The organism is Polaromonas sp. (assembly GCF_036676035.1).
In the GTDB taxonomy this organism is placed as follows: Bacteria; Pseudomonadota; Gammaproteobacteria; order Burkholderiales; family Burkholderiaceae_C; genus Polaromonas.
This window is the reverse complement of the sequence record NZ_JAKFDR010000003.1, coordinates 1-97,814: the sequence shown is the minus strand read 5'-3', so window position 1 is coordinate 97,814 and position 97,814 is coordinate 1. Positions and strand designations below refer to the sequence as shown.

Here is a 97,814-nt window from a genome sequence, read left to right as displayed (position 1 = left end):
AAAAAGGCCATGCGCGGCGTTGCAAAGCCTTGTCGGGGGCCTACCCCGACGGCGTTTTGCGCCTTGCTCATGGCCTTTTTGGCTCGCAACGCATCCTTCAATATTAGTGTGAACAGGCCCTAGGCCGACCCGCTGCCGGAACCCCGGCTGTTGCAGGGCGAACTGCCAGCGGGCGAGGCTGAAGCGGCCTTCATCGCCGCCTCGCGCGCCGCCAGGCTCCTGTATACTGCCCCTCCATGTCGTGCCATCCACTTCCCACCGCATTCAGCGCCGCCCCCATGGGCCGCATGATGCCGCCTGCCTTCGCGTGGGCGAATCGGGCAATGGGTGCACGAATGATTACCACCATTACCACCGCGGCCACCTGAGCACGCGCAGGTGGCCGTTCCGGCAGCCACCTGGTGTATCTCTCTTCTCCCCCGAATGAATGAAACCCAGCTCTGGCAGCTGGTTTTTTTTGTTTTTTCGTTCGGAGATGTCCATGTACCGCGATCCAGTCCAGTCACTTCAGCCCCTGTACAGCCGCCCTGCGCCCACCCGCCCGCTGCGCGTGGGCATGATTGGCATTGGCACCGTAGGCGCAGGCACATTCCGCGTGCTGGCCCGCAACCGGGCCGACATCGCAGGCCGCGCAGGCCGGGAGATCGAGATGGTGATCGTGTCGGCCCGCAACCTGTCGCGGGCCGCCGGCATTGTGGGCAAGGGCGTCGAACTGACCGATGACCCGCTGCGCGTGGCCACGCACCCCGACGTGGACGTGGTGGTGGAGGTGGCAGGCGGCACCGGCCCCGCGCGCGACTGGGTGCTGGCCGCGATCGCGCACGGCAAGCATGTGGTCACGGCTAACAAGGCGCTGCTGGCGCTGCATGGCGCCGAGATCTTTGCCTCCGCCCGACAGCACGGCGTGGCTGTGGCGTATGAAGGTGCGGTGGCGGTGAGCATTCCCATCATCAAGGCCTTGCGTGAGGGCCTCACGGCCAACCGCATCGAGTGGGTGGCGGGCATCATCAACGGCACCACCAACTTCATCCTGAGCAAGATGCGCGACGAGGGCCTGGACTTCGCCGCCGCACTCGCGCAAGCCCAGGCGCTGGGCTATGCCGAGGCCGACCCGAGCTTCGACATCGAAGGCATCGACGCCGCGCACAAGCTGACGCTGCTGGCGGCCAATGCCTTCGGCATGCCGGTGCGGTTCGCCGATGTGCAGGTGGAAGGCATCACCAGCCTGCAGGGGCTGGACGTGGCCTGTGCCGAGCAGTTGGGCTTTCGCATCAAGCTGCTGGGCGTGGCCCGCCGGCAGGCGGACGGCGTGGAGTTGCGCGTGCAGCCCGCGTTGGTACCCGCCACGCACCTGATGGCGCATGTGAACGGTTCGATGAACGGCATCATGGTCAAGGCCGATGCGGCGGGCGTGACGATGTACTACGGCGCGGGGGCGGGGTCCGAGCCAACCGCATCGGCCGTGATTGCCGACTTGGTTGACGTGGCGCGGCTCGATGGCACCCACGCTGCGCAGCGCGTGCCGCACCTGGGGTTTCACGTGCATGCGATGAGCGCCTTGCCGGTGCTGCCACGCGCCGCCGTATGCACCCCGCACTACCTGCGGGTCCCCGTGCATGCCGCCAAGCAGATCAAAGCGGTGGCGGCCTGGCTGGCGGGGCAGCACGTGCCCGTGCGCCAAGTGCGGCCGGCGGCCGAGCGGCCCGGCATGAGTCCGCAGGTGCTGGTGCTGACCGACGCCGTAGTGCAGGCCACGGTGGACTTGGCCGTGCGCACGCTGCAGGCGCACCCGGCGGTGGCGGGGGCAGTGACGACGCTGCGAGTGGAAGAACTGGCGGACTGAGGTCTCTTTCACGCGATCGGGATGACTTCCCCCGCGTGCTTGCTCCCAACATTCGCCGTAGCAAAGCCAAGCCGCAGCGTAGCAACATCCAGATTGCTCGCTTCAATCGCGCGCTTGGCAAACTCATTTACGAGAACGCGCTGACCGGCAGTGGCAACCTGCCGCCGAGAGAGGTTTGGACTCAGAGATGGGTGGAGCCTGGTTTTTTGACTTTTTTATGAGAAAAATCAGGCCCTAGCCCTTGCAAAATGGTCGCAAGTAGCTATTATTTTTATAGCTAACAGAGCACAATGATCAGCGTCGCCGGGTCATCGATACCGTGCAAAATGGTTGCACCTCACGGAGACGCCATGTCCACCCAAATCTCGGATATCCACATCGCCCAGGCCGACCCGCTGCCGGAACCCCGGTTGTTACGTGACGAACTGCCCGCGGGCGACGCTGAAGCCGCATTCATCACCGCCTCGCGCGCCGCCACCCGCAATATCCTGCGCGGCCTGGATGACCGGCTGCTGGTCATCGTGGGCCCCTGCTCTATCCACGAGCCCGAGTCGGCACTCGAGTACGCCGCACGGCTGCGTCAGGTGGCCCAGCGCCTGAGCGAATCGCTGCTGCTGGTGATGCGCGTCTACTTCGAAAAGCCGCGCACCCGCATGGGCTGGAAGGGCCTGATCTATGACCCGGGGCTCGACGGCCAGGGCGACATCGGCGAAGGCCTGCGCCATGCGCGGCGCATATTGCTGGAGTGCGCGCGCCTGGGCGTGCCGGCGGCCTCTGAAATCCTGGACCTGGTGACGCCGCAGTACTACGCCGAGCTGCTGACCTGGGGCGCCATCGGCGCCCGCACGGTGGAAAGCCCACTGCACCGGCAGATGGCGTCTGCCCTCTCCGCGCCTGTGGGCTTCAAAAACGCCACCAACGGCAGCGTGGGCGCGGCCATCGACGCCATTCATGTCGCCGCCCAGCCGCACCGCTTTCCCACCATCTCGCTCGAAGGCAAGGCCATCGTCATCACGACCACCGGCAACCCCGATGGCCACCTGGTGCTGCGCGGCGCCAGCGACGGGCCGAACTATGACGCCGCCAGCGTCAAGCGCGCCACCGGGTCCCTGGAGACATCCGGCTTGCCGCCCCGCCTGGTGATCGACTGCAGCCATGGCAACAGCAACAAGGACTATTCCAGGCAACCCGCCGTGGCGGCCGACATCGCGCAACAGATCGCCAGCGGCTCCACCAGCATCTGCGGCCTGATGCTTGAAAGCCACCTGATCGAGGGCCGGCAAGACATTGTCGATGGCCGCAAGGGCCTTCGCTATGGGCAGAGCGTGACGGACGCCTGCATCGGCTGGGAAACGACCGTCGAAGTGCTGGAGAATCTGGCGGCGGCCGTGAAGCAGCGCCGCGGAACCGTCTGACACACAAACCCCTTGGAGAGCGCGATGATCGTCGAACGTATCTGGACCGGTAACGCCTACCGCAACTTCAACTACCTTGTAGCCTGCCCCGAAACCGGCGAAGCGCTCGCGATCGACCCGCTGGACCATGAAAAAACGCTGGCCACCGCCAAGGTCAAGGGCTGGCAGATCACCCAGGTCCTCAACACCCACGAGCACCGCGACCACACCGGCGGCAACGAGGCGGTGATTGCGGCCACCGGCGCCAAGCTGATCGCCCATTACCGCGCCGGCGGACGCATCGCCGGGGTGGATAGGGGCGTGAAGGCCGGCGACGTGATCAAGGTCGGCAAGACCGTCGAGCTTGAATGCATGGACACGCCCGGCCACACCCTGTGCCACATCTGCCTGCGCTCGCACACCGACCAGCCGGCGCTGTTTTCGGGCGACACCCTCTTCAATGCCGGCGCCGGCAATGTGTACAACGGCGGCGACGTCAACGAGCTGTATACGACCTTTGTGGAGCAGCTCGCCAGGCTGCCCGACAACACCCAGGTCTATCCCGGCCACGACTACATCGAGAACAACCTCAGGTTTACGCTGGCGCGCGAGCCTGACAACGCCGCCGCGAAAGCTCTGCTGCCCAGCGTGACCGACCATGACCCCAAGACATCGGCCGTCACCACGCTCGCGCAAGAAAAGCAGTTCAACACCTTCTTCCGCCTGGCCAACCCCAGCGTGATCGCCAGGCTGCGCGAAAGCTTCCCCGACCTGCCGGACGAGCCCGATGCCAGGACGGTGTTCACCAAGCTGCGGGAACTGCGCGACAAGTGGTGACCGCGTGATAGCAGGAATGGCGACAGGCACGGCCCTCAGCATGCAGCGAGACCCGCAGCTCAGAACACTGATCCAGGACAAGCTGCGCGCTTTCACCGTGCAGGCCACCTCGCGTGATCAACACCACGATCAACAACATGCGGCGGCGGTGGCCGTGGCCATTACCGACGAAGGCCACGGCGCCGAGCTGCCGGGTTTCCCGCAGCATGCGGCGTGGAGCTCGCAAGCGGCCCTGATCGTGACGCGGCGCTCCGGCCAGCTGCGCAAGCATGCGGGGCAGTGGGCGCTGCCGGGCGGGCGCATCGACGCCGGCGAAACGGCGGAACAAGCCGCCCTGCGCGAGCTGGCCGAGGAGGTGCACCTGGAACTCGATGCCAGCGCCGTCCTGGGCCAACTCGATGATTTCGTCACCCGCTCGGGTTTTGTCATCACCCCGGTCGTCGTCTGGGCCGGCGCGGCGCAGCACATCAGGCCCAATCCGGGCGAGGTGCAAAGCATTCACCGCATCCCCATCGCCGAGTTCCTGCGAAGAGACGCGCCCATGCTGGCGCGCGAAGGGCATGGCCCGCATCCCGTGCTGCGCATGCCCGTTGGCGAGCACTGGATTGCGGCGCCGACGGCGGCGATCCTCTACCAGTTTCGTGAAGTCTGCATCGAGGGCCGCCACACCCGCGTGGCGCATTTCGAGCAGCCGGCGTTTGCATGGAAATGAGCGTTCGATAAAGCCTGACCGCGGATGCCCTTGCATGCCGCCACGCATTGCCGCCAAAATGACCCCGCCCGAAGTCGTTCCACGAATTCAAGCGCGCAGGAGGTATTGCCATGACCTTGCCGATCAACGCTCACCCGTTCCACCTCACCCAACCCACCCGCCGCTCCACTCTGGGCGTGCTGTCCGCCGCCCTGCTCTGGCCCAGCGCCGGGCGCGCGCAGGCGCTCAACCCTTCTCGCCTGCAATCGTGGCCGCTCAACACGCCGCGCAGCACCGGCATTCACGACGTGGCGCCCGCGCCTGATGGCGGGGTCTGGTTCTCCGCGCAGCGCAGCGGGCACCTGGGCTGGTTTGACCCGCGCACGGGAAAATCTGAACTGATTGCCTTGGGAAGCAATAGCAGCGGCTCGTCGCCGCACGGCGTCATTGCCGGGCCCGACGGCGCGGCCTGGCTGACCGACGGCGGGCAAAACGCCATGGCACGCGTGAGCTGGCCGGCGCGCGAGGTCAAGCTCTTCCCCCTGCCCGTCGGCACGCCCTACGCCAACCTCAACACCTGCGCCTTTGATGGCGACGGCGACTTGTGGTTTACCGGGCAAGGCGGCTACGTCGGCAAAGTGGCCGTGCGCAGCGGCGTGGTCAGCGTGAAAGCGTCGCCGCGCGGGCGCGGACCCTACGGCATTTGCGCCACCCCCAAGGGCGACGTGTGGTGGTGCTCGCTGGCCGGCTCGTTCATTGCGCAAATCGACCGCAAAACCGGCGAGTCCCGCATCGTGGAGCCGCCCACGCCGCGCCAGGGCGCGCGTCGCGTCTGGTCCGACAGCCGCGGCCGCATCTGGGTGGCCGAATGGAACAGCGGCCACCTCTCCATGCACGACCCGGCGCTGGGCACGGGCGCCAACAGCTGGCGCACCTGGAAAGCGCCAGGAGCCGACCCGCGCGTCTACGCCGTGTACGTGGACAACAAAGACATCGTCTGGGCCTCGGAGTGGAGCAACAACGCCATGCTGCGCTTCGACCCGGGCAGCGAGAAGTTCGACGTGCTCACCATGCCCCGCCCCGCCGCCAACATCCGCCAGATACTGGGCCGGCCGGGGGAGGTCTGGCTGCCGGAGAGCGGGACAGAGTTTATTTCGGTGATCAGGACGGGGTGAGTGCCGCAAAGATTGCTTCCTGCATTTCACAGGAGGATCATGCCCAGCGGCCTTAAACCCGTCCTGAGCACGAGCTGCCGCACACATCGCTAGAGCAAAAAGGGTAATTTTCTTCAATACGCGTGGTGCCATCGCGATATATCTTCGGGCGATGAAAACTCCGAACGAATGTATCGAGGCGAGATGAGCACATTTCTTTCCATGGCAGCTTTTGCGTTTGCAGCGTCGATCTCACCCGGACCCGTCAATATCGTTGCGCTGACCGCCGGCGCGCAGTACGGGTTTGGCGCAAGCATGCGGCACGTTACCGGGGCGACCTTTGGCTTCGCGTTGTTGCTACTGCTGACTGGTTTGGGATTGCACGAGTTTTTGGCTCACTGGCCACACCTGGCAAGGGCAATCCACTGGAGCGGCGTCGCATTTCTGTTTTTCATGGCCTACAAACTCGCCGTCGACAACGGCCGGCTTGGAGTGGACAAGGCAATAAAAGGCCCGTCAGTGGTCTACGGCGCAGCGATGCAATGGCTCAATCCGAAAGCATGGCTGGCATCCTTGGCGGGTATGGGCGCCTATGCAGCCAATGGCGAAAGTATGCTGGTCTGGCAGTTCACGGTGCTCTACGCCGTGATCTGCTACGGATCGATAGCTTGCTGGGCTTATGCAGGAACGTTTCTTCGCCAATACTTGCGTGACCCCAAGCGAGTGCAGCTGTTCAATCGCCTGATGGCGCTATTGCTTGCAGGCAGTGCCATCTACCTGCTGGTGGCATAGGCGCCTACCCTGGCCGCTCCCTGGGTTCGACCACGATATTGGCCAGGAGTAGCCGCCACGAGTTGCTTGAATGCCCGTTGCAAATGTGCCTGATCAGAAAATCCGGCTTCAATGGCAACTTCGGCAATCTCCCGTCCCCGCCTGAGTTGTGATCGACTGTATTGGATGCGGCGATTAACCAAGTACTCGTGAGGCGTCATGCCGTAGTGTTCCTTGAACGAGCGGATCATGTACGACGCAGAGAGATCCGCTGCTGCGCATATTTCATCCAACTTAAGTGAGCGCGTGAAGTTATCGCTTATGTATTCCGCCGCGCGTACAAGCTTGTGATTTGCGTCTCTTGTCGACCCAGGCGCGTGATTGAGCATTCCATGCATATCCGAAAAAAAGGTGATTGCCGCGCTGTGCTTTTGCAGATGCTCCGCCTGCTGGTCGGCGAGCAAGATGAAGAGACGATTCAACCCGGCGTACAGATCGGGGTTCGTGGTCACAGTCGTCGAAAACGCCTGGAAATCCGGGTTACGGCTGAAGCCTAGTTCATGCTGAAGCTTGTTTAGCCAGCGCGCGCCGACATAAAGCATGCGGTATGACCATGGCTGATCGCCAATCGGATTGCAGGCGTGGACATCACCCGGGTTCATGACGACCACCGCGCCGACACCAACGCGTTCCTGCACCTTCCCATTTACATAGATACTGCGGCCGCCCGTGATTGCGCCGATTGAGAACGTTTCGTGCGAGTGCTTGGCATAGCAGACTTGACGGCCGTCCTGGATTGAACGGGCTTCGACAAAAGGCAGCGCTTCATCGCGCCAGAACCTTGGGGTCGTTGTTTCTTTTACGGAAGAAGTCACGTCTTTTGCCTCGATCAGCATTTATGCCAAGTTTATACCGCCCCCCGTGGTGATCGCCAAGGCAAGGCGAAGCCCGCGGGCAAACAAGAAGCAAAGAAGCACACCGCCAACATCCGCCAGCTACTGGGCCGGCCGGGGGAGGTCTGGCTGCCGGAGAGCGGGACAGAGTTTATTTCGGTGATCAGGACGGGGTGAGTGCCGTGGAAACAACAACGTTGATTTGTCATTGCGGGCTTGCTCCGCAACCCATGGATCCCGGATCAAGTCCGGGATGACAAGTCAGGGGAGCAAGGAATTACTCAGCAGTCCGTAACGAAGGCGACGCCAGCCATGCTGTCATTCTGAGCAACGCGAAGAATCTTGCCCGCATACCGAGATCCTTCGCTGCGCTCAGGATGACAAAGTATGTCGCACTACTTTCGGACTGCTGAGCAACTGAACAGTATTGCCTCTAGCCCAACAAAGACGGGGGCAAGCAGCTACGTTTTTTATAGCACTCTCAGTCAGTTCACCTGCCACTGCCGGAAAATCCTGCCAAACAAGCCATCCATGATCTCCATGATCGGCGCCGGCGGAGCGGGCCGCGGGCGGGGAATGTCGAATTCAGCGTTCTGGTCAAGCCAGCGGTTGCGAAATGCTTGCTGAAAAACGTCTCCTACCATGGGCAGCGCGCTGCGGGCCCCTTGCCCCCAGGCCCCCATCGTCACGCTGTTGTCGTTAAAGCCGACCCTGGCCCCCGCCACCAACTGCGGGTTCATCATGATGAACCAGCCGTCGGTGTTGTCTTGCGTGGTGCCGGTCTTGCCGGCCACGTCGGCCTGGATGCCGTAGCGCTGGCGAATCGCCGTTCCCGTGCCCTCGTCAATCACACCGCGCATGGCGTTCACCAAGGTCAGCGCATGCGCACGCGGCATCGCCGGCTCGCGCTCCCTGACGGGCTCGAACTGTTCCAGCAGCCGGCCGTTGCGGTCTTCCACACTCAGCACCAGCACCGGCTGCATGTAGTTGCCGCCATTGGCAATGGTGCCGTAGGCTGTGACCATCTCCATCAGCGTGACAGGGCTGGTGCCCAGGGCGAGCGAGGGCACCAGGTCCAGCTTGCTCTGCCGCACCCCCAGGGCCTGCGCCAGCTGCCCGACGCGGGCCGGCCCCACTTGCTGCATCAACTGGGCCGTGATGATGTTTTTGGAATACACCAGCCCGTCGCGCAGGCTGGTGGGCAAGTAAGTTGGAGGCGCCGCATCGCTGGGCGTCCACACCGCGCCGCCTTGCGACGAGATGGCTACGGGCTGGTCGATAAAGGCGTACGACGGGTCGAGCCCCTGCATGAACGCCGCGCCATAAACAAAGGGCTTGAAGGTCGAGCCCGGCTGGCGCCGCGCCTGGCTCACATGGTCAAACTGCTCCTGCGCGAAGTCACGGCTGCCCACCCACGCCCGCACGCCGCCGCTGCGCGGGTCGAGCGCCAAAAAGCCGGCCTGCAACACGGCACGCGCCTGCCCGGCCGCAGGGCGCTGCCGATCTGCCAGCGTCTGCAGTTGCGTCATCTGCCGTGCCACCGCCTGGTTGGCCGCCTTCTGGAGTTTGGCGTCGAGGGTGGTACGCACCCTCAGGCCGTCGGTATGAATGTCGTAGCCTTTGTGGTCGGCCCAGGCAATCAGCCATTTGCGCAAGTGCTGGGCCACGTGCGGCGCCGGGCCCAGCGGCTCGGTCTGCCGCTCAAAGTCCAGCCGCAGCGGCCGCTTGGCCAGCGTCTCGACCCGGGCCGGGTCGAGCTTGCCGTGCTTGGCCATCTGCGCCAGCACGAGGTTGCGGCGCTGCACCGCGCGCTCAGGGTTTAGCACCGGGTTGTAGTAGCTCGTGCCCTTGAGCATGCCGATCAGCGTGGCGCTCTCCAGCACGTCCAGCTTGTCGGCAGACTTGTCGAAATAAGTGCGCGCGGCCATTTCGATGCCGAAGGCGTTGTACAAAAAGGGCACGGTGTTGAGGTAGGTCTCAAGGATCTCGCGCTTGGAATACACCGCCTCGATCTTCAGCGCGGTGATCGCCTCCTTGACCTTGCGCGTGATGCTGGCGGCGCGGCCAATTTCTTCAGGGTAGAGGTTGCGCGCCAGCTGCTGCGTGATGGTCGAGCCGCCCTGCAAGTCACCCGACAAGGTAGCGAGCACCGCCCCCGCGATGCGCCGCAAGTCAATGCCGTGGTGCTCGTAAAACCGGTGGTCCTCGGTCGCGATCAACGCGTTCACCACATGGGGCGAAATCTTGTCCAGAGTCACCCACTGGCGGTTGATGCGCCTGTACTCGGCCAGCACCGTGCCGTCAGAAGCCAGCAGCACCGAGGGCGATTCAGACTTGGCCTTGCGCAAGTCGCCAATGCCGGGCGTGAACGGAATCAGCACCAGCACGTAAAGCAGCACCAGCGCAGGCAGCACCAAAGCCGCCCGCACCGGGTGCCGCCTGACGGCGCCCGTGAAGCGATGAAACTGCTCAGCGGCGAAAGTGGCAGCGCGTTGGAGGGTCGGGGTCATGGGCGGAGTTTAAGGGGGCGGTCAACTCGGGTTGTAACATTTCATATTTCCCCTACTTTTTCAGGTTAAATATGGCTGCATACCACGTGGTACGGGCGCAAGGCGCTACTTTTTTTATAGCACGAAGAACTCACCCATGACTTACTCTGCAGTCCGAAAGTAGTGCGACATACTTTGTCATCCTGAGCGCAGCGAAGGATCTCGGTAGGCTGGCAAGATTCTTCGCGTTGCTCAGAATGACAGCATGGGTGACCACCGGCACCTGAACAATGCAGAGCAACCTTACCGTTTTGTATCAGTAACGCAGCTGCTGGACGACTTTCAGCGCGACGTAGAAACCTGGAGTTAAGCCATGAAAGCAGTCATTGAAATCGCCCCACGCGGCTCGGTGTTCGACGTCGCGCGCAAGCAGCTCAAAGCCGCTCAGGCCAGCCCAAAGTACGGGGCCGATTACCACCTGAGCTTTGAATCAGCTCGCACCTTGTTCTCAGAGCTGACGCCTGCACGTATCGACCTGCTGGAAGCGCTGCGGCAGTGCGGCCCCTGCTCGGTCTATGCCCTGGCCAAAACCGTGGAACGCAATTACTCGAACGTACACACAGACATCGGAAAACTGGAGGAGCATGGGCTGGTCAAGCGCACGCCGGAAGACACGGTGTTTGTGCCTTTTGAATCGGTGGAGATCCACTTGGCTTTGTTCAAGAAGGCAGCGTGAGGGCTTTGGCTCATCAGCGCTTTTGATGGACACAACCGATTGGCAGACACCATGAAGAAAAAACGTGACATTTTTTCGGAACTGACCAAAGGCTTTGGCGCATTGAAATCTCAGCGCGAGAGCAAACTCACTTTGCGCACCTTCAAAGTAGAAAGCAAGCCCCGGCCAACGCTGTCCCGCAAGACGTCGTGAGCCAGGAAAAAGCGCCACGCTTAAGGCAAAACGCGGCAATTGGCTCTAATTGACCAGTGCTTGATGCGGTCGGTATAATTTGGGCTTCGAGAGACAAAAATCGGCTTCATGCCGTGAGGTGATTCGGTTCATCCTATATCTCTCGATCCCTATTCCCCACACCCGCTCGACTCTCCAAGGTCAGCGGGTGTTCTTTATTGAAAACCACGAATTCACCCCTGGCGCGGCCCCGTTTCTTTTGTGGCGGTGCATCCAGATCGATGATCTCCAGCGTCTGCGGCCAGATGTACTCCAGGTAGCGCGTTTCGCCCCGCTCATAAAAGCGCTGCAGCGCCCACAGGTAATAGTCCACCGCCTGCAGGCCGGCATGGTCTTTGGGAAAGCCGCAGACCACCTCTGTCGGCTTTGGCCGCTTGAGTCCCATCGCAGCCTCCAGCGCCAGGTCTTCATGCTCAATCGCCTCCATGAATGCCCTGGTGCGCGGCTTGTGGCCCCGCTGCGCAAACACCACGCGGTGCTCGCCATAACCGTGCAGGCGTGAAAACAGCCGACGCGTCAGCTCGTCATACAGCTCGTGGCCATTGGGGTTGTAGCGGTAGGTCGGGTCGATACGCCGGCGCTGCGTGGCGTAGTCCAGCATCTTGAGCTTGTCGCGCACCACCGCCACAAAGCGCAGCTCGTGCCGAGCCAGCAGCTTGAACACCAGAAATCGGACCTCGGCCGGGTCGTCCTTGGCATGAAAGTTCACCGCCGTCCGCTGCCGCGCCGGGTCCAGCGACGGCACGCCTTTGAAATAGGGGTCTGCCAGCACCTCGGCGCGCAAGCGGCTCAAGTCAGCCGCCAGCGCACCCACATCGCGGCACTCCAGCTTGCCCTCGATGAAGAAACGCGAGCAGCCTTCAGTGGCTACGACCATCTTGCCACCTTTGGCAAACAGTGCGGGGTCGCCTGCCTCGTCCACAAACCAGGTTGTGATGGCATCGGCCTCGTTGGCCACGTAAGGACTGGTTTGGTTCATCGGCATGACCTTTGTTTTGACTTACGGTAACACGCCGCAGAGCCACGTTTTCGCCATTGACGTTTCCATCGGGTTGAGATTTAGGCCAGCGTAGCGGCTGAAACAGGCACGGTCAGTGACAATTACAACGCACGTCCCAACCTCCCCACCCCCTCCTCAATCTTCCCCACATCCGCCGTAGCAAAGCTAAGCCGCAGGGTCGATAGATCAGGATTGCTCGCATAAAACGGCGCCCCAGGCACAAAGGCCACGCCCTTCTCAATCGCGCGCTTGGCCAGTTCGTTGCCGTCTTTCACCTTGCCGCCCGCGCCAGTAAGGCGGGCCCAGACAAACAGGCCGCCCTGCGGCTGCACAAACTCAATCGCATCGCCGAGTTCGCGGCGCAGGGCGTCGCCCATCGCCTTCGCACGCTCGGCGTACACCTTGCGCACATGGGCCAGCGTATCAGGCATGCGGCCAGCCTTGAGGTACTGGGCAGCGGTGGCCTGGGCGAAGGTGCTGGTGTGGGCGTCGCTGAACTGTTTGCACATCGTCGCCTTGGCCAGCAGTTCGGGCGGGGCCACCATCCAGCCCACGCGCAGGCCGGGGCTCAGTATCTTGCTTAAGGACCCGCAGTGCGCCAGCCAGTCGCGGCTGCCGGGCACGTCTTTGCTCAGGGCCAAAATGCTGGGCGGCGGCGCTTCGTTGAAGTACAGGTCGCCGTAGGGGTCGTCTTCCACGATCAGGGTCTGGTACTTCACGGCGAGCTCCAGCACCTTTTTGCGGCGCTCCAGGCTCAGCATGACGCCGCTGGGGTTGCCGAAGGTGGGGATCAGGTAGACGAACTTGGGCTTGTGCTCGGCGATCAGTTTTTCCAGCTCGTCGGTCTTCACGCCGTTGGCGTCTATGGGCGCGGTGATGAGCTCGGCGCCGTAGAGGCGAAAGCACTGGATGGTGGCCAGGAAGGTGGGCGCTTCCACGATCACCTTGTCGCCGGGGCTGATCATGGTTTTGCCCAGCAGGTCCAGCGCCTGCTGGCTGCCGGTGGTGACGATCAAGCCTTCGGGCGTCAGGTCTTTCACGCCCTTGCCGGCCATGAAGGCGGCCAGCTGTTCGCGCAGCGGGTTGTAGCCTTCGGTAGCGCCGTATTGCAGCGCGGCGCCGGGCTCCTCCAGCAGGGCCTTGTTGACGGCTTCTTTCAGGCCCTCCACGTCGAACATGGCACTGTCCGGAAAACCGCCGGCAAAACTGATGATGCCGGGCTTGCCCAGCAGCTTGAACAGCTCGCGGATGGCTGAGGTTTCTACATTGTTGAGGCGGTCGGCAAATTGGAGGGGCATGGCAGGTGTCTCGCTTTCTACCCAGCATTGTCGCTAATCTGTGCGCAGGTTTCCTGCGCCGACCCGATAATCTTTGCCCATGCCCCCAAGCCCGCTTTTACCGACACCTCGCAACACCTACATTGCCCGCATCAACCGCGTGGTGGACTACATCAGCGCGCATCTCGTGGATACGCTGGATTTGGCCACGCTCGCGGACGTGGCGCATTTCTCACCCTGGCACTTTCACCGCGTGTTCCAGGCCCTGACGGATGAGACGCTGGCAGACTGCGTGCGCCGCTTGCGGCTGGAGGCAGCGGCCCAGCGATTGCTGGCAACGCCTGCGCAGCCCGCGCTGCATGTGGCGATGGAGGTGGGCTTTGCCTCGGCCGAGGTGTTCAGCCGGGCCTTTCGCGCGTACTTTGGCGTCACGCCCACGGCCTGGCGGCGCGGCGCCTGGCGCGACTGGACCGCGCACCACCAGCATGAATTGCGCAAGATTCATCAAGCCCAGCGCAAGGCGAATCAAGACGCGACGCACACGCTGTTCAAAGATAAAGCCATCTGGCCCGCCGGGCTGGTAACCCCTGAAAGAACCATCGCCATGCAAGTTGAACTCAAAACCCTGCCCGCCCTGCGCCTGGCCTATATGCGCAACACCGGCCCCTACGGCCCCGGCATCGGGCAGCTGTGGCAGCGTTTTGGCGCCTGGTGCGGACAACACGGGATGATGAACCCGCGCCGCAAGATGTACGGCATCAGCCAGGACAATCCCGAAATCACGCCGGCCGACAAATGCCGCTACGACGCCTGCATCGAAGTGGACGACGCCTTCAAACCGCAAGGCGAAGTGGGTGTGCAAAGTTTTGGCGGCGGGCGCTATGCCTGCGGGCGCTTTACCGGCAAACCAGGCAGCGACGTTCATGATGCGTGGACGTACATGTTTGCGCAGTGGCTGCCGCAAAGCGGCTACCAGGCCGACGACAAGCCCGCACTGGAGCTGTATGAAGAAAACTTTGTGATGGACCCGGACACCGGCGCTTTCAGCTGCCTGCTATGCGTGCCGGTGCGGGCCTTGTAGACCAATCGCGCGGCAGCGGCAGGCGTCTGCAGAATACACTGCAAGGCATGAAATCTGCCGACATTGCCCCGTTTTTTGCCACACTGAAAGCCGCCAACCCGATGCCGGTGACCGAGCTGGAATACACCAGCGTGTTTGAATTGCTGACTGCGGTGCTGCTGAGCGCGCAGGCCACGGACGTGGGCGTGAACAAGGCCACGCGCAAGCTCTTTCCGGTGGCCAATACGCCGCAGGCGATGCTGGACCTGGGGCTGGAAGGTCTGGAGGCTTACATCAAGACCATTGGCCTGTACCGCACCAAAGCCAAAAACCTGCTGGCCACCTGCCAGATACTGGTCGAGCAGCACGGCGGCCAGGTGCCGCGCACGCGCGAGGCGCTGGAGGCCCTGCCCGGCGTGGGCCGCAAAACGGCCAATGTGGTGCTCAACTCAGCGTTTGGCGAGGCCACCATGGCAGTGGACACGCACATCTTTCGCCTGGGCAACCGCACCGGGCTTGCGCCGGGCAAGACGCCGCTGGAGGTGGAGCACAAGCTGCTCAAGCGCATTCCACCCGAATACCTGGTGGATGCGCACCATTGGCTGATCTTGCATGGGCGTTATGTCTGCATCGCGCGCAAGCCGCTGTGCTGGCAGTGCGCGGTGGCGCCTTACTGCGACTACACGCCCAAGACCCCGGCGCCCTGAGCTCCCTGTCACGGCAGGAAAAGCCTGCCTACATGCGGGGAAAAGGAGACATGGATGCCGGATCAAGTCCGGCATGACACCAGCGGTCCGGGATGACAAGACCGGCGGCCCGACGTGACAGAGCTCATTCAAGGCACGGCCAGCGGCAGCAGCTTGCCTTCTGCGGCCGACGGGGCCGGCACACCCAGCAGGCGCGCCAGGGTGGGCGCGATGTCCACCACCTCCACCCGGCTGTCGATGCGGCCCGGCTTCACCCACTTGGGCCCGTACACGAGGATAGGCACGTTGGTGTCGTAGGGGTGTGGTGAACCATGCGTGGTGATGGACGAGCTGGAGCTCATCATCCACAGCGGCTTGAGCACGTACTGCACATCGCCCGACACATTCTTGTGCCAGCTCTTGCGCATCTGCTCGAAAAACGGCTCGCCGGCGCGGCTGCCGGTTTCCAGTTCGCGCCGGGTGTAGGCGGCGGCGATGGCGGGGTCGGCCACCAGCATGGTGCGCGCGAAGTCCGCCACGGTGTCGAAGTTCAGGCCGCGCCGCGCGATGAGCTGACGGTCCAGCACCAGGGCCGAGGCGGAGATGAAGGGGACGAGCTTGTCCACGCCGAAGCTGCGTTCGAGTTGCGCGTTCATGCGGCCCAGGGCCTGAGTGCCCGAGAGGCGCCCCGCCACCTGGCCCTGGACCTGGCTATGTTCGGGCGCGGGCATGAAGCCGTGATCGGCCGTGAGCACGACGAGGTAGTTGTCCTTGCCTACCGCGCTATCCAGGTCGCGGAAGAAGGCCTGGAACAGACGGTCCAGCTGCAGCAGGTGGTCGTGCGAGATGCGCGACTCGGCGCTGTAGGCGTGGTTCACGTAGTCGTGGCCCGACAGGCTGACGGACAAGACGTCGGGCGCGTCATCCTGGCCCAGCTGCTCGCCGGCGATGGCGGCGCGCGCGAAGTCGAGCGACAGCGCATCGCCGAACGGGCTGCGCAGCAGTGCGGTGTAGAAGGCAGGCCCCGGCGCGTCGTCGTCCGCCACGCCCATCATCATCGGCAGCTTGCCGCCGCGCGGGCCGAACCAGGGCTGGCCATCGGGGATGGAGCGTGCATAGGCGGCCTCGGGCAGCAGCGGCTTCCACTCCGTCTTGAAGTAGCGGTCGGCCGGTTTGCGGGCATTGAATGCGTTGACCCAGGCCGGGTGTTCTTTCATGTAGTAGGTGCTGGAAGCGAACTGCCCGCTCGCGCCCATGTACATGTAGGCCGTGCCGCTCTTGCCGGCGGGCAGGATAGCGCCGCGGTCTTTGCCCGAGATGGCTATCACCTTGCTGCGTGCATCGACACGGCGCAGCACGTCGCCCACCGTTTCCGCCTTCAGGTTTCTCGGGCTGGTGCCGTCCAGCGCGTTGGTCTTGTGGCCGATGTAGGTGGCCGAGGTGTCGCCGCTGTTGTAGACCGCGGCCCCGGTGTTCACGTCGCGCCAGTCGTTGCCAATGATGCCGGTGCGGTGCGGGTAGGCACCGGTGAGCATGGTGGCGTGGCCGGCCGCCGTGACGGTGAAGGCGTGGCCGTAATGCGCGTCGGCGAACCAGGCGCCACGGTCCAGGAAGCGCGCCAGCCCATCGGGCGCCAGTTGGTCGCGGTAGCTGGTGATCTGGCGCTGCGGCAGGCCGTCGACCACCAGGAACACGACGAGCTTGGGCTTGGGCGCCGACTCGGGCACGGCGGCACAGGCCGCGAGCACAGTGGCAATCACGAGGACAAGGCAAAGGCGGAGGGTGCGGGCGATTTTCATCTCGCGAGCCTACCGAGTTTCACCGCTTGCGGCAACCGGGTTCACCCCTTGTGTGAGACCTTCACCTTCGGCCTTGGGGGTGGGCGCGCTCCCGCGCCCCGGCCCGGCGGGAACGCTTGCCGCATGCCCCGCTGGCGATGTAGACCGCCCCCATGAGCCGGGTTTGCACATCCAGGCTACCGACCAGCCCTGCCAGCTTGTCCCAAGGCCTGTCCAATCCTTCGAGCGACGTGGTGGAGTGCAGCGCAGCCGGCAGCACAAAGAAGTTGACCGGCCAGGTCCACGGGCCGGCCCATTGCAGGCCTGCCGCAACCACGTGCGCGGCAGGCTTGAGATGCCCGACCACATTGGCGATGGCTTCGGAACTGCGCAGGATGTCATGGGTGAAGTGGAACAGCGCCGCATCGGCCATCACCGGTATCTGGGCCTCCTCGACCGGTGCGCACAACAGGGTCACGTTGCGCCACGCCTGCTGCTCGACCCGCCGCTGCGCCCGCTGCAGCATTTCGGGACTCTGTTCGATGCAGATGATCTGGCCCGTGGGGCCGATGTCCTGCTGCAGCTGGGCAAAGCTCAGGCCCGTGCCGCAACCCACGTCCAGCACCGTGTCGCCGCGCCGCAGCGCGAGCCGCGAGATGGCTTCGCGCCGGATGGGCTCGAACAGGGCCAGCTCAAAGTCGTAGATGCTGGCGCGGGCCCGGTACTGCGCCAGTGCGGCCGCATGGTCGGGTTTTGCACCGGGCCGCATCGCCGCCGGCTCTGTCAGTGGGTGATGACGACGAGCACGCTGCAAGGCGCATGCTCGATCAGGGCGCCCGAGATGGAGCCGCGCCACCAGCGCGCCGCCCAGCTGTCCAGGTGCTTGTGGCCGACCACGATCAGGTCGGCATCGACCCTCTGTGCGTACTTGGTGATTTCATCGACCGATTCGCCCACCAGCATTTCGCCGCTGGCTTTGTGCCCGGACTGATGGAGGCGGCGCAGGCCCTCGTCCAGCACGGCTTGGTACTTTTTCTTCTCGCTTTCTTCGAAGTCCCGGTCATAGAACCCGCCTTCCAGGCCGACGAAGCCCATCGTCAAAGGCATGACGGCAATCAGGAACAGCTCGGATTGGCTCCACTGCGCGAGGTCCTTGCAGTCAAGCAAGGCCTTTTGCCCGGAATCGGAACCGTCGTAAGCCAACAAAATGCGCTTGTACATAAGTCACCTCCTGGCTAGAAAGTCATGCGGTTCGGGCCGCACCTCAAGCATAGCCCTAATGAGGCCCCATGGGAAACCCCGCTTATCGGGCGTCAGGCGTCGACCCTCACCTGGGCTTGGCTGGCGACCTGCGCCCATTTCTTCTGCTCGGCCCGGATGAAAGACGCGAACTTTTCGGTGCTGCCGCCGCCGTCTTCGGCGCCGTACTGGTCCATTTTTTCCTGCACATCGGACATGGCCAGCACCTTGTTGACGTCTTCATTCATGCGCTGCGCCATGGCGGGCGGCATTTTGGCCGGGCCCATCAGGCCGTACCACACCGTGGCTTCAAACCCGGGAAAACCAGACTCGGCCATGGTGGGCACGTTGGGGTGGCCCTTGGCGCGCTTGAGCCGGGTTTGCGCCAGTGCGATGGCCTTGCCGCTCTTGATGTGCGGCGTGGCCGAGGTCATGGTTTCAAAGCAGTAGTTGACCTGGCCACCGATCAAATCGGTCAGGGCCGGGCCGGAACCGCGGTAAGGAATGTGCAACGCAAAAATCTTGGCCTGCAGCTTGAACATCTCCAGCGCGAAGTGCTGCGCCGAGCCGCCGCCTGCCGACGCAAAGCTGATTTGACCCGGTTTGCTTTTACACAACGCCACCACGTCTTTCACGGTCTTGGCCGGCTGATCAGCATTGCAGACCAGGATGTTGGGTGTGACGCCAACCATGCCGATGGGTACGAAATCGCGCTCGGCGTTGTAGCCGAGCTTGATGCCCAGCGCCGGTGCCAGCGCGTGGCTGTTGATGTGGGCCATGAGCAGGGTGTTGCCGTCCCCCGCCTGTTTGGACACATAGTCAGCCGCAATCACGCCTGCGGCGCCACTCTTGTTTTCAATCACGACCGAGGTGTTCCACATCGCCGTCAGCTTTTGCCCGACCACCCGCGCCAGCGCGTCCGTGCCACCGCCGGGCGGGAAGCCCACCACAATACGGACCGGCCCGTTGGGCAGGGTCTGCGCCTTGAGCAAAGGGGCCGCTACCGTTGCCGCCGTGGCTGCCGTGGCGCTGATAAAGGTTCTGCGTTGCATGGTTTGTCTCCTTAAATCTCAGGTCTTTTTTGCTTGTCATCCCGGACCCCGGATCAAGTCCAGGGCAGGCCCGATCCGGGATCCATCGCGGTGCACCAACATGGCTTGCGAGCCCAGCCCGCAATGACGCACGCGTTCCTCAAGCCGCCTTGCGCAGCGGCACCACAGCCGCATGGCTTGAAAAATGGTCCATGGCGGCCTGCACGCCCGAGCCCGCCAGCTTGACGCCGGCGAGCTTGAGGCCCATCTCGCAACCCGACAGGGCGGCCAGCAGCGTCAGGTCGTTGCAGTCGCCCAGGTGGCCGATGCGGAACATGCGGCCCTTGAGCTTGCCCAGACCGGTGCCGAGCGAGCAGTCGAAGCGGTCGTAGATGATCTTGCGCACCGCGTCGGCATCGACGCCCTCGGGCATCATCACGCCGGTCAGCACCGGCGAGTACAGCGCCGGGTCGGCGCACTGGATCTCCAGCCCCCAGGCCCTCACCGCGGCACGCACGCCCTCGCCCCAGCGCTGGTGGCGGGCGAACACCACGTCCAGCCCCTGCCCCAGCAGCATGTCGCAGGCCTCGTTCAGGCCATAGAGCAGATTGGTGTTGGGCGTGTAGGGCCAGTAGCCGGTCTTGTTCATCTCGATGATGTCGTCCCAGGCCCAGAAGGCCTTCGGGCACTGCGCGGTCTTGCTGGCTGCGAGGGCCTTGGGCGACACGGCGTTGAAGCTGATGCCCGGCGGCAGCATCAGGCCCTTTTGCGAACCGCTCACCGTCACGTCCACGCCCCACTCGTCATGCCGGTAGTCGGCCGAGGCCAGGCCGGAGATCGTGTCCACCAGCAACAGGGCCGGATGCCTGGAGGCGTCGATGGCGCGGCGCACGGCGGCGATGTTGCTGGTCACGCCGGTCGAGGTTTCGTTGTGGACCACGCACACGGCCTTGATGCTGTGCTGGGTGTCGGCCCTCAGGCGCTCCTCGATCTGGGGCGCCTGCACGCCATGCCGCCAGCCCGCTGCCGCCGGCAAGTGCTCATCCTTGCCCGGGTAGCCCAGAAACTCGGTCTTGAGCCCGAGCCGCGTGGCCATCTTCTGCCACAGCGAGGCAAAGTGGCCGGTCTCATACATCAGCACATGGTCGCCCGGGCTCAGCACATTGGTCAGCGCGGCTTCCCAGGCGCCGGTGCCCGAAGCCGGGTAAATGACGACGGGGTGTTGGGTCTGGAAGATTTGCTTGATGTCGGCCAGCACCTTGAGCCCCAGGGCGCCGAATTCCGGACCGCGGTGGTCGATGGTGGGCAGGCTCATGGCCCGCAGGATGCGGTCGGGCACGGGCGACGGGCCAGGAATCTGCAAAAAGTGGCGGCCAGTGGGATGAAAGTCAAGCGTCAACATCAATCAGGGTCTCCTTGAACAGGATTCATTTTTTGCATACAAAATTCATTTGTCAAGAAATTAATGAATAAAATTGATTAACAAGTCAGATTTTTTGCATACAATATTTGAATATGAGCGCTGAAATCATTTCCATCCCGCGCGCCGCCCTGCATGAGCAGGTAGCGCACCGCTTGCGCCAGATGCTGGTCGAAAACCGCATCCCACCGGGCGCCAAACTCAACGAACGCGAGCTGAGCGAGGTGCTCAATGTGTCGCGCACGCCGCTGCGCGAGGCCATCAAGATGCTGGCCGCCGAGGGCCTGGTGGAACTGCTGCCCAACCGCGGTGCGATTGCGGTGGAGTTGACCGAGGCCGATGTGCTCAACACCTTTGAAGTGATGGCCGGGCTGGAAGCGCAATCGGGCGAGCTGGCCGCGCAGCGCATCACCGATGCCGAGCTCGCCGAGATCAAGGCCATGCATTACGAGATGCTGGCGGCCTATACGCGGCGCGACCTGCCCGCCTACTATCGGCTCAACGCGTCCATTCACGGCGCCATCAACGCCGCGGCCAAAAACCCGGTACTCACGGCGACCTACAACCAGATCAACGCCCGCTTGCAGGCGCTGCGTTTTCGCTCCAACCAGGACGGAGAAAAATGGAAAGATGCAGTGAAGGAACATGAGCAGATGATTGAAGCGTTGGGCACGCGTAATGCGAGCGCGATGCGGGCCGTGTTGCTGATCCACCTGAACAACAAGCGTGATGTCGTGGTGGAGCAACTCCGCGCGGCCAGGCTGGCGGATAACGCAGCAGCCAAGGCATGAATGCACCCCGGCCTCTGAAAGTGGCGCAAGACACCGCGGCACACGCCTACGAAACCGTGGCGCGCGTCAGCAACGAAGTGGCAGGCCGGCTGGCGGCCAGGCTGGCCAGCGAAACCCGCGGCGAAGTGCTGTTTTCTCCCACCGACCGCGGCCGCTACGCCACCGACGCCTCGATTTACCAGGTGATGCCGGCTGGCGTGTTTGTGCCGCGCAGCGCGCCCGATGTGCGGACCGCGCTCGATATCTGCCGCGACATGGGTGTGCCCATCGTCCCGCGCGGCGGCGGCACCAGCCAGTGCGGCCAGACGGTAGGCGCCGGGCTGGTGATCGACTTTGCCAAACACATTCGCAACATCATCGATATCGATGTTGAAAAGCGCACCGCCGAGGTCGAGCCCGGCATCGTGCTCGACCACCTGAACGCCACTTTGAGAAAACACGGCCTCTGGTACCCGGTGGACGTGTCCACCAGTGCGCAGGCCACCCTGGGCGGCATGGCCGGCAACAACTCCTGCGGCAGCCGCAGCATTGCCTACGGCAACATGGTGCACAACGTGCTGGGCGCGCAGGCCTGGACCTCCGACAGCCAACTGCTGCAGTTGGGCCCCTACGCCGGCAGCAGCGGCAAGGCCCGCGAACTGGGCGACTACGTTCGTACGCTGGCCAAGGAGCTGCAACCGGCGATCAACCGGATGTGGCCCAAGGTCATGCGGCGTGTGGGCGGCTACAACCTGGACATTTTCGACAACCAGAGCGAGCGGCCCTACACCGCCGACGGCTCCGTCAACCTGGCACATCTGCTGATAGGCAGCGAAGGCACACTGGCGTTGACCAAGTCCCTGACCCTGCAACTGAGTGAGCTGCCCAAGGCCAAGGTGCTGGGCGTGGTGAACTTTCCCACCTTTTACCGGGCCATGGATGCGGCGCAGCACATCGTCAAGATCGGCAAAGGCAGCCTTACGGCGGTCGAGCTGGTTGATCGAACGATGATCGACTTGTCGCTGCAGAACCCGGCCTTTGCGACGACCATTCGCAGCGCGCTGATAGGCCGGCCCGAAGCCATTTTGCTGGTCGAGTTCTCGGGCGCCAGCAAGGCCGAGTTGCTGCCCCGGCTCAAGCGCCTGGGCGAGCTGATGGGCGACCTGCTGCTGCCCGACTCTGTGGTCGAAATAACCGAGGACGCCCCGCAGAAAAACCTGTGGGAAGTGCGCAAGGCCGGGCTCAACATCATGATGAGCCTCAAGGGCGACGGCAAGCCGGTGAGTTTTATTGAAGACTGCGCGGTGCCGCTGGAGCACCTGGCCGAGTACACCGACGCACTGACCGAGGTGTTCAAAAAATACGGCAGCAAGGGCACCTGGTACGCACACGCCTCGGTCGGCACGCTGCATGTGCGGCCAATTCTGGACATGCGGCGCGAAGGCGCGCCCAAGATGCGCGCGATTGCCGAGGAAGCGTCCGAACTGGTGCGCAAGTTCAAGGGCGCCTACAGCGGCGAACACGGCGACGGCTTGTGCCGCGGCGAGTGGATCGCATGGCAGTTCGGCCCGCAGATCAACGAGGCCTTCGCGAAAATCAAGCAGGCCATGGACCCGTTGAGTCTGCTGAGTCCCGGCCGCATCATCAACCCGCCCAAGATGGACGACACACGGTTGATGCGTTTTCCGCCTGGCTACAAAGTCATCCCAATCCAGACCGCCCTCGATTGGCGCGCATGGGACGTGCAGAACGATCCGGCCACCGAACAAACCAGCGCACCGGGCACGGGTGGCGATGCCGCCCAGGGCTTTGCCAAAGCCGTGGAAATGTGCAACAACAACGGCCACTGCCGCAAGTTTGACGCCGGCACCATGTGCCCGAGCTACCGCGTGACGCGCGACGAAAAGCATTTGACGCGCGGGCGCGCCAACACCTTGCGCCTGGCGCTCAGTGGCCAGCTGAACCAATCCAATTCGCTCCCTCTCCCCCTGGGAGAAGGTTGGGGTGAGGGCGCGCTGGAAGCCGTGAAAGACGCGCTGGACCTGTGCGTAGGCTGCAAGGGCTGCAAGCGCGACTGCCCTACCGGCGTGGACATGGCCAAGATGAAGGTCGAGTTTTTGCACCACTACAAGGCCAAGCACGGCTACACGCTGAAAGACAGGCTGGTCGCCCACCTGCCCGACTACGCGCCCTGGGCCAGCCGCCTGGCGCCGCTGCTGAATTTGCGCGACAGGATTCCGGGCCTCGCCACCTGGAGCGAGAAGCTGCTGGGCTTGTCGGCCAGGCGCACGCTGCCGCAGTGGAAGACGAAAACCTTTTTCAACTCGGGCCCCAATAACAAGGCGTATGGTGCCACCCGAGAAGAAGTGCTGGCCGCCAGCAAGCCGGTGGTGCTGTTTGTTGACACCTTCAACGGCTATTTCGAGTCAGACAATGCCGTTTCAGCATTAAAAGTGCTTCAAGCCGCCGGATACACGGCGCATGTAGCTACCAAAACAATAGCAGATGGCAAGAGCCTGTGCTGCGGCCGCACCTACCTGGCCAGCGGCATGGTGGATGAAGCCAAGGCCAAGGCGCGTGAACTGGTTGCCGCCCTGCTGCCCTTTGCCGAAAAAGGCATTGCCATCGTCGGGCTGGAGCCGTCTTGCCTGTTGACCCTGCGCGACGAGATGCTGGTCATGGGTCTGGGCGAAGCGGCCCAAACCATCAGCGACCAGTCCTTGCTGCTGGAAGAGTTTCTGGCACGCGAAGCCGTGGCCGGCAAGCTTGATGAACTGAAGGCCAAACTCCAACCGGCGGACAAACCCATCCTGCTGCACGGCCATTGCCACCAGAAGGCCTTTGGCGCCGTCAGTCCCATCATCGACGTGCTCAAACTGATCCCGCGCGCGCAGCCCGAGTTGATTGAATCCAGCTGCTGCGGCATGGCCGGCAGCTTTGGCTACGAAGCCAGCCACTACGAGGTGTCCATGCAAATGGCCGAACTCAGCCTGCTGCCCGCCGTGCGCAAGCAGCCCAACGCCATCGTGGTCGCCGACGGCACCAGTTGCCGCCACCAGATCAAGGACGGCGCGCAGCGCGAGGCGGTTCATGTGGCGGTGCTGCTGGCGCGGCAGCTTCGGGCGCCGTAATCTGCTGCCGACTTGTCATTGCGGGCATGACCCGCAATCCATGGATCCCGGATCGGGCCTGCCCCGGACTTGATCCGAGGTCCGGGATGACAACTCCTCATTGAGGCCAATGAGACCGGCCAAGTCGACTTGGTTGTTTAGCTATCGGCAATATGTAGTTATCGGTAGTTAGCGAGCGGCGGCATAGGGCCCCAACCGGTCTATCGATGCCCTCATGCGGATGGCCGTAACGCAGCGGTAGCGGTCGGTCACTTGGAACTCAGGAGTACCGGGTTTGGGCCATCTGCTGACATTCGCCAATGCAGCTCCATACCGGACATTCAAATCCCCTCGTTCTGCATAGCGATCGCTAGCACCCACGCATGCTTGGATGGCTCTTATGCAGCGACAGCGATCAACAGCTGTTCTCCGCTGAAGAGCAGATGTACGACCAACGCTGACCCTTGGCGCGGTAATGCGCCACCAAAGTCCGCGCTTGTTGTGATTGGTCTGAATTGTTTGGATCATCGGCGTTGCGTGCGAATGATCCGAGTTCTCTCCCTGGCGTAGAACTCCCGAAAGTAGTCGAGCGCATTCGGGCCTGACCGCATCAGCCAACGCACAAACTTCCCTTGGGGGTCGCCAGCCGCGAGCCATTGAACGAAGCTGATATCACCTACGCTCACTTGTTTAATCCATTGGATGGCTTCGCCAGCTTCTGCATCCCAGTGATGCGGGTCAATCGGCAGATTCATAAGGCGCCGGAACTCTTCGTGGCGACCCAATTTCGCACCTTTGTCCACGCGCCGTCGTTCACGTAACCATGACCAGGACAGCAAATCCGCCGCCTGTAGCTGTGTCGCGTCCGCCTTGCCCGCGGGTTCGAAAGTCCCTAGCCGCAGCCATTGCTCTAGTTCTCGATCAGCTTTTGCCTCATTGAATACCTTAAGTGCTTCGTCCCAGCCCTCTGCTCCCGCCTCGTAGATGAAGTTCACCAACCCCTGCTCACGTCCTCGGAGCAATTGCTCGACACCATAGAAGGCTTGATTCGCAAGAAACGCGTACCCGTTCGTCCAAAGGCTGTCTTTGACGATCTCTGTAAGGCTTGCCTTCTCGATCGAGAACGCAAACCCGCATGAGGCGTACCGCCGGATGATGGCAATAGCTTCCTGCCGAGAACTTTCGCGGTCCTCCCATGACAGGTGCTGATAGACGCCCTTACCCTGAGATCCGAACTCTCTCATATGGTGGTAGGTCAAGCCGTACTTCGCCAGCATCTTCCGCCACTCAGAATCGAATTGCTCATCGACCCCGCCCTCGAACACGTAGCCGGCAACGCAAAGGTTCTTCTCGTCGTCGTGCGTGCCACTCTCATCAAAGAACGCCCGAGCAATGGCCATGTGTGTTCCTCCCTTACCTCACTCGCCCGGCACAGTGCTGAAACGCGTGAAAGCATGATCCCAAATCTTGCGATTATGGTCCTGCCGCTCCGTTGGCGTATACAAGCGCGAGCCAGTTCGCAGACAGCGGCATCGAGTGTTCAGACAGCATCGCGAAAGTCAGCTTTCCACTTCGAAATGTTTTGACGCAACGTCTACTTTCTACAACTCCATAGGACCGCTTTGGGTCGATACCTGCCCGCCAAGCCAAAAACCTGAACGACTCCAGTCAGTCTTGACCTGCCCCCTGATGCACACGCTCGGATGACCGGAGTTGGCCGTATAGCCGCCGTTGGCTGAGTATCGATAAGTACATATTTTCGATAGCCATCCGCTTTCGTTCGGAGGTCCGCTTTCGCGGGCCAAGGACTGTTGGATCAACTGCCGCTTCACACTGTCACGCTCTACTTTTAATAGCTATCCGCGCCCATACTCATTGGGCCAGAGCCCGATTTGGCTTATAAATTGAGGCCTGCAGCAGACCTGAAGCACCTCGGATGGCCTGAACCGCCTGCCGCCGGCTGTGCACACAGCTGGCACCGTTATTGCAGCAAAATACCAATCTTGTTTTCTACCCACGAAATGGAGTTCCCCATGGTTAGCCCACAAAGCAGGCGTGTCTTGAGCGCCCTGCGCAACGCCCTCGCCGTCAGCGCACTTCTACTGGCGGGCATGGCGCAGGCCCAGACCGGCCCCATCCGGCTGCTGGTCGGCTTTCCGCCCGGCGGCGGCACCGATGTGATTGCCCGCACGCTGGCCGAGAAACTGAAGGATCAGCTGGGCAGCACCGTGATTGTTGAAAACCGCGCCGGCGCGGGTGGGCAGATTGCCGCGCAGGCCCTCAAGGCGGCGCCGGCAGACGGGACCACCTTTTTCCTCTCGCATGACCACACGGTGTCCATCCTGCCGCTGGTGACAAAAAACCCGGGCTTTGACCCGGCGAAAGATTTTGTCGCGGTGGCCGGCTTTGCGACCTTTGTGAACGCGCTGGCCGTCTCTGGCGGCACGCCGGCCAGGTCCGTGAATGACTATGTGGCCTGGGTACGCGGCCAGGGCGCAGGCAAAGGCACCGTGGGCGTGCCCGCGCCCGCCTCGGTGCCGGAGTTCCTGGTCAAGCTGATCGGCGAGAAGTACAAGCTTGACCTGCAAGCCGCGCCTTACCGCGGCAGCGCGCCCATGATGGCGGACATGCTGGGCAACCAGATTGGCGCAGGTGTCGGCTCGGTTCCCGATTTCATCGAGAACCACAAGGCCGGCAAGATTCGCGTGGTGGCGGTACTCGGTGGTGCGCGGCAGGCGGCGTTGCCCGATGTGCCGACTTTTGCAGAACTGGGACTGGCCGGGTTTGAAGACGTGCCTTATTACGGCGTTTTTGCCCCCAGTGGCACACCCAAGGCTGCCATTGAGCGGTTTTCCGAAGCGGTGGCCAAGGTGATTGCCATGCCGGACGTGCGTGACCGGCTGACGGCCATGGGGCTCACCGTAGGCTACATGCCGCCGCAGCAGCTGGCCAGCCGCGAACACGCCTACGCGCAGACCTGGGCGCGCATCATCAAGGCCAGCGGCTTTCAGGCCCAGTAAGCCGCGCCTGAATGAAAAGACCGCGTGGGTTTTTGAGTTACTCAGCAGTCCGTAACGAAGGCGACGCCACCCATGCTGTCATTCTGAGCAACGCGAAGAATCTTGCCAGCACACCGAGATCCTTCGCGGAGCCTGTCCTGAGCGCGGGCTAAGGGCTCAGGATGACAGCGTATGTCGTACTACTTTCGAACTGCTGAGCAATGGCCGCGCCTCCGCGCTCATCACGCAATGCCCCCTGGGGCCCTCAACTCATGCAATGAGGGATTGCAAAAGGCCCGGCTCAAAGTGCTGCTCGATGTAGTCGGCCAGCCCGTCAAACACCGAATCAAGCGTCGGCACCGTGGCGCCGAAGAGCGCCTGCAGCACAGCCGGGTCTTCAAACATGCCGTGCAGGTACAGGCCCAGCACATTGCCTGCGGCGTTTTGCCAGGCCAGTCCTTCAGCCATCACCGCACGGGCCTTGTCACCCGCTGCGGCCAGCGCCGGGTGCTCTGCCGTCTGGCCATGGTGAATTTCATAGCCCTGCATGGCCACGCCTGACAGTGCGGTCCAAGCCCCGCCCAGCTCGCCAAAGCAGGCTTGCCTGCGCTGCACCGTTTTGTCTTCTTCAAACACGGTGACCACGGGCAACAGGCCCAGCCCCGGCGCATTGCCGTCAATGCCGTGCGGATCAATCAGCGCCTCGCCCAGCATTTGCAGGCCGCCGCAAACACCGAGTACCGCGCCGCCCTGCTCCGCATGGGCAGCAATCGCGCGGTCAAGCCCCTGCGCGCGCAGCCAGGCCAGATCGCCGCTGGTGTGCTTGGAGCCGGGCAGCACAATCCAGTCAGCCCCCGCCAGCTCGCCGGGGCTGCGCACCCACTTCAGGCGCACGCCGGGCACGTTTTTCAACGGCTGGAATTCGTCGAGGTTGCTGATGCGCGGGTAGACCACGACGGCCACGGTAGTGGTGATAGCGCCTGCACCAGTGCTGCGAGCATCGAACACACCATCTTCTTCCGGCAGGCCGTGCTGCCACCACATCGGCAGCGTGGCAACCATTGGAACACCCGTCAGGTCTTGCAGCATCTGCGGGCCGGGCGCCAGCAGGCTGGCGTCGCCGCGGAACTTGTTGAGCACAAAGCCCTTGATCTGCTGCCGCTCGGCAGTATCGAGCATCGCCCAGGTGCCGTAAAGATGCGCAAACGCACCGCCGCGGTCGATGTCGGTGACCAGCAGACAGGCCGCGTTCGCATGCTGCGCCACGCGCATGTTGACGATGTCACCGGCCTTGAGGTTGATCTCGGCCGGTGAGCCCGCACCTTCCATCACCACCACATCGTTCTCGGCCCGCAACTCGTCCAGCGCCCGGGCGATCACGGGCCAGACCGAAGCACTGCGGCCGCGCCAGGCCATGCGCGAGAGCTCGGCGTTGACCTGCCCCATCAGCACCACCTGGCTGTGCGTGTCTTTCTCGGGCTTGAGCAGCAGCGGGTTCATGCGCACCTCGGGCTCGGCACGGGCCGCCAGCGCCTGAAAGTACTGGGCGCTGCCGATCTCGCCGCCTGATGTGGCCCCCACGCTTGTCACTCCGTGTACTACGCTGCCCCCCGAGGGGGCTAATTTTCCTAGGGGCGGCCCGTCGGGAAATTGCCTTCCGGCAACCACCCTGGCGTTATTGCTCATGTTTTGCGCCTTGAACGGCGCCACCTTCAGGCCTTGGCGCGCGTAGTAGCGGCACAGGGCCGTGGTCAGCCAGCTCTTGCCGGCCCCACTGGTGGTGCCCAGCACCATGACGCTTTTTGCGCTCATATCGTTTGTCTGTTCTTTCTGATGATTTGCTGCCACGCATGGTGCAGCGCGTCCTGCGCCTGGGGCGGCTGCACGCTCACGCGCACATGGCCGGGCAAGCCGAAGGACGCCGTATCGCGCAGCTTGATGCCTTGCCGGCGCAGCGCATCCAGGGCATAGTCCAGCACCATGTCGGCCGGCATCTGTGGGCGGGCGCAGAAAAAATTGGCATCACTGGGCAGGCCAAGCCAGCCCATGGCTTCGCACACGGCCATTTGCCGCGCCTTCCAGTCGCGCAAGGTGTGCAGGCTGTCCGCCAGCCAGGCTTGCACGGCAGGAAGCGTCCAGGCCCGCAGCATGGCCACGCCGTGGGCGCCCACGGGCCACGAGGGACACAAACGCTCCAGCCCGGCTACGGCCTCTTGCGCACCCAGCGGTGCAATCGCGTAGGCGGCACGCACACCCGTCAGCCCCAGCGCCTTGTTGGGCGTCCAGAGCTGCCAGATGTTTTGCAGTTGCGCATCAGTCAGCGCCAGCGCGCCATCGAGCCGCAAGGGCTCGTACGCCCGGTCCAGCACGCTCATTGATCCAGCGTCATCGATCAGATCACCCAGCCCGGCATGCGCCGCGCCCAGCGGACTGGAGGGCTCGCAACTCCAGCGCAGTGGTGCTTCGCCGGCCCGGGCAAGCACCGCCAGCCCGTGCGCTTGGGCCGCCTGCGCATAGTCGCCATAGCTGTGCGATGGCAGCCAAACAGAACGCCCGCCCTGCTGCGCCACCAACGCCGTGATGCGAAAAATGAACTCGCTGGCACTGGCAGCCAGCACCACGCGCTGCACGGCCACACCATGAAACGCAGCCAACTGCCCGCGCAGGGCGCTGTAGCTGGCGTCGGGGTATTGCGTGGCGTCGGCCTGCCGCACGGCGGCCACGGCGTCGGGGCACGGCCCGCAGGCGTTGCTGTTGGTTGAAAAGTCGTGCAGCGGCACACCGTGGCGATCCGGGCCGCCATGAATGCGTTGGTTTGCAGCGCCGGACAAGGTCATCGGGCCACCAAAGTTGCTATCAATAAAATAGCTGTAGGCGCAATAACAACAAGGGACAGGACCGATTTTGATGCATACTCCCGGGCTCTCAAGGTGTCCAGCGCCTGCGGCGGCCGGCCTGGGGCGTTGAGCGTGTACACGCCGGGCTTGCGCAGGCTGACACCCAGCGCCAGCGCCATGGTCGCCATGGGCCAGCCGCTGTTGGGGGAAGGTGTTTTTTTAGCTTCGCCCCTCAGGGTTTTAAAAGACAGCCCGCCCGCCGCCAGACTCAACAGCAGGGCTGTCAGCCGCGCCGGCAGCCACGACAGCACATCATCGGCCCGGGCCGCCCACTTGCCGGCCCACTCCCAGTTTTCTCCCTTGTAAACGCCGCGGTAGCCCCACATGGCATCGGCCGTGTTGGCAAAACGGTAGATGGCAGCGCCGGGCAGGCCCAGCAGCACAAACCAGAAGATGGGCGCCACCACGGAGTCATTGAGGTTCTCGGCCAGCGATTCGATCGCGCTCTCGCGCACTTCGCTTTCAGTGAGCAGCGCCGTGTTGCGGCTCACCAGCCATGACAGGCGCTCGCGCCCGGCCTCCAGCGACTGCTGCAACGCCGTTTCAACCGCATCGACTTCGGTGCGCAGCATGCGCCAGGCCAGCATGGGTTTGAGCAGCACGGCCATCAGGGCCGCAGCCATGACCGGGTGCAGGCTGGCAAGCACCTGCTGCTGGGCAAACCAGGCCAGGCCACCGATCAAAGCCGCACCAGCCAGCCACGCCAGAGCCCCCGCGCCGAACGCCAGCGAGGGCCGCAAGCCGGGCAAAAGCTTGCCGCACCACGACAGGTACTTGCCCATGCCCACCACCGGGTGCAGCCGGGAAGGCGGCTCGCCCAACGTGGCATCCATGAGCAGCGCCAGCAGCAAGGCGGCCGCCATGAGCAGCGCACCGTCACTCACGAGCGCAGGCATGCGGTGAGGCCGGCTTGGCCCAGTAGTCCTCGAACACCATGTCGGCCAGCGGCGCACGGTGTGCCCAATGTTCGGCCTGCAGCATGGGCTGGTCGTAAAACGCCTGGACCGGGCCCAGGCACAGCACCGCCACCGGCTTGCTGCCCTCGGGCATCAACAACAGTTGCGCCAGTTGCTGCGGGGAAAAAATCGACACCCAGCCCATGCCCAGGCCCTCGGCCCGCGCGGCCAGCCAGAGGTTCTGAATGGCGCAGGCGGCAGAGGCCAAATCCATTTCAGGCAGAGTGCGGCGGCCAAAGACATGCTGCTCGCGCCCCGGCGGCAGCGCCACCACCAGCACTTCGGCGGCATCGAGCACGCCCTGCACCTTGAGCTTCATGAACTCATCTTCCCGCTCGCCCAGGGCTCGGGCCGTCAACACGCGTTCCTGCTCGATCAGTGTATGCAGTCCCTCACGCAGCGACCGGTTACGAACGCGGATAAAACGCCAGGGCTGCATGAAGCCAACGCTGGGCGCATGATGCGCAGCAGACAGCAGGCGCTGCAGCAAATCGTCGGAAACCACCCCGCCGCTGAAATGGCGCATGTCGCGCCGCTCGTAAATGGCGCGGTACACCGCCTGCTGCTCGGGCAGGCTGAAGGCATGGGGTTCTGCGGGTTGCTCAGACATGGTTTTCGCCCGTCAGTCTTCAATGCCGCGCTGGGCCGGTATGCCGGCGTTGAACGCGTGCTTGATCTTGGTCATCTCGGTCACGGTATCGGCCAGCGCGATGATCTCGGGCGGGCAGCGGCGGCCGGTGATGACCACATGCACCTCCTTCGGACGGCTGCGCAGCGTTTGCAGCACATCATCCAGCGGCATCCAGCCGTAAATCAGCGGATAGGTGATCTCGTCCAGCACCACCATGAAGTACTCCCCGCCCAGGATGGCGGCCTTGGCTTTCTCCCAGCCATCGCGTGCCAACTGCGCGGAATGTTCCAGGTCCTGGCTTTTCCAGCTGAAGCCGTCGCCCAGGCCTTCGATCGGGATGCCCAGTTGCTCGAACATGCGGTGCTCGCCAAAGCGCGCGCTGGGCACTTTCATGAACTGGTAAATCTTGACGGCCTTGCTGCGCCCGTGGGCACGCAAAGCCAGGCCAAACGCGGCGGTGCTTTTGCCTTTGCCGTCGCCGGTGTTGACGATCACAATGCCGCGGCGCTCACCCTCGGGTTTCTCGTAAGGCTTTTCGGAGGGAGGGGTTTCGATCTGCATGGGATTTATTCCGGTGAGGAGGCGGCAACGGGACGGAATTCCGGGCAGAGCCGCACCGTTTCACCAATGATCAGCAAGCCGGGCTGGGGACCATAAGCTGGGGCCTGGGCCACCAGCGCACTCAGTCCGGTGGCGAACACCGTCTGGGAGGCGCGGGTCCCATCGCGCACAATCGCCGCCGGCGTGTCGGGCGGCAGGCCATGCGCAATGAGCTGATGGGCGATCTGCGCCAGCCGCTGCACGCCCATGTAGAACACGCGCGTCTGCCCCGGCCGGGCCAGCGCGGCCCAGTCCAGCGGCGAATTGCCCTCGGCCATGTGGCCGGGAAGAAAAACGCAGCTGTTCGCCAAATCGCGGTGGGTCAGCGGAATGCCCGCGGCCGCCGCGCAACCACCCGCCGCCGTGACCCCCGGCACCACCTCGAAGGCGATGCCGGCGGCCTGCAGGGCCTGCACTTCCTCGCCACCACGGCCGAAGACGTAGGGGTCACCGCCTTTGAGCCGCACCACGCGGCGCCCGGCCCGCGCGTGTTCGACCAGCAAGTCATGAATGCCTTCTTGCGGCACCGCATGGTCGCCCGAGGCCTTGCCGACATAGACCCGCACGGCCGCCCGCGGAATAAGGGCCAGCACTTCAGGTGCGATCAGGCGGTCGTGGACCACCACCTCGGCGCGCTGGATTCGGTCATATGCCCGCAAAGTCAGCAAATCAACCGCTCCGGGGCCAGCCCCAACGATGTAGACCATGCCGGCAGCAGAAGGTGTCGTGGAGTGACTGTCAGACAGCATCATGCCCGCCTGGTCCCTGGTGGAAAACAAGCTCAGCCACCGGTTGGCCGCCGACCAGGTGCTGGTCGATGATGCGGTCCATGTTCTGTGGCGTCACGTTGTAGTACCACACGCCGTCGGGCTGCACGCACATCACCGGCCCGCCCTTGCAGGCGGCAAAACAGCTCACCCGGCTGCGCTTGACGCGCATCTCGCCGTCGTGCAGCCCGGCGGCCTTGAACTTGTCGCCCAGGCTGTCGAACAGTTCCTGCGCCGCACCGTCCTGCGTGCAACGCGGACCGGTACAGACCAGCAGGTGGCGCTTGTAGTCGGCAATCTTGGGCTTTTCAACGGCGATGGTCATGGTATTTAAGAGTGAAGGTCGGCCTACCGTGGCGACCCAGCGAGCATACAGCCCTCGCCTTTCAGCAGCCGGGAAGGATCGGATGTCCACGATCGGATTTTTACAACCCATGGCGCACCGCACATGGTGAATTCTCCCAAATTTCACTGGGGCAAGTTGCAACACTTCCGTGGGACACACCATCGAGCATTAACCATGCGGTCAAATCCCGCAGTTGGGCGATCGCCGGAACCGGGCCATCCAAGTTGCAAAGGGGTTTATGGTGCGATACTTGGCCTCCGTCAATTGAACGTTCTGTCGGGTCATCTTTGGCGTGTGTTTGACGTGTTCAAGCGGCGCCAGCGCATCGCAGCCACAGGATTTCTTCTGCCAGCAGGGCTGGCAGGAACGACAAGAAATAGTTAAGAAACAGTTTGGGAATGCGAACCGTCCTGAATCAAGCTCCATCCACGACATACCCCATGAGCACGCCGCAGATCAAAGGCTGGTGCCCCGGCGCACTGCGCCCGATGCTGTCGGGCGACGGGCTGGTGGTACGCGTACGCCCGCATGCCGGGCGGCTGACGTCAGGCCAGGCGGCGGGCATCGCGGCGCTGGCCGACCGGTATGGCAACGGAATGCTGGACCTGACCACCCGCGCCAATCTGCAGCTGCGCGGCGTGAGCCAGGCATCGCACCCTGCCCTGGTGAACGGGCTGCGGGATCTCGGCCTGGTGGACACGAGCCCCGAGATCGAGTCACGGCGCAACATCGTTGTCACCCCCTTCTGGAACGCGGATGACGGCACGCTCCAGCTGGCCACGGCCCTCGGTGACGCCTTGGCCGCGCCCGATGCGCCCGCGGTGCCGGGAAAATTTGGCTTCGCGGTGGATGCCGGCCAGCAGGCTTTCCTGCGCATGGCCTCGGCCGACATCCGTATCGAGCACGGGCCCTGCGGATACACCGTGCGGGCCGAAGGCTTTGAGTCCGGCGCCGCGGTTGCACCCCATGAGGCCGTGCCCGCCGCGATGGAGTTGGCCCGCTGGTTCCTGGCAAACGGTGGAGGCACGGCGGGGCATGGCCGGATGGCCACCCTCGCGCCGCACCACGGGCTGCCTGCGCGCTTTCAATCCACCACAGTGTTCCCCGACGCTGCGGCTGCGCCACAACTGGGCCCAGCCGCACAGGGTTGGCTGGTGGGCGCCGAATTCGGCCTGCTCCAGGCAGCCACCCTGGCCGCCCTGTCCACGCTGGGCGCACTGCGAATGACGCCCTGGCATATGCTGCTGGTCGAGGGCGCTACCCACGCACCCGACCTGGCCGGACTGATCACCCAGGCCGACGATCCGCGCCTGCGCGTCGTCGCCTGCACCGGCGCACCGGGCTGCCTGCAGGCGGCAGCAGCCACGCGCCCGCTGGCCCGCACACTGGCCCCGCATGTGCCCATCGGCCGCCTGCTGCATGTCTCAGGTTGCGCCAAGGGTTGTGCCCATCCGGGGGCAGCTCTCACACTGGTCGCAACACCTGCAGGGTTCGACCTTGTCCGCAACGGCACGGCATCGTCCCTGCCCGATCTGTTTGCCTTGCCACCCGAAACAATGCCCTCCCATTTGACCCAGACATTCCATGCACCACCCATTTGAAACCGATGGCGCCGCTATCTACCGCCAGTCCTTTGCCATCATCCGGGCCGAGGCCGACCTTGCCCGCTTTACCCCTGTGGAAGAAATAGCCGTGGTTCGCATGGTCCATGCCGCCGGCATGGTGGGGCTGGAAGCCCATATCCAGTTCACCCCCGGCATGGCCGAAGCGGCGCGCGCCGCGCTGGAGACCGGCGCACCCATCCTCTGCGATGCGCGCATGGTCAGCGAGGGCATCACCCGCACCCGCCTGCCCGCCGCCAACGAAGTCATTTGCACCTTGAACGATCCGACGGTGCGCGATCTGGCCCAGGCCATGTCCACCACCCGCAGCGCGGCCGCGCTGGAGCTATGGCGGCCCTACCTGGCCGGGGCCGTCGTCGCCATCGGCAATGCGCCTACTGCCCTGTTCCACCTGTTGAACATGCTGCAAGACCCTGCCTGCCCGCGCCCCGCAGCCATCATCGGCTGCCCGGTCGGTTTTGTCGGCGCGGCCGAATCCAAGGCCGCCCTGATGGCCGACCCGCCCGCGCCTTCCGTCGCGGTGCTGGGGCGTCTGGGCGGCTCGGCCATCACGGTCGCGGCAGTCAACGCCCTGGCCAGCCGGAGCGAGATCTGATGGGCCGCATCCTGTGCGCCGGGCTGGGCCCCGGAGACCCGGACCTGATGAGCGTGCGCGCAGACCGCGCGATCCGCACCGCCGGCCATGTGGCCTATTTCCGCAAGCGGGGACGCCCCGGACAGGCACGGCGCATCGTCGACGGCATGCTGGCGCCGGGTGTGACCGAATATGCAATGGAATACCCGGTGACCACCGAGCTGCCGTTCGACAGCCCGGAGTACATCGCCTGCCTGGCCGCGTTTTACGACGGCTGGGCCGACCGCCTGGCGGCGCTGGCCCAGAACGAGGATGTGCTGGTGCTTTGCGAGGGCGATCCGTTCTTTTATGGCTCGTTCATGCACCTCTACACCCGCCTGCAGGGGCGTGCCGAGGTGCAGGTGATTCCTGGCATTCCGGGCATGGTGGGCTGCTGGTCCGCCACCGGCACGCCGATCACCTGGGGCGACGATGTGCTGGTGGTGCTGATGGGCACGCTGCCCGAGGCGGAACTGCTGCGCCACATGCAATCTGCCGATGCACTGGTCATCATGAAAACCGGGCGCAACCTGCCCCGCGTGCGTCGCGCGCTGGCCGCCGCCGGGCGGTTGGATGCCGCCTGGCTGGTCGAACGCGGCACCATGCCGGGGCAACGGGTGATGCCGCTGTCAGAAGTGGATGGCACGGACTGCCCCTACTTCGCCATCGTGCTGGTGCACGGGCACGGCCGCCGCCCCGAGGTGCTGGAATGAGCGGCTGGCTGTGCATCGCAGGACTGGGACCGGGCGATACCGATTTGGTGACCCCCGAGGTGACACGCGCACTGGGGTCGGCAACCGATGTGGTGGGCTACATCCCCTACGTGGCCCGCATCACGCCGCGCCAGGATTTGACGCTGCACCCATCCGACAACCGGGTGGAGATGGACCGCGCCCGTGCGGCCCTGGCCATGGCGGCAGACGGGTGCCGGGTCGTCGTGGTCTCGTCGGGTGACCCGGGGGTATTTGCCATGGCCTCCGCGGTGTTCGAGGCCCTGGAGGCCATGCCCGCATGGCAAGGTCTGGATATCCGCGTCCTTCCCGGCATCACCGCGATGCTGGCTGCAGCAGCCAGGGCCGGGGCGCCGCTAGGCCATGATTTTTGCGCCATCAACCTGAGCGACAACCTCAAACCCGCCAGCCTGATCGAGGCCCGGGTGCGTGCCGCCGCTGAGGCGGATTTCGCCATGGCTTTCTACAACCCGCGCTCAAACAGCCGCCCCGACACCTTCGGCCGCATCCTGGCCTTGCTGCTGCAGATCTGCGGCCCCAGGCGGTTGATCACCTTTGCCCGGGCCGTGTCCACGCCCGCGGAACAGATCCGTACCGTGGCACTGGCCGAGGCCACGCCCGAGATGGCCGATATGCGCACCGTGGTGCTGGTCGGCAATGCCGCCACGCGCCGCGTGGGCCGATTTGTCTACACCCCGAGGTCGGCCGGGTGAGCGGCAATCCAATCCATCACCTCGGCCACCGACGCAACGGTGGTGCGCGCAGCCATGGCGGGCCGGTCGATCAGGACCACCGGCAGACCCAGCGCGCGGGCGGCGACCAGCTTGGCCGCAGCGCCGCTGCCCCCGGCGTTTTTGGCCACCACATGGGTGATGCCATGTTCCTCCATCAAGGCGCGGTCGCCCTCCGCCGTGAACGGGCCACGCGCGACCATCACCGTGGCCTGCGGCAAGGGCAGGTCCGGTGCGGCATCCACCAGGCGCAGCAGGTAGCGGTGCTGCGGGCGGGCCGCAAAAGGTGCAAGGTTCTGTCGCCCGATCGCCAGAAACACCCGTGCCGGCGTCTCGGGCAAAGCCGCAACAGCCGCATCAATGTCCGGCACGCTTTGCCACCGGTCGCCCGCCTGCGGCACCCAGGGCGGGCGTTCCAGGGCAACCAGAGGAAGGCCGATACCGGCACAGGCAGCAATGGCGTTCTGGCTCATCCGTGCGGCAAAAGGATGGGTGGCATCGACCAGATGCGTTATCCGTTGATCGCGCAGCCAAGCCTGCAAACCCGCCACACCGCCAAAGCCGCCTACCCGGGTCGGCAGCGGCTGGGCCACGGGCGCCTCTGTGCGGCCGGCATACGAAAACACCGCGTCCATCCCGGCCGCGGCCAATGCGTGGGCCAGCTGGCTGGCCTCCGTGGTTCCACCCAGCAGAAGGATGCGTGGCATGGCTGATCCCTGGCTTACCATCATCGGTCTAGGCGAAGACGGACTGGCCGGCCTGTCCAGTGCAAGCCGCTCGGCCCTGGACGCCGCCGAAGTGATCCTCGGCGGGCCGCGCCATCTGGCGCTGGCCCAGGTGGATGCACGCGGCCAGGCATGGCCGGTGCCCTTCGACGTGGCACCGGTTCTGGCGCTGCGCGGACGGCGTGTGGCCGTACTGGCCTCGGGTGACCCGTTCTGGTTCGGCGCGGGGGGCAGCCTTGCCGCCCATCTGGCCAGCGCGGAGTGGATCGCCTACCCGGCGCCCTCCACCTTCGCGCTTGCCGCCGCGCGGCTGGGCTGGCGGCTGGAAGAAGTCGGTTGCCACGGCTTGCACGCCACCCCGTTTGCGCACATCCGCCCCACGCTGCAACGGCGCGCGCGGCTGATCTGCCTGTTGCGCGATGGCCCTGCCGTGGGCGATTTCGCCCGCTGGCTGGACGGACAAGGCTTTGGCGCCTCGACCCTCTGGGTGCTGGAGGCCGTGGGTGGCCCGCGCGAACGCATACGCACCACCCGTGCCGCAGGCTTCGATCTGCAGGATGTCATCGCCCCTGTCGCTGTCGCCATCGAGGTGGCGGGTGGGCTGGGCTTGCCCCGCAGCCCCGGTCTGCCGGATGCGGGCTTTGCCCATGACGGGCAGATCACCAAGGCCCCGGTGCGCGCGCTGACGCTGGCGGCCCTGGCCCCGCGTGCCGGCGAACATCTGTGGGACATCGGTGCCGGGTCGGGTTCCATATCGGTGGAATGGTGCCTTGCAGGTGGATGCGCAACCGCCATCGAACAGAACGCCGGACGCGTGGCCAATATCCGTGCCAACATGCACAGCTTTGGCCTTGGCGGCGCGCTGACCGTGGTCGAGGGCATGGCACCGCAGGCGCTGGCGGGCCTGGCAGCACCGCAGGCGATTTTTGTCGGCGGTGGCTTCAATCTGGCACTGTTCAACGTTGTGCAATCCCTGGCTCCCTCTGGTTGTCGGTTGGTAGTCAATGCGGTCACGCTGGAAACCGAATCCGCGCTGGCCCAGTTGCAACGGCAACACGGCGGCGATCTGCTGCGAATCGAGCTGGCCCATGCCGCCCCGCTGGGGCAGATGCGTGGCTGGGTGCCTGCGCGCCCCGTTGTGCATTGGAGCATAACGCTATGAGGGTGGCGGGCCTGGGCTTTCGGCCCCTGGCAGACATGTCATCGCTGCGCGAAGCCTTGCAATTGGCGGGCGGTAACGCCGGGCTGACGGCACTGGCCACGGCGGCAGACAAGGCGACGGCCCCCGCACTCACCGACCTGGCCGCGGAATTGGGACTGCCCGTGATCGCCGTGCCCCTGGCCATGCTTGGCGAACAAGCGGCCACGCCCAGCGCCCATGTGCCTGAGCGCTACGGCACCCGCAGCCTCGCGGAAGCGGCGGCGCTGGCGGCGGCGGGGCCCGGGGCGCACCTGGTCGCAGCCCGTGCGGTGGCGGCCGACAAAATGGCGACGGCAGCAATCGCGGAAAATACGGACCCATGACTGTTCACTTTATTGGTGCGGGCCCCGGTGCCCCCGATCTTCTGACCCTGCGGGGCCGCGACCTGATCGCAGCCTGCCCCGTGTGTCTCTACGCAGGTTCGCTGATACCCGAAGGGGTGCTGGCGCATTGCCCGGCGGACGTGCGGCTGGTGAACACCGCGCCACTGTCGCTGGACGACATCATCAGCGAAATCAGCACCGCCCATGCGCGCGGGCAGGATGTGGCACGGCTGCATTCGGGTGATCTATCGGTATGGTCGGCAATGGGCGAGCAGTTGCGCCGCCTGCGCGCCGCCGGTATCCCCTATACCGTCACACCCGGCGTGCCCTCTTTCGCCGCCGCAGCCGCCACCCTGGGCGCGGAACTGACCCTGCCAGGGCTGTCCCAATCGGTGGTGCTCACGCGCACCTCCGGCCGTGCCTCGGCCATGCCGGAAGGCGAAACACTGGCGAATTTCGCGGCCACCGGGGCAGTACTGGCCATCCACCTGTCGGTGCATGTGCTGGCCCGCGTGGTGACCGAGCTGAGCCCGCACTACGGCGCCGATTGCCCGGTGGCCGTGGTCTGGCGCGCCAGCTGGCCGGATGAGCGCGTGGTGCGCGCCACCCTGTCCACCGTCGAAGCCGCCGTGGGCGATGGCATGGAGCGGACCGCGCTGATCCTGGTCGGCCACACGCTGGGGGCCGAGGATTTCGACACCAGCCGCCTGTACGCGGGGGACTACGACCGCCGCTACCGCCCTATCGGCACACACCCCCGCTTCCCGGAACCCACCGCACCGTGATCGAACTGAGCCTGGTCGGTATCGGAACCGGTAACCCTGACCATCTGACCCGCCAGGGAATTACCGCGCTGAATGCGGCGGATCTGGTCCTGATTCCGCGCAAAGGCGAGAGCAAGGCCGAGCTTGCCGACCTGCGCCATGCGATCTGCGCGGCCGTCATCACCAACCCTGCCACACAGGTCGTGCCGTTTGACATGCCGCTGCGCGACAGCGCCGATCCTGACTACGCCGCGGCCGTGCACCGCTGGCACGATGCCATCGCGCAGGTATGGCAGGGCTGCATCAGCACCCACCTGCCAGCAGGCGGCCGCCTGGCGTTGCTGGTCTGGGGCGATCCATCGCTGTACGACAGCACGCTGCGAATCGCAGACCGTCTGGCGCTGCGGCTGGATCTGCACGTTACGGTCGTGCCGGGGATCACGGCGCTGCAAGCTCTGACCGCGGCCCACGCCATCCCTCTGAACGAGATCAATGCCCCCGTCACCATCACCACCGGTCGGAGGCTGCGCGAACAAGGCTGGCCCCCCAATGCCGATACCGTTGCCGTCATGCTCGATGGCAGCTGCGCGTTCAGCCAGCTGGACCCGACAGGCATCGCGATCTGGTGGGGGGCCTATCTGGGCATGCCAGAGCAACTGCTGCTGAGGGGCCCCCTGGCCACGGTGTCAGACCAGATCCTGCACCAGCGCGCGGCCGCACGCGCGGCGCACGGATGGATCATGGATACTTATCTGCTGCGCAGAGCGACTTAGCGCCATTGGAAACCATACGGCCCAATTTTGCAGAAAAAGTTCCTCTAGCTCCCGTGTAATATGCGCGAGCAGCTGCTTTTTTGATAGCAAAATAATTTGCAAGCGGTATGCACCCAACCTGGCGGTGAAGAAGTCGTTGAGTGCAACGGCTGCCCTCGGCATTCGCTGAAATTAGAGGACTAGGACTCAGCACCTTCTAGCTCCATAAACCAGAAGGCTCCTTGCTGCTGCCAAACGAAGCGGTAGCTCCGGTCTAAGTGGATGTCAACTGGCTTTCCAGCGATTGGCGTGGCTATTGAGCCGCCACCGAAATAGTAACCATCCGAAATATCGTAGTCCCAACACGTAAAAGGCCTTGACCGGCCCCAGACATAAAACGGCAATCGGCTTGCTGCCCTCGGGCATCTGCAGCAGCTGGGCCAGCTGCAAGGGGCAAAAGATCGAGACCCAGCCCATGCCCAGCCCCTCGGCCCGCGCGGCCAGCCAGAGGTTTTGAATGGCGCAGGCGGCTGACGCCAGGTCCATTTCGGGCAGGGTGCGGCGGCCAAAGATGTGCTGCTCGCGCCCCGGCGGCAAGGCCACCACCAGCACCTCGGCGGCATCGAGCACGCCCTGCACCTTGAGCTTCATGAACTCGTCTTCGCGCTGGCCCAATGCCTTGGCCGTCAGCACGCGCTCCTGCTCTATCAGCGCATGCAGCCCGGTGCGCAGCTGAGGGCTTCGCACACGGATAAAGCGCCAGGGCTGCATGAAGCCCACGCTGGGCGCGTGGTGCGGCCGACAGCAGGCGCTGCATCACTTCCGGCGCTACCGTCCCGCCGGCAAAGTGGCGCATATCACGCCGCTCGTAAATGGCCCGGTACACCGCCTGCTGTTCAGCGGCGCCGAAGGCGTGACTGGGCGCGGCCGGATCAACCGGGCCTGCCCCGACGATGGAGACAAAACCTGTCACACCAATCACTGCGGGGCCTGCACGGCGCCCGCGGCGGGCACGTCTGCACGCTGCAGCACCGCCAGCAAAGCCGGACGCAGCCAGCGCTGGAAGGCCAATCCGCCCGCCAGACCCATGCTCACCCAGAACGACAGGGACACCCAGGTGGTTGCCCAGATGAACTGCGTACCCAGTTGGCGCAGAGTCGCCTGGGCCTCACCGCTGAAACCGGCCAGGGGGTCGGCCGTGATGTGGGGTGCGCCCACGACATAGGGCAGTGCCAGCCAGGCAGCCGCTGCCACCCAGCGCAAGGGGCTGCGCAGCATGGCAAGCGACACGCAGGCCAGTGCCGCACTACCGGCCGCCAGCAACCACCAGCCCTGGCGCGAGCCCAGGCGGGCGGCATCCATGCCGGGAATTTCCGCATGCAAGCCCAGCGAAGGCCAGAAATGAAAGCTCAGCCAGCCCGCTGCGGCCACCCAGGCGGCCAGCGACAGGGAACGCAGGCTGCTGCCGCGCACGAGGCTGAAACCCATCACCACAAACACCAGCAGCGCCATGCTGAAAGCGTGCAGGACATTGGCCACCCAGGTCCAGAACGCGCGCTCCACACCATCGGCCGGAGCCCATTCTTTGCCGGCCTCATCTGCATGGGCATGCGCAGCCGCATCGGCATGCGTATGGGCAGCGGCCATCGCGGGAGCGGCAGCTGGCTCGGGAGTTTCCGCTTTCTGGTTCTCGAACACCTCTGCGGCCAGGATGATGGGCACCGCCTGCAACTGCTGCACGCCCGACTGCACGCTACCCACCAGCAAAGCAGCCGCCAAAGCGGCCCAGATCAATTGTTGAAAAATCATGGCAATCTCCTTGTGAAGTGCGCGGCGGTCAGTGGCAGGGTTTGACGGTCACGTGACGCACATCGTGCGCGGCGTTGTGGGCCAGCGGGCTTTCGGCAAAGGCCACGCCGTACAGGACCACCAGGCCCAGTGCGGCAGCACCCAGCAGCGGGCGCAGCACGGCCAGGCCAGGGTTCAGGGTGTCAGAGGGGCTCTGGGTCAGCGTTGTCGGTTCAGTCATAGCGATCTCCTTGGGGTTGGTGGGTGAAAAAAGAAACGTAGTGAGAAACGTAGTGAATTTGGCCCGTCATGTCGAGCCCAGGCCGACGGGAGGCAGTCGCGCGAGGATACCGCTGCGCAGGCGCTCGGGCCGTGCGTTGCGGGCCAGGTTGCCGTCGGCGCTATGCCGGTGCAGCTGCGCGCAGGCAATCACCTGGGCTGCGGTCTCGGCGTCGGGGATGAGGTCGCCAAAGTAATAGCTGAACTTGCCCTGGGCTTGCAACGTCACGGTGCAAGCGCGGGAGCAGCCACTCATGCAGGCCAGGCCGCGTACTTGCAGGCCCTTGTGCAGCCCGGTGTCCAGTTCGCACACCAGCAGCGCCTCCTGAACCGCATCGAACAGGGCCAGGCCTTCGGCAGGCAGCTCGCGCGAGGCGCCCGGCGGGCGGCAGGTGGTGCAGACAATGATTTCGGTATCGGACATCGGTATGGAGTACGTTTTACGGTTGATAGGTCAGCCCGGCGCCAGACGGTGTTCTGCATCCCAGCGGGCGGCCCATGCGGCGCAGCGGCCCAGATTTTTTTTCGGGTCGTCAAAGTCCACGATCACCAGGTGCTGCGGGGTTAGCGGTGCCTGCGGCTGCTCCAGCGTGCGGCCATCGGTCAGCAGCCACAGCCAGCACTCGGTGGGGCCGGTGGAGCTACTACGGCGCAGCGTGCGCTGCAGCAGGCGGTCGGCCTGGGCCAATGCCTCGGCTAGCGGCGTACCACCGCCGCCACCCACGGGGCGCAGGCGCTGGCTGCCGGCGGCGCGTGCGCGGCCCGGCGGCAGCAGCAGCTCCACGCCCTGCCCGCCAAAGCGCAGCAGCGCCACATCGTCACCCAGGCGCGCGGCCTGCTCGATCATCAGTGCGGCATGGCCCTTGGCCAGGGCCAGGCGTCCACGCTGGCGCATGGAGCCCGAGGTGTCAAGCAGGATGCAATGCAGCCGGCTGCTGCGCAGCGCCACGGGCTGGCGGCGCAAATGTTCGCGCTTGAGCGGCGCAGGCCCTTTAGCCACCACGGTGGGCAGCCAGGCAATGGCGGTACTGCGCTGCCGTGCGTTTTGCGGGCTTGGTGCTGCACCTGATGAGGGGATGTGGGGTGGAGGCCACCGCCAGCTGCCAGGCCCGTTGCGCGGGCGGCCGCTGGGGTGGCCTAGGCTTTTTTTGGTGGCCACCCTGCTATTCGCTGGACCTTGGTGGTGCCTTCGGGCTGGGCAGGCAGCGCGCCCCAGTCGCCTTGGGGTACGGATGCCGGGGGCGGTTGGTCTTGCAGGCGTTCGGGACTGGGCCTGGACTGTGGCGATCCGGTGCTATTCCCCGGTGACTGCGCCGCACTGCCCTCAGGCCGACGGTGCGCCAGTGCCAGTTCGGCCACGGCATCCACATCGTCCACGGTCACTTCGCTGCGCCCTTCCAGCGCCGCCAGCGCACGCGCGGCACGCAGCATCACCAGGTCGGCGCGCATGCCGTCCACCCCCGCCACCATCGCGCAGGCCGCTGCATGGTGCAGCACCGCGTCAGACCAGGTCAGGCGTGGCAACGCGGCGCGAGCCGCCACCAGCGCCGCGCTAAGCGCGCGTTGTTCTTCTGCATGCTGCTCACCCAGAGCGGCCGGGTTTTCGTCAAAGCCCAGGCGCGCGCGCAGGATGGCGGTGCGCTGCTGGGCATCCACCGGGTTGGCCAGCGTCAGCGAGAGGCCAAAGCGGTCCAGCAGTTGTGGACGCAGCTCGCCCTCCTCCGGGTTCATGGTGCCCACGAGAACAAAGCGCGCGGCATGCTGCTGCGAAATCCCATCGCGCTCCACCGTGTTCACACCACTGGCAGCCACATCCAGCAAGGCATCCACCAGCGCGTCGGGCAACAGGTTGACCTCGTCCACATAGAGCACACCGCCATGGGCGCGCGCCACCAGGCCGGGCGCCAGGCGCACCTGACTATTGCGCAGCACGTCTTCCACATTCAGCGTGCCCACCAGTTGCTCCAGGCTGGCGGCCAGCGGCAGCGTGACAAAGGGCGCACCGGGCAACAGCGCAGCCAGTGCACGCGCCGCGGTGGACTTGGCCGTGCCGCGTGGGCCGCTGATCAGCACGCCGCCAATGCCGGGGTCGATGGCGGCGAGCTGCAGCGCGCGCTGCAACTGCGGCTGGCCGACCAGCGCAGTGAACGGAAAGGCCGCACGCGTGGCGGGCTCGACGGGAATGGTCAGTTCAGGAATGCTCATACCAGGGGTCCTTCTCCGTGTTCTTCGAGCCGGCGCTCCAGCGCCAGCAAATGGTCTTCAATGCGTTCGCGGTGCTCGCCGGGCGCCTCCCACAGGCCGCGCTGCATGGCCTCCAGCAGGCGCTCGCCAATGCTGCGCAGGGCCAGCGGGTTGTGCTGCTGCAAAAACGCACGGTTGGTGTCGTCGTGCAAATAGGCCTCGGCCACCAGCGCGTACTGGTGGTCGCCCACCACGCCGGTGGTGGCGTCAAACGCAAACAGGTAGTCCACCGTGGCGGCCATCTCAAACGCGCCCTTGTAGCCGTGGCGGCGCACGCCCTCCAGCCACTTGGGGTTGACGGCGCGCGAACGCACCACACGCGCCACTTCCTCACCCAGGCTGCGGATGCGCGGCGCACCGGGCACGCTGAAGTCGCCGTGGTACAGCGCGGCTGGTGCGCCGGCCAGATGCTCCACCGCCACCGCCATGCCGCCCTGGAACTGGTAGTAGTCGTCCGAATCGAGCACATCGTGCTCGCGGTTGTCCTGGTTGTGCAGCACTGCATCCAGGCCGGCCAGGCGCTGCTCAAAACTGCCGCGTGCGGCCGCGCCATGCTCGCCCTGACCGTAGGCAAAGGCGCCGGCGCGCAAATAGGCCTGGGCCAGGTCGGCGCCGTCGTTCCAGCGACCGCTGGCCATCAGCTCTTGCAGCCCGGCGCCATAACCGCCCAGGCGCGGGCCAAAAACGCGCCAGGTGGCGCGGCGCTGGGCGTCTTCGGCAGCCAAGCCGGCGGCCTGGGCCTCGGCGGCTTCGCGCTGCACCCGCGCACGAATGGGGTTCACCTCGTCGGGTTCGTCTTCTTCAGAGATGGCGGCCACGGCGCGCACCGCCGTGTCAAACAGGTCGATCACATTCGGAAAGGCATCGCGAAAAAAGCCCGAGACGCGCAGCGTCACGTCGATGCGCGGCCGGCTCTTGATCGTCATTGGCATCACCTCGATGTCCACCACCCGCGTGCTGCCCGCCGCCCACTTGGGCCGCACGCCCAGCAGCGCAAAGGCCTGGGCAATGTCTTCGCCGCCGGTGCGCATGGTGCTGGTGCCCCACACCGACAGCCCCACCGCGCGCGGAAACGCGCCATGGTCTTGCAGGTGGCGTTCGACCACCCGATCGGCGGCGATGGAGCCCATCGCATAGGCCGTGGGCGTGGGCACGGCCCGGGTGTCCACCGAGTAGAAGTTGCGTCCGGTGGGCAGCACATCGGGCCGGCCGCGCGACGGTGCGCCGCTGGGACCGGCTGGCACGAAGCGCCCCGCCAGCCCGCGCAGCAATTGTTCTATTTCATTCGGTCCGCAGGCGTCCAGGCGCGGGCGCAGCGTCTGATGCATGCGTTGCAGCACCGGTGCGGTGTGCGGCCAGACATGCGCATCAAGAGGATTGCTTTCTGCCTCAACCGCTGCGTCCACCATCAGGTGGCGTGTCACCAACTGCGCGGCCAGCAGCTCCAGCCGCTCGCGGGTATGGCCGGCATGGCGCCAGGCATCGTCGCTGAGCTGCTGCAATGCGGCCGGGCGAGGGCCGCACCAGGGCTCGGCCCAGTCCGGACTGAGCGCATCAAAACCGTCCAGGCCCAAATCCTTCGCCAGCGCCACCAGCAGGCTGCCCTGCCCTGCCCCTTTGCCGCCCGGAAAACGCGCCAGCGCCACCAGCGTGTCGGTGCGCTGGCGCCCCTGCGGCGAACGGCCGAGAATGTGCAGCCCATCACGAATCTGCGACTCCTTGATCTCGCACAAATACGCATCCAGCCGGTTGAGCAGCTGTTCGCGCGCTGCGTCGTCGGTGGGTTGCTGGAACCCCAGCTCCTGGTGCAGGTTTTCCCGCAACACGCGCTGCAGAATGTCGGCGCGCAGCAAGCGGGCTCGCCGCGGGTCCAGCGACAGCGCCTCATAGTACTCGTCCATCTGCCGCTCCAGCGCTTGCAGCGGGCCGTAGGTCTCGGAACGGGTCAGCGCCGGCATCAGGTGGTCGATGATCACGGCCTGGGTACGCCGCTTGGCCTGGCTGCCCTCGCCGGGGTCGTTGACGATGAAGGGATAGAGGTGCGGCAGCGGGCCGAGGATGGCATCGGGCCAGCAGGCGGCGCCCAGCGCCACGCTCTTGCCGGGCAGCCATTCCAGGTTGCCGTGCTTGCCCACATGCACCACGGCGTCCACCGCAAAGGCACGGCGCAGCCAGAAATAGAACGCCAGGTAGTTGTGCGTGGGCACCAAGTCGGCATCGTGGTAGCTGGCCACCACATCCAGATCCCGTCCGCGCGCGGGCTGGATGCCCACAAACACCTGACCCAGGCGCAGCCCGGGCACCATGAAGCGGCCGCTGCGCAGCATCGGGTCGTCTTCCGGTCGGCCCCATAACGCATTGACGGCATCGCGGCTCTCGGCGGGCAACGCATTGAAGTCTGCCAGGTAATCGGCCATGGCCAGGCTTTGCCCGGCAGGACGCTCATCATTGGTGTCCAGGTTATTGGTCACGCCGCGTACCAGCTCGGCCATCAGCGCGTCGCCCCCCTCGGGCAGCGCACCGGTGGCGTAACCGGCCTCGCGCAGCGCCTGCAGGATGACCACGGTGGATGCTGGGGTGTCCAGCCCCACGCCATTGGCCAGCCGGGCGTCGTCGTTGGGGTAGTTGGCGAGGATCAACGCTATGCGCTTGTGCGCATTGGGTTTGCCCTGCAGCACGCACCAGCGGCGTGCCAGCTCGGCGACGAAGGCAATGCGTTCGGGCTCGGGCTGGTAGCGCACCACATCCATCTCGGTGCGCTCGCAGCGCCAGGCCAGGCCCTTGAAGCTGATGGCGCGGGTGCCGATGCGGCCGTCCACCTCGGGCAGCACCACCTGCATGGCCAGATCGCGCGGGGCCAGGCCGTGCGGGTCGGCCAGCCATTGCTCTTGCGAACAGCCGGCGGTGATGAGCTGCAGCACCGGGGCATCACCTGCCAAGGCTGTCGCCAGACTCTTGGGCAGCATGTCGTCGTCACCACCGTCCAGCGAGGACACGGCAAAGCTGGTCGCATTCAGCACCACCGCCACCTGGTGCTCGGCGGCCAGCGACTGCAGCATGGCGTGGCTGGCCGGGGTCTTCAGCGAATCCACCGCCAGCGCCAGCGTGTTCAGGCCGGCATCGGCCAAGGCGGCCAGCATGGCGTCGAACACAGCCGTGTTGCCGGCCTGCAAATGGGCGCGGTAAAACACCAGCAGCGCCACCGGCGCACCGGCCTGCCACGGGGGCAGGGCAGCCTGCGGCCGGTAGATCAGCGCGGCCGGCAGCGCCACAGGCGCCGGCGGCCTGGCGCCGATGCCAAATGCGGCATGGCCGATCAGCGAGAAGAAGGTCTGCGCGTTGTCGCGCCCGCCCTCGCGCAGGCAACGCCACAGCTGGCGGCAGTCGTCCTGCGCGGCGGTGCTGCGCATCAGCAGTTGCAGGTCTTCGCCAAAATCGCCCGAAAACATCGCCAGCCATTGGCCCCGTTCGCGAGCCAATGCCATGGCCTGTTCCACCACATAGGCCCAGTCGCTGGGGCTGCCCAGGTGGTCAATGATCACCACGCGCGCGTGGCGCAGCACGTCGTCCGCATACAGGTCCGTGGACGCGGGCTGGCGCAGCCACATCAGATTGGCCAGGCGCACCGTGGGGTAGCTGGCGTCCAAGCCCGCCGCCACATCGGCCAGCAGCGACAGCGTGGTGTCGGCCGCACTCAGCACCACGATATCGCCGGGTGTCTGCGCCACGCGCACTACGCCCAGCCCGTTGTCCTCAACATGGCCGCCGGGTCGGGTAGACAGCAAATGCATGGTGGTTCGGCCCGGGTCAGGCGGGTTGCAAGGCGGCGGAGAGTTCGCGCTGCAACACCGCCGCGTCCAGGTGGTCGCCGATCAGCACCAGGCGCGTCGCGCGCAACTCCTCGCTGCGCCAGGGCCGGTCGAAGTAGCTGTCAAAGCGCTGCCCCACGCCTTGGACCACCAGCCGCATGGCCACGCCCGGCAGAGCGACAAAACCCTTGGCGCGGTAGATCTCGTGGCGCTCGACCAGACCCGCCAGCGCACGCAGCAGCTGTTCGCGGTCGGCCACATTCAGCGTGACCGAGACCGAATCGAAGGCGTCGTGGTCATGGTCTTCCTCCTCGTCGTGGTGGGTCTTGCGCTGGTCGATCGCGTCTTCCACGGCCTTCTCCAGCCCCAACAGCACGGACAAGTCGATGCGGCCGTGCTGGGCATGCACCAGCTTCACGCCGGGTGGCGTTTCGGCACGGATGGCCGATTCCACGCCGGCCAGCGCGGCCGTGTCCATGCCGTCGGTCTTGTGCACCACCACCAGGTCGGCGGTGGCGAGCTGGTCTTCAAACAGTTCAGCCAGCGGCGAATCGTGGTCCAGGTTGTCATCAGCACGGCGCTGGGCATCAACGGCCACGGGGTCGTCGGCAAAGCGTCCAGCGGCCACGGCCGGGGCGTCAACGACGGTAATCACAGCGTCCACTGTGAAGGCGTTGCGCAGCGCAGGCCACTGGAAGGCCTGCACCAGTGGCTTGGGCAGCGCCAGGCCCGAGGTCTCGATCACGAGGTGATCGATCTGCCCGCGCCGCGCCGCCAGCTGTTCCATCACGGGAGCGAATTCTTCCTGCACCGTGCAGCACAGGCAGCCATTGGCCAACTCGAACAGCTGCCCGTCTTCCACGCCGTTTTCGTCACAGCCAATGCCGCAGCCGCGCAGCAGTTCGCCGTCGATGCCCAGTTCGCCAAATTCGTTGACGATGACGGCGATGCGCCGGCCTTGCGCGTTGCTCAGCAGATGGCGCAACAGCGTGGTTTTGCCACTGCCGAGGAAACCGGTGACGATGGTGGCGGGGATCTTGCGGGTTTGCATGAAAAGGTCCTAAAGGTGATCTTGGGGTTACTTGAAAAAAAGGGCTTGGCGCGCGGCGGGGAGCCGCATTGGATACCGATGTGAAAAGTTGGCGCTCATGGTGTTTCCCGTTGATTCAGCAGGGTATACATCACAAAGAGCGCACCCACGCTGGCGGTAACGATGCCCACGGGCAATTCCTGGGGCGCCAATATAGTGCGGCAAACTACGTCGCTCAGCAGCAGCAACAGTGCGCCGATGAGCACCGCCAGAAACAACATGCTGCGGTGCAGAGCACCCGCCAACGCCCTGGCCAAATGCGGCACCATCAAGCCCACAAACCCGATAACACCAGACACCGCCACAAAACAGGCGGTGGCAAATGCGCACACCACAAACACCTGGATGCGCAGGCGTTCCGGGTCGATGCCCAAACTGTGGGCAGTGTTTTCGCCACTCAGCATGGCATCCAGCGCCCCCACGTTTCGCCACGAAAAGGCCGCCAGCACCAGCAGACCCGACAATGGCACGAAAAGGTTATCCCAGCGCGCAGACCCGAGACCGCCCATGGTCCAGAAAAGTACCGATTGCGCTGCGCGCTGGTCACCCAAAAAAGTGAAGTAATAGGTCAAGGCCGTGAACAAAAATGACACCGACAGACCCGCCAAAATCATGCGTTCCGGGGTGTGGCTGCGGTAGCGACGCAGCAACAGCAAGACCACCACCACCGACGCCATCCCGCCCGCAAAAGCGGCCAGCGGCAAGGTCCAAATGCCCAACACCTCCCCCGTCAGCGTTATCACCGCAACGGCACCAGCCGCCGACCCGGAAGACAAGCCAAACAGGTAGGGATCCGACAAATCGTTGCGCGTCGCAGTTTGCAGCAAGGCCCCGACCAGGGCCAAGCCACCACCCACCAAAATCGCGAGCAACAGGCGTGGAATGCGCAAGTCCACCACAATGCGGTCCACCATGGTGTAGCGCGTCCCATCCGCGCCACTCAGCAGCAAGCCCAGGCTATGGCCCACCTGGGACAAGCTCACCGAAGTGGCGCCAGACACGACCGACACCATGCTGACGCAGCCCAGCAACGCGAGCAGCCACAGCCCTACGCGCGCAGGAGTGTACCCGCCTTTCGGCCAGAGCCTCGCGGCATTCAGCATGGTGCCGGAGTTCAATGCGCTACCGCCTTGGCGACCTTTTCGATTGCACCAATATTGGCGGGACCGGGGGTCAACTCTTCATAACGCAAAGCCACGAAACGTTTGTTCTTGACCGCATCTGTGTGCTGCATCAGAGGGTGCCTTTGCAAAAACTGCATGAGTTTTTCGGCACCACCATCGTTCTGGTAGTCCAGCAAAACCAAGAACTCAGGATTGCGCGCGGCCACAGCTTCCCAAGCCACGGTACCCCAGCTGGTTTCAACGTCGTCCATGATGTTACGGCCGCCAGCCGCCTCCATCATGGCTGTGGGTATGGCAAATTTGCCTGCGGTAAACGGTTTGTCTTCGCCCGAGTCAAACAAGAACATGCGCGTGGCCTCTTTGCCTGCCGCTTTGGGCAGGCGCGCCAGGCGTTGTTTCCACTCGCTGACCTGGGCTTTTGCCGTGGCTTCCTTGCCAAAGATACTGCCCAGCTTGACGTAATCGAGGTACAACAAATCCATCGATGCACGCGGACGGCTTTTGTCCACGTGAATGCAGCTTTCGCTCAATACCAAGGTAGGGATTTTGTACTTTTGCAAAGTGGTGGGCGTGACGTCGCCCCCCACTTTCATGCCGTAGTTCCAACCCGCAAAAAAGAAGTCCGGGTTGACCGACAAAATATTCTCCATGGTAGGTTGCTTGGGTGCAATCTCACGGATACCGCCCAAGGCCTGCCTGAACTCCGGACTCGTCTTGTACCAGCCCGTGATGCCGCTCACTCCCGCCATGTTTTTCTGCAGCCCCAGCGCAAGCGCCATGTCGGTCATGTTGATGTCGTGGATGACGGCCGCTTTGGGCGGGGCCGCAAATGTCAGCTTTTCACCGCAACTGTCCACTGTTACCGGAAACGTTTGCGCTTGCGCGCCTGCCACCCCCACGCAGAAGGCCAGGGCGCCAAGCACCAAGGGCAGGCTTGCACGGGTGGACCGGGGTTTCAATCGACGCAATACCAATGTCATGGGACTCTTTCTTCAAGGGTAGTTAAAAAATTCAACGAATTGCAGCCCCAAACCGCTCTGCAAGCGGCGAGCGGGCTGTTTGGGGGGACTCAAACACGGCAACGTCGTGCTCGCGGTGCGGTATTGGCAGGTAGAACACATCCATGCCGAAATGACCCAGCACCAGTTCCTGGGTGAAAACCCTGGAGGGCTGGTCATCCGCGAGCACCTGGCCCTGGCTGAGCAAGACCACGCGATGGGCAAAACGTTGCACCAGGCTCAGTTCATGCAGCGCCGCAACCACCGTTACGCCCAGTTCGGCCAGCAAGTCCAACACGTCGGCACGGGTTCTTAAATCCAGGTGATTGGTAGGCTCGTCCAACAACAAGATACGGGGTTCCTGCGCGAGGGCACGGGCGATCGCGGCACGCTGCTGCTCGCCGCCTGACAGCGTGCGCATCAACCGGTCTTGCAGCCCGTCCAGGCGGCAGCGCGTCAAAGCGCTGCTGACTGCCTGCGCGCTTTCGTCTTTGCTGGCTTCGACATGCGGGGTACGCCCCAGTGCCACATAGTCACGCACGCGCAGCTGCCCATGCACTTGCTCATGCTGGTGAACCACGGCCAGTTGTCTGGCACGCTCCATGCCGGGCATGCGGGCCAGATCAAGCCCCCCCACCGTCACACGCCCCTGAGACGGCTGGAGACGCCCCGCCATCACCTGCAGCAAGGTGGTTTTGCCAGAACCATTGGGCCCAACCAGCGCAACATGCGCCCCGAAGGGCACTGACATGGAGACGCGGTTCAACACCATCCTGTCCTGGCGCTGCATGGACATGGCATGCACCTCCAGCACAGGCTGCAAAGCAGGGTTCAAGGCATTCATCCCGGCAGCCCGCAATCAGTCTTCAATCCCGCGTTGCGCCGGCACGCCGGCTTTGAAGTGGTGCTTGACCAACGTCATTTCGGTCACCGTGTCGGCCAGCTCGATCAGCTCGGCAGGCGCGCCACGGCCGGTCAGCACCACGTGCACATGCGGCGGGCGTTCGCGCAGGCAGGTCAGCACGGCCTCCAACGGTATCCAGCCGTAGCGCAGCGGGTACATGATCTCGTCAAGCACCACCATGAAGTGCTCGCCTGCGCGCACTGCAGCTTCGGCCTTGGCCCAGCCCGCCAGCGCCAGTTCGGCGGAGTGGTCGAGGTCGCGGCTTTTCCAGCTGAAACCATCGCCCAGGCCTTCGATGGGGATACCCAGTTGCTCGAACAGCCGGTGTTCACCAAAACGTGCAGAGGGTACCTTCATGAACTGGTACACCTTGACCGACTTGCCACGGCCATGCGCGCGCAGCGCCAGCCCGAAGGCCGCCGTGCTCTTGCCCTTGCCGGTGCCGGTGTGCACGATGACCAGGCCGCGGCGCTCGCCCTGGGGTTTGGGGGTGTCGCGCAGCAGGGGTGGGGTTTCGATTTCCATGGTGTGTCTTTCCTGAGCTGAATGGATGCTTAGATTTTTGGCAAGGCCAGCCACTGGCCTGCCAGCGAGTAAACGGCAATCCGGTGATCAAACACCTGCTCCAGCGCGCGGTGCGTGGCGGCGTCGCTGCAGTTGCCGTGGTGCAGCACCCGGCCCTGCGCCATGACCACCATCTCGTCGGCCTGCAGCGCCAGCGAAATTTCGTGCAGCACGCTGACCACGGTTTTGCCGGCCGCGACCAGCTCGCGCACCATCAACAGCCAGTCGGTCTGGTGCGGGGGATCGAGGTTGGCCAGCGGTTCGTCCATGAGCAGCACCTGTGCCTCGACCGCCAGTGCCCGCGCCAGCAGCACGCGCTGGCGCTCCCCGCCCGACAGCTGGCTCAAGGGCCGGCCGCGCCAGTCCCAGGCCTGGGTGGACCGCAGGGCGCGCTCCACGGCAGCACAGTCCTCATCGCTGGGCGGCGCCAGCCAGGGCTGGTGCGGCAGGCGGCCCAGCATGGCCACGTCATACACCGTCAGGTCATCGGCGCTGCCTTCGTTCTGCCCCAGCCAGGACAGCCGCTGCGCGCGCGTGCGGCCAGGCATGCGGGTCAGCGCCTGCCCCAGCAAGGCCACCTCGCCACGGTGCGCCAGCAAGCCCGCCAGCACTTTGAGCAAGGTGGATTTGCCGGCACCGTTGGGGCCCACGATGCTGGTCCAGCGGCCTGCCGGCAAGGCCACGGAAATATCGTGCAATACCTCAACATTTCCAAGGCTGGCCCTGACGGAATGTGCGTCAATAGCTATTGAATTGATAGCAAAATGGGTAGTGGGGGTCATAAACTGCTCCCCTGCCCGGTGCGCCGGTGCATCAGCCACAGCAGGTAGCTGCCGCCCAGCACGGCGGTGAGCACGCCCACAGGCAACTCCTGCGGCGCAATCAGCCAGCGCGCCAGCACGTCCGCCACCATCAGCAGAACGGCCCCCATCAGGCTGGCCAGCACAATCAGGCGGCCATGCGTGGTCTTGGCGACCGAGCGCACCAGATGCGGTGCGGCCAGGCCGACAAAAGCAATCAGGCCGGTTTGCGCCACGGCGGTTCCGGTCGCCAATGCCAGCACCACCACCAGCGCAGCACGCATGGCCGGCAGCGGCAAACCCAGGCTGAGCGCGGTGGCCTCGCCCAGCGCCAGGCCGTCCAGCGCATGGCTGAGCATCCATGCCACGACCACGCAGGCCAGCAACACCGCGGCCATCAGGGCGCAGGACGTCCAGCCGACAAACCCGGTGGAGCCCAGCAGAAACGCCTGCATCGCCTGCATGATGTCGGGCATCAGGAGCATGGTGAGCGCGCTGACGGCGCCCAGCACCACGCCCACAATCACGCCGGCCAGCAACAGGCGCAGGGTGTGCTGCACCCCTTTGGCCAGCAGCAGGGTGAGCAGCACGGCGGCCACGGCGCCGACAAAGGCCGCACCCGTCAGGCCCAGGCGCACCAGCCACTGCATGGCAAAAGGTGACACGCCAAACAGCGCCAGCGCAATCGCCACCCCCAGCGAGGCGCCGGACGCACTGCCCAGCAGGTAGGGATCGGCCAGCGGGTTGCGAAACAGGCCTTGCGCCACCGCGCCGGCCAGCCCCAGCAGCGCGCCGGCCAGCCAGGCCCCCAGCGTGCGCGGCAGGCGAATGTCCCAGACAATCTGCCAGGCCGCCGGGTCATGCCAGGCCTTGAGCACGCTTTCAAAGCCGGTACTGCCCACCCCTGCACCCATCAGCAAAAAAGCCGCACTGGCCAGCAACAGGCTCATGCCCAGCCCCCAGGCCAAGCGATGCTGGTGCGTGATGTCCTGGTCAATGCGCATCATGGCGCCTTGTCCTGCAGGCACTTGGCCATGAGCCGGGCCGCTTCCGCCATGCGCGGGCCGGGGCGTATCAGAATGTCGGACTCATCGGGCTTGAACACGCAGACGCGTTGCTCGCGAATGGCGCGTATCCCTGCCCAGCCGGGCCGCTGCGCCATGCCCTGCACGTTGCGCTCGCCGATCATGATCACGTCCGGGTTGGCCCGCACGACGTACTCGGGGTTGAGTTTGGGGAAAGGCCCAAGCGCCTTGGGCACGATGTTCTTGACGCCGAGCCGGGCCAGGGTTTCGCCCATGAAAGACGACTCGCCGGCCGCGTAAGGGCCGCGGTTGACCTCAAAGTAGACCCGCGTGTTTTTGACCCTGGCGGGCAAGGACTGGGCGGCCGCGGAGACGCCCGCATCAATCACGCGCCACACCCGCGCCGGGCCGGTCTCATGCGGCACATCCAGCACCTGCCCCATCTTGCCGATCACGCGCCGCACATCGGCGTGGCTTTTGGGCTCCAGCGCCACGACCTTCAGGCCCAACGACTCCAGCCGCACAATCGCGCGCGATGACTGGGCCAGCACCACCACATCGGGCTTGAGGGCCACGATGCCCTCGATGTTCGGATCCATCCCGCCACCGACTTGCGGCAAGGCAAGCACAGTCGCCGGCCAGTTGGAGTAACGGTCCACACCGACCAGCCGGTGGCATTGCCCGAGCTCGCAAATGGTCTCGGTCAACGAGGGCAGCAGACTGACGATGCGTTGCGGCGCCTGGGGGAAAGTGACCACCACACCACGGTCGTCGGTGACTTGGAAAGCCTGCACGGCCTGCAGGCCGCACAGCGCGCAGGCAAGCAGACAATGCCGGAGCCACGGCTTCATGAATCGTCTTTCAGCGTCAGCGGCAAACCCGCCGCCATCAAGGTCACGCGCCCGCAGGCCTGCGCCACATCCTGGTTGAGCCGGCCCAGCGCATCGACAAAGCTGCGGACCTCGCGGCCCAGGGGGATCACGCCCAGACCGATCTCGTTGCCGACCAGCACAAGGGGGCCGGCCGTCTCTTTTATTGCTATCAAAAACATAGCTATCTGCGCATGTAAATCATGGGCCGAAGCCTCTTTTTGCTCTAAATCTCCGGCTGGCATCACCCAATTGGTCAGCCACAGGGTCAGGCAGTCCACCACGATCAATGTTTGGGACTGGCTATGCCGGGTCAGGGCCTGGGCCAGCTGCACCGGCTCTTCCACCGTGCGCATGCCGGGTACGCGCGCGGCCCGGTCTTGCTGGTGGCGGGCAATGCGTTCGCGCATCTCATCGTCCCAGGGCTGGGCCGTGGCGATGAACACGGCCTGGTGTTCCGGCGACTGCGCCAGCCAGTCGCGCGCCAGCAGTTCGGCGCGGCGCGACTTGCCGCTTTTCTGGCCGCCGAGAATGAATTCGCTGCGGGCCACGCCTTTAGTCATGCAGGGCTCCCCAAGCCATGATGATTCGGTGAATCTGTTCCACGCCGTCGGTCAGCGCCGCCGGGCCTGGCTGCAGGATCTCGGCGGACTTGATCTCGAACAGCTGGCCGGTTTTGACGGCGTTGACGTTCTCCCAACCGGCTCTGGTGCGCACATGGTCAGGCCTGAATTTTCGCCCGCACCAGGAGCCCAGAATAATGTCGGGGTTACGCCGCACGATCTCGGCGCCGTCGGCAATGATGCGCTCCTTGCCCAGAGCCTTGGCAGCCAGCTCGGGAAAACAGTCGTCGCCACCGGCAATACCGATCACTTCCGATACCCAGGCAATCGCGCTGATGTGCGGGTCGTACCACTCTTCAAAATAAACACGGGGCCGGCGCTTGAGGCCGGCGGCCGCCTGCTCGATGGCCAGCAGCCTGCCCTGCATGGCCTGGATCAGCGCCAGGCCGCGCTGCGCCTGCCCGACCATGGCCGCCAGCTGGTACATCATCGAAAAGATTTCCGCCACGCTGCGCTGGTTGAAGATCGTGACCTGAATGCCTTTGCGAACCAGCTGGGATGCAATATCGGCCTGCAGGTCCGAAAACCCGATCACGCAGTCAGGCCGCAGCGCCACGATCTTGTCGATCTTGGCGCTGAGAAAGGCGCTGACCTTGGGCTTTTCTTCGCGGGCGCGCGGCGGCCGCACGGTGTAGCCCGAAATCCCCACAATGCGCCGCTCTTCACCCAGCAGGTAAAGCCACTCGGTCGGCTCCTCGGTCAGGCAGACGATGCGCTGCGGGCCGAGGGTGCTGGCCTGGTGCGCCGTGCTGCGCCAATCGGGGCGCCGGATTGAATCAGCGGTCATTGGGTAACCTTCGCGCTACGCGCTGCGGTATTCGCCTTGGGAGCGGCCCGGCGGCTCATTGGGTAACCTTCGCGCTACGCGCTGCGGTATTCGCCTTGGGAGCGGCCCGGCGGCTCATGGCGATTCCTTCAGGAACAGGCGGGCCGCGGTATCCGGGCTGGATGCAAACCAGGCATGAAAGTAGCTCGCGCGCACCGAGCGCGACACATACAGGGCTTCCCCGTCGCCGCGCAGGGTTCGCCCCGGTGCGGCGCGGGTCCGCCCCACAGCCTGCAAGGGCGTGGCACAGGTGGAATAGTGAAACGTATGGCCCCGCAAGGCCCCGCCCGCCACCTCAAGCTGCTGCGGCCCCAGCGCGGCCAGACGCTTTTGCATGGTCACGCTGCCCGGCAGGATGCCCCACATGGCATGCGCGGTCCCGTCCACGGTGGTCAGCGTCTCAAACAGCGCCATCATGCCGCCGCACTCGGCCCAGACCGGCTTGCCGGCCTTGACATGCGCGGCAATGCTGGCTTGCATGCGCGTGTTGCCCGCGATGCCGGCGGCATGCAGCTCGGGGTAGCCGCCCGGCAACCAGAGCGCGTCGCATTCAGGCAGACCGGCATCGGCCAGCGGCGAAAAATAAACCAGCCTGGCCCCCAGCGCCTGCAGGCAGTCCAGATTGGCCGCGTACAGAAAGCAGAAGGCCGCGTCCCGCGCGACCGCGATGGTCTGCCCCTGCAAGGCCTGCGGGTCCGTCGCCTGAACAGCTTGCGCAGGCGCCTCAAACGCGACCGACCAGGCCTGCAAGTCATGCGCAGCCATCTTCCCGAGCTTTGTTCCGGCCAGCGCATCGGCCGCCGCGTCGAGCCGCGGCATCGCATCGTCCATCTCGTCCGACATGACCAGGCCCAGATGGCGTTCAGGCAGCGTGAACGCCGCGCTTCGCATCAAGCCGCCCTGCCATTGTGCGGGGTCACGCAAACCGTCCTGCAGCATGGCCGCATGGCCTTCGGATGCCACGCGGTTGGCCAGCACACCGGCAAAGCGCAAACCTTCACGGTAGTGTTGCAGGCCCCAGGCCAACGCGCCAAACGTACCTGCCATGGCGCTGGCGTCAATCACCGCCAGCACCGGCAAGTCAAAGCGCTGCGCCAGGTCCGCCGCACTCGGCTGCCCGTCAAACAGCCCCATCACACCCTCGACGATGATCAGGTCCGCTTCCAGCGCGGCATCATGCAGACGCTGCGCGCAATCGGCCTCGCCGGTCATCCACAAATCCAGCTGGTGCACCGGCGCACCGCTGGCCAGCGTCAGCCAGTACGGGTCCAGAAAATCCGGCCCGCACTTGAACACCCGAACCCGCCGCCCCTGGCGCGCGTGGAGCCGCGCCAAGGCGCAGGCCAGGGTCGTCTTGCCCTGACCGGAGGCCGGGGCGGCGACGAGGATGGCGGGGCAGTGAGCAGCAGACAAAAGACTTCCTTTGACGTGGAGTGCGAGCAGGACTGATTACTGCCCTTGGAAGCTCACGCGCAACGCAGCAGCAACGGCCCTGCCGGCTTGCGGATGGATTGAATGGGTTTTCATGGGGTCAATCTTCAACAAAATGCCCTCACCAGCCTCCCCGCCAGTGCATGAGCGTTACAAACGCTCGGTCAAATTCAGGACGTGCGCGTTCACCTTGTTGGCCGGTATCCGGGCTGGCGGAGCTACTTGCATCACCTTCCCAAGCACGTGTTCAGGGCGCTCAGTGGCTATTGATGAAAGTTGAATGGGTCCAAAGTGGAGTCGCATTCGTCCGCTTACCGTTGCGGGGGCAGCGCAGGTTGAAAATCGCAGCGCTTGCGAACCGGGGTGGACCCGATCCGGATGGCCTTGACTTCCTCCTGCTTCCCGTTGAACTGCAGCGTGTGAACCACACTGCGAGCACCAACAGGCGAGATTCTACGCGCCAAAACCCCTTCAAACCCTACAATTGGTGTTGCCATGGCAAACCAGACTCAACTTGACCAGATTGCCGAACGCGTTGAGCGGCTCCTGCTGCGCTACGATGAGCTGCAACGCACCAATGCCTTGCTCAGCGAGCAGGTGAGCGTTTTGACGCACGAGCGCGATTCGCTCAAATCCCGCCTGAGCGCCGCCCGCGCACGGGTTGATGCCTTGCTGGAACGCCTGCCGGAAGCGGCCAGCCCATTCGGCCACTCAAGCACACCCGCCAGATCTGACCAATGAAGCAGCTCGAAGTACAAATCATGGGCCAAAGCTATCTGCTGGGCTGCCCCGAAAACGGCGATGCGCGCCTGCTCGATGCGGTCGAGAAGGTCGATACGGCCATGTGCAAGATCCGCGATGCCGGCAAGCTCAAGGCACGCGACCGGATTGCGGTCCTCGCGGCCCTGAACCTGGCATTTGAATTGTCCGACCGCGACGCCGGCCTGCTGGCAACCCCGGCCGTGATGGCTGCACCGGCCGTCGGCAGGGCCTTCACGAGCGCAGAGGGTACGGAGCAGCCGCAACTGGCCGTCCTGCTGCAGCGGCTTGACAACGCCCTCGGAATTGACGGCCGCCTGCTTTGATGCACTTGTAGTGTTGTCATGCCCGCAAACACTGCGGCGCTATCACCCTTTTTCCGGCACTCCCGGCACGACCCGCGGCAAGCGCCTACAATCAAAACTGTCTGCAGTGCGCACCGGGCTTTATATTTCCTTGAACCAATGCTCCTAGAGCTCGGGCTTGGTAAATTGTTTGGCAGGCGTGATCGTCTCGCGTCAGGCGAACCCGAAACCAAACTGCCCTCGCCCACCTGAACCCTGCGTTCAGGATGACGGTCCGGTGGCACTCGCAGACACCTTTGCCGGGCAGTGCTCCGGCCACCCTCACCGTATTTTTTATCCCGTTTCCTTCCCGTTTCCTTTCATCTGCCAAACAGGGTCTTCAGACTCCGGCAAAAATCCCATGACCCTTGAACCCCTGCTCATCATTGAACTGGCACTGCTGGGTGTCGGCACCGGCTTTCTCGCAGGCCTGCTGGGCATAGGCGGCGGCATGCTGATGGTGCCCTTCATCACCATCATCCTGTCGCAACGCGGCGTGGCGCCGGACCTGGCCGTCAAGATGGCGATCGCCACCTCGATGGCCACCATCATCTTCACCTCGATCGCCAGCGTACGCGCCCACCACAAACGCGGCGCGGTGCGCTGGGACATCGTCAAGCGCCTCGCGCCCGGCATCGTGGTCGGCAGCATGGTCGGCAGCCTGGGCGTGTTCGCGCTGCTCAAGGGCTCGTACCTGGCGATCTTCTTCGGCCTGTTCGTCAGCTTGTCGGCCACGCAGATGTTCCTGGACAAAAAACCCAAGCCCACACGCCAGATGCCGGGCACGGGCGGGCAGCTGGCCGCCGGCGGCTTCATCGGTTTTCTCTCGGGCCTGGTCGGCGCGGGCGGCGGCTTCATCAGCGTGCCCTTCATGAGCTGGTGCAACGTGGCCATCCACAACGCAGTGGCCACCAGCGCGGCGCTGGGCTTCCCGATTGCGGTGGCCAATGTGGCCGGCTACGTCATCAGCGGCCAGTCGGTGCAAAACCTGCCGCCTGCGTCCTTCGGCTACATCTGGCTGCCGGCGCTAGCAGTGATTGCGGTGTGCAGCTTCCTGACCGCGCCCTTGGGCGCGCGCACGGCCCACGGCATGGACATCCGGCCGCTAAAAAAAGCGTTCGCGACGGTGTTGTACGCGCTGTCGGCCTACTTCCTGCTGCGCTGAGGGCGCCGCCCCTGGGGACCATTGGCGCCTATCGTCTGCTCGATCAGCGCCGCGCCATCCTTCATCAGAAAACTTCTGAAGGCCTGCGCCACCGGTGGCAGGCGCTTGTTCCTGCGGTGCACCACGTACCAATGGAGCATCAGCGGAAAGCCCTGCACGTCGAGCACGGTGAGGCTGCCCGCCTGCAGTTCGCGGCTGATGGTGTGGGCCGACAGGAAGCTCACGCCCATGCCGGCCATCACCGCCTGCTTGATGGTCTCCGTGCTCTTGATCTCCATCGCGATGTTGAGCTCGGCCAGGTGCCTGCCAAAACCCTCCTCCATGGAATTCCAGGTGTCGGAGCCTTTTTCGCGCACCACGAAGGGCTCGCGCGCCAGGCGTGACACCGGAATGCGCTTCCTGGCGGCCAGCGGATGGTCGGGCGCCGCCACGATGACGTAGGGGTGCGGCGCAAAAGCCTCGTTCACCGTGTCCATGTCCAGCGGCGGGCGCACCATGACGGCCAGGTCGGTGAGGTTGTCGCTCAGTTGCTCCAGCAGCTCTTCGCGGTTGCAGACGCCGAAGTTCAGCGTCACACCCGAGTGGCGCCGCGCGAACTCCACCAGCAGCCGCGGAAAGAAATAGTCGCCGGCGCTGATCACCGCCACGTTCAGTTTGCCGCCGGAGACGCCCTTGAACTGCGTCATGGTCTCCTCGACTTCCTTGAACTGCTGGATGATGACCCGGCTGGCGTGCAGCATCTCCACCCCGGCGGGCGTGAGGTGGATCTTCTTGCCGAGCTGCTCGAACAGCGCAAGGCCGGCGTGGTCTTCCAGTTTCTTGACCTGGGTGGACACCGCCGGCTGCGTCAGGTGCAGCTCCTCGGCGGCCCGGGAAAAACTCAGGTTACGGGCCACGGCCTCGAACACCTTGAGCTGGCGCAGCGTCGCGTTCTTCATCCAGGGCTCCTTTTATGTATAACCTATGAGTAATCAATAGTATCAAATACTTTAACTATCATTAATCGTTATTTCTTTCTACATTTACGTCAAGCCCGGTGCATCGCACACCGGAAAGTGCCTCCAGAGCGCCAACCCACCAAGGAGACTGCCATGCTCAACGCCCTGCTTGACCACACCGCCGCCGACCAGGCCGCCGAAGCCCATCGCCACGCGTACAACGCCGCGTTCGAGGAGCTGGGCCTGCCCTGGCATTGGGATGCCACCCTCTACGCCCGCCTGCAGGCCCACGGCTGCGACAGCGTGCGCGTCTACCTGGAAACCGAGCAGTCGCATCTGCTGCGCGCTTACGAAGCGGACTTCCTGGTCAACGCCGTCGAGACCGCCAAGGCCCGCTGCCATGCCGGCATGGCCGACAGCCTGGCACGCCCCGCCCCCTGCATCGGCTGGGCCCGGGACTCGCAGATGCGGCTGGCGGCCTGAGCCCGCCAGCGGTTCGCCAAAGGGCGCAAACCGGCACGCCGTCACGCCGGCTTGCGCCGACTGTTTTTCAAACTTGGGAGCTTGGGATGTCAAACCATTGGGTGCGTTTCAGAGACGGCAACACGATTCGCTTCGGGACCCTGGAGGGCGGGCGCGTGAGGGTTTGCGAGGGCGACATGTTCGCCGGCGCGACGCCCACGGACCGGATGCTGCCGCTGGCCGACGTCAAGCTGCTGATGCCGGTTCAGCCGAGCAAGGTCATCGCGCTGTGGAACAACTTTCACGCCCTGGGCGACAAGCTCAAGCTGGCGGTGCCCGCCGAACCGCTGTACCTGATCAAGGCCCCGAACTCCTACCTGGATCCGAACGAGACGATCCGCAAGCCTGCGTGCGACGGCAAGGTGGTCTTCGAGGGCGAACTGGGCATCGTCATCGGCAAGACCTGCAAGGAGGTTGCCGAGCGGCACGCGCTGGATTGCGTGTTCGGCTACACCTGCGCCAACGACGTGACGGTGGCCGACATCCTGAACCGCGATGCGTCGTTTGCCCAATGGGTGCGCGCCAAGGGCTTCGACACTTTCTGCCCCTTCGGGCCGGCAGTGGCCACCGGCCTCGACCCGGCGAAGCTGGCGGTCAGAGCCATCCTCAATGGCGAAGTCCGCCAGGACTATCCAATTAGCGACATGCGCTTTTCGGTGCAGCAGCTGGTCAGCCTGATTTCGCAGGACATGACCCTGTACCCCGGCGACATCATCCTGTGCGGCACTTCGGTCGGCGTGGGGTCCATGAAGCCGGGAAGCACCGTCGAGGTCGAGATTGCCGGCATCGGCACACTCAGCAACCGGTTCGAGTAACTTTTTTGTCGGGAGAATGGGTGTGAAGATTGCAATCATTGGAGCCGGGGCCATCGGTGGCTACGTGGGCGTGAAGCTGGCCCTGGCCGGCGAAGACGTCACCTTCATGGTGCGGGGCGCCAACCTGGACGCCATCCGCAAGAACGGCATGAAGCTCATCATGCCGGACGGCACCGAACATGTCGCCGCCGGCGTCAAGGCCACCAACGACTATGCGCAAGCCGGCCCGCAGGACCTGGTGATCCTGGCCATGAAGGCGCACCAGGTGGAGGCCGTGGCCAAGGACCTGCCCAAGCTGTTCGGGCCCGCCACGGCGGTGGTGACCATGCAAAACGGCATTCCCTACTGGTATTTCCACCAGCATGGCGGCCCGCTCGAAGGCAGCCAGGTGCGCAGCGTGGACCCCAGCGGCATGCTCACGGAGATGATTCCGCCGCGGCGCGTGATTGGCTGCGTCGTCTACCCGGCCTCGGAGCTGGTGGCGCCCGGCGTGGTCAGGCACATCGAGGGCGACCGCTTCCCGGTGGGCGAGCTCGACGGCTCGGCCAGCGAACGCGTCACGCGCATTTCAGAATGCTTTGGCAAGGCCGGGTTCAAGGCGCCGGTGCTGGACAACATCCGCTCCGAAATCTGGCTCAAGCTCTGGGGCAACCTCACCTTCAACCCGATCAGCAGCCTGGCCCACGCCACCCTGGTGGATATCTGCCAGTACCCGCTGTCGCGCGAACTGGCCGCCAGCATGATGCGCGAGGCGCAGGACGTGGCCCACAAGCTGGGCATCGAATTCCGCGTCACGCTGGAAAAGCGCATCGCCGGCGCCGAGAAGGTGGGCAAGCACAAGACCTCCATGCTGCAGGACATCGAAGCCGGCCGTGCACCGGAAATCGATGCGCTCGTGGGATCGGTGGTGGAACTCGGGCGCCTCACGCAGACACCGACGCCGCACATCGACACCGTGTACGCGCTGGTCAAGCTGCTTGCCAGGACCATGGAAGAAGAACGCTCTCAGTTGCGGCTGCAGCCAGCCGCCTGAGCGTTGATGGACGGGGCCTCAGGCCTGCCGCCGGGCCGCCCCAAGGCGAGGCCTACGCCCCCTCGGGGGGCAGCGCATTACACGCAGTGAAAAGCGTGGGGGCCATATTCATCAGGAGCCCGTGGCCAGCGACTTCTTCATCGCCTGAACGGCCGCGTCCTCAGGTGTGGAGAATTCGTACTTCTTGCCAAGGTCCAGCGCCTTCAACAGCAGCGGGTTGGTCGTTTTGAGGGAGGTGAACTGGCTGGCGGTCTTTTTCAGCACATCCGCAGAAACACTGGAGTGAACGTAGATTCCGTAACCCCAGCTGGGATGGGTCGCCGGCACGATGATCAGCTCGGCCATGTGGATCCGCTCGTCGGTACTGATGCTGCTTTTCATGGTGGAAGCCTGGGCGCTCTGAAGCCGCGTAATCAAGCCCACCCACCGGTCCGTCTGCCATTGAAAGGCCGCCTTGGTGGGCAGGTAACTCTGCCCCAAACCTTGTTGGGGCATCACCTCGACCACGGTGCCGCAAAGATTCTCGGCCTTCACGAGCGAGGTGGTCACGCCGCTTTTCATGCCGAAGCAACTGGTGGTCTTGAGTTTGGCGAGCACCTTGGCCTGCTGCTCCGGCGCAAGACTCTTTAATTCGACCGGTTTTCCGTCCTTCACCGTACCTACATCGGCAAGAATCAGCACGGCCGACTGGATGGGCTCGGTGTTGATCGCCACCGGGCGGTAGCCCGAAGCCAAGCCCACCACAGGGTTGCCATAGACCCAACACGGCGGCGCAGGCCGCTTGATGGCGGTCAGGACGTCCTGCGTTTCCTTGATGTTAAGCACGGGCGACACCGACAGTCCCACAGGTTTGACAAACTCGATCAGCTCTCTCAGCGCGCTTTCGGTTTGAGACGTTCCCTCGCCGCGAATGACCTGCGGGTTGAGGTAGAGACCGCCTTCGCACGACTGCGCTTGGGCCGGGAGACCGTAGAAAAATACACAAGCCAACAGCAATTTCTTAATCATCGTTTCCGCCTTTTTGAAAAACTTGTGAGGTCGCTCCACAAGCGGCAAAGTGCCAAGCCAAGGGAGTCCCTATTACGGCGGGCCCCACCCCGCGCGAGTCTCCGTACAAACCCTAGAACGGCTTTGAGAATTGAGCAAACTTGACCCCCGTCAAGAGACATTTCGCCGACTTAGTAAGACCATGCGCTTGTGATACGTTCCGGCCAGGGAATCGACAAAGAAATTCCAGCCCACAACAGAGTTACCAACACAGGAGACAACGTGATGAAGACCAGATTTGCGAACATCAGGAATGGATTGGCAACGGCCGCGACAGGAGCCATCGCAGCGGCGGCGCTGGCGGTGGCCGCCCCGGCACACGCTGCCTGGGAGCCGACCAAACCGGTCGAGTTCGTGGTGCCGGCAGGTACCGGCGGTGGCGCCGACCAGATGGCGCGGCTGATCCAGGGCATCGTCATCAAGCACAAGCTGATGAAAGAGCCGCTGATCGTCGTCAACAAGTCCGGCGGCGCCGGTGCCGAAGGCTTTCTCGAGGTCAAGGGCGCCAAGAGCGATCCGCACAAGATCATCATCACCCTGTCCAACCTGTTCACCACGCCGCTGGCAACCGGCGTGCCCTTCAACTGGCGCGACATGACGCCGGTGTCGATGATGGCATTGGACCAATTCGTGCTGTGGGTCAACGCCGAGAGCCCGCACAAAACCGCCAAGGACTACCTGGCGGCGGTCAAGGTGGGCGGGCCCAGCAAGACCAAGATGGGCGGCACCGGCTCCAAGCAGGAAGACCAGATCCTCACGGTGGGCATCGAGAAAGCCACCGGCACCAAGTTCATCTACGTGCCCTTCAAAGGCGGTGGCGAAGTGGCCGTGCAGCTGGTCGGCAAGCACATCGACTCCACCGTGAACAACCCGATCGAAGCCGTGGCCCAATGGCGCGCCGGCCAGCTGCGCGCCTTGTGCGTGTTCGACGAAAAACGCATGTCCTACACGACCAAGGTCACCGACACCCTGTCATGGAGCGATATCCCCACCTGCAAGGAGTCGGGTGTGTCCACCGACTACACGATGCTGCGCGGCATCTTCATGGCGCCGGGCGTGTCCAAGGACCAGCTCGAGTTCTACGTCAACCTGCTCAAGAAAGTCCGCGATACCGCCGAGTGGAAGGAGTACATGGAAAAAGGCGCCTTCAACCAAACCGCCATGAGCGGCGAGGACTTCAGCAAGTGGCTCGGCAGCACCGAAAACAAGCACCGCGAGCTGATGAAGGAAGCCGGCTTCATCGCGAAATAGGGAAAGCCCGCACAAGGGCGAGCTCTCCACCCCGGGCCGGCAGCTCTTGCACCGGTCCTGCCATCCAATCACTGTTCACCCTGATCCAGGGCCATTCAACTCAGCGGGAGTTCCTGATGGAGCCAAACAAGCAATCCGGCACCGAGCATCGCACGGGCGTCGCCACCAATGTCATCGAAGCCATCGTCGCATTCTGCATCGTGGTCATGGGGATCGTGGTTCTCCAGGGCAGCCGGGCGCTGGGCTCGGGCTGGACCAGCGACGGTCCCGGCTCTGGCTATTTTCCGTTCTACATCGGCGTGATCCTGTGCATTTCCGGCGCCGGCACCCTGTACCAGGCCTTGCTCGGCAAAAACAGGAACACCGAGATATTCGTCGACAGCGAGCAACTCAAGCGCGTGCTGTCGGTGCTGCTGCCTGCGGTGGTCTACGTGCTGGCGGTCCAGTTCGTGGGGCTTTACCTGGCCTCGGCCGTGTACATCGCCCTGTTCATGATCATCCTGGGCAAGTTTTCCCGGATCAAGAGCGTGATCACGGCGCTGGCCGTGGTCGTGCTGTTTTTCTGCATGTTCGAGGTCTGGTTCAAGGTGCCCCTGTTCAAGGGCCAACTCGACCCCTTGCGTTTCCTCGGCTACTGAGATGTTCGCCCCCACGTTTGCGGCGTTGCCGCTGCACTGCCCCCCGAGGGGGCTTAGCCCTCCTTGGGACGGCCCGGCGGAGGCCGTCGCCCCACCCGCCTCAAGCCCACTGAACTTTTACTGACCGGATACTGACATGGAAGAACTAAACGCGCTTTTTCACGGATTTGGCGTCATCCTGACGCCGATGAACATGGTCCTGATGTTCGTGGGCATCATTCTCGGGGTGCTGATCGGGGTGCTGCCCGGCCTGGGCGGCGCCAACGGTGTGGCCATTTTGCTGCCCCTGACCTTCACGATGTCGCCGACCTCGGCGATCATCATGCTGTCGTGCATCTACTGGGGCGCCCTCTTCGGCGGCGCCATCACCTCGATCCTGTTCAACATCCCGGGCGAGCCCTGGTCGGTTGCCACCACCTTCGATGGCTACCCCATGGCCCAGGACGGGCGCGCCGGCGCGGCGCTGACGACGGCCTTCACCTCGTCGTTCGTCGGAGCCTTCGTCGCCGTGATCATGATCACCTTCCTGGCGCCCCTGGTCGCCAAGTTTGCGCTCAAGTTCGGCCCACCCGAGTTCTTTGCCGTGTACCTGCTGACCTTCTGCAGCTTCGTGGGCATGGGTAAGGGCTCGCCGTTCAAGATCCTGGCCTCCATGGCCATCGGCTTTGCGCTGGCGGCCGTGGGCATGGACACAGTGACCGGCCAGCTGCGCCTGACCTTCGGCATTCCCGATTTGATGCGCGGCTTCGACTTCCTGATCGCCGTGATCGGCCTGTTCGGCATCGGCGAGATCCTGCTGTCCATGGAAGAAGGCCTGGCCTTTTCCGGCAAGAGCGCCAAGATCAATCCCAAGGTGGTGTTTGAAACCTGGAAGAAGCTGCCCAGGTACTGGATGACGTCCATCAGGAGCTCGCTGATCGGCATCTGGATGGGCATCACCCCCGGCGGCGCCACCCCGGCCTCGTTCATGAGCTATGGTCTGGCCAAGAAAATGTCCAGGGACGGCGCCAAGTTCGGCACCGGCCAGATCGAGGGTGTGGTGGCCCCCGAAACCGCGGCGCACGCTGCCGGCACCAGTGCCCTGCTGCCCATGCTGGCCCTGGGCATTCCGGGCTCGCCAACAGCGGCCGTGCTGCTGGGCGGCCTGCTGATCTGGGGCCTGCAGCCCGGGCCGCTGCTGTTCGTCGAGCAAAAGGATTTCGTCTGGGGCCTGATTGCCAGCATGTACCTGGGCAACCTGGTCGGCCTGATCGTGGTGCTGACCACGGTGCCGCTGTTCGCCTCTATCCTGCGCATCCCGTTTTCCATCATCGCGCCGGTGATCGTGGTGATCTGCGCCATCGGCGCCTTCACCGTCCACAACGCCATGCTGGACATCTGGTTCATGCTGCTGTTCGGCGTGATCGGCTACCTCTTCAAGAAACTGGACTACCCGCTCGCGCCGCTGGTGCTGGCGCTGGTGCTGGGCGACAAGGCCGAAGACTCGTTCCGCCAGGCCATGCTGGTTTCGCAGGGTGAGCTGTCCATCATGTGGTCCAACCCGCTGGTCGGTGGCATCACCACGCTGGCCCTGGTCCTGTTGCTGTGGCCGCTGATCTCGCGCGTGCTGGCCAAGATCCGCCCGCCCCAGCCCAAAGAGTTCGCCGCAGAGCAGCCCGTCGACTGATCGCCTAAAACCACCGAGGAAAAGCACCATGCCAGTGATCGCCATGACCCAGGAGATGGGTTCCCTCGCCAAGGATGTTGCTCTGCAGTTAGCGCAGGCGTCCCATCTTGCCGTCATGCGCCACGAGGTGCTGGAACACGTGGCGGGGAAGATGCATGTGCCCAGCAGCCTGATCAGCCGGCTGCGCGAGGGCAAGGCCGGCCTGGTCGAGCGCTTGACCACCGACCAGGAACGGGTGGCCGTGTACACCGCGCAAGAGGTTTTCGCGCGGGCCGACAGAGGCAATGTCGTGCTGCGCGGCTGGGGCGCGACCTGCCTGCTGCGCCCCGTGCGGCACGTGGTGAGGGTGCGGGTGACCCGCTCGTTCAAGAAGCGGGTCGAGTGGCTGATGAACCACCTGGAAACCGATGATGCGGCGTTTGCCGAAGCGGAGGTGCGCCGCAGCGACGACGCGCACGCCGCCAGGATGCACGACCAGTTCGGCGTCACCTGGGGCGATCCACTCCTCTACGACCTGGTGCTCAACACCGACCGCATTTCCGTGGAAAGCTGCGTGGCGCAAATCCAGCAGCTGGCCGACCGGCCGGAATTCCAGGAAACCGGGGAGTCGCGGGCCATGCTGGCCGATCTGGCGCTGAACGCGCGCATCCGCGCGGCGCTGAAAGACCACGACTCCACGCGCGGCATCAACGTCACTATCGAGTCGCGTGGCGGCAAGGTCGTCCTCAGCGGGATCGTGCTCAGTGCGCAGGAAAGCGCGGAAGCCGCCAGGATTTCCAGCACGGTGGCCGGCATCGGCAGCGTCGACAACCAGTTGCGCCTGATGGCCAGCACCCGGCGCTTCGCCTCGGCCAAGCATGGATAAGGCCCCCACGTTCGCTCGCTGCGCGTAGCTCTCTGCCCCCCGAGGGGGCTAATTTTCCTTGGGGCGGCCCTGCGGAAAATTGCTGGCCCCCACGTTCGCTCGCTGCGCGTAGCTCTCTGGACGTGCCGCCGCGAGACGCGACGGCTCTTCCGTCCGTCCAAGCCTGCGCAGGCAGACTTGGAGCCGCGGACGTCAGCCCCTCGGGGGCTAATTTTCCCTGGGGCGGCCCTGCGGAAAATTGCTGGCCCCCACGGGCTGCGCCCTGCCCCCGAAGGAACGCCCGCCGGTTTGAGGCGGCTCGGCACCGGCCAGGGCTCAGATCTTGCCGCGCTGCTTCAGCCGGCTCAGGGTTTCCGCCGACAGGTTCAGGTAGGACGCCAGTTCCTTCTTCGGAATGCGGTCAAACAGCTCGGGGTGCTTGCGCCGGAAGCGCTGCACGCGCCCCGGTGCATCCAGCAGGTGCAGCGTGATGGTATGGGCCATGATTTCGCTCATCAGGCGCATGACGTAGTACTCGAAGGATTGCTTGATCTCGTGGTGGCGTTCCAGGAACGCCACCCATTCGGGCATCGGCAGCTTGGCCACCCGCACCTTGGTGACGCAGACGGTGCTGTAAGGCGTGGGTGTGCCCAGGCGCCAGGCCGCGTAGCTGGTTTCCATGTCGCGCTCGTCGGCAAAGCGAAGAATCATCTCCTTGGCCTGCTGGTTGGTCACCACCCGCTTCAGGATGCCATCGAGGATGAAATACTGCTCCATCTCGTGCGCGCCCTGGTGCAGCAGGGACTCCCCTTTCTGGCAGTCGACAATGACCAGCAGCGACTCGAGCTCCGCGCTCTGCTCCGCCGTCATTCCCTTCAGAACGATGTTCTGCCCCAGCTGGACGCGAATGATGTTTCTTTCCGGATGGTTTTGTACTGACGACAACATGGATGCGGTGGGGTTGGGCGGGACGCGGAAACCGTTCGTTCGCGCGGTCCAAATATAACGAAAATTGACCGTGGTCAATGGTGAAACCTGAATCGATTCCTATGATACCCCGACGGTGCAAGTGACCTTGTGCACACGAGCGGGGCGGCGCCGCGTTGCGCAACCTTTATAGAAGTCAAACGAAGAGACATTTCATCATGACAAACGACACGCAATCGACGGAACAGACCGATGGCTTCCACCTCGTCATCGATGCGCTGAAGCTCAACGGCATCGACACCATCTTCGCGCTGCCCGGCATCCCCATCACCGACCTGACGCGCAAGGCGCAGGCCGAGGGCATGCGCATGATCTCGTTTCGTCACGAGCAGCATGCCGGCAACGCCGCCGCAGCCGCCGGTTTCCTGACGCAAAAGCCCGGAATCTGCCTCACGGTGTCGGCCCCGGGCTTTCTCAATGGCCTCACGGCGCTGGCCAACGCAACGACCAACTGCTTCCCGATGATCCTGATCAGCGGCTCCAGCGAGCGCGAGATCGTCGATCTGCAGCAGGGCGACTACGAGGAGATGGACCAGCTGGCGATTGCCAAGCCGCTGTGCAAGGCGGCCTATCGCGTGCTCCACGCCGAGGACATCGGCGTCGGCGTCGCGCGCGCCATCCGCTCGGCGCTGTCCGGCCGCCCCGGCGGCGTGTACCTGGACCTGCCGGCCAAGCTGTTCGCGCAGACCATGGATGCCGCGGCCGGAAAGAGATCTCTCATCAAGGTCGTTGATCCCGCGCCGCGCCAGATCCCCGCGCCCGATTCAGTCCAGCGCGCACTCGACCTCCTCAAGGGTGCCAAGCGGCCGCTGATCGTGCTCGGCAAAGGCGCCGCCTATGCGCAGGCCGATGCCGAGATCCGCGCCCTGATCGAAAAGACCGGCATCCCCTACCTGCCGATGTCGATGGCCAAGGGCCTGCTGCCCGACACACACACGCAGTCGGCATCGGCCACGCGCTCCTACGTGCTGGCCGAAGCCGACGTGGTGATGCTCGTCGGCGCGCGCCTGAACTGGCTGCTGTCGCACGGCAAGGGCAAGACCTGGGGAGGCCCGAACGCTGCCACCCGCCAGTTCATCCAGATCGACATCTCGCCGACCGAGATGGACAGCAACGTGCCAATTGCCGCGCCGCTGGTTGGCGACATCGGCTCCTGCGTCTCGGCACTGCTTGCCGGCATCGGCTCCAACTGGGCCAAGCCGCCAGCCGACTGGACCCAGGGGATCGCCGAGCGCAAGGACAAGAATCTGACCAAGATGGCCGCGACGCTGGCGCAAAACCCCGCGACGATGAACTTCCACAGCGCGCTGAACGTCATCCGCAATGCGGTCAAGGCGCGTCCGGATGCCATCGTGGTCAACGAAGGCGCGAACACCCTGGATTTCGCGCGCAGCATCGTCGACATGTATGAGCCGCGCAAGCGCCTGGACGTCGGCACCTGGGGCATCATGGGCATCGGCATGGGTTTTGCCGTCGCCGCGGCGGTGACCACGGGCAAGCCCGTGATCGCCATCGAGGGTGACAGCGCCTTCGGCTTCAGCGGCATGGAAGTCGAAACCATCTGCCGCTACAACCTCCCCGTTTGCGTGATCGTCTTCAACAACAACGGCATCTACAAGGGCACCGACGTGAACCCGCGCGGCGGCGACGTGGCGCCCACCGTGTTCGTCAAGAACGCGCGCTACGAGATGATGATGCAGGCCTTCGGCGGCGTGGGCGTCCTGGCCAACACCCCGGATGAACTGGCCAAGGCCCTGGATCAGGCTGTCGCCTCCGGCAGGCCGACCCTGATCAACGCCATCATCGACGAAACCGCCGGCACCGAAAGCGGCCGCATCACCAGCCTGAATCCGCAAAGCAGCGCGAAGAAGTAATCCCAGCCAACCCAAGGAGAAATCAAATGAGCAACAAACCACTCGCAGGCATCAAGATCATCGACTTCACGCACGTCCAGGCGGGCCCGGCCTGCACGCAGCTGTTGGCCTGGTTCGGCGCCGACGTCATCAAGGTGGAGCGGCCCGGCTCCGGCGACGTCACCCGCAGTCAGTTGCGCGACATGCCGAACGCCGACGCGCTGTATTTCACCATGCTCAACAGCAACAAGCGCTCCCTGACGCTGGACACCAAGAACCAGGCCGGCAAGGAAGTGCTGGAAAAGCTGATCAAGGAGTCGGACGTCATGGTCGAGAACTTCGGCCCCGGCGCGCTCGACCGCATGGGCTTCACCTGGGAATACATCCAGAAGCTCAACCCCGGCATGATCCTGGCCTCGGTCAAGGGCTTCTCCGACGGCCACCACTATGAAGACCTCAAGGTCTACGAGAACGTGGCGCAGTGCGCCGGCGGCGCGGCCTCGACCACCGGCTGGTGGAAAGGCGAGCAATCGGGCCCGATGATTTCCGCCGCCGCCTTAGGCGACAGCAACACCGGCATGCACCTGGCCATAGGTATCCTGACGGCTGTCATCGGCCGCCAGCAGACCGGCAAGGGCCAGAAGGTGGCCGTCTCCATGCAGGACGCGGTGCTCAACCTGTGCCGCGTCAAGATGCGCGACCAGCTGCGCCTGGACCGCCTGGGCTACCTGGAAGAGTACCCCCAGTATCCGCACGAATCCTTCTCGGACGTGGTGCCCCGCGGCGGCAACGCCGGCGGCGGCGGCCAACCGGGCTGGATCTTGAAGTGCAAGGACTGGGAGACCGACCCCAACGCCTACATCTACTTCACGGTGCAGGGCCACGCCTGGGAGCCGATCTGCGACGCGCTGGGCAAGCCCGAGTGGAAGACCGACCCAGCCTACACCACGCCCAAGGCACGCCAGCCGCACATCACCGACATCTTCGCCACCATCGAAGACTGGCTGAAGGACAAGACCAAATACGAGGCCGTGGACATCCTGCGCAAGTTCGACATTCCCTGCGCCCCGGTGCTGTCCATGAAGGAGCTGCTGCACGACGAGTCACTGCGCAAGAGCGGCTCCATCGTGGAAGTGCCACACAAGGTGCGCGGCAGCTACTGGACCGTGGGCAGCCCGATCAAGTTCTCCGACCTCAAGCCGGAAGTGACCGCCTCGCCACTTCTGGGTGAGCACACCGACGAAGTGCTGGCCGAACTGGGCTACAGTAAGGACCAGATCGCGACCATGCACGCCATGAAGGCGGTCTGAGCCGCGCCTTCCCGAGAAGCCGCACGACGGGGCAGCCCACCGCGCAACACACGAAAACTGACCGACCGCATAAAGGAAAAAACACATGCCATCGCCGATCGACTTGAAACAGCTCATGGAGGCGGTCGGTGATGCGGTCATGGTTGCCGACGCCAGCGGCGCCATCACGCTATGGAACCCGGCGGCCGAGCGCATGTTCGGCTACACGCAAAGCGAGGCACTGGGCCAGTCGCTGGACATCATCATTCCCCAGCGCCAGCAGCAGCGCCACTGGGACGGCTACCACAAGACCATGCAGACCGGACAGACCCGCTATGGCAGCGACGTGCTGCGGGTGCCGGCCGTGCACAAGGACGGGCACACCCTGTCCATCGCGTTCACGGTCGCCTTGCTGCACTCTGCCGACCAGAAGGTGTCGGGCATCGCTGCGGTCGTCCGCGACGAAACCAGCCGCTTTGCCGAGGAACGCAACCTGCGCAAACGCCTGATGGAACTTGAAAGCCAGCTTGCCACGCAAGACGCCCCATCATGAAACGGCTAGGCACCGGCTTAACATAGGGGGCCGAACCGGCCGCCAGCGCGTCCGGCGCCATGGCTCAAACCATGGTCGAGTAACCCATTTAACTTCCAGCGGGATTTTTCATGAGCAAAGCGTTAGACGGGGTCCGCATCCTTGATTTCACCCATGTCCAGTCGGGCCCCACCTGCACCCAGCTGCTGGCCTGGTTCGGCGCCGACGTCATCAAGGTGGAGCGCGCCGGCGAAGGCGACGCGACGCGCGGGCAGTTGCGCGACATCCCCGGGGTGGACAGCCTGTATTTCACGATGCTCAACCACAACAAGCGCTCGATCACGCTGGACACCAAGAGTCCGAAAGGCAAGCAGGTCCTGGACACGCTGATCAAGCAGTGCGACGTGCTGGTCGAGAACTTTGCGCCGGGCGCGCTGGACCGCATGGGCATCACCTGGGAGCACATCCAGGAGCTCAACCCGCGCATGATCGTGGCCTCGGTCAAGGGCTTCGGCCCCGGGCCTTACGAAGACTGCAAGGTCTATGAAAACGTCGCCCAATGTGCCGGCGGCTCGGCCTCGACCTCCGGCTTTGACGACGGCCCGCCCATGGTCACCGGCGCCCAGATCGGCGACAGCGGCACCGGCCTGCACCTGGCGCTGGGCATCGTGGCTGCCCTCTACCAGCGCAACAGCACCGGGCGCGGCCAGAAGGTGCTGGCGCCGATGCAGGATGCCGTGCTGAACCTGTGCCGCGTCAAGCTGCGCGACCAGCAGCGCCTGGAGCGCACCCACACGATGCACGAGTACCCGCAATACCCGGACGGCAAGTTTGGCGAAGCGGTGCCGCGCGCGGGCAATGCGTCCGGCGGCGGCCAGCCGGGCTCCATCCTGAAATGCAAGGGCTGGGAGACCGACCCCAATGCCTATATTTACTTCATCACGCAGGCCGCCGTCTGGCCTGCGGTTTGCAAGGTGATCGGCGAGGAAGGCTGGATCGACGACGAGGCCTACGCCACGCCGGCGGCCCGCCTGCTGCACCTCAAGCCGATCTTCGCGCGCATCGAGCAATGGACCATGACCAAGACCAAGTTCGAGGCCATGGACATCCTCAACCAGTACGACATTCCCTGCGGACCGATTCTCTCGATGAAGGAGATCGCCGAGGAACCCGCCCTGCGTGAAACCGGCACCATCGTCGAAGTCGATCATCCCACACGCGGCAAATACCTGACCGTGGGCAACCCGATCAAGATGTCGGACAGCGCAACCGAGGTCACGCGCTCTCCCCTGTTGGGCGAACACACCGACGAAGTTTTGGCGCAATTGGGTTACAGCGCAGAGTACATCGCGCAATTGCGCGCTGAACGCGTGATCTGAACCCGAATAGCCAGCGAACAGCGAGCGAACCTCCATGAACCATCCGATCATTCCTATTGCAGTGCTAGAGGTTTCCAAGCAGCGAAAGCGCCAAGCCCCCAAGGGACGCCGGGTCGACCCGGGAGCACTGGCCGACGTGCAGCGCCTGCTGGGCGCCGAGTCGCGCCAGGCCGATCTGCTCATCGAGCACCTGCACAAGATCCAGGACCACTTTGGCCACCTGTCGGCAGCCCACCTGACGGCGCTGGCGCAGGAGATGCGGCTGGCGCAAACCGAGGTGTATGAGGTCGCGACCTTCTACCATCATTTCGACGTGGTGAAGGAGGGCGTTGCCGCCCCGCCCGCGCTGACCGTGCGCGTATGCGACGGCCTGTCCTGCGAAATGGCCGGCGCGCGCGATCTGCTCGCCAAACTCCCCGCCCTGCTGGGCCGCGAAGTCCGCGTCATAGCGGCGCCCTGTATAGGCCGCTGCGAGCAGGCGCCCGCCGCCGTGGTGGGACAAAACCCGGTGCCGAATGCGACCGTAGAGGCCGTCGTGGCCACCGTAGCAGCTGGGGCCGTGCAGCATGCGCCCGATGGCTTTATCGACTTCTCCAGTTACCAGAGCAACGGCGGCTACGCACTGCTGAAGGACTGCATCAGCGGCAAGCGCGACGTCGAAGCGGTCATCAAGACCATGGAAGACTCCGGCCTGCGCGGCCTGGGCGGCGCAGGCTTTCCGGCCGGCCGCAAGTGGCGCATCGTGCGCGCCGAGGCCGGCCCGCGCCTGATGGCGGTGAACATCGACGAAGGCGAGCCCGGCACTTTCAAGGACCGCGTCTACCTCGAACGCGACCCGCACCGCTTCCTCGAAGGCATGCTGATCGCCGCCTGGGCGGTGGGCATAGCGAAGATCTACATCTATCTGCGCGACGAATACCACGGCTGCCGCGCCATGCTGGAAACCGAGCTGGACAAGCTGCGGCGGGCGCCGCCCATGGCCGGCATGCCGCAAATCGAGCTGCGCCGCGGCGCCGGCGCCTACATCTGCGGCGAAGAGTCGGCCATGATTGAATCGATCGAAGGCAAGCGCGGCATGCCGCGCCTGCGCCCGCCCTATGTGGCGCAGGTCGGCCTGTTCGGGCGCCCGACGCTGGAACACAATTTCGAAACCCTGTACTGGGTGCGCGAGATTCTCGAAAAAGGCGGCGCGTGGTTCACCTCGCACGGCCGCCACGGCCGCAAGGGACTGCGCTCGTTCTCGGTCTCGGGCCGCGTCAAGAGCCCGGGGGTCAAGCTGGCGCCCGCAGGCATCACGATCCAGGAACTGATCGACGAGTATTGCGGCGGCATGCAGGACGGGCACAGTTTCTATGCCTATCTGCCGGGCGGCGCATCGGGCGGCATCCTGCCGGCCACGATGAACAACATCCCGCTGGATTTCGACACCCTGCAGCCCTATGGCTGCTTCATCGGCTCGGCCGCCGTGATGGTGCTGTCCGACCACGACACGGCCACCGACGCGGCGCGCAACATGATGCGCTTCTTCCATCACGAGTCCTGCGGCCAGTGCACCCCCTGCCGCGTCGGCACGGCCAAGGCGGCGCACCTCATGGAACAACCCAAATGGGACCTGGCGCTGCTGGCCGACCTGTCGCTGGTGATGCGCGACGCGTCGATCTGCGGGCTGGGGCAGGCAGCACCGAACCCGGTGGACTGCGTCGTCAAGTATTTCCCGCACGAACTGAATTGAGGCCCGCACGATGAATGCCATTACCCGACAGGAGCTGGCCCAGCTCGACGCGCCGCTCGTCAGCTTCAGCCTCAACGGCCGTGAAGTGACAGGCCGGGCCACCGAAACCCTGCTTCAGGTGGCAAAACGCGAGGGCGTGGAGATCCCGCACCTTTGCTACAAGGAAGGCATGGAGGCGGTGGGCAATTGCCGCGCCTGCATGGTCGAGATCAACGGCGAGCGTGTACTGGCGCCTTCCTGCTGCCGGGCGCTGACGCCTGGCATGAAAGTCGTCACCGACAGCGAGCGCGCCGTGGCCTCGCAGAAGATGGTGCTCGAGCTGCTGCTGTCCGACATGCCCGAGAAGGAATACACCCGCCACAACGAGGTGGACCAGTGGGCCGAGAAGATCGGCGTTGGCAAGCCCCGTTTCGAAGCGCGCCAGCAGGTGCGCCAGGACCTGACGCACCCGGCCATCGCCGTCAACCTGGATGCCTGCATCCAGTGCACGCGCTGCCTGCGCGCCTGCCGCGACGAACAGGTCAACGACGTGATCGGCCTGGCCTTCCGCGGCGACCAGGCCAAGGTCGTGTTCGACATGGATGACCCCATGGGATCGTCGACCTGCGTGGCCTGCGGCGAGTGCGTGCAGGCCTGCCCCACCGGCGCCCTGATGCCGGCGCGCGAGGCCGCACTCGCGCTGCCTGACAAACAGGTGGAGTCGGTCTGTCCGTATTGCGGCGTCGGCTGCCAGCTGACCTACAACGTCAAGGACGACAAGATCCTGTTCGTCGAAGGCCGCGACGGCCCGGCCAACCATGGCCGGCTGTGCGTCAAGGGCCGCTACGGCTTCGACTATGCGCACCATCCGCAGCGCCTGACCAAGCCGCTGATCCGCCGTGCCGACGCGCCCAAGACGGGCAACTTCACGATGGACCCGGACCGGGTGATGGACGTGTTCCGCGAAGCCAGCTGGGAAGAAGCGCTGGCATTCGCCGGCGGCAAACTCGCTGCCATTCGCGACCAGTACGGCAAGAAGTCGCTGGCGGGTTTCGGCTCGGCCAAGGGCAGCAACGAAGAAGCCTACCTGTTCCAGAAGCTGGTGCGCACCGGCTTCGGCAGCAACAACGTGGACCATTGCACGCGCCTGTGCCATGCCTCCTCGGTGGTCGCCCTGCTCGAAGGCATCGGCTCGGGAGCCGTGTCCAACCCGGTGATGGACGTGACCCGTGCCGAAGTGGTCGTCATCATCGGCGCCAACCCGACCGTGAACCACCCGGTGGCCGCCACCTGGATCAAGAACGCGGTGAAGAACGGCACCAAGCTGATCGTGATGGACCCGCGCCGCTCGGACCTCACGCGCATGGCGCACCGCCACCTGCAGTTCAAGCCCGACGCCGACGTGCCCATGCTCAACGCGATGATGAACGTCATCGTGACGGAGGGCCTGGTGGACCAGGCGTTCATCGACAGCCGCACCATCGGCTACGAGGAACTGCGCAAGAATGTCGAAGGCTACACGCCCGAGCTGATGGCGCCGATCTGCGGCATCGACGCCGACACCCTTCGCTACGTGGCGCGGCTGTTCGCCACGTCGAAGAGCTCGATGATCCTGTGGGGCATGGGCGTGTCGCAGCACGTGCACGGCACCGACAACGCGCGCTGCCTGATCGCCCTGTCGCTGATGACCGGCCAGATCGGCCGCCCCGGCACCGGCCTGCACCCGCTGCGCGGCCAGAACAACGTACAGGGCGCGTCCGATGCGGGCCTGATCCCGATGATGCTGCCGGACTACCAGCACGTGTCTGACGCCAAGGTGCGTGCCAGCTTCGAGAAGGCCTGGGGGGTTGCCGCCGGCACGCTGGATGACAAGCCTGGCCTCACCGTGGTTGAAGTGATGCACGCCATCAAGCACGGCGACATCCGCGGCATGTACGTGCAGGGCGAAAACCCGGCCATGTCCGACCCGGACGCCAATCATGCGCGCGAAGCGCTGGCCGCCCTGGACCACCTGGTGGTGCAGGACATCTTCCTGACCGAGACCGCGTACTTGGCCGACGTGATCCTGCCGGCCAGCGCCTTCCCCGAAAAGGACGGCAGCTTCACCAATACAGATCGGCTGGTGCAGATGGGCCGCAAGGCCATCAACCCGCCGGGCGACGCGCGGCAGGACCTGTGGATCATCCAGCAGATTGCGAAGAAACTGGGCCTGGACTGGCACTACAACCACGTCAGCGAAGTGTTCGACGAGATGCGCCACACCATGCCCAGCATCGGCGGCATCACCTGGGACCGGCTGGAGCGCGAGCATGCGGTCACCTACCCCTGCTTGAAAGAGGGCGACCCCGGCCAGCCGGTGGTGTTCGTGGACGACTTCCCGCGCGACAGCGGCCGTGCCTGCTTCGTGCCGGCCGACATCATCCCGGCCAACGAGCGCCCGGACACCGAGTACCCGATGGTTCTGATCACCGGGCGCCAGCTGGAGCACTGGCACACCGGCAGCATGACGCGGCGCGCCACGGTGCTCGATGCGATCGAGCCCGATCCGGTGGCCCTGGTCCACCCGCTCGACCTGGCCGCCCTGGGCGGCCAACCGGGCGACGTCGTCACGATAGCATCGCGCCGTGGCGAGGTCTCGCTGTACGCGCGGGCCGACGAAAGCTCGCCGCGCGGCGCGGTGTTCGTGCCCTTCTGCTACTACGAGGCGGCCATCAACAAGCTGACCAATGCAGCGCTCGACCCGTTCGCCAAGATCCCGGAGTTCAAGTACTGCGCGATCCGGGTCACGCTGGGCGGTGTGCCGCCGCTGCAGGACAGCTACGGCGGCGGGCAGGCGCTGGAGCACGCCATCGCCCTTGGCGCGGCCGGTTAAGCCGTCTTCGCCAGAAATGGCCTGAGCAGTGAATTGATAAGTTCGGGGTGCTCGTCCAGAATCCAGTGGCTGGCACCCCTGATGCGGTGAATTTCCAGGTCCTTCACCCATGCGTCCAGGCCTCCGTAGTTGCCCGTGTGCAGGTACCTGTCGGCATCACCGTAGATCACGAGCGTGGGCTGCGAGACCTTCAAATCAGGAACTTCTTGCACGTAGTTTCCGTGTGCGGGCGTATCGCCTTCCGATGGCCCCCAGCCCTCCTTGCGATACCAGGCTGTCATGCCCTCCACTGCACCGGGCTGACGCCAAGCCTCGAGGTAGGCGGCACGGTCCTCGCCTGAGAAGAAGGCGTACTCCGCAAAAATCGCTTTCAGGGCCGCGTAGTCATCACGCTTGAGATGGGCCGCACTGCCCTCGCTCCTCAAAAACAGCCAATGCCCACCTTCTGCTATTTGCTGGACATTGCAGTGAAGTTCGCGCTCGAACGTGGCGGGATGTGAGGCAGAAAGAATCACGAGACGATCGATCACTTCGGGCCTGTGCAAGGCCATGGAATAGGCGATGGCGCCACCCCAATCATGGCCGATCACAGTGCATGTCCGAAAGCCCAGGTTCTCGACCAAAGAGAGCATGTCTTCTGCCCCAACCCATACGCCGTTGTCTCGCACTTTCGAAGGGCGGGACGACAGGTTGACGCCGCGAAGGTCGACGGCAACAACCGTATGGTCTTTTCCGAACTCGGCAAGAATGTGGCGGAATGCATACCAATGCTGCGGGAAACCGTGCAAACAGAGGAGCAGCGGGCCGGCCCCGCACTTGACGTAATGCAGTCGTACGTCATCCACCTCGAAGTGTCCGTGCTGCAATTCGGCTGGCCTTGAACTAGACATGGGAGCCACCTCTGGCTGAACGCATTCCCGGCCGGAGTGCGACGCCCTCATGCGTCAGCAGCCAATGCTTTCGCGGTAAACCTCCGCCGTAACCGGTCAACGAGGAGTCCGTGCCAATCACGCGATGGCAAGGAACGACGACTCCGATGGGATTGGCCCCGTTGGCGCTTCCTACCGCCCGAACCGCATTGGGTCGCCCGATCCGCGCGGCAAGCGCGGCATAGCTGCTTGTCTCACCTGCGGGGATGTCGCGCAGGGCGCGCCACACCTGGCGCTGAAATTCAGTACCGCCGGTAGCGACGTTGAGGGTCTCGATTGCGCGCAGGCCGCCCTCAAAGTACGCTTCCAGCGCGAGACGGGCCTTTGATGGACCTCGTCCTGGGCTCAGGCAAATATCGACCCCTTTGTATTGCTGCCGAAACAAACGGTGCATGCGCGCCTCATGGTCTTCCCAGTCAACCGCACGCAGAAAACCTTGTTCGTCGGTACAAATCAGCATGAGACCGACAGGGGTCGGCACCCGCTCAAGGCTGAACACATGCGTCGTCATTGAACTGCGACGCCGTCGCAGCCGAACGCTTTCGATGCGTCGACCAAGGTTTGTTTATTCTGCTCGGGTGTCATGATGTCCTGCTGCGTGGAGAAGGTGCCAACGATATATCGGAGGGTTTCAACACACTCGCCGTTTTCGGACACATGCATCCGAGGAGCAATGGGTCGGCCGGGATGGCAGAACCCAGACCGCGCGCTGGCCTCAGTCGTGCGCCTGGCGCGAATCGGCCGGCGCCTGTTGGCGTTCCTTCAGCCCGTAATCGCGGGTCACCTCGGCGATGCGCAAGCGGTAATCCTTGAACATGGTGCGGCGCCCCGCGCTTTGGGCGGCGCGGTGTGCTTCCAGGTTGCGCCAGGCCGTCAGGCACGCGTCGTCGCGCCAGAACTGCAGGGACAGCAGTTTGTCGGGCTCGGTCAGGCTCTGGAAACGTTCGATGGAAATGAAACCATCCATCTTGAGCAGTTCAGCATGCAGTTCGGCCGCCCAGTTGAGGTAACCCTCCTTGTGCGCGGGATCGGGCCAGACTTCAAAAATGACAGACACCATGGTGAAAACTCCTTCGGTTCAATGAACTGCAAAAACAGGAATACGCGCGTTGGACAGCGGCGCAAACCCGGCCTGACGCCCAAAATAAGTATCAAACAGGCCTTCTCCCCCCATCCAATGGGCGCAAGCAGCTACTATTTCAATAGCAATCAATTCACCCGGACAGGCATGGGCCGCCGCACCAAACGTCATGCTGCGACGCTGCTGGCGCTGCGGATCGAAGAGGTCGGGCTGGACGTTCAAGGCCGGGTCGCGGTTGGCGCTGGCCAGCACCAGCAGCACGCCTTGCCCCTGCTCGATGCTCTGCCCCGCAAGCACCAGCTGGTCAGCCGCGAAGCGCCGCGTGTTCTGCACCGGCGCATCCCAGCGCGCGACTTCAGCGACCAGCTCGCGCGTGAAGTCCAGCGATTGCGCCGTGCGCTGCGCCAGCGCTGGCTCCCGCTGCAACTGGCACACCGTATTGCCGAGCAAACCAGCCGTCGCATCGAGCGACTGCTGCATCATGGCAATGCGGTTGGCCGCTTGCACGCTGCTTAAGCCCTGCTCAAGCCCCTGCGCCATCAGACCTTGCGCGGCCACACTGGCCCGCGCCACCCTGTCGGCTGCGGCGCCAGGCGCAATGCCTTGCGTGAACTCGTGCACCCACTGCGAGGTCTGGCCGAGCAGGGACGCGGACACGCCAAGCAGCCGCGCCATGGCCTGCACCGGCAGGGCCGTGAGAAAGGTATTGGCATCGAGCGCCGGGAACAGTTCTGCCGCGGTGTCCCGGCTGGCCAGTGCAAGCTGAGCCAAGGTCCAACGGCGCGCACCTTGCGCCACCGCCGGCTTGTGTGCCGCATGGAACTCACCGTCCGTCATGCGCACCAGTTGGGCGAAGACCTCGCCCGCTGCCGTTCCCAGCAATGCTTGCGGTACCGGCTCGGCCGGCGGGCGCACGCGCAGTGCCACGCAACGGAAGGCTTCATCGACCACGGCATGGCTGCTGGCCACCCAGAGTTTCAGGCCCTCGTCAAAATACAAGGGTCGCTGCTCACGCAACTGCCGGTAGTAAGGATAGGGAGAGTCATGGGTGACCGCCGCTATCGGGTTGACGGGCTGGGCAAGGACCGGATCATGCATGGGCGTACACCGGCTCGCAGCGCACCTCGGTCTTGACCGAGTTGGCGATGAAACATTCCGCGTGGGCTTCGTGGTGGAGCTGCTCAATCTGCTCGCGCGTCGGGAGCCGCTCGCCGGAAAACTGCACCTCGGGCCGCAGCGTGACCACGGTCATCGCCGTTTTGCCTTCGGCATTTTTCGCCATCACGCCCACCGCCGCGTCGGCATAACGGTCCACGCAGAATTTGCGTTTGGCGGCAATCGACAGAAACCAGAGCATGTGGCAGCTCGACAGGGACGCGACGAAGGCTTCCTCAGGATCGACCGCCGCCGCATCCGACATCGGCACCGGGACGACATGCGGTGACGACGAGCCCGCCACTTCGGCGCCGCCGTCAAAGCGCAGCAGATGCCGCCTGCTGTAACGGTTGCCAAGAAAATCCTGCTCGCCGCGCTGCCAGAGAATTTCTGCGCTGTACTGGGCCATGGTGTGTTCGATCCGGTTGTTTGACAGGCCTCAAGTGTCGCGGGCCTGCCATCGATTGTCGAGCAACAACAGTTTGACTATGATCAAACCATGAATGCAGAACCCGACCTGGCCCGGCTGGCATCCTCCGTGGGCGATCCGCGCCGCATCCAGATGCTGGCACTGCTGATGGAAGGCCGCGCGCTCACCGCGAAAGAACTGGCGCTCGGCGCGGGGATTGAGCCCGCCACGGCCACCTCGCACCTCAAACGCCTGCAGGGCGATGGCCTGCTGGTAGCCACCTCGCAGGGCCGGCACAAGTATTTCCGCCTGGCTTCGGAGCATGTGGCGCAGCTGGTGGAGTCGCTGATGCGCGTCGCACCGCGCCGCCAATCAGAAGTGGCCGCCCATGCCGACGAGCCGATCCGGCAGGCCCGTTATTGCTACGACCACCTGGCCGGCAGCCTGGGCACCGGCCTGCTGACCGCCCTGCTGCGCAAAGGCTGGCTGATCAATGACGCCGCCGATCCGGGCGCCAAACAGCTGGAAGTCACCGCCAAAGGCGCGAAGTCATTCACGGCGCTGGGCATTGACCTGAAAAGCGCCCAGGCGCGGCGCCGGCAATTTGCCTGCCGCTGCCTGGACTGGTCAGAGCGGCGGGACCATCTGGGCGGCGCTTTGGGCGCCGCGCTGGCCGATCACCTGCTGGCACAGCGCTGGATAGAAAGAAAAAAACACAGCCGGGTCGTGCACATCACGGACCTGGGCAAAACGCAGTTGGGCCGCTGGGTTTAAAGCTGCGCAGCTGAGGGCATCACCACCACGCCGTCTTCGTCGGCATAGAGCCAGTCGCCGGGGCGCACCCACACGTCCTGAATCTGCACCGCTATGTCGCGCTGCCCCACGTTGCGCTTTTCCGTGGGCAGGGGCATGGCCGCCAGGGCCCGTATGCCGATAGCGCACTGTGCCAGTTCGGCCACGTCGCGCACGCAGCCATCAATCACCACCCCGGCCCAGCCGTTCCTGGCCGCGGCAGCGCCCAGATTGCCACCCAGCAGGGCGCGACGCAGGGAGGCACTGCCATCGACCACCAAAACACAGGCCACCGGCCCCGCAGGCGTTGCCATCACTCCGCTGCTGTCCACCGCGGCCTTGACCAGCGAGTTGTCCTCAAAACACTTCACGGTCACGACCGGTCCACAAAACTTGCGGACACCGCCGAAATCGCGAAACACAGGCGGCAACACACGAAAGCGGCCTGAACTGTCGTTTTTGTGGGTGTCGCACAAATCGCAGGTGGCGAATGTTGCAGTGGTGGACGTTGTCATTTTCCAGTGACCTTTTTGATGGATGGTTTGATATTTTCCCGGCGTGCCGGCAGCACGATGGCGTTTTCACGCGGTGCATTGAGCACGATGCAAGTCGCGGTTTCGGTCAGAATGCAAAACTTGGTGACCACGGCATCGAGGTGCGCCACGTCAATCACGGCAATCTCCAGCACCCAGCTGTCGTCTCCGGTGACGTTGTAGGCATTGATCACCTCCGGCGTCTGCTCGATCAGCTTGACAACCCGGGCGTATTCAACCCGGCCCACGCGAACGATGGCGCGAATGCCGTAACCGAGCCGCATCAAGTCCACCTCGGCGCGGTAGCCCTTGATCACGCCATTGAGCTCCAGCTTGCGCACCCGTTCGGTGACCGCGGGCTGGCTCAGGTGGGCGCGCCGCCCCAGCTCGGCCATGGTGATGCGCGCATCCTTCTGCAGCTCGGCCAGGATGCGGCTGTCGTAATGGTCGAATTCAGAAGTTTCTGTCATTGTTCTTTTCAAGCATCAATTTGAAAGCCAAAGTGGCAATTTGCCTTTAATTTTGCATGGTTTTGCAGTGCATGGCAATTTACGATCAGACGCATGACGACGGCAACAACCCTTCCACTCACTGCTCCCAGAGCAGCTCCCTTGCTGATCCCCGCCCTGATCGCCTGCTACCCGGTATGGGGGTCCACCTACCTGGCGATCCGGCTGGCGCTGGTCAGTTTTCCGCCCTTCTTCCAGATGGGCACGCGTTTTCTGGTCGCGGGCATCCTCTTGATGGCATGGGTTGCCGTGAAAAAGCACCCGCTCCCCACCTTGCGCGAATGGCGCAATGCCGTTGTGATTGGCGCCCTGATGCTGGGCGGCGGCATGGGGTTGGTCGCCAGTGCCGAGGTCCACATTGGCTCCGGCCTGATCGCCACCTTCATTGCGGTGGTCCCCATGATGGTCTGCGCCGGCGGTTTGCTGTTCGGCAAGCGCCCCAGCCGGCTTGAGCTGCTGGGCATGGTGGTAGGCCTGGCCGGGGTGCTGCTGCTGGTGCGCGGGGCCAGCTTTTCAGCGGCGCCTGTGGGTCTGGCCTGCATTATCGGGGCGACTTCACTGTGGTCCGTGGGCTCCGTGCTGTCGACAACCAGGCTGCCGCTGGCCAATGGCCCGGCCGGTTTCGCCAGCGAAATGCTGTGTGGCGGCGCGGTGTTGATGCTGATTTCTCTAGTGATGGGTGAGCAAAACCAGGTCATCAGTCACTGGCCCCCACAGACTCTGGCAACGCTGGCCTGGCTGTATCTGGTGGTGTTCGGGTCGCTGATTGCGTTCAGCGCCTACCTGTACCTGCTGGCCCACGCATCGCCCGCCGTGGCCACCAGCTACGCCTTTGTGAACCCTCTGATTGCGATTTTTCTGGGGGCATTCTTCGCTGGAGAAATGGTGACGGGCCAGGAATGGACGGCCTGCGGCGTGATTCTCACAGGTGTTTTTTTGATTTTCAGAGGTAAATCCGCAACATAAAGGCCCAAATAAAGTGCTTTTTCGCTATGAAACTGCATTTTTCTCCAGTAGCATCCGCATTGCCACTTGGAAGTAGTTATCTCAGTGGTGATTTATCAACTTCTAGAAGGAAAATCAATCATGGCAACTGCAAAAAAAGCACCGGCTAAAAAAGCGCCTGCAAAAAAGGCTGCTCCGGCAAAGAAAGTAGCTGCGAAAAAAGCAGCTCCAGCGAAGAAGGTAGCCGCTAAAAAAGCAGCTCCCGCGAAAAAGGTAGCTGCGAAGAAAGCAGCGCCTGCCAAGAAAGTTGCAGCCAAAAAGCCAGCAGCGAAAAAAGCGCCCGCCAAAAAGCGCACGCCCAATGCAGCGTTCATGAAAGCGCTGACCTTGAGCCCCGCACTGGCCGCAGTGGTGGGCGACAAGCCTCTGCCGCGTACCGAGATTGTCAGCAAGCTGTGGACTTACATCAAATCCAAAGGCCTGCAGGACAAGATCAACAAGCGCATGATCAACGCCGACGAAAAACTCAAAGCGGTATTTGGCAAAGCCCAGGTGTCGATGTTTGAGATGGCCGGCCTGATCGGCAAGCACGTCAAATAATCAGGCCCCGCCTGATTTCAAAAAGGCCGGTTTTTACCGGCCTTTTTTTATTCCCCGCCACAGACCGGTCAAGCAGTCTGAGACAAGGCTACGAAGAACACATTACTGGCACACTTCATGCTCAATGATTTTCAATGCTTTTGCATCAAAATTCATTGAATGCAATACGGGTTTCTGAGGAGTGCGCCGCCTGCAATTCGGGGATTATTCAGAGGAATCGTTGCTAAGATTCGACTCCTCCTTGATCAAGCCCCGCTTGGGGAAAGCTCACAACAACCAACATTTACCACGGCTCATTCACTTGAAGATCCTGGACACGAAAACCATCGCCAATGACCCATGCCGGCAAGGTCGCCGTCCTGCGGCTGACCGCACCAACAAGTATTCCGGTATTTAACAAGAAGCAATGCTGCGCTTTATCCTCACCCGCTTGAGCCTGATCATTCCCACCTTTTTGGGGATGACGCTACTGGCCTTTTTCCTCATTCGGCTGGTGCCGGGTGATCCCATTGAAACCATGGCGGGCGAGCGGGGCATCGATCCGGTGCGCCATGCACAGCTGCTCAAGGAGTACGGGCTGGACCGGCCGGTTCTGGTGCAGTACGGCATCTACATCGGGCGGGTGCTCAAGGGCGACCTGGGCAAGTCCATCATCACGCAGGAGCCTGTCCTCAGTGAATTCCTGACCCTGTTCCCGGCCACCATCGAGCTGGCCCTGTGCGCCATGGTGTTTGCCCTGGTCATTGGCATACCGGCCGGCATCCTGGCGGCCGTCAAGCGCAACTCGATACTGGACCACGGCGTCATGGGCGTCTCCCTGACCGGCTACTCGATGCCGATTTTCTGGTGGGGTCTGCTGCTGATTTTGCTGTTTTCGGTGCAGTTCGGCTGGACCCCGGTGTCGGGCCGCATGGCGGTCCAGTACTTCATTGAGCCGACCACCGGCTTTTTGCTGATCGACTCGCTGCTCTCCAGCGACAAAGGCGCTTTCTGGTCGGCCGCATCGCACCTGATTTTGCCCGCCATTGTGCTGGGCACCAACCCGCTGGCCGTGATTGCCCGCATGACGCGCTCGGCCATGCTCGAAGTGCTGGGCGAAGACTACATCCGCACGGCCCGCGCCAAGGGGCTATCCAACTTGCGCGTGGTCGCCCTGCATGCCCTGCGCAATGCCCTGATCCCGGTGATCACCGTGATTGGCCTGCAGGTGGGCGTGCTCTTTACCGGCGCCATCCTGACCGAAACCATCTTTTCATGGCCCGGCGTCGGCAAATGGCTGATCGAAGCGATCAGCCGGCGCGACTACCCGGTCTTGCAGGGCGGCATCCTGCTGCTGGGCGCGATCGTGATGGCCGTCAACCTGCTGGTGGACATCACCTACGGCATTATCAATCCACGCATCAGGCATCAGCGATGAGCACGGCACCCTTGAACACTGCGACCTTGACATCGGCTGCGCCGCCGGCCCCAGCGCATCCGCTGCGCGAGTTCTGGACCTACTTCAGCGCCAACCGCGGCGCCGTGATCGGCCTGATCATTGTGGTGGGGGTGCTGCTGGTCGCGCTGTTGGCGCCCGTGCTGGCGCCGCATGCACCGAGCATCACCAACAATGCCGTGTTTCTCAAGCCACCGGCCTGGCAGGCCGGCGGATCGTGGACCTACCCCCTGGGCACCGACGCCATTGGCCGCGATATTTTGTCGCGCCTGATGCACGGCGCCCGCCTGTCGCTGGTCATTGGCCTGGCCGTGGTGGCGCTGTCGGTCGCGGTCGGCACCGTGCTGGGCCTGCTGTCGGGGTTTTTCCGCGGCGTCTTCGAGATCGCCGTGATGCGCCTGATGGACATCATCCTCACGCTGCCCAGCCTGCTGCTGGCCATTGTGATCGTGGCCATTTTGGGCCCCGGGCTGATGAATGCCATGCTGGCCGTGGCCGTGGTGGTGCTCCCGCATTACGTGCGCATTACCCGGGCGGCGGTGATTTCCGAGACCTCCCGCGACTACGTCACCGCCGCCCGCATGAGCGGCGCGGGCCGCATCCGCCTGATGTTCAGCGAGGTGCTGCCCAACTGCACCGCCCCCCTGATTGTGCAGGCCTCGCTGGGCGTGTCCACCGCCATTTTGGATGCCGCGGCGCTGGGCTTTCTGGGGCTGGGCGCGCAACCACCCTCTCCCGAGTGGGGCACCATGCTGGCCGACGCCCGTGAATTCGTGCTGCGCGCCTGGTGGGTCGTCACCTTTCCCGGCCTGGCGATCCTGATCACGGTGCTGGCTTTCAACCTGCTCGGTGACGGACTGCGCGATGCGTTCGACCCGAAACTCAAACGATGAACAAGATCCACCCACCCCTCATGCGCCTCTTCGCAAGTAACAGCGCGGAACCGGCTTCGCCGGGCCGCAGCTGTTGCCCCCGCAGGGGGGATCCGGCTACACGAAGTGAGCCGAGAAGGGGGAGTTACTAAATATGGCCCTGCTTGAAATAGAAAACCTGTCCGTCGAGTTCCCCTCGCAAAACGGCGTCATGCACGCCGTTGACGGTGTCAGCCTGTCCCTGGACGAAGGCGAAGTGCTGGGCATCGTGGGTGAGTCGGGCTCCGGCAAAAGCGTCACCATGATGGCCTTGATGGGCCTGGTGGCCTATCCGGGCCGCGTGAAGGCCGACAAACTGCGCTTTGCCGGCCATGACCTGCTGGCGCTGTCCGAGCGCGAGCGCAGCAAACTCACCGGCAAAGACGTGGCCATGATTTTTCAGGAGCCCACGACCAGCCTGAACCCTTGCTTTACCATCGGCTTTCAGCTCACCGAAACCCTGCGCCTGCATTTGGGGCTGGAGCGCAAGGCGGCCACGCGCAAGGCCATCGAGCTGCTCGAGCAGGTCGGCATTCCCGCCCCCGAAAGCCGCCTGAAGGCCTATCCGCACCAGTTGTCGGGCGGCATGAACCAGCGCGTCATGATTGCCATGGCCATTGCCTGCAACCCGCGCCTGCTGATTGCCGATGAGCCGACGACCGCCCTCGACGTCACCATCCAGGCCCAGATTCTGGACCTGTTGCGCAGCCTGCAGAAAGAGCGCGGCATGGCCCTGGTGCTGATCACGCACAACATGGGCGTTGTCTCCGAAATGGCCCAGCGTGTCGCGGTCATGTATGCCGGACAGATCATGGAAGAGCAAGCGGCGCACGCCCTGTTCAACTCGCCGCAACACCCCTACACGGAAGCCCTGCTGGCCGCCCTGCCTGAGCGCAGTGACGGCAGCGCGCGCCTGGCCACGATCCCGGGCATGGTGCCCGGCCTGTATGACCGGCCAGCGGGCTGCCTGTTTGCACCCCGCTGCGCCTATGCCACCGAGCATTCGCGCAACGAGCGGCCCCTGCTGCGCGCCTGGGGAGCTGGGTCGCCTGCGGGCGGCATGGTGCGCTGCCACTACCCGCTGGGGGACCCTGGCCGTGACGCCGCCCTCTTGCGGGACAAACCGCTGCTGGAGCTGGCAGCATGAGCGACTTGCACAACGCGTCCGCGCCATCACTCCAACCCGTGGTGGAGGCCAAGGATCTCCAACGCGTGTACGAAATACGGCGTGGCTTCCTGCGCGCGCCCGCCCACCTGCAGGCCGTCGGCGGTGTCTCCTTCACCGTGCGCGCCGGCAAGACACTGGCCGTGGTCGGCGAATCGGGCTGCGGCAAATCGACGCTGGCCCGCATGGTGTCCCTGATCGAAACACCCACGGCGGGCTCCTTGCACATCAACGGGGTGGATGCCGTCCATGCGCCCAAAGAGCAACGCCTGGCGCTGCGCAAGGCGGTCCAGCTGGTGTTCCAGAACCCTTACGGCTCGCTCAATCCGCGCAAGAAAATCGGCGCCATTCTGGAAGCCCCGCTCGAGATCAACACCACCCTGTCTGCGGCCGAGCGTGCGGCACAAGCCCGCGCCATGCTGGCCATGGTCGGCCTGCGCCCCGAGCATTACGACCGCTACCCCCACATGTTCTCGGGCGGGCAGCGTCAGCGCATTGCCATTGCGCGGGCACTGATGCTCAAACCCGGCCTGGTGATTGCCGACGAACCGGTGTCGGCGCTGGATGTGTCGATCCAGGCCCAGGTGCTCAACCTGCTGGCCGATTTGCAGCAGTCGCTGGGCCTGGCTTACCTGTTCATCTCGCACGACCTGGGCGTGGTGCGCCATATCGCCCACGATGTGCTGGTGATGTACCTGGGCCATGCGGTCGAGCAAGGCGAAAAGAACACAATTTTTGCGCAGCCCCTGCACCCGTATACCCAGGCCTTGCTGGCCTCGACGCCGGGCCTGGCGGGCAGCTCGGCCATCAAGCAGCGCATCGTGCTCAAGGGCGAGCTGCCTTCGCCGCTCAACCCGCCCAGCGGCTGCGTGTTCTCAACCCGCTGCCCTCACGTCACCGAGCGCTGCCGCGCCGAACGGCCCTTGTTACGGGATGTCGCAGACAGACAGGTGGCCTGCCACTATGCTGAAAAGTTCCTCGCTGCGTGACATGCGGCCGTGCAACCCTGCATTTCTCATGTCACGTTTTTTCACGACCAGCGCGCGCACAACGCAAACTGGCCGCAATCCCGCTGCATTGCAGCATTACCACCCCTAAGGGAGTCCTTAAGATGATTCAGTCCAAACCGAGTGCAAGCCCACGCACAAGTAAATTGCGTCCGGTCAAGCGTGCTCTGCTCTGCGCCGTGGCGCTTCCAGCGCTACTGGCCCTGACGCCGGTATCGGCCAAGACGCTGGTGTTCTGCTCTGAAGGCAGCCCGGAAAACTTCTACCCTGGCGTCAACACCACGGGCACCTCGTTTGATGCCAACGAACCCGTTTACAACCGCCTCGTGGAGTTCGAATACGGCGGCACCAAGGTGGTCCCTGGGCTGGCCGAGAAGTGGGACATTTCCGCCGACGGCAAGGAATACACCTTCCATCTGCGCAAGGGGGTGAAATGGCACACCACCAGCAAGAACTTCAAACCCACGCGCGACATGAATGCCGATGACGTGCTGTTCATGTTCGAGCGCCAGTGGAAAGAAGACAACGCCTTCTTCAAGGTCACCAGCCCCAACCACTCCTACTTCAGCGATATGGGCATGCCCAAGCTGCTGAAGTCCGTGCAAAAAGTGGACGACTACACCGTCAAGGTCACGCTGGACAAACCTGAAGCGCCGTTCCTGTCCAACCTGGCCATGCCTTACGCAGCGGTCCAGTCCAAGGAGTACGCGGATGCCATGCTGAAAGCCGGCACGCCGGAAAAGATCGACCAGGACCCCATCGGTACCGGCCCCTTCTACCTGGTGCAGTACCAGAAAGACGCCATCATCCGCTACAAGGCATTCCCGCAGCACTTTGCCGGCAAGGCCAAGCTGGATGACCTTGTCTACGCGATCACGCCGGATGCCTCGGTGCGCTGGGCCAAGCTGCAAAAGGGTGAGTGCCACGTCATGCCTTACCCCAATCCGGCCGACCTGGATGCCATCCGCAAGGACCCCAATGTCCAGATCATCGAGCAGCCGGGCCTGAACGTCGGCTACCTGGCCTACAACACGACCAAAAAGCCGTTTGACGATGTGCGCGTGCGCAAGGCCATCAACATGGCCATCAACAAGAAAGCCATTGTTGAAGGCGTGTACCTGGGTACCGGCGTTGCCGCCAAAAACCCGATTCCGCCGACCATGGCCGCGTACAACAACGCCATCAAGGACGACGAGTACAACCCGGAAGCCGCCAAGAAATTGCTGGCCCAGGCCGGCTTCCCGAATGGCCTCACCACCGACCTGTGGGCCATGCCGGTGCAGCGCCCCTACAACCCCAATGCCAAGCGCATTGCCGAGTTGATGCAGGCCGACCTGGTCAAGATCGGCGTCACCGCCGAGATCAAGAGCTTTGAGTGGGGCGAGTACCGCAAGCGCCTGCAGGCCGGCGAGCACCAGATGGGCATGCTGGGCTGGACCGGCGACAACGGCGACCCGGACAACTTCATGTACACCCTGCTCGGTTGCGCTTCGGCCCAGTCGGCCAGCGGCAGCAACATCGCCAAGTTCTGCTACCAGCCCTATGAAGACCTGGTCCTGAAAGCCAAAACCGTCACCAGCCCGGCCGAGCGCACCAAGCTCTACCAGCAGGCGCAGGTCATCTTCAAAGAGCAGGCTCCCTGGTTCACCATCGCCCATGCGGTGCAGCTCAAACCCGTTCGCAAGAGCGTGATTGGTTATAAGAACAGCCCGTTCGGCCGCCACAACTTCTACGCCGTGGACATCAAGGAATAAGCGTCCCTGAAACCGGCAGGCTGCGGCCTGCCCGCAAAAAAGGCCGGTGCAAACCGGCCTTTTTCATTTCTACATCAATTTCTTATTGATGTTTTCGTAATTCATGACACCACACCGTTCAGGCTGAACCTGTCGAAGCCCTTCGACAGGCTCAGGGCGAACGGTAGTAAGTTGCCTGTCATGATTTATGGAAGTCTCAATAAGCCATAACGGCCTTTCACCCTTGTGGATTGGGCGCGAACAGCTATGTTTTTTATAGCGACTTGCTCAAGGCGTTTTGAGTGATGGCAGACAGCGTGCCGCGTGTCGTGATGACTTCCGGGTCCAGCATGACCTCGATCACCGTGCCCTCACTGCGGGCCAATGCCGCCAGCAACTGGGCTTCAAACTCCTCCGTGCGCGTGATGCGCACGCCCGCATAGCCGTAGGCCCGCGCCAGGGCGGCAAAGTCGGGGTTGTGCAGCCGGGAGCCACTCACATGCCGGGGGTATTCTTTTTCCTGGTGCATGCGGATGGTGCCGTACATGCCGTTGTTGAGCAGCACGATGATGCTCTTGGCGCCATGCTGCACGGCCGTGGCCAGCTCCTGACCGTTCATCAAAAAATCACCATCGCCGGCGATGGTGAAGGCCACGCGCCCGGTCGTGATGGCAGCTGCAATGCCCGCCGGAACGCCGTAGCCCATCGCGCCCACCGTGGGCGCCAGCTGCGTTTTAAAGCCTTTGACCAGCCCATGGTGGCGGAAAAAACGGTGTATCCAGCTGGCGAAATTGCCGGCTCCGTTGGTCAGCACGGCGTCAGGAGGCAGGTGTTTTTGCAGCATGCCGACAATGGCGGGCATGTCGATGTCGCCGGGCAGTTTTTGCGGCTCCAGATTGGCCAGGTAGTCGGCGTGGGCGGCATCTGTCCACGCTTCCCATGGCAGCGAAACGGGTGCGGTGAGGACCTCGAGCGAGCTAGCGGCGGCGTTCATGGTGGCGTTGATCGCCAGATCGGCCTGGTAGACCCGGTTCAGCTCCTCCGCGCTGGCATGGATGTGCACCAGCTTCTGGGCGGGCCTGGGTGCCTGCAGCAGCGTGTAGCTGCCGGTTGTCATCTCGCCCAGACGCGGGCCGATGGCAATGATCAGGTCGCTGTTCTGGATGCGTGCGGCCAGTTTGGGGTTGAGTCCAATCCCGACGTCACCTGCATACAAGGGGTGGTGGTTGTCAAAAGTATCCTGAAAGCGGAAGGCATTGCCCACGGGCAGTTTCCAGTTTTCGGCAAAACGCTGCAGCGCCTGGGCCGATTGCTGCGTCCAGCCTCCGCCGCCCGCAATCACGAACGGCCGCTCCGATTTCAATAGCATTTCACGCAGCTGCCGCACCGAACCCGGGTCACTCCAGGCCTGGACCGGCTCGACCCGGGGCAGGGGCTGCGCGTCGGTCATCTGCGTCAGCATGTCTTCCGGCAGCACCAGCACGACCGGGCCGGGGCGGCCATTCATGGCGGTGGCGAAAGCACGCGCGATGTACTCCGGGATGCGCCGCGCGTCGTCGATGCGTTCCACGCGTTTGGCAAAGCCCTTGGTGCTGGGCCCGAAGAAGCTGCTGTAGTCGACCTCCTGAAACGCCTCGCGGTCGCGGCAATCGCTGGCCACATCGCCGACCAGCAGCACCATGGGGGTGGAGTCCTGAAACGCCGTGTGCACGCCAATCGAGGCGTTGGTGGCGCCCGGTCCGCGGGTGACCAGGCAAACGCCCGGGCGGCCCGTCAGCTTGCCATGGGCTTCCGCCATGAATGCCGCGCCGCCTTCCTGGCGACAGGTGATGAACTCAATCTGGCCCTGGCGTGCATGAAAGCCGTCGAGCACCGCGAGGTAGCTTTCACCGGGTACGCCAAAGGCATGGGTTACGCCCTGGGCCACAAGGCAGTCAACAAGAAGATGGCCGGCGAGTTTTTTAGTCATGAACCGTATTGTGCCGTGGCTCAGGCGGCTGGCTGACTCACTCCTACCGCTTATTCGGGGCTGCTGCTGTCGGCGTCGGCGCCCCCCGCGGCCAGCGCCTGCTTGGCCAGTTCTTCCTCGCTCAAGGGTGCTGCCGATTCAAGTGCGGCCAACTCTTCCAGGAATTCCTCGGTCGGCTCCTCGTGCCCCAGCAGCACCTCTTCGAGATGTTGCTTGGCTGGATCCACGGGCACGGACTCCGAGTGCAACACCGTCGGAGGCACAGGGAATTTTTCGCCCAGCTCAAACTTCAAGGCCTCTGACTTTTCCTCCACCCAGCGTGCAAAGTCCCCATGGTGGGGGGTGTTTGGCGTACTCATGAGATGGTCCCCTTTCAGAAGGTTCGGCCCGCGCCGGCCAGCTGCCTGGCTGCCATGGCTTATAGGCCATATCTGAACCATAGCAGAGCCGTGGTTTTATTCAAGCCCCGGGGTCTTCCCAGGACCTGACTGAAAACCCCTCAAGCCCGGGTGCGCCGCCCTACCCCCAAAGCCGCAAACACCGTCACCCGCAAAACTCCCACAATGCGCTGGGTAAAGGTTTCGCCCCTGACGGCTTTCGGTTCACTTGTCGGGGGTGGAAACTTCTCACTCAGTGGCACACCCACGTCCAGGCGCAGGTCAGGTCGTGGCCAGCGTCGTGCGCCGCACCCGTCCCACATTGAAAGCACTCGCAATCAGCACCGCCCGCACCAGTGCCAGGCCGATAAACACGCTCCGGTGCTGCTGGTGGTCCATCAGCGTTCCGAAGATCAGCGGCGAAATGGCCTGGCCAATGTCCAGGCCTGAATACACCACGCCGTAGACGCGGCCTGTCGCGTTGGGCGGTGTGGAGCGCTTGACAATCAAGTCCCGCGACGGCCCACCGGTCCCTGCCGAGAACCCCATCAAGCCAAACAGCACCGGCACCATCAGTCCGGGCACATCGACCATGCCCAAGACCAGCGCAATGGCCGCTGCCACGCCAAAACCAATCCCTACGATGCGCTGCAGCGCACCTGCTCGCGCTGCAGCGCCTGGCAGGGGTCGCCCTCCCGGGGAGTCAGTTTCCAGGCCTGCGCCAGTTCGCGCCAGGCCTGGTTTTCATCGCGCAGCAAGGTGGGGCGGCGCGGGCGGGGCGAGGGTTGCGCCGGCTGCCGCAGAGGCCACCCCGGTGTGGAGGCCGCAACCGCTGCGGGTGTGGCTGCGCCAGTTGGCGTGGCGACTGCTGCGATCTCGGGTGCTTGCGGCACCTGCGTCACGAGACGGGCCGTGGCGAGCAGCCCGGCGTCGGCGGCGACACTCAAGCCCACCAAGGCAAGGCTGCGCTGCCAACGCCATGCTGCGCGCACCGGCGGGTCGAACACCTCGTCTGCCGCCTTGTTGACGATGCCGCGGTTGACCGTGGCCTGGCCCTCGGCAGACAGGTTCTGCGCCTCGTCAATGATCAGCACGTTGTTCTGCCCGGCGGCATGGGCCTGCAGCAGGAAGGTGTTGAGCGGATCGAGGTAATCCTTGACCGTGAGCGGCAGCAGCT

At 64.2% G+C, this 97,814-nt stretch carries 92 protein-coding genes, 3 pseudogenes and 1 riboswitch; of the genes and pseudogenes, 45 read left to right on the top strand and 50 right to left on the bottom strand.

Annotated features, from left to right (window positions below):
* Nucleotides 1-481 precede the first annotated feature (481 nt).
* From V6M61_RS00995 to V6M61_RS00970, 6 genes are all read left to right on the top strand, one after another.
* Nucleotides 482-1,843, top strand: coding sequence for a homoserine dehydrogenase (locus V6M61_RS00995; RefSeq protein WP_332774683.1), 1,362 nt, complete (start codon nucleotides 482-484; stop codon nucleotides 1,841-1,843).
* A 350-nt stretch (nucleotides 1,844-2,193) separates the two neighbouring features.
* Nucleotides 2,194-3,258, top strand: a complete 1,065-nt coding sequence (locus V6M61_RS00990; protein ID WP_332774682.1) for a 3-deoxy-7-phosphoheptulonate synthase — start codon at nucleotides 2,194-2,196, stop codon at nucleotides 3,256-3,258.
* A 24-nt stretch (nucleotides 3,259-3,282) separates the two neighbouring features.
* Nucleotides 3,283-4,074, top strand: a complete 792-nt coding sequence (locus V6M61_RS00985; RefSeq protein WP_332774681.1) for a hydroxyacylglutathione hydrolase — start codon at nucleotides 3,283-3,285, stop codon at nucleotides 4,072-4,074.
* A gap of 16 nt (nucleotides 4,075-4,090) precedes the next feature.
* Complete coding sequence (locus tag V6M61_RS00980; protein ID WP_332774680.1) at nucleotides 4,091-4,786, top strand: NUDIX hydrolase; 696 nt, start codon at nucleotides 4,091-4,093, stop codon at nucleotides 4,784-4,786.
* 110 nt (nucleotides 4,787-4,896) lie between these two features.
* Nucleotides 4,897-5,940 (top strand): Vgb family protein, encoded by a 1,044-nt coding sequence (locus V6M61_RS00975; RefSeq protein WP_332774679.1) that lies wholly within the window; start codon nucleotides 4,897-4,899, stop codon nucleotides 5,938-5,940.
* Nucleotides 5,941-6,123: 183 nt separating this feature from the next.
* Entirely contained in the window at nucleotides 6,124-6,711 is a 588-nt protein-coding gene (locus V6M61_RS00970) for a LysE family translocator (protein ID WP_332774678.1), read from the top strand.
* Here V6M61_RS00970 and V6M61_RS00965 read toward each other — a convergent pair.
* Both V6M61_RS00965 and V6M61_RS00960 read right to left on the bottom strand, forming a co-directional pair.
* The gene (locus V6M61_RS00965) at nucleotides 6,693-7,586 is read right to left on the bottom strand and encodes an AraC family transcriptional regulator (protein WP_332774677.1); all 894 of its coding nucleotides are present in this window, start codon (nucleotides 7,584-7,586) and stop codon (nucleotides 6,693-6,695) included. The genes V6M61_RS00970 and V6M61_RS00965 overlap by 19 nt on opposite strands.
* Nucleotides 7,587-8,068: 482 nt before the next feature.
* Nucleotides 8,069-10,093, bottom strand: coding sequence for a penicillin-binding protein 1A (locus V6M61_RS00960; RefSeq protein WP_332774676.1), 2,025 nt, complete (start codon nucleotides 10,091-10,093; stop codon nucleotides 8,069-8,071).
* 352 nt (nucleotides 10,094-10,445) lie between these two features.
* On the opposite strand from V6M61_RS00960, the gene V6M61_RS00955 reads away from it, so the two are divergent.
* Together V6M61_RS00955 and V6M61_RS00950 are read left to right on the top strand one after the other, a co-directional pair.
* Nucleotides 10,446-10,808: an HVO_A0114 family putative DNA-binding protein gene (locus V6M61_RS00955; protein ID WP_332774675.1), complete on the top strand. Its 363-nt coding sequence runs from the start codon at nucleotides 10,446-10,448 to the stop codon at nucleotides 10,806-10,808.
* Between the two features lie 51 nt (nucleotides 10,809-10,859).
* On the top strand, nucleotides 10,860-11,000 hold the full coding sequence (locus V6M61_RS00950) for a hypothetical protein (RefSeq protein ID WP_332774674.1): 141 nt from the start codon (nucleotides 10,860-10,862) through the stop codon (nucleotides 10,998-11,000).
* Nucleotides 11,001-11,133: 133 nt separating this feature from the next.
* Here the strand turns inward: V6M61_RS00950 and V6M61_RS00945 are convergent, their stop codons facing one another.
* The gene (locus V6M61_RS00945; RefSeq protein WP_332774673.1) at nucleotides 11,134-12,018 is read right to left on the bottom strand and encodes a DUF3800 domain-containing protein; all 885 of its coding nucleotides are present in this window, start codon (nucleotides 12,016-12,018) and stop codon (nucleotides 11,134-11,136) included.
* Between the two features lie 122 nt (nucleotides 12,019-12,140).
* Nucleotides 12,141-13,337 carry an aminotransferase-like domain-containing protein gene (locus V6M61_RS00940; RefSeq protein WP_332774672.1) on the bottom strand — a complete coding sequence of 399 codons (1,197 nt, stop codon included), beginning with the start codon at nucleotides 13,335-13,337 and terminating at the stop codon, nucleotides 12,141-12,143.
* Nucleotides 13,338-13,416: 79 nt separating this feature from the next.
* On the opposite strand from V6M61_RS00940, the gene V6M61_RS00935 reads away from it, so the two are divergent.
* The gene (locus V6M61_RS00935; RefSeq protein ID WP_332774671.1) at nucleotides 13,417-14,397 is read left to right on the top strand and encodes an AraC family transcriptional regulator; all 981 of its coding nucleotides are present in this window, start codon (nucleotides 13,417-13,419) and stop codon (nucleotides 14,395-14,397) included.
* Nucleotides 14,398-14,444: 47 nt separating this feature from the next.
* Nucleotides 14,445-15,083, top strand: coding sequence for an endonuclease III (nth, locus tag V6M61_RS00930; RefSeq protein ID WP_332774670.1), 639 nt, complete (start codon nucleotides 14,445-14,447; stop codon nucleotides 15,081-15,083).
* A gap of 128 nt (nucleotides 15,084-15,211) precedes the next feature.
* Here nth and V6M61_RS00925 read toward each other — a convergent pair whose 3' ends face one another.
* The 5 genes from V6M61_RS00925 to V6M61_RS00905 all read right to left on the bottom strand — a co-directional run bounded on the left by V6M61_RS00925 (nucleotide 15,212) and on the right by V6M61_RS00905 (nucleotide 20,512).
* Nucleotides 15,212-16,822, bottom strand: coding sequence for an alkaline phosphatase family protein (locus V6M61_RS00925; RefSeq protein ID WP_332774669.1), 1,611 nt, complete (start codon nucleotides 16,820-16,822; stop codon nucleotides 15,212-15,214).
* 100 nt (nucleotides 16,823-16,922) lie between these two features.
* A complete protein-coding gene (locus V6M61_RS00920) occupies nucleotides 16,923-17,609 on the bottom strand; it encodes a class I SAM-dependent methyltransferase (RefSeq protein ID WP_332774668.1) in 687 nt (228 codons plus the stop codon).
* A 14-nt stretch (nucleotides 17,610-17,623) separates the two neighbouring features.
* On the bottom strand, nucleotides 17,624-18,061 hold the full coding sequence (locus V6M61_RS00915) for a universal stress protein (protein ID WP_332774667.1): 438 nt from the start codon (nucleotides 18,059-18,061) through the stop codon (nucleotides 17,624-17,626).
* A 92-nt stretch (nucleotides 18,062-18,153) separates the two neighbouring features.
* Nucleotides 18,154-19,131 carry a Bug family tripartite tricarboxylate transporter substrate binding protein gene (locus tag V6M61_RS00910; protein ID WP_332774666.1) on the bottom strand — a complete coding sequence of 326 codons (978 nt, stop codon included), beginning with the start codon at nucleotides 19,129-19,131 and terminating at the stop codon, nucleotides 18,154-18,156.
* A gap of 139 nt (nucleotides 19,132-19,270) precedes the next feature.
* Complete coding sequence (locus V6M61_RS00905) at nucleotides 19,271-20,512, bottom strand: pyridoxal-phosphate-dependent aminotransferase family protein (protein WP_332774665.1); 1,242 nt, start codon at nucleotides 20,510-20,512, stop codon at nucleotides 19,271-19,273.
* 113 nt (nucleotides 20,513-20,625) lie between these two features.
* Here V6M61_RS00905 and V6M61_RS00900 point away from each other — a divergent pair, with 113 nt between their 5' ends.
* Both V6M61_RS00900 and V6M61_RS00895 read left to right on the top strand, forming a co-directional pair.
* Entirely contained in the window at nucleotides 20,626-21,321 is a 696-nt protein-coding gene (locus V6M61_RS00900; RefSeq protein WP_332774664.1) for a GntR family transcriptional regulator, read from the top strand.
* Nucleotides 21,318-24,431 carry an FAD-binding and (Fe-S)-binding domain-containing protein gene (locus V6M61_RS00895; RefSeq protein ID WP_332774663.1) on the top strand — a complete coding sequence of 1,038 codons (3,114 nt, stop codon included), beginning with the start codon at nucleotides 21,318-21,320 and terminating at the stop codon, nucleotides 24,429-24,431. Before V6M61_RS00900 ends, V6M61_RS00895 begins: the two co-directional genes overlap by 4 nt.
* 503 nt (nucleotides 24,432-24,934) lie before the next feature.
* Here the strand turns inward: V6M61_RS00895 and V6M61_RS00890 are convergent.
* Nucleotides 24,935-25,810 (bottom strand): DUF3800 domain-containing protein, encoded by an 876-nt coding sequence (locus tag V6M61_RS00890; RefSeq protein WP_332774662.1) that lies wholly within the window; start codon nucleotides 25,808-25,810, stop codon nucleotides 24,935-24,937.
* A gap of 633 nt (nucleotides 25,811-26,443) precedes the next feature.
* On the opposite strand from V6M61_RS00890, the gene V6M61_RS00885 reads away from it, so the two are divergent.
* The gene (locus tag V6M61_RS00885) at nucleotides 26,444-27,430 is read left to right on the top strand and encodes a Bug family tripartite tricarboxylate transporter substrate binding protein (RefSeq protein ID WP_332774661.1); all 987 of its coding nucleotides are present in this window, start codon (nucleotides 26,444-26,446) and stop codon (nucleotides 27,428-27,430) included.
* Between the two features lie 249 nt (nucleotides 27,431-27,679).
* On the opposite strand, the gene V6M61_RS00880 is transcribed toward V6M61_RS00885, so the two are convergent.
* Genes V6M61_RS00880 through V6M61_RS00850 form a run of 7 tightly spaced genes read right to left on the bottom strand, consistent with a single transcriptional unit; the run spans nucleotide 27,680 to nucleotide 33,585 of the window.
* Entirely contained in the window at nucleotides 27,680-29,221 is a 1,542-nt protein-coding gene (locus V6M61_RS00880; RefSeq protein WP_332774660.1) for a cobyric acid synthase, read from the bottom strand.
* Complete coding sequence (locus V6M61_RS00875) at nucleotides 29,218-30,246, bottom strand: aminotransferase class I/II-fold pyridoxal phosphate-dependent enzyme (RefSeq protein WP_332774659.1); 1,029 nt, start codon at nucleotides 30,244-30,246, stop codon at nucleotides 29,218-29,220. Before V6M61_RS00875 ends, V6M61_RS00880 begins: the two co-directional genes overlap by 4 nt.
* The gene (gene cbiB, locus V6M61_RS00870; RefSeq protein WP_332774658.1) at nucleotides 30,243-31,202 is read right to left on the bottom strand and encodes an adenosylcobinamide-phosphate synthase CbiB; all 960 of its coding nucleotides are present in this window, start codon (nucleotides 31,200-31,202) and stop codon (nucleotides 30,243-30,245) included. Before cbiB ends, V6M61_RS00875 begins: the two co-directional genes overlap by 4 nt.
* Entirely contained in the window at nucleotides 31,183-31,872 is a 690-nt protein-coding gene (gene bluB / locus V6M61_RS00865; protein WP_332774657.1) for a 5,6-dimethylbenzimidazole synthase, read from the bottom strand. Before bluB (V6M61_RS00865) ends, cbiB begins: the two co-directional genes overlap by 20 nt.
* A 12-nt stretch (nucleotides 31,873-31,884) precedes the next feature.
* Nucleotides 31,885-32,454 (bottom strand): cob(I)yrinic acid a,c-diamide adenosyltransferase, encoded by a 570-nt coding sequence (gene cobO / locus V6M61_RS00860; protein ID WP_332774656.1) that lies wholly within the window; start codon nucleotides 32,452-32,454, stop codon nucleotides 31,885-31,887.
* A 5-nt stretch (nucleotides 32,455-32,459) separates the two neighbouring features.
* On the bottom strand, nucleotides 32,460-33,245 hold the full coding sequence (cobA, locus tag V6M61_RS00855; RefSeq protein WP_332774655.1) for a uroporphyrinogen-III C-methyltransferase: 786 nt from the start codon (nucleotides 33,243-33,245) through the stop codon (nucleotides 32,460-32,462).
* Complete coding sequence (locus tag V6M61_RS00850) at nucleotides 33,232-33,585, bottom strand: (2Fe-2S) ferredoxin domain-containing protein (protein ID WP_332774654.1); 354 nt, start codon at nucleotides 33,583-33,585, stop codon at nucleotides 33,232-33,234. The genes cobA and V6M61_RS00850 overlap by 14 nt, the downstream gene beginning before the upstream one ends.
* 461 nt (nucleotides 33,586-34,046) lie before the next feature.
* Between V6M61_RS00850 and cobG the strand changes: the two genes are divergently transcribed.
* The 4 genes from cobG to cobJ are packed head-to-tail and all read left to right on the top strand — an operon-like array spanning nucleotide 34,047 to nucleotide 37,285.
* Nucleotides 34,047-35,207, top strand: coding sequence for a precorrin-3B synthase (cobG, locus tag V6M61_RS00845; RefSeq protein WP_332774653.1), 1,161 nt, complete (start codon nucleotides 34,047-34,049; stop codon nucleotides 35,205-35,207).
* Nucleotides 35,191-35,823, top strand: a complete 633-nt coding sequence (locus tag V6M61_RS00840) for a precorrin-8X methylmutase (RefSeq protein WP_332774652.1) — start codon at nucleotides 35,191-35,193, stop codon at nucleotides 35,821-35,823. The genes cobG and V6M61_RS00840 overlap by 17 nt, the downstream gene beginning before the upstream one ends.
* Nucleotides 35,823-36,554 (top strand): precorrin-2 C(20)-methyltransferase, encoded by a 732-nt coding sequence (locus tag V6M61_RS00835; RefSeq protein WP_332774651.1) that lies wholly within the window; start codon nucleotides 35,823-35,825, stop codon nucleotides 36,552-36,554. Before V6M61_RS00840 ends, V6M61_RS00835 begins: the two co-directional genes overlap by 1 nt.
* Nucleotides 36,551-37,285, top strand: coding sequence for a precorrin-3B C(17)-methyltransferase (gene cobJ / locus V6M61_RS00830; protein ID WP_332774650.1), 735 nt, complete (start codon nucleotides 36,551-36,553; stop codon nucleotides 37,283-37,285). The genes V6M61_RS00835 and cobJ overlap by 4 nt, the downstream gene beginning before the upstream one ends.
* Here the strand turns inward: cobJ and V6M61_RS00825 are convergent.
* Nucleotides 37,261-38,010, bottom strand: a complete 750-nt coding sequence (locus V6M61_RS00825; RefSeq protein WP_332774649.1) for a cobalt-precorrin-6A reductase — start codon at nucleotides 38,008-38,010, stop codon at nucleotides 37,261-37,263. The genes cobJ and V6M61_RS00825 overlap by 25 nt on opposite strands.
* Between V6M61_RS00825 and cbiE the strand changes: the two genes are divergently transcribed.
* The 4 genes from cbiE to cobF are packed head-to-tail and all read left to right on the top strand — an operon-like array spanning nucleotide 38,009 to nucleotide 41,089.
* Nucleotides 38,009-39,190, top strand: a complete 1,182-nt coding sequence (cbiE, locus tag V6M61_RS00820) for a precorrin-6y C5,15-methyltransferase (decarboxylating) subunit CbiE (protein ID WP_332774648.1) — start codon at nucleotides 38,009-38,011, stop codon at nucleotides 39,188-39,190. The two genes, V6M61_RS00825 and cbiE, sit on opposite strands and share 2 nt — an antisense overlap.
* The gene (locus V6M61_RS00815) at nucleotides 39,187-39,552 is read left to right on the top strand and encodes a cobalamin biosynthesis protein (RefSeq protein WP_332774647.1); all 366 of its coding nucleotides are present in this window, start codon (nucleotides 39,187-39,189) and stop codon (nucleotides 39,550-39,552) included. Before cbiE ends, V6M61_RS00815 begins: the two co-directional genes overlap by 4 nt.
* Nucleotides 39,549-40,337, top strand: coding sequence for a precorrin-4 C(11)-methyltransferase (gene cobM / locus V6M61_RS00810; protein ID WP_332774646.1), 789 nt, complete (start codon nucleotides 39,549-39,551; stop codon nucleotides 40,335-40,337). The genes V6M61_RS00815 and cobM overlap by 4 nt, the downstream gene beginning before the upstream one ends.
* Entirely contained in the window at nucleotides 40,334-41,089 is a 756-nt protein-coding gene (cobF, locus tag V6M61_RS00805) for a precorrin-6A synthase (deacetylating) (protein WP_332774645.1), read from the top strand. The genes cobM and cobF overlap by 4 nt, the downstream gene beginning before the upstream one ends.
* 345 nt (nucleotides 41,090-41,434) lie before the next feature.
* Here the strand turns inward: cobF and bluB (V6M61_RS00800) are convergent.
* The 18 genes and pseudogenes from bluB (V6M61_RS00800) to V6M61_RS00715 all read right to left on the bottom strand — a co-directional run.
* Nucleotides 41,435-41,924, bottom strand: a pseudogene (bluB, locus tag V6M61_RS00800) (5,6-dimethylbenzimidazole synthase); the annotation flags it as partial.
* Between the two features lie 122 nt (nucleotides 41,925-42,046).
* Nucleotides 42,047-42,877 (bottom strand): CbtA family protein, encoded by an 831-nt coding sequence (locus V6M61_RS00795; RefSeq protein ID WP_332774644.1) that lies wholly within the window; start codon nucleotides 42,875-42,877, stop codon nucleotides 42,047-42,049.
* A 28-nt stretch (nucleotides 42,878-42,905) separates the two neighbouring features.
* A complete protein-coding gene (locus V6M61_RS00790) occupies nucleotides 42,906-43,097 on the bottom strand; it encodes a CbtB domain-containing protein (RefSeq protein WP_332774643.1) in 192 nt (63 codons plus the stop codon).
* Nucleotides 43,098-43,163: 66 nt separating this feature from the next.
* Complete coding sequence (locus V6M61_RS00785; protein WP_332774642.1) at nucleotides 43,164-43,559, bottom strand: DUF1636 domain-containing protein; 396 nt, start codon at nucleotides 43,557-43,559, stop codon at nucleotides 43,164-43,166.
* Between the two features lie 30 nt (nucleotides 43,560-43,589).
* Complete coding sequence (locus tag V6M61_RS00780; protein ID WP_332774641.1) at nucleotides 43,590-44,135, bottom strand: vWA domain-containing protein; 546 nt, start codon at nucleotides 44,133-44,135, stop codon at nucleotides 43,590-43,592.
* A 137-nt stretch (nucleotides 44,136-44,272) separates the two neighbouring features.
* On the bottom strand, nucleotides 44,273-45,340 hold the full coding sequence (locus tag V6M61_RS00775) for an ATP-binding protein (protein ID WP_332774640.1): 1,068 nt from the start codon (nucleotides 45,338-45,340) through the stop codon (nucleotides 44,273-44,275).
* Nucleotides 45,337-49,170, bottom strand: coding sequence for a cobaltochelatase subunit CobN (cobN, locus tag V6M61_RS00770; RefSeq protein ID WP_332774639.1), 3,834 nt, complete (start codon nucleotides 49,168-49,170; stop codon nucleotides 45,337-45,339). Before cobN ends, V6M61_RS00775 begins: the two co-directional genes overlap by 4 nt.
* Nucleotides 49,171-49,186: 16 nt before the next feature.
* Complete coding sequence (cobW, locus tag V6M61_RS00765; RefSeq protein ID WP_332774638.1) at nucleotides 49,187-50,239, bottom strand: cobalamin biosynthesis protein CobW; 1,053 nt, start codon at nucleotides 50,237-50,239, stop codon at nucleotides 49,187-49,189.
* Between the two features lie 95 nt (nucleotides 50,240-50,334).
* Nucleotides 50,335-51,381: a FecCD family ABC transporter permease gene (locus V6M61_RS00760; protein WP_332774637.1), complete on the bottom strand. Its 1,047-nt coding sequence runs from the start codon at nucleotides 51,379-51,381 to the stop codon at nucleotides 50,335-50,337.
* Between the two features lie 11 nt (nucleotides 51,382-51,392).
* Nucleotides 51,393-52,190, bottom strand: a complete 798-nt coding sequence (locus V6M61_RS00755; protein ID WP_332774636.1) for an ABC transporter substrate-binding protein — start codon at nucleotides 52,188-52,190, stop codon at nucleotides 51,393-51,395.
* Nucleotides 52,191-52,413: 223 nt separating this feature from the next.
* Complete coding sequence (locus V6M61_RS00750) at nucleotides 52,414-53,235, bottom strand: ABC transporter ATP-binding protein (RefSeq protein WP_332774635.1); 822 nt, start codon at nucleotides 53,233-53,235, stop codon at nucleotides 52,414-52,416.
* Nucleotides 53,236-53,259: 24 nt separating this feature from the next.
* A complete protein-coding gene (gene cobO, locus V6M61_RS00745; RefSeq protein WP_332774634.1) occupies nucleotides 53,260-53,829 on the bottom strand; it encodes a cob(I)yrinic acid a,c-diamide adenosyltransferase in 570 nt (189 codons plus the stop codon).
* Between the two features lie 29 nt (nucleotides 53,830-53,858).
* Nucleotides 53,859-54,650, bottom strand: a complete 792-nt coding sequence (locus tag V6M61_RS00740) for an ABC transporter ATP-binding protein (RefSeq protein WP_332774633.1) — start codon at nucleotides 54,648-54,650, stop codon at nucleotides 53,859-53,861.
* On the bottom strand, nucleotides 54,647-55,675 hold the full coding sequence (locus tag V6M61_RS00735) for a FecCD family ABC transporter permease (RefSeq protein WP_442957712.1): 1,029 nt from the start codon (nucleotides 55,673-55,675) through the stop codon (nucleotides 54,647-54,649). Before V6M61_RS00735 ends, V6M61_RS00740 begins: the two co-directional genes overlap by 4 nt.
* Nucleotides 55,672-56,544 (bottom strand): ABC transporter substrate-binding protein, encoded by an 873-nt coding sequence (locus V6M61_RS00730; protein ID WP_332774632.1) that lies wholly within the window; start codon nucleotides 56,542-56,544, stop codon nucleotides 55,672-55,674. Before V6M61_RS00730 ends, V6M61_RS00735 begins: the two co-directional genes overlap by 4 nt.
* On the bottom strand, nucleotides 56,541-57,125 hold the full coding sequence (gene cobU, locus V6M61_RS00725; protein ID WP_332774631.1) for a bifunctional adenosylcobinamide kinase/adenosylcobinamide-phosphate guanylyltransferase: 585 nt from the start codon (nucleotides 57,123-57,125) through the stop codon (nucleotides 56,541-56,543). The genes V6M61_RS00730 and cobU overlap by 4 nt, the downstream gene beginning before the upstream one ends.
* Nucleotides 57,118-57,972: an ABC transporter substrate-binding protein gene (locus V6M61_RS00720; RefSeq protein ID WP_332774630.1), complete on the bottom strand. Its 855-nt coding sequence runs from the start codon at nucleotides 57,970-57,972 to the stop codon at nucleotides 57,118-57,120. Before V6M61_RS00720 ends, cobU begins: the two co-directional genes overlap by 8 nt.
* A 114-nt stretch (nucleotides 57,973-58,086) precedes the next feature.
* On the bottom strand, nucleotides 58,087-59,424 hold the full coding sequence (locus tag V6M61_RS00715; protein ID WP_332774629.1) for a cobyrinate a,c-diamide synthase: 1,338 nt from the start codon (nucleotides 59,422-59,424) through the stop codon (nucleotides 58,087-58,089).
* A 196-nt stretch (nucleotides 59,425-59,620) separates the two neighbouring features.
* Nucleotides 59,621-59,899, bottom strand: a riboswitch (cobalamin riboswitch).
* A 38-nt stretch (nucleotides 59,900-59,937) separates the two neighbouring features.
* Between V6M61_RS00715 and V6M61_RS00710 the strand changes: the two genes are divergently transcribed.
* The 3 genes from V6M61_RS00710 to V6M61_RS00700 all read left to right on the top strand — a co-directional run bounded on the left by V6M61_RS00710 (nucleotide 59,938) and on the right by V6M61_RS00700 (nucleotide 61,710).
* On the top strand, nucleotides 59,938-60,183 hold the full coding sequence (locus V6M61_RS00710; protein ID WP_332774628.1) for a DUF904 domain-containing protein: 246 nt from the start codon (nucleotides 59,938-59,940) through the stop codon (nucleotides 60,181-60,183).
* On the top strand, nucleotides 60,180-60,527 hold the full coding sequence (locus V6M61_RS00705) for a cell division protein ZapA (protein ID WP_332774627.1): 348 nt from the start codon (nucleotides 60,180-60,182) through the stop codon (nucleotides 60,525-60,527). Before V6M61_RS00710 ends, V6M61_RS00705 begins: the two co-directional genes overlap by 4 nt.
* A gap of 379 nt (nucleotides 60,528-60,906) precedes the next feature.
* Complete coding sequence (locus tag V6M61_RS00700) at nucleotides 60,907-61,710, top strand: sulfite exporter TauE/SafE family protein (protein WP_332774626.1); 804 nt, start codon at nucleotides 60,907-60,909, stop codon at nucleotides 61,708-61,710.
* Here V6M61_RS00700 and V6M61_RS00695 read toward each other — a convergent pair.
* On the bottom strand, nucleotides 61,692-62,648 hold the full coding sequence (locus tag V6M61_RS00695) for a LysR family transcriptional regulator (RefSeq protein WP_332774625.1): 957 nt from the start codon (nucleotides 62,646-62,648) through the stop codon (nucleotides 61,692-61,694). The genes V6M61_RS00700 and V6M61_RS00695 overlap by 19 nt on opposite strands.
* Nucleotides 62,649-62,765: 117 nt before the next feature.
* Between V6M61_RS00695 and V6M61_RS00690 the strand changes: the two genes are divergently transcribed.
* The 3 genes from V6M61_RS00690 to V6M61_RS00680 all read left to right on the top strand — a co-directional run bounded on the left by V6M61_RS00690 (nucleotide 62,766) and on the right by V6M61_RS00680 (nucleotide 65,018).
* Nucleotides 62,766-63,131 (top strand): hypothetical protein, encoded by a 366-nt coding sequence (locus V6M61_RS00690; protein ID WP_332774624.1) that lies wholly within the window; start codon nucleotides 62,766-62,768, stop codon nucleotides 63,129-63,131.
* Between the two features lie 86 nt (nucleotides 63,132-63,217).
* Nucleotides 63,218-63,985, top strand: a complete 768-nt coding sequence (locus V6M61_RS00685; RefSeq protein ID WP_332774623.1) for a fumarylacetoacetate hydrolase family protein — start codon at nucleotides 63,218-63,220, stop codon at nucleotides 63,983-63,985.
* A 22-nt stretch (nucleotides 63,986-64,007) separates the two neighbouring features.
* Nucleotides 64,008-65,018, top strand: coding sequence for a 2-dehydropantoate 2-reductase (locus V6M61_RS00680; protein WP_332774622.1), 1,011 nt, complete (start codon nucleotides 64,008-64,010; stop codon nucleotides 65,016-65,018).
* 111 nt (nucleotides 65,019-65,129) lie between these two features.
* Here the strand turns inward: V6M61_RS00680 and V6M61_RS00675 are convergent, their stop codons facing one another.
* A complete protein-coding gene (locus V6M61_RS00675) occupies nucleotides 65,130-66,026 on the bottom strand; it encodes a hypothetical protein (RefSeq protein ID WP_332774621.1) in 897 nt (298 codons plus the stop codon).
* A 264-nt stretch (nucleotides 66,027-66,290) separates the two neighbouring features.
* On the opposite strand from V6M61_RS00675, the gene V6M61_RS00670 reads away from it, so the two are divergent.
* From V6M61_RS00670 to V6M61_RS00655, 4 genes are all read left to right on the top strand, one after another.
* Nucleotides 66,291-67,316, top strand: a complete 1,026-nt coding sequence (locus tag V6M61_RS00670) for a Bug family tripartite tricarboxylate transporter substrate binding protein (protein ID WP_332774620.1) — start codon at nucleotides 66,291-66,293, stop codon at nucleotides 67,314-67,316.
* 116 nt (nucleotides 67,317-67,432) lie between these two features.
* A complete protein-coding gene (locus V6M61_RS00665) occupies nucleotides 67,433-67,954 on the top strand; it encodes a tripartite tricarboxylate transporter TctB family protein (protein ID WP_332774619.1) in 522 nt (173 codons plus the stop codon).
* 136 nt (nucleotides 67,955-68,090) lie between these two features.
* Nucleotides 68,091-69,620 carry a tripartite tricarboxylate transporter permease gene (locus V6M61_RS00660; RefSeq protein ID WP_332774618.1) on the top strand — a complete coding sequence of 510 codons (1,530 nt, stop codon included), beginning with the start codon at nucleotides 68,091-68,093 and terminating at the stop codon, nucleotides 69,618-69,620.
* Nucleotides 69,621-69,648: 28 nt separating this feature from the next.
* The gene (locus tag V6M61_RS00655) at nucleotides 69,649-70,485 is read left to right on the top strand and encodes a cytidylate kinase family protein (protein ID WP_332774617.1); all 837 of its coding nucleotides are present in this window, start codon (nucleotides 69,649-69,651) and stop codon (nucleotides 70,483-70,485) included.
* Nucleotides 70,486-70,800: 315 nt separating this feature from the next.
* On the opposite strand, the gene V6M61_RS00650 is transcribed toward V6M61_RS00655, so the two are convergent.
* Nucleotides 70,801-71,412 (bottom strand): Crp/Fnr family transcriptional regulator, encoded by a 612-nt coding sequence (locus V6M61_RS00650; RefSeq protein WP_442957711.1) that lies wholly within the window; start codon nucleotides 71,410-71,412, stop codon nucleotides 70,801-70,803.
* Between the two features lie 197 nt (nucleotides 71,413-71,609).
* Between V6M61_RS00650 and oxc the strand changes: the two genes are divergently transcribed.
* The 6 genes from oxc (at nucleotide 71,610) to fdhF (ending at nucleotide 81,087) form a co-directional block, all read left to right on the top strand.
* On the top strand, nucleotides 71,610-73,325 hold the full coding sequence (gene oxc / locus V6M61_RS00645; protein WP_332774616.1) for an oxalyl-CoA decarboxylase: 1,716 nt from the start codon (nucleotides 71,610-71,612) through the stop codon (nucleotides 73,323-73,325).
* Nucleotides 73,326-73,351: 26 nt separating this feature from the next.
* A complete protein-coding gene (gene frc / locus V6M61_RS00640) occupies nucleotides 73,352-74,614 on the top strand; it encodes a formyl-CoA transferase (protein ID WP_332774615.1) in 1,263 nt (420 codons plus the stop codon).
* A gap of 85 nt (nucleotides 74,615-74,699) precedes the next feature.
* Entirely contained in the window at nucleotides 74,700-75,146 is a 447-nt protein-coding gene (locus V6M61_RS00635) for a PAS domain-containing protein (protein ID WP_332774614.1), read from the top strand.
* Between the two features lie 110 nt (nucleotides 75,147-75,256).
* Complete coding sequence (frc, locus tag V6M61_RS00630) at nucleotides 75,257-76,504, top strand: formyl-CoA transferase (RefSeq protein ID WP_332774613.1); 1,248 nt, start codon at nucleotides 75,257-75,259, stop codon at nucleotides 76,502-76,504.
* A 34-nt stretch (nucleotides 76,505-76,538) separates the two neighbouring features.
* Nucleotides 76,539-78,236, top strand: a complete 1,698-nt coding sequence (locus tag V6M61_RS00625) for an NADH-ubiquinone oxidoreductase-F iron-sulfur binding region domain-containing protein (protein WP_332774612.1) — start codon at nucleotides 76,539-76,541, stop codon at nucleotides 78,234-78,236.
* Between the two features lie 10 nt (nucleotides 78,237-78,246).
* Entirely contained in the window at nucleotides 78,247-81,087 is a 2,841-nt protein-coding gene (gene fdhF, locus V6M61_RS00620) for a formate dehydrogenase subunit alpha (protein WP_332774611.1), read from the top strand.
* Here the strand turns inward: fdhF and V6M61_RS00615 are convergent.
* From V6M61_RS00615 to V6M61_RS00595, 5 genes are all read right to left on the bottom strand, one after another.
* The gene (locus tag V6M61_RS00615) at nucleotides 81,084-81,977 is read right to left on the bottom strand and encodes an alpha/beta fold hydrolase (protein WP_332774610.1); all 894 of its coding nucleotides are present in this window, start codon (nucleotides 81,975-81,977) and stop codon (nucleotides 81,084-81,086) included. The two genes, fdhF and V6M61_RS00615, sit on opposite strands and share 4 nt — an antisense overlap.
* Entirely contained in the window at nucleotides 81,970-82,527 is a 558-nt protein-coding gene (locus V6M61_RS00610; protein WP_332774609.1) for a methylated-DNA--[protein]-cysteine S-methyltransferase, read from the bottom strand. The genes V6M61_RS00615 and V6M61_RS00610 overlap by 8 nt, the downstream gene beginning before the upstream one ends.
* Nucleotides 82,528-82,731: 204 nt before the next feature.
* Nucleotides 82,732-83,076 carry an antibiotic biosynthesis monooxygenase family protein gene (locus V6M61_RS00605; protein WP_332774608.1) on the bottom strand — a complete coding sequence of 115 codons (345 nt, stop codon included), beginning with the start codon at nucleotides 83,074-83,076 and terminating at the stop codon, nucleotides 82,732-82,734.
* Nucleotides 83,077-83,094: 18 nt separating this feature from the next.
* The gene (locus V6M61_RS00600) at nucleotides 83,095-84,195 is read right to left on the bottom strand and encodes a cytochrome P450 (RefSeq protein WP_332774607.1); all 1,101 of its coding nucleotides are present in this window, start codon (nucleotides 84,193-84,195) and stop codon (nucleotides 83,095-83,097) included.
* The gene (locus V6M61_RS00595; protein ID WP_332774606.1) at nucleotides 84,188-84,661 is read right to left on the bottom strand and encodes an OsmC family protein; all 474 of its coding nucleotides are present in this window, start codon (nucleotides 84,659-84,661) and stop codon (nucleotides 84,188-84,190) included. The genes V6M61_RS00600 and V6M61_RS00595 overlap by 8 nt, the downstream gene beginning before the upstream one ends.
* 90 nt (nucleotides 84,662-84,751) lie before the next feature.
* On the opposite strand from V6M61_RS00595, the gene V6M61_RS00590 reads away from it, so the two are divergent.
* Complete coding sequence (locus tag V6M61_RS00590; RefSeq protein ID WP_332774605.1) at nucleotides 84,752-85,435, top strand: ArsR/SmtB family transcription factor; 684 nt, start codon at nucleotides 84,752-84,754, stop codon at nucleotides 85,433-85,435.
* Here V6M61_RS00590 and rraA read toward each other — a convergent pair.
* Both rraA and V6M61_RS00580 read right to left on the bottom strand, forming a co-directional pair.
* Entirely contained in the window at nucleotides 85,432-85,968 is a 537-nt protein-coding gene (rraA, locus tag V6M61_RS00585) for a ribonuclease E activity regulator RraA (protein ID WP_332774604.1), read from the bottom strand. The genes V6M61_RS00590 and rraA overlap by 4 nt on opposite strands.
* On the bottom strand, nucleotides 85,965-86,456 hold the full coding sequence (locus tag V6M61_RS00580; protein WP_332774603.1) for an Lrp/AsnC family transcriptional regulator: 492 nt from the start codon (nucleotides 86,454-86,456) through the stop codon (nucleotides 85,965-85,967). Before V6M61_RS00580 ends, rraA begins: the two co-directional genes overlap by 4 nt.
* 93 nt (nucleotides 86,457-86,549) lie before the next feature.
* Between V6M61_RS00580 and yedA the strand changes: the two genes are divergently transcribed.
* From yedA to V6M61_RS00545, 7 genes are all read left to right on the top strand, one after another.
* Complete coding sequence (gene yedA, locus V6M61_RS00575; RefSeq protein ID WP_332774602.1) at nucleotides 86,550-87,461, top strand: drug/metabolite exporter YedA; 912 nt, start codon at nucleotides 86,550-86,552, stop codon at nucleotides 87,459-87,461.
* 120 nt (nucleotides 87,462-87,581) lie between these two features.
* Complete coding sequence (locus V6M61_RS00570; RefSeq protein ID WP_332774684.1) at nucleotides 87,582-88,040, top strand: SWIB/MDM2 domain-containing protein; 459 nt, start codon at nucleotides 87,582-87,584, stop codon at nucleotides 88,038-88,040.
* 406 nt (nucleotides 88,041-88,446) lie between these two features.
* Nucleotides 88,447-89,457 carry an ABC transporter permease subunit gene (locus V6M61_RS00565; protein WP_332774601.1) on the top strand — a complete coding sequence of 337 codons (1,011 nt, stop codon included), beginning with the start codon at nucleotides 88,447-88,449 and terminating at the stop codon, nucleotides 89,455-89,457.
* Entirely contained in the window at nucleotides 89,454-90,368 is a 915-nt protein-coding gene (locus V6M61_RS00560) for an ABC transporter permease subunit (protein WP_332774600.1), read from the top strand. The genes V6M61_RS00565 and V6M61_RS00560 overlap by 4 nt, the downstream gene beginning before the upstream one ends.
* Nucleotides 90,369-90,501: 133 nt before the next feature.
* The gene (locus V6M61_RS00555; RefSeq protein WP_332774599.1) at nucleotides 90,502-91,533 is read left to right on the top strand and encodes an ABC transporter ATP-binding protein; all 1,032 of its coding nucleotides are present in this window, start codon (nucleotides 90,502-90,504) and stop codon (nucleotides 91,531-91,533) included.
* Nucleotides 91,530-92,540 carry a peptide ABC transporter ATP-binding protein gene (locus tag V6M61_RS00550; RefSeq protein WP_332774598.1) on the top strand — a complete coding sequence of 337 codons (1,011 nt, stop codon included), beginning with the start codon at nucleotides 91,530-91,532 and terminating at the stop codon, nucleotides 92,538-92,540. Before V6M61_RS00555 ends, V6M61_RS00550 begins: the two co-directional genes overlap by 4 nt.
* 122 nt (nucleotides 92,541-92,662) lie before the next feature.
* Nucleotides 92,663-94,312, top strand: coding sequence for an ABC transporter substrate-binding protein (locus tag V6M61_RS00545; protein ID WP_332774597.1), 1,650 nt, complete (start codon nucleotides 92,663-92,665; stop codon nucleotides 94,310-94,312).
* 253 nt (nucleotides 94,313-94,565) lie between these two features.
* Here V6M61_RS00545 and V6M61_RS00540 read toward each other — a convergent pair whose 3' ends face one another.
* From V6M61_RS00540 to V6M61_RS21005, 4 genes and pseudogenes are all read right to left on the bottom strand, one after another.
* Nucleotides 94,566-96,260, bottom strand: a complete 1,695-nt coding sequence (locus V6M61_RS00540; protein ID WP_332774596.1) for a thiamine pyrophosphate-binding protein — start codon at nucleotides 96,258-96,260, stop codon at nucleotides 94,566-94,568.
* A 50-nt stretch (nucleotides 96,261-96,310) separates the two neighbouring features.
* Nucleotides 96,311-96,619, bottom strand: coding sequence for a hypothetical protein (locus V6M61_RS00535; protein ID WP_332774595.1), 309 nt, complete (start codon nucleotides 96,617-96,619; stop codon nucleotides 96,311-96,313).
* A 300-nt stretch (nucleotides 96,620-96,919) separates the two neighbouring features.
* A pseudogene (locus V6M61_RS00530) lies at nucleotides 96,920-97,288 on the bottom strand (MFS transporter); the annotation flags it as partial.
* A 404-nt stretch (nucleotides 97,289-97,692) separates the two neighbouring features.
* Nucleotides 97,693-97,814, bottom strand: a pseudogene (locus tag V6M61_RS21005) (ExeA family protein); the annotation flags it as partial.

Bases quoted from the DNA above. Each gene is read 5' to 3' on its own strand.
- V6M61_RS00995 (WP_332774683.1), top strand. From the start codon at position 482: ATGTACCGCGATCCAGTCCAGTCACTTCAGCCCCTGTACAGCCGCCCT.
- V6M61_RS00990 (WP_332774682.1), top strand. From the start codon at position 2,194: ATGTCCACCCAAATCTCGGATATCCACATCGCCCAGGCCGACCCGCTG.
- V6M61_RS00985 (WP_332774681.1), top strand. From the start codon at position 3,283: ATGATCGTCGAACGTATCTGGACCGGTAACGCCTACCGCAACTTCAAC.
- V6M61_RS00980 (WP_332774680.1), top strand. From the start codon at position 4,091: ATGGCGACAGGCACGGCCCTCAGCATGCAGCGAGACCCGCAGCTCAGA.
- V6M61_RS00975 (WP_332774679.1), top strand. From the start codon at position 4,897: ATGACCTTGCCGATCAACGCTCACCCGTTCCACCTCACCCAACCCACC.
- V6M61_RS00970 (WP_332774678.1), top strand. From the start codon at position 6,124: ATGAGCACATTTCTTTCCATGGCAGCTTTTGCGTTTGCAGCGTCGATC.
- V6M61_RS00965 (WP_332774677.1), bottom strand. From the start codon at position 7,586: ATGCTGATCGAGGCAAAAGACGTGACTTCTTCCGTAAAAGAAACAACG.
- V6M61_RS00960 (WP_332774676.1), bottom strand. From the start codon at position 10,093: ATGACCCCGACCCTCCAACGCGCTGCCACTTTCGCCGCTGAGCAGTTT.
- V6M61_RS00955 (WP_332774675.1), top strand. From the start codon at position 10,446: ATGAAAGCAGTCATTGAAATCGCCCCACGCGGCTCGGTGTTCGACGTC.
- V6M61_RS00950 (WP_332774674.1), top strand. From the start codon at position 10,860: ATGAAGAAAAAACGTGACATTTTTTCGGAACTGACCAAAGGCTTTGGC.
- V6M61_RS00945 (WP_332774673.1), bottom strand. From the start codon at position 12,018: ATGAACCAAACCAGTCCTTACGTGGCCAACGAGGCCGATGCCATCACA.
- V6M61_RS00940 (WP_332774672.1), bottom strand. From the start codon at position 13,337: ATGCCCCTCCAATTTGCCGACCGCCTCAACAATGTAGAAACCTCAGCC.
- V6M61_RS00935 (WP_332774671.1), top strand. From the start codon at position 13,417: ATGCCCCCAAGCCCGCTTTTACCGACACCTCGCAACACCTACATTGCC.
- nth (WP_332774670.1), top strand. From the start codon at position 14,445: ATGAAATCTGCCGACATTGCCCCGTTTTTTGCCACACTGAAAGCCGCC.
- V6M61_RS00920 (WP_332774668.1), bottom strand. From the start codon at position 17,609: ATGCGGCCCGGTGCAAAACCCGACCATGCGGCCGCACTGGCGCAGTAC.
- V6M61_RS00915 (WP_332774667.1), bottom strand. From the start codon at position 18,061: ATGTACAAGCGCATTTTGTTGGCTTACGACGGTTCCGATTCCGGGCAA.
- V6M61_RS00910 (WP_332774666.1), bottom strand. From the start codon at position 19,131: ATGCAACGCAGAACCTTTATCAGCGCCACGGCAGCCACGGCGGCAACG.
- V6M61_RS00905 (WP_332774665.1), bottom strand. From the start codon at position 20,512: ATGTTGACGCTTGACTTTCATCCCACTGGCCGCCACTTTTTGCAGATT.
- V6M61_RS00900 (WP_332774664.1), top strand. From the start codon at position 20,626: ATGAGCGCTGAAATCATTTCCATCCCGCGCGCCGCCCTGCATGAGCAG.
- V6M61_RS00895 (WP_332774663.1), top strand. From the start codon at position 21,318: ATGAATGCACCCCGGCCTCTGAAAGTGGCGCAAGACACCGCGGCACAC.
- V6M61_RS00890 (WP_332774662.1), bottom strand. From the start codon at position 25,810: ATGGCCATTGCTCGGGCGTTCTTTGATGAGAGTGGCACGCACGACGAC.
- V6M61_RS00885 (WP_332774661.1), top strand. From the start codon at position 26,444: ATGGTTAGCCCACAAAGCAGGCGTGTCTTGAGCGCCCTGCGCAACGCC.
- V6M61_RS00880 (WP_332774660.1), bottom strand. From the start codon at position 29,221: ATGAGCGCAAAAAGCGTCATGGTGCTGGGCACCACCAGTGGGGCCGGC.
- V6M61_RS00875 (WP_332774659.1), bottom strand. From the start codon at position 30,246: ATGACCTTGTCCGGCGCTGCAAACCAACGCATTCATGGCGGCCCGGAT.
- cbiB (WP_332774658.1), bottom strand. From the start codon at position 31,202: ATGCCTGCGCTCGTGAGTGACGGTGCGCTGCTCATGGCGGCCGCCTTG.
- bluB (WP_332774657.1), bottom strand. From the start codon at position 31,872: ATGTCTGAGCAACCCGCAGAACCCCATGCCTTCAGCCTGCCCGAGCAG.
- cobO (WP_332774656.1), bottom strand. From the start codon at position 32,454: ATGCAGATCGAAACCCCTCCCTCCGAAAAGCCTTACGAGAAACCCGAG.
- cobA (WP_332774655.1), bottom strand. From the start codon at position 33,245: ATGATGCTGTCTGACAGTCACTCCACGACACCTTCTGCTGCCGGCATG.
- V6M61_RS00850 (WP_332774654.1), bottom strand. From the start codon at position 33,585: ATGACCATCGCCGTTGAAAAGCCCAAGATTGCCGACTACAAGCGCCAC.
- cobG (WP_332774653.1), top strand. From the start codon at position 34,047: ATGAGCACGCCGCAGATCAAAGGCTGGTGCCCCGGCGCACTGCGCCCG.
- V6M61_RS00840 (WP_332774652.1), top strand. From the start codon at position 35,191: ATGCACCACCCATTTGAAACCGATGGCGCCGCTATCTACCGCCAGTCC.
- V6M61_RS00835 (WP_332774651.1), top strand. From the start codon at position 35,823: ATGGGCCGCATCCTGTGCGCCGGGCTGGGCCCCGGAGACCCGGACCTG.
- cobJ (WP_332774650.1), top strand. From the start codon at position 36,551: ATGAGCGGCTGGCTGTGCATCGCAGGACTGGGACCGGGCGATACCGAT.
- cbiE (WP_332774648.1), top strand. From the start codon at position 38,009: ATGGCTGATCCCTGGCTTACCATCATCGGTCTAGGCGAAGACGGACTG.
- V6M61_RS00825 (WP_332774649.1), bottom strand. From the start codon at position 38,010: ATGCCACGCATCCTTCTGCTGGGTGGAACCACGGAGGCCAGCCAGCTG.
- V6M61_RS00815 (WP_332774647.1), top strand. From the start codon at position 39,187: ATGAGGGTGGCGGGCCTGGGCTTTCGGCCCCTGGCAGACATGTCATCG.
- cobM (WP_332774646.1), top strand. From the start codon at position 39,549: ATGACTGTTCACTTTATTGGTGCGGGCCCCGGTGCCCCCGATCTTCTG.
- V6M61_RS00795 (WP_332774644.1), bottom strand. From the start codon at position 42,877: ATGATTTTTCAACAATTGATCTGGGCCGCTTTGGCGGCTGCTTTGCTG.
- V6M61_RS00790 (WP_332774643.1), bottom strand. From the start codon at position 43,097: ATGACTGAACCGACAACGCTGACCCAGAGCCCCTCTGACACCCTGAAC.
- V6M61_RS00785 (WP_332774642.1), bottom strand. From the start codon at position 43,559: ATGTCCGATACCGAAATCATTGTCTGCACCACCTGCCGCCCGCCGGGC.
- V6M61_RS00775 (WP_332774640.1), bottom strand. From the start codon at position 45,340: ATGAGCATTCCTGAACTGACCATTCCCGTCGAGCCCGCCACGCGTGCG.
- cobN (WP_332774639.1), bottom strand. From the start codon at position 49,170: ATGCATTTGCTGTCTACCCGACCCGGCGGCCATGTTGAGGACAACGGG.
- cobW (WP_332774638.1), bottom strand. From the start codon at position 50,239: ATGCAAACCCGCAAGATCCCCGCCACCATCGTCACCGGTTTCCTCGGC.
- V6M61_RS00760 (WP_332774637.1), bottom strand. From the start codon at position 51,381: ATGCTGAATGCCGCGAGGCTCTGGCCGAAAGGCGGGTACACTCCTGCG.
- V6M61_RS00755 (WP_332774636.1), bottom strand. From the start codon at position 52,190: ATGACCGACATGGCGCTTGCGCTGGGGCTGCAGAAAAACATGGCGGGA.
- cobO (WP_332774634.1), bottom strand. From the start codon at position 53,829: ATGGAAATCGAAACCCCACCCCTGCTGCGCGACACCCCCAAACCCCAG.
- V6M61_RS00740 (WP_332774633.1), bottom strand. From the start codon at position 54,650: ATGACCCCCACTACCCATTTTGCTATCAATTCAATAGCTATTGACGCA.
- V6M61_RS00735 (WP_442957712.1), bottom strand. From the start codon at position 55,675: ATGATGCGCATTGACCAGGACATCACGCACCAGCATCGCTTGGCCTGG.
- V6M61_RS00730 (WP_332774632.1), bottom strand. From the start codon at position 56,544: ATGAAGCCGTGGCTCCGGCATTGTCTGCTTGCCTGCGCGCTGTGCGGC.
- cobU (WP_332774631.1), bottom strand. From the start codon at position 57,125: ATGACTAAAGGCGTGGCCCGCAGCGAATTCATTCTCGGCGGCCAGAAA.
- V6M61_RS00720 (WP_332774630.1), bottom strand. From the start codon at position 57,972: ATGACCGCTGATTCAATCCGGCGCCCCGATTGGCGCAGCACGGCGCAC.
- V6M61_RS00710 (WP_332774628.1), top strand. From the start codon at position 59,938: ATGGCAAACCAGACTCAACTTGACCAGATTGCCGAACGCGTTGAGCGG.
- V6M61_RS00705 (WP_332774627.1), top strand. From the start codon at position 60,180: ATGAAGCAGCTCGAAGTACAAATCATGGGCCAAAGCTATCTGCTGGGC.
- V6M61_RS00700 (WP_332774626.1), top strand. From the start codon at position 60,907: ATGACCCTTGAACCCCTGCTCATCATTGAACTGGCACTGCTGGGTGTC.
- V6M61_RS00695 (WP_332774625.1), bottom strand. From the start codon at position 62,648: ATGAAGAACGCGACGCTGCGCCAGCTCAAGGTGTTCGAGGCCGTGGCC.
- V6M61_RS00685 (WP_332774623.1), top strand. From the start codon at position 63,218: ATGTCAAACCATTGGGTGCGTTTCAGAGACGGCAACACGATTCGCTTC.
- V6M61_RS00675 (WP_332774621.1), bottom strand. From the start codon at position 66,026: ATGATTAAGAAATTGCTGTTGGCTTGTGTATTTTTCTACGGTCTCCCG.
- V6M61_RS00670 (WP_332774620.1), top strand. From the start codon at position 66,291: ATGAAGACCAGATTTGCGAACATCAGGAATGGATTGGCAACGGCCGCG.
- V6M61_RS00665 (WP_332774619.1), top strand. From the start codon at position 67,433: ATGGAGCCAAACAAGCAATCCGGCACCGAGCATCGCACGGGCGTCGCC.
- V6M61_RS00660 (WP_332774618.1), top strand. From the start codon at position 68,091: ATGGAAGAACTAAACGCGCTTTTTCACGGATTTGGCGTCATCCTGACG.
- V6M61_RS00655 (WP_332774617.1), top strand. From the start codon at position 69,649: ATGCCAGTGATCGCCATGACCCAGGAGATGGGTTCCCTCGCCAAGGAT.
- V6M61_RS00650 (WP_442957711.1), bottom strand. From the start codon at position 71,412: ATGTTGTCGTCAGTACAAAACCATCCGGAAAGAAACATCATTCGCGTC.
- oxc (WP_332774616.1), top strand. From the start codon at position 71,610: ATGACAAACGACACGCAATCGACGGAACAGACCGATGGCTTCCACCTC.
- frc (WP_332774615.1), top strand. From the start codon at position 73,352: ATGAGCAACAAACCACTCGCAGGCATCAAGATCATCGACTTCACGCAC.
- V6M61_RS00635 (WP_332774614.1), top strand. From the start codon at position 74,700: ATGCCATCGCCGATCGACTTGAAACAGCTCATGGAGGCGGTCGGTGAT.
- frc (WP_332774613.1), top strand. From the start codon at position 75,257: ATGAGCAAAGCGTTAGACGGGGTCCGCATCCTTGATTTCACCCATGTC.
- V6M61_RS00625 (WP_332774612.1), top strand. From the start codon at position 76,539: ATGAACCATCCGATCATTCCTATTGCAGTGCTAGAGGTTTCCAAGCAG.
- fdhF (WP_332774611.1), top strand. From the start codon at position 78,247: ATGAATGCCATTACCCGACAGGAGCTGGCCCAGCTCGACGCGCCGCTC.
- V6M61_RS00615 (WP_332774610.1), bottom strand. From the start codon at position 81,977: ATGTCTAGTTCAAGGCCAGCCGAATTGCAGCACGGACACTTCGAGGTG.
- V6M61_RS00610 (WP_332774609.1), bottom strand. From the start codon at position 82,527: ATGACGACGCATGTGTTCAGCCTTGAGCGGGTGCCGACCCCTGTCGGT.
- V6M61_RS00605 (WP_332774608.1), bottom strand. From the start codon at position 83,076: ATGGTGTCTGTCATTTTTGAAGTCTGGCCCGATCCCGCGCACAAGGAG.
- V6M61_RS00600 (WP_332774607.1), bottom strand. From the start codon at position 84,195: ATGCATGATCCGGTCCTTGCCCAGCCCGTCAACCCGATAGCGGCGGTC.
- V6M61_RS00595 (WP_332774606.1), bottom strand. From the start codon at position 84,661: ATGGCCCAGTACAGCGCAGAAATTCTCTGGCAGCGCGGCGAGCAGGAT.
- V6M61_RS00590 (WP_332774605.1), top strand. From the start codon at position 84,752: ATGAATGCAGAACCCGACCTGGCCCGGCTGGCATCCTCCGTGGGCGAT.
- rraA (WP_332774604.1), bottom strand. From the start codon at position 85,968: ATGACAACGTCCACCACTGCAACATTCGCCACCTGCGATTTGTGCGAC.
- V6M61_RS00580 (WP_332774603.1), bottom strand. From the start codon at position 86,456: ATGACAGAAACTTCTGAATTCGACCATTACGACAGCCGCATCCTGGCC.
- yedA (WP_332774602.1), top strand. From the start codon at position 86,550: ATGACGACGGCAACAACCCTTCCACTCACTGCTCCCAGAGCAGCTCCC.
- V6M61_RS00570 (WP_332774684.1), top strand. From the start codon at position 87,582: ATGGCAACTGCAAAAAAAGCACCGGCTAAAAAAGCGCCTGCAAAAAAG.
- V6M61_RS00565 (WP_332774601.1), top strand. From the start codon at position 88,447: ATGCTGCGCTTTATCCTCACCCGCTTGAGCCTGATCATTCCCACCTTT.
- V6M61_RS00560 (WP_332774600.1), top strand. From the start codon at position 89,454: ATGAGCACGGCACCCTTGAACACTGCGACCTTGACATCGGCTGCGCCG.
- V6M61_RS00555 (WP_332774599.1), top strand. From the start codon at position 90,502: ATGGCCCTGCTTGAAATAGAAAACCTGTCCGTCGAGTTCCCCTCGCAA.
- V6M61_RS00550 (WP_332774598.1), top strand. From the start codon at position 91,530: ATGAGCGACTTGCACAACGCGTCCGCGCCATCACTCCAACCCGTGGTG.
- V6M61_RS00545 (WP_332774597.1), top strand. From the start codon at position 92,663: ATGATTCAGTCCAAACCGAGTGCAAGCCCACGCACAAGTAAATTGCGT.
- V6M61_RS00540 (WP_332774596.1), bottom strand. From the start codon at position 96,260: ATGACTAAAAAACTCGCCGGCCATCTTCTTGTTGACTGCCTTGTGGCC.
- V6M61_RS00535 (WP_332774595.1), bottom strand. From the start codon at position 96,619: ATGAGTACGCCAAACACCCCCCACCATGGGGACTTTGCACGCTGGGTG.